This is a genomic window from Aquibacillus saliphilus, from assembly GCF_020404745.1.
Lineage (GTDB): Bacteria > Bacillota > Bacilli > Bacillales > Amphibacillaceae > Aquibacillus > Aquibacillus saliphilus.
Genome location: NZ_JAIZAP010000008.1, coordinates 57,672 through 173,014, shown reverse-complemented (window position 1 = coordinate 173,014; position 115,343 = coordinate 57,672). Strand labels below are relative to the sequence as shown.

At 35.0% G+C, this 115,343-nt stretch carries 108 protein-coding genes, 2 tRNA genes and 3 other annotated features (2 of these 113 cut by a window edge); of the genes, 13 read left to right on the top strand and 97 right to left on the bottom strand.

Annotated features, from left to right (window positions below; translation table 11 throughout):
* The 6 genes from LD272_RS10300 to LD272_RS10275 form a co-directional block, all read right to left on the bottom strand.
* A protein-coding gene (locus tag LD272_RS10300) for a GspE/PulE family protein (protein ID WP_226036525.1) crosses the window boundary here: on the bottom strand, window positions 1-1,497 show its 5' portion. The gene continues 138 nt to the left of window position 1, outside the view; only the first 1,497 of its 1,635 coding nucleotides appear in the window; its start codon is at window positions 1,495-1,497; its stop codon lies beyond the left edge, outside the window.
* A gap of 63 nt (window positions 1,498-1,560) precedes the next feature.
* Window positions 1,561-2,706 (bottom strand): PulJ/GspJ family protein, encoded by a 1,146-nt coding sequence (locus LD272_RS10295; protein ID WP_226036524.1) that lies wholly within the window; start codon window positions 2,704-2,706, stop codon window positions 1,561-1,563.
* Between the two features lie 56 nt (window positions 2,707-2,762).
* Entirely contained in the window at window positions 2,763-3,263 is a 501-nt protein-coding gene (locus tag LD272_RS10290; protein ID WP_226036523.1) for a hypothetical protein, read from the bottom strand.
* Window positions 3,264-3,267: 4 nt separating this feature from the next.
* Entirely contained in the window at window positions 3,268-3,678 is a 411-nt protein-coding gene (locus LD272_RS10285; RefSeq protein ID WP_226036522.1) for a type IV pilus modification PilV family protein, read from the bottom strand.
* A gap of 240 nt (window positions 3,679-3,918) precedes the next feature.
* A complete protein-coding gene (locus LD272_RS21625) occupies window positions 3,919-5,634 on the bottom strand; it encodes a sensor domain-containing diguanylate cyclase (protein WP_226036521.1) in 1,716 nt (571 codons plus the stop codon).
* 92 nt (window positions 5,635-5,726) lie between these two features.
* The gene (locus tag LD272_RS10275; RefSeq protein ID WP_226036520.1) at window positions 5,727-7,016 is read right to left on the bottom strand and encodes a bifunctional folylpolyglutamate synthase/dihydrofolate synthase; all 1,290 of its coding nucleotides are present in this window, start codon (window positions 7,014-7,016) and stop codon (window positions 5,727-5,729) included.
* Window positions 7,017-7,114: 98 nt separating this feature from the next.
* Between LD272_RS10275 and LD272_RS10270 the strand changes: the two genes are divergently transcribed.
* Complete coding sequence (locus LD272_RS10270) at window positions 7,115-8,005, top strand: ATP-grasp domain-containing protein (protein WP_226036519.1); 891 nt, start codon at window positions 7,115-7,117, stop codon at window positions 8,003-8,005.
* Here LD272_RS10270 and LD272_RS10265 read toward each other — a convergent pair.
* Window positions 8,002-8,448 (bottom strand): hypothetical protein, encoded by a 447-nt coding sequence (locus LD272_RS10265; protein ID WP_226036518.1) that lies wholly within the window; start codon window positions 8,446-8,448, stop codon window positions 8,002-8,004. The two genes, LD272_RS10270 and LD272_RS10265, sit on opposite strands and share 4 nt — an antisense overlap.
* Before the next feature lie 145 nt (window positions 8,449-8,593).
* Window positions 8,594-11,245, bottom strand: a complete 2,652-nt coding sequence (locus LD272_RS10260) for a valine--tRNA ligase (RefSeq protein WP_226036517.1) — start codon at window positions 11,243-11,245, stop codon at window positions 8,594-8,596.
* 84 nt (window positions 11,246-11,329) lie between these two features.
* Window positions 11,330-11,565: a binding site (T-box leader), on the bottom strand.
* A 130-nt stretch (window positions 11,566-11,695) separates the two neighbouring features.
* On the opposite strand from LD272_RS10260, the gene LD272_RS10255 reads away from it, so the two are divergent.
* Entirely contained in the window at window positions 11,696-11,884 is a 189-nt protein-coding gene (locus LD272_RS10255; RefSeq protein ID WP_226036516.1) for a YszA family small membrane protein, read from the top strand.
* Here the strand turns inward: LD272_RS10255 and LD272_RS10250 are convergent.
* From LD272_RS10250 to hemA, 8 genes are all read right to left on the bottom strand, one after another.
* A complete protein-coding gene (locus LD272_RS10250) occupies window positions 11,881-12,903 on the bottom strand; it encodes a phosphotransferase (RefSeq protein ID WP_226036515.1) in 1,023 nt (340 codons plus the stop codon). The two genes, LD272_RS10255 and LD272_RS10250, sit on opposite strands and share 4 nt — an antisense overlap.
* Before the next feature lie 105 nt (window positions 12,904-13,008).
* Window positions 13,009-14,100, bottom strand: coding sequence for a stage VI sporulation protein D (spoVID, locus tag LD272_RS10245; RefSeq protein WP_226036514.1), 1,092 nt, complete (start codon window positions 14,098-14,100; stop codon window positions 13,009-13,011).
* A 249-nt stretch (window positions 14,101-14,349) separates the two neighbouring features.
* A complete protein-coding gene (hemL, locus tag LD272_RS10240; RefSeq protein WP_226036513.1) occupies window positions 14,350-15,636 on the bottom strand; it encodes a glutamate-1-semialdehyde 2,1-aminomutase in 1,287 nt (428 codons plus the stop codon).
* A gap of 4 nt (window positions 15,637-15,640) precedes the next feature.
* The gene (gene hemB, locus LD272_RS10235) at window positions 15,641-16,624 is read right to left on the bottom strand and encodes a porphobilinogen synthase (protein WP_226036512.1); all 984 of its coding nucleotides are present in this window, start codon (window positions 16,622-16,624) and stop codon (window positions 15,641-15,643) included.
* Between the two features lie 9 nt (window positions 16,625-16,633).
* A complete protein-coding gene (locus LD272_RS10230; protein WP_226036511.1) occupies window positions 16,634-17,422 on the bottom strand; it encodes a uroporphyrinogen-III synthase in 789 nt (262 codons plus the stop codon).
* Window positions 17,422-18,351, bottom strand: a complete 930-nt coding sequence (hemC, locus tag LD272_RS10225) for a hydroxymethylbilane synthase (protein WP_226036510.1) — start codon at window positions 18,349-18,351, stop codon at window positions 17,422-17,424. Before hemC ends, LD272_RS10230 begins: the two co-directional genes overlap by 1 nt.
* A 26-nt stretch (window positions 18,352-18,377) precedes the next feature.
* A complete protein-coding gene (locus LD272_RS10220; protein ID WP_226036509.1) occupies window positions 18,378-19,193 on the bottom strand; it encodes a cytochrome C assembly family protein in 816 nt (271 codons plus the stop codon).
* A gap of 15 nt (window positions 19,194-19,208) precedes the next feature.
* On the bottom strand, window positions 19,209-20,576 hold the full coding sequence (gene hemA, locus LD272_RS10215) for a glutamyl-tRNA reductase (RefSeq protein WP_226036508.1): 1,368 nt from the start codon (window positions 20,574-20,576) through the stop codon (window positions 19,209-19,211).
* Between the two features lie 236 nt (window positions 20,577-20,812).
* Between hemA and LD272_RS10210 the strand changes: the two genes are divergently transcribed.
* The gene (locus LD272_RS10210) at window positions 20,813-21,295 is read left to right on the top strand and encodes a LiaI-LiaF-like domain-containing protein (RefSeq protein ID WP_226036507.1); all 483 of its coding nucleotides are present in this window, start codon (window positions 20,813-20,815) and stop codon (window positions 21,293-21,295) included.
* Window positions 21,296-21,353: 58 nt separating this feature from the next.
* Here LD272_RS10210 and yihA read toward each other — a convergent pair whose 3' ends face one another.
* The 20 genes from yihA to LD272_RS10110 form a co-directional block, all read right to left on the bottom strand.
* Window positions 21,354-21,944 carry a ribosome biogenesis GTP-binding protein YihA/YsxC gene (gene yihA, locus LD272_RS10205; RefSeq protein WP_226036506.1) on the bottom strand — a complete coding sequence of 197 codons (591 nt, stop codon included), beginning with the start codon at window positions 21,942-21,944 and terminating at the stop codon, window positions 21,354-21,356.
* Window positions 21,931-24,264 carry an endopeptidase La gene (gene lon / locus LD272_RS10200; protein WP_226036505.1) on the bottom strand — a complete coding sequence of 778 codons (2,334 nt, stop codon included), beginning with the start codon at window positions 24,262-24,264 and terminating at the stop codon, window positions 21,931-21,933. Before lon ends, yihA begins: the two co-directional genes overlap by 14 nt.
* A 238-nt stretch (window positions 24,265-24,502) precedes the next feature.
* On the bottom strand, window positions 24,503-26,167 hold the full coding sequence (gene lonB, locus LD272_RS10195) for an ATP-dependent protease LonB (protein WP_226036504.1): 1,665 nt from the start codon (window positions 26,165-26,167) through the stop codon (window positions 24,503-24,505).
* 251 nt (window positions 26,168-26,418) lie between these two features.
* Entirely contained in the window at window positions 26,419-27,696 is a 1,278-nt protein-coding gene (gene clpX, locus LD272_RS10190; protein WP_226036503.1) for an ATP-dependent protease ATP-binding subunit ClpX, read from the bottom strand.
* 442 nt (window positions 27,697-28,138) lie between these two features.
* Complete coding sequence (tig, locus tag LD272_RS10185; RefSeq protein ID WP_226036502.1) at window positions 28,139-29,428, bottom strand: trigger factor; 1,290 nt, start codon at window positions 29,426-29,428, stop codon at window positions 28,139-28,141.
* A gap of 184 nt (window positions 29,429-29,612) precedes the next feature.
* Window positions 29,613-30,596: a tetratricopeptide repeat protein gene (locus tag LD272_RS10180; protein ID WP_226036501.1), complete on the bottom strand. Its 984-nt coding sequence runs from the start codon at window positions 30,594-30,596 to the stop codon at window positions 29,613-29,615.
* A gap of 155 nt (window positions 30,597-30,751) precedes the next feature.
* A tRNA-Arg gene (locus tag LD272_RS10175) sits at window positions 30,752-30,825 on the bottom strand.
* A gap of 46 nt (window positions 30,826-30,871) precedes the next feature.
* A tRNA-Gly gene (locus tag LD272_RS10170) sits at window positions 30,872-30,945 on the bottom strand.
* Window positions 30,946-31,243: 298 nt separating this feature from the next.
* Window positions 31,244-31,759: a metallophosphoesterase gene (locus LD272_RS10165; protein WP_226036500.1), complete on the bottom strand. Its 516-nt coding sequence runs from the start codon at window positions 31,757-31,759 to the stop codon at window positions 31,244-31,246.
* Window position 31,760: 1 nt separating this feature from the next.
* Window positions 31,761-32,363, bottom strand: coding sequence for an XTP/dITP diphosphatase (locus LD272_RS10160; RefSeq protein WP_226036499.1), 603 nt, complete (start codon window positions 32,361-32,363; stop codon window positions 31,761-31,763).
* An 18-nt stretch (window positions 32,364-32,381) separates the two neighbouring features.
* A complete protein-coding gene (gene rph / locus LD272_RS10155) occupies window positions 32,382-33,128 on the bottom strand; it encodes a ribonuclease PH (RefSeq protein ID WP_226036498.1) in 747 nt (248 codons plus the stop codon).
* Between the two features lie 426 nt (window positions 33,129-33,554).
* Window positions 33,555-34,655, bottom strand: a complete 1,101-nt coding sequence (locus LD272_RS10150) for a GerMN domain-containing protein (protein ID WP_226036497.1) — start codon at window positions 34,653-34,655, stop codon at window positions 33,555-33,557.
* A 166-nt stretch (window positions 34,656-34,821) separates the two neighbouring features.
* Window positions 34,822-35,628: a glutamate racemase gene (gene racE, locus LD272_RS10145; protein ID WP_226036496.1), complete on the bottom strand. Its 807-nt coding sequence runs from the start codon at window positions 35,626-35,628 to the stop codon at window positions 34,822-34,824.
* A 23-nt stretch (window positions 35,629-35,651) separates the two neighbouring features.
* Window positions 35,652-36,104: a MarR family winged helix-turn-helix transcriptional regulator gene (locus tag LD272_RS10140; RefSeq protein ID WP_226036495.1), complete on the bottom strand. Its 453-nt coding sequence runs from the start codon at window positions 36,102-36,104 to the stop codon at window positions 35,652-35,654.
* Window positions 36,105-36,134: 30 nt separating this feature from the next.
* Complete coding sequence (locus tag LD272_RS10135; RefSeq protein ID WP_226036494.1) at window positions 36,135-37,637, bottom strand: potassium/proton antiporter; 1,503 nt, start codon at window positions 37,635-37,637, stop codon at window positions 36,135-36,137.
* Window positions 37,638-37,825: 188 nt separating this feature from the next.
* Window positions 37,826-38,050: a helix-turn-helix domain-containing protein gene (locus tag LD272_RS10130; RefSeq protein ID WP_226036493.1), complete on the bottom strand. Its 225-nt coding sequence runs from the start codon at window positions 38,048-38,050 to the stop codon at window positions 37,826-37,828.
* Window positions 38,051-38,315: 265 nt separating this feature from the next.
* Window positions 38,316-38,759 (bottom strand): acyl-CoA thioesterase, encoded by a 444-nt coding sequence (locus LD272_RS10125; RefSeq protein WP_226036492.1) that lies wholly within the window; start codon window positions 38,757-38,759, stop codon window positions 38,316-38,318.
* A gap of 128 nt (window positions 38,760-38,887) precedes the next feature.
* A complete protein-coding gene (sdhB, locus tag LD272_RS10120; protein WP_226036491.1) occupies window positions 38,888-39,649 on the bottom strand; it encodes a succinate dehydrogenase iron-sulfur subunit in 762 nt (253 codons plus the stop codon).
* 18 nt (window positions 39,650-39,667) lie between these two features.
* Window positions 39,668-41,419 carry a succinate dehydrogenase flavoprotein subunit gene (gene sdhA, locus LD272_RS10115; RefSeq protein WP_226036490.1) on the bottom strand — a complete coding sequence of 584 codons (1,752 nt, stop codon included), beginning with the start codon at window positions 41,417-41,419 and terminating at the stop codon, window positions 39,668-39,670.
* Between the two features lie 36 nt (window positions 41,420-41,455).
* The gene (locus tag LD272_RS10110) at window positions 41,456-42,076 is read right to left on the bottom strand and encodes a succinate dehydrogenase cytochrome b558 subunit (RefSeq protein ID WP_226036489.1); all 621 of its coding nucleotides are present in this window, start codon (window positions 42,074-42,076) and stop codon (window positions 41,456-41,458) included.
* Between the two features lie 275 nt (window positions 42,077-42,351).
* Between LD272_RS10110 and LD272_RS10105 the strand changes: the two genes are divergently transcribed.
* Window positions 42,352-42,786: a YslB family protein gene (locus LD272_RS10105; protein ID WP_226036488.1), complete on the top strand. Its 435-nt coding sequence runs from the start codon at window positions 42,352-42,354 to the stop codon at window positions 42,784-42,786.
* 116 nt (window positions 42,787-42,902) lie between these two features.
* Here LD272_RS10105 and uvrC read toward each other — a convergent pair whose 3' ends face one another.
* From uvrC to zapA, 11 genes are all read right to left on the bottom strand, one after another.
* Window positions 42,903-44,708 (bottom strand): excinuclease ABC subunit UvrC, encoded by a 1,806-nt coding sequence (gene uvrC, locus LD272_RS10100; protein ID WP_226036487.1) that lies wholly within the window; start codon window positions 44,706-44,708, stop codon window positions 42,903-42,905.
* Window positions 44,709-44,813: 105 nt separating this feature from the next.
* Complete coding sequence (gene trxA, locus LD272_RS10095; protein WP_226036486.1) at window positions 44,814-45,128, bottom strand: thioredoxin; 315 nt, start codon at window positions 45,126-45,128, stop codon at window positions 44,814-44,816.
* 191 nt (window positions 45,129-45,319) lie between these two features.
* Window positions 45,320-46,300 carry an electron transfer flavoprotein subunit alpha/FixB family protein gene (locus LD272_RS10090; protein ID WP_226036485.1) on the bottom strand — a complete coding sequence of 327 codons (981 nt, stop codon included), beginning with the start codon at window positions 46,298-46,300 and terminating at the stop codon, window positions 45,320-45,322.
* Window positions 46,301-46,315: 15 nt separating this feature from the next.
* Window positions 46,316-47,089: an electron transfer flavoprotein subunit beta/FixA family protein gene (locus tag LD272_RS10085; protein WP_226036484.1), complete on the bottom strand. Its 774-nt coding sequence runs from the start codon at window positions 47,087-47,089 to the stop codon at window positions 46,316-46,318.
* 87 nt (window positions 47,090-47,176) lie between these two features.
* Window positions 47,177-47,758, bottom strand: coding sequence for a fatty acid metabolism transcriptional regulator FadR (gene fadR / locus LD272_RS10080; RefSeq protein WP_226036483.1), 582 nt, complete (start codon window positions 47,756-47,758; stop codon window positions 47,177-47,179).
* Window positions 47,759-47,877: 119 nt separating this feature from the next.
* Entirely contained in the window at window positions 47,878-49,587 is a 1,710-nt protein-coding gene (locus LD272_RS10075) for an AMP-binding protein (protein ID WP_226036482.1), read from the bottom strand.
* A gap of 266 nt (window positions 49,588-49,853) precedes the next feature.
* Window positions 49,854-50,261 (bottom strand): DUF350 domain-containing protein, encoded by a 408-nt coding sequence (locus tag LD272_RS10070; RefSeq protein WP_226036481.1) that lies wholly within the window; start codon window positions 50,259-50,261, stop codon window positions 49,854-49,856.
* A 76-nt stretch (window positions 50,262-50,337) separates the two neighbouring features.
* Window positions 50,338-52,680 (bottom strand): endonuclease MutS2, encoded by a 2,343-nt coding sequence (locus tag LD272_RS10065; protein ID WP_226036480.1) that lies wholly within the window; start codon window positions 52,678-52,680, stop codon window positions 50,338-50,340.
* A 6-nt stretch (window positions 52,681-52,686) separates the two neighbouring features.
* Complete coding sequence (polX, locus tag LD272_RS10060) at window positions 52,687-54,417, bottom strand: DNA polymerase/3'-5' exonuclease PolX (RefSeq protein ID WP_226036479.1); 1,731 nt, start codon at window positions 54,415-54,417, stop codon at window positions 52,687-52,689.
* Between the two features lie 138 nt (window positions 54,418-54,555).
* Window positions 54,556-55,110, bottom strand: a complete 555-nt coding sequence (locus tag LD272_RS10055) for a CvpA family protein (RefSeq protein ID WP_226036478.1) — start codon at window positions 55,108-55,110, stop codon at window positions 54,556-54,558.
* Window positions 55,103-55,378, bottom strand: coding sequence for a cell division protein ZapA (zapA, locus tag LD272_RS10050; RefSeq protein ID WP_226036477.1), 276 nt, complete (start codon window positions 55,376-55,378; stop codon window positions 55,103-55,105). The genes LD272_RS10055 and zapA overlap by 8 nt, the downstream gene beginning before the upstream one ends.
* Before the next feature lie 127 nt (window positions 55,379-55,505).
* On the opposite strand from zapA, the gene rnhC reads away from it, so the two are divergent.
* The gene (gene rnhC, locus LD272_RS10045) at window positions 55,506-56,447 is read left to right on the top strand and encodes a ribonuclease HIII (protein WP_226036476.1); all 942 of its coding nucleotides are present in this window, start codon (window positions 55,506-55,508) and stop codon (window positions 56,445-56,447) included.
* 69 nt (window positions 56,448-56,516) lie between these two features.
* Here the strand turns inward: rnhC and LD272_RS10040 are convergent, their stop codons facing one another.
* From LD272_RS10040 to LD272_RS10025, 4 genes are all read right to left on the bottom strand, one after another.
* Window positions 56,517-57,530: a TraB/GumN family protein gene (locus LD272_RS10040; RefSeq protein ID WP_226036475.1), complete on the bottom strand. Its 1,014-nt coding sequence runs from the start codon at window positions 57,528-57,530 to the stop codon at window positions 56,517-56,519.
* A gap of 275 nt (window positions 57,531-57,805) precedes the next feature.
* Window positions 57,806-60,232, bottom strand: coding sequence for a phenylalanine--tRNA ligase subunit beta (pheT, locus tag LD272_RS10035; RefSeq protein ID WP_226036474.1), 2,427 nt, complete (start codon window positions 60,230-60,232; stop codon window positions 57,806-57,808).
* Between the two features lie 15 nt (window positions 60,233-60,247).
* Window positions 60,248-61,282 (bottom strand): phenylalanine--tRNA ligase subunit alpha, encoded by a 1,035-nt coding sequence (gene pheS / locus LD272_RS10030; protein ID WP_226036473.1) that lies wholly within the window; start codon window positions 61,280-61,282, stop codon window positions 60,248-60,250.
* A gap of 83 nt (window positions 61,283-61,365) precedes the next feature.
* Window positions 61,366-61,607 (bottom strand) — a binding site (T-box leader).
* Window positions 61,608-61,715: 108 nt separating this feature from the next.
* Complete coding sequence (locus tag LD272_RS10025; RefSeq protein ID WP_226036472.1) at window positions 61,716-62,456, bottom strand: TrmH family RNA methyltransferase; 741 nt, start codon at window positions 62,454-62,456, stop codon at window positions 61,716-61,718.
* A gap of 158 nt (window positions 62,457-62,614) precedes the next feature.
* Here LD272_RS10025 and sspI point away from each other — a divergent pair, with 158 nt between their 5' ends.
* Together sspI and LD272_RS10015 are read left to right on the top strand one after the other, a co-directional pair.
* Window positions 62,615-62,827, top strand: coding sequence for a small acid-soluble spore protein SspI (sspI, locus tag LD272_RS10020; protein ID WP_226036471.1), 213 nt, complete (start codon window positions 62,615-62,617; stop codon window positions 62,825-62,827).
* 181 nt (window positions 62,828-63,008) lie between these two features.
* Window positions 63,009-63,608 carry a lytic transglycosylase domain-containing protein gene (locus LD272_RS10015; RefSeq protein ID WP_226036470.1) on the top strand — a complete coding sequence of 200 codons (600 nt, stop codon included), beginning with the start codon at window positions 63,009-63,011 and terminating at the stop codon, window positions 63,606-63,608.
* 139 nt (window positions 63,609-63,747) lie between these two features.
* Here the strand turns inward: LD272_RS10015 and LD272_RS10010 are convergent, their stop codons facing one another.
* Together LD272_RS10010 and LD272_RS10005 are read right to left on the bottom strand one after the other, a co-directional pair.
* Window positions 63,748-64,830 (bottom strand): M42 family metallopeptidase, encoded by a 1,083-nt coding sequence (locus LD272_RS10010; RefSeq protein ID WP_226036469.1) that lies wholly within the window; start codon window positions 64,828-64,830, stop codon window positions 63,748-63,750.
* A 75-nt stretch (window positions 64,831-64,905) separates the two neighbouring features.
* Window positions 64,906-65,391 carry a dUTP diphosphatase gene (locus LD272_RS10005; protein WP_226036468.1) on the bottom strand — a complete coding sequence of 162 codons (486 nt, stop codon included), beginning with the start codon at window positions 65,389-65,391 and terminating at the stop codon, window positions 64,906-64,908.
* 118 nt (window positions 65,392-65,509) lie between these two features.
* Between LD272_RS10005 and LD272_RS10000 the strand changes: the two genes are divergently transcribed.
* Window positions 65,510-65,899: a sigma-w pathway protein ysdB gene (locus LD272_RS10000; RefSeq protein WP_226036467.1), complete on the top strand. Its 390-nt coding sequence runs from the start codon at window positions 65,510-65,512 to the stop codon at window positions 65,897-65,899.
* A 137-nt stretch (window positions 65,900-66,036) separates the two neighbouring features.
* On the opposite strand, the gene LD272_RS09995 is transcribed toward LD272_RS10000, so the two are convergent.
* From LD272_RS09995 to LD272_RS09875, 25 genes are all read right to left on the bottom strand, one after another.
* A complete protein-coding gene (locus LD272_RS09995) occupies window positions 66,037-66,630 on the bottom strand; it encodes a TVP38/TMEM64 family protein (protein WP_226036466.1) in 594 nt (197 codons plus the stop codon).
* Between the two features lie 134 nt (window positions 66,631-66,764).
* The gene (locus LD272_RS09990; protein ID WP_226036465.1) at window positions 66,765-67,040 is read right to left on the bottom strand and encodes a DUF1294 domain-containing protein; all 276 of its coding nucleotides are present in this window, start codon (window positions 67,038-67,040) and stop codon (window positions 66,765-66,767) included.
* A 149-nt stretch (window positions 67,041-67,189) separates the two neighbouring features.
* On the bottom strand, window positions 67,190-67,546 hold the full coding sequence (gene rplT / locus LD272_RS09985; RefSeq protein WP_226036464.1) for a 50S ribosomal protein L20: 357 nt from the start codon (window positions 67,544-67,546) through the stop codon (window positions 67,190-67,192).
* Between the two features lie 131 nt (window positions 67,547-67,677).
* A complete protein-coding gene (gene rpmI, locus LD272_RS09980; RefSeq protein WP_226036463.1) occupies window positions 67,678-67,875 on the bottom strand; it encodes a 50S ribosomal protein L35 in 198 nt (65 codons plus the stop codon).
* Between the two features lie 43 nt (window positions 67,876-67,918).
* Complete coding sequence (gene infC / locus LD272_RS09975) at window positions 67,919-68,425, bottom strand: translation initiation factor IF-3 (RefSeq protein WP_226036462.1); 507 nt, start codon at window positions 68,423-68,425, stop codon at window positions 67,919-67,921.
* 178 nt (window positions 68,426-68,603) lie between these two features.
* Window positions 68,604-68,730, bottom strand: a sequence feature (ribosomal protein L20 leader region).
* Between the two features lie 229 nt (window positions 68,731-68,959).
* On the bottom strand, window positions 68,960-70,909 hold the full coding sequence (thrS, locus tag LD272_RS09970; protein ID WP_226036461.1) for a threonine--tRNA ligase: 1,950 nt from the start codon (window positions 70,907-70,909) through the stop codon (window positions 68,960-68,962).
* A gap of 347 nt (window positions 70,910-71,256) precedes the next feature.
* A complete protein-coding gene (ytxC, locus tag LD272_RS09965) occupies window positions 71,257-72,084 on the bottom strand; it encodes a sporulation protein YtxC (protein WP_226036553.1) in 828 nt (275 codons plus the stop codon).
* A gap of 162 nt (window positions 72,085-72,246) precedes the next feature.
* On the bottom strand, window positions 72,247-73,179 hold the full coding sequence (gene dnaI, locus LD272_RS09960; protein WP_226036460.1) for a primosomal protein DnaI: 933 nt from the start codon (window positions 73,177-73,179) through the stop codon (window positions 72,247-72,249).
* 12 nt (window positions 73,180-73,191) lie between these two features.
* Complete coding sequence (locus LD272_RS09955; RefSeq protein WP_226036459.1) at window positions 73,192-74,583, bottom strand: replication initiation and membrane attachment family protein; 1,392 nt, start codon at window positions 74,581-74,583, stop codon at window positions 73,192-73,194.
* A 79-nt stretch (window positions 74,584-74,662) separates the two neighbouring features.
* A complete protein-coding gene (gene nrdR, locus LD272_RS09950) occupies window positions 74,663-75,124 on the bottom strand; it encodes a transcriptional regulator NrdR (RefSeq protein WP_226036458.1) in 462 nt (153 codons plus the stop codon).
* A gap of 24 nt (window positions 75,125-75,148) precedes the next feature.
* Complete coding sequence (locus LD272_RS09945; protein WP_226036457.1) at window positions 75,149-75,541, bottom strand: cytosolic protein; 393 nt, start codon at window positions 75,539-75,541, stop codon at window positions 75,149-75,151.
* 274 nt (window positions 75,542-75,815) lie between these two features.
* Window positions 75,816-76,193 carry an adenosylmethionine decarboxylase gene (gene speD / locus LD272_RS09940; RefSeq protein WP_226036456.1) on the bottom strand — a complete coding sequence of 126 codons (378 nt, stop codon included), beginning with the start codon at window positions 76,191-76,193 and terminating at the stop codon, window positions 75,816-75,818.
* 427 nt (window positions 76,194-76,620) lie between these two features.
* Complete coding sequence (gene coaE, locus LD272_RS09935) at window positions 76,621-77,226, bottom strand: dephospho-CoA kinase (protein ID WP_226036455.1); 606 nt, start codon at window positions 77,224-77,226, stop codon at window positions 76,621-76,623.
* 10 nt (window positions 77,227-77,236) lie between these two features.
* Window positions 77,237-77,869, bottom strand: coding sequence for a sporulation membrane protein YtaF (gene ytaF / locus LD272_RS09930; protein ID WP_226036454.1), 633 nt, complete (start codon window positions 77,867-77,869; stop codon window positions 77,237-77,239).
* Window positions 77,870-77,939: 70 nt separating this feature from the next.
* Window positions 77,940-78,767, bottom strand: a complete 828-nt coding sequence (gene mutM / locus LD272_RS09925; RefSeq protein WP_226036453.1) for a DNA-formamidopyrimidine glycosylase — start codon at window positions 78,765-78,767, stop codon at window positions 77,940-77,942.
* Between the two features lie 18 nt (window positions 78,768-78,785).
* On the bottom strand, window positions 78,786-81,422 hold the full coding sequence (gene polA, locus LD272_RS09920; protein ID WP_226036452.1) for a DNA polymerase I: 2,637 nt from the start codon (window positions 81,420-81,422) through the stop codon (window positions 78,786-78,788).
* Window positions 81,423-81,660: 238 nt separating this feature from the next.
* Complete coding sequence (gene hflC / locus LD272_RS09915) at window positions 81,661-82,590, bottom strand: protease modulator HflC (protein ID WP_226036552.1); 930 nt, start codon at window positions 82,588-82,590, stop codon at window positions 81,661-81,663.
* Window positions 82,580-83,572 carry an FtsH protease activity modulator HflK gene (gene hflK / locus LD272_RS09910; protein ID WP_226036451.1) on the bottom strand — a complete coding sequence of 331 codons (993 nt, stop codon included), beginning with the start codon at window positions 83,570-83,572 and terminating at the stop codon, window positions 82,580-82,582. The genes hflC and hflK overlap by 11 nt, the downstream gene beginning before the upstream one ends.
* A gap of 103 nt (window positions 83,573-83,675) precedes the next feature.
* Window positions 83,676-85,049, bottom strand: coding sequence for a two-component system histidine kinase PnpS (pnpS, locus tag LD272_RS09905; RefSeq protein WP_226036551.1), 1,374 nt, complete (start codon window positions 85,047-85,049; stop codon window positions 83,676-83,678).
* The gene (locus LD272_RS09900; RefSeq protein ID WP_226036450.1) at window positions 85,049-85,744 is read right to left on the bottom strand and encodes a response regulator transcription factor; all 696 of its coding nucleotides are present in this window, start codon (window positions 85,742-85,744) and stop codon (window positions 85,049-85,051) included. Before LD272_RS09900 ends, pnpS begins: the two co-directional genes overlap by 1 nt.
* Window positions 85,745-85,859: 115 nt before the next feature.
* Window positions 85,860-86,333 carry a MaoC/PaaZ C-terminal domain-containing protein gene (locus tag LD272_RS09895; protein WP_226036449.1) on the bottom strand — a complete coding sequence of 158 codons (474 nt, stop codon included), beginning with the start codon at window positions 86,331-86,333 and terminating at the stop codon, window positions 85,860-85,862.
* A gap of 111 nt (window positions 86,334-86,444) precedes the next feature.
* On the bottom strand, window positions 86,445-87,383 hold the full coding sequence (gene mdh, locus LD272_RS09890) for a malate dehydrogenase (protein ID WP_226036448.1): 939 nt from the start codon (window positions 87,381-87,383) through the stop codon (window positions 86,445-86,447).
* An 18-nt stretch (window positions 87,384-87,401) separates the two neighbouring features.
* The gene (gene icd, locus LD272_RS09885) at window positions 87,402-88,673 is read right to left on the bottom strand and encodes an NADP-dependent isocitrate dehydrogenase (RefSeq protein ID WP_226036447.1); all 1,272 of its coding nucleotides are present in this window, start codon (window positions 88,671-88,673) and stop codon (window positions 87,402-87,404) included.
* A 135-nt stretch (window positions 88,674-88,808) separates the two neighbouring features.
* A complete protein-coding gene (gene citZ / locus LD272_RS09880) occupies window positions 88,809-89,924 on the bottom strand; it encodes a citrate synthase (RefSeq protein WP_226036446.1) in 1,116 nt (371 codons plus the stop codon).
* A gap of 270 nt (window positions 89,925-90,194) precedes the next feature.
* The gene (locus LD272_RS09875; protein WP_226036445.1) at window positions 90,195-90,659 is read right to left on the bottom strand and encodes a DUF441 domain-containing protein; all 465 of its coding nucleotides are present in this window, start codon (window positions 90,657-90,659) and stop codon (window positions 90,195-90,197) included.
* 93 nt (window positions 90,660-90,752) lie between these two features.
* Between LD272_RS09875 and ytvI the strand changes: the two genes are divergently transcribed.
* The gene (gene ytvI, locus LD272_RS09870; protein ID WP_226036444.1) at window positions 90,753-91,871 is read left to right on the top strand and encodes a sporulation integral membrane protein YtvI; all 1,119 of its coding nucleotides are present in this window, start codon (window positions 90,753-90,755) and stop codon (window positions 91,869-91,871) included.
* 92 nt (window positions 91,872-91,963) lie between these two features.
* On the opposite strand, the gene LD272_RS09865 is transcribed toward ytvI, so the two are convergent.
* The 8 genes from LD272_RS09865 to dnaE all read right to left on the bottom strand — a co-directional run bounded on the left by LD272_RS09865 (window position 91,964) and on the right by dnaE (window position 102,858).
* The gene (locus tag LD272_RS09865) at window positions 91,964-92,356 is read right to left on the bottom strand and encodes an FxsA family protein (protein ID WP_226036443.1); all 393 of its coding nucleotides are present in this window, start codon (window positions 92,354-92,356) and stop codon (window positions 91,964-91,966) included.
* Between the two features lie 88 nt (window positions 92,357-92,444).
* The gene (gene pyk / locus LD272_RS09860) at window positions 92,445-94,205 is read right to left on the bottom strand and encodes a pyruvate kinase (protein WP_226036442.1); all 1,761 of its coding nucleotides are present in this window, start codon (window positions 94,203-94,205) and stop codon (window positions 92,445-92,447) included.
* A 42-nt stretch (window positions 94,206-94,247) separates the two neighbouring features.
* Entirely contained in the window at window positions 94,248-95,207 is a 960-nt protein-coding gene (gene pfkA / locus LD272_RS09855) for a 6-phosphofructokinase (RefSeq protein ID WP_226036441.1), read from the bottom strand.
* 204 nt (window positions 95,208-95,411) lie between these two features.
* Window positions 95,412-96,377 (bottom strand): acetyl-CoA carboxylase carboxyl transferase subunit alpha, encoded by a 966-nt coding sequence (gene accA, locus LD272_RS09850; protein ID WP_226036440.1) that lies wholly within the window; start codon window positions 96,375-96,377, stop codon window positions 95,412-95,414.
* Entirely contained in the window at window positions 96,374-97,234 is an 861-nt protein-coding gene (accD, locus tag LD272_RS09845; protein WP_226036439.1) for an acetyl-CoA carboxylase, carboxyltransferase subunit beta, read from the bottom strand. Before accD ends, accA begins: the two co-directional genes overlap by 4 nt.
* Before the next feature lie 202 nt (window positions 97,235-97,436).
* Window positions 97,437-98,045 carry a FadR/GntR family transcriptional regulator gene (locus LD272_RS09840; RefSeq protein ID WP_226036438.1) on the bottom strand — a complete coding sequence of 203 codons (609 nt, stop codon included), beginning with the start codon at window positions 98,043-98,045 and terminating at the stop codon, window positions 97,437-97,439.
* A 32-nt stretch (window positions 98,046-98,077) separates the two neighbouring features.
* Window positions 98,078-99,319, bottom strand: a complete 1,242-nt coding sequence (gene ystJ, locus LD272_RS09835) for an NADP-dependent malic enzyme (protein WP_226036437.1) — start codon at window positions 99,317-99,319, stop codon at window positions 98,078-98,080.
* A 188-nt stretch (window positions 99,320-99,507) separates the two neighbouring features.
* Window positions 99,508-102,858, bottom strand: coding sequence for a DNA polymerase III subunit alpha (dnaE, locus tag LD272_RS09830; protein WP_226036436.1), 3,351 nt, complete (start codon window positions 102,856-102,858; stop codon window positions 99,508-99,510).
* A 162-nt stretch (window positions 102,859-103,020) separates the two neighbouring features.
* Between dnaE and ytrH the strand changes: the two genes are divergently transcribed.
* The 3 genes from ytrH (at window position 103,021) to LD272_RS09815 (ending at window position 104,178) form a co-directional block, all read left to right on the top strand.
* Complete coding sequence (ytrH, locus tag LD272_RS09825; RefSeq protein WP_226036435.1) at window positions 103,021-103,353, top strand: sporulation membrane protein YtrH; 333 nt, start codon at window positions 103,021-103,023, stop codon at window positions 103,351-103,353.
* Entirely contained in the window at window positions 103,353-103,856 is a 504-nt protein-coding gene (gene ytrI, locus LD272_RS09820; protein ID WP_369413963.1) for a sporulation membrane protein YtrI, read from the top strand. Before ytrH ends, ytrI begins: the two co-directional genes overlap by 1 nt.
* 115 nt (window positions 103,857-103,971) lie before the next feature.
* Window positions 103,972-104,178: a YtzJ family protein gene (locus LD272_RS09815; protein WP_226036433.1), complete on the top strand. Its 207-nt coding sequence runs from the start codon at window positions 103,972-103,974 to the stop codon at window positions 104,176-104,178.
* A gap of 53 nt (window positions 104,179-104,231) precedes the next feature.
* On the opposite strand, the gene LD272_RS09810 is transcribed toward LD272_RS09815, so the two are convergent.
* Entirely contained in the window at window positions 104,232-105,188 is a 957-nt protein-coding gene (locus LD272_RS09810; protein WP_226036432.1) for a DHH family phosphoesterase, read from the bottom strand.
* A 205-nt stretch (window positions 105,189-105,393) separates the two neighbouring features.
* Between LD272_RS09810 and LD272_RS09805 the strand changes: the two genes are divergently transcribed.
* On the top strand, window positions 105,394-105,690 hold the full coding sequence (locus LD272_RS09805) for a YtpI family protein (protein WP_226036431.1): 297 nt from the start codon (window positions 105,394-105,396) through the stop codon (window positions 105,688-105,690).
* A 245-nt stretch (window positions 105,691-105,935) separates the two neighbouring features.
* Here the strand turns inward: LD272_RS09805 and LD272_RS09800 are convergent, their stop codons facing one another.
* From LD272_RS09800 to ald, 10 genes are all read right to left on the bottom strand, one after another.
* Window positions 105,936-107,249 carry a DRTGG domain-containing protein gene (locus LD272_RS09800; RefSeq protein WP_226036430.1) on the bottom strand — a complete coding sequence of 438 codons (1,314 nt, stop codon included), beginning with the start codon at window positions 107,247-107,249 and terminating at the stop codon, window positions 105,936-105,938.
* A gap of 75 nt (window positions 107,250-107,324) precedes the next feature.
* Window positions 107,325-107,552, bottom strand: coding sequence for a hypothetical protein (locus tag LD272_RS09795; RefSeq protein ID WP_226036429.1), 228 nt, complete (start codon window positions 107,550-107,552; stop codon window positions 107,325-107,327).
* Window positions 107,553-107,707: 155 nt separating this feature from the next.
* Window positions 107,708-108,388, bottom strand: coding sequence for a metal-dependent hydrolase (locus LD272_RS09790; protein WP_226036428.1), 681 nt, complete (start codon window positions 108,386-108,388; stop codon window positions 107,708-107,710).
* A gap of 88 nt (window positions 108,389-108,476) precedes the next feature.
* Window positions 108,477-110,012, bottom strand: coding sequence for a polyamine aminopropyltransferase (locus LD272_RS09785; protein ID WP_226036550.1), 1,536 nt, complete (start codon window positions 110,010-110,012; stop codon window positions 108,477-108,479).
* 88 nt (window positions 110,013-110,100) lie between these two features.
* A complete protein-coding gene (locus LD272_RS09780) occupies window positions 110,101-110,496 on the bottom strand; it encodes a DUF350 domain-containing protein (RefSeq protein ID WP_226036427.1) in 396 nt (131 codons plus the stop codon).
* Between the two features lie 16 nt (window positions 110,497-110,512).
* The gene (locus tag LD272_RS09775) at window positions 110,513-111,151 is read right to left on the bottom strand and encodes a DUF4247 domain-containing protein (protein ID WP_226036426.1); all 639 of its coding nucleotides are present in this window, start codon (window positions 111,149-111,151) and stop codon (window positions 110,513-110,515) included.
* A 123-nt stretch (window positions 111,152-111,274) separates the two neighbouring features.
* A complete protein-coding gene (locus LD272_RS09770) occupies window positions 111,275-111,943 on the bottom strand; it encodes a PspA/IM30 family protein (RefSeq protein ID WP_226036425.1) in 669 nt (222 codons plus the stop codon).
* A gap of 15 nt (window positions 111,944-111,958) precedes the next feature.
* Complete coding sequence (locus LD272_RS09765) at window positions 111,959-112,468, bottom strand: DUF4178 domain-containing protein (RefSeq protein ID WP_226036424.1); 510 nt, start codon at window positions 112,466-112,468, stop codon at window positions 111,959-111,961.
* Window positions 112,469-112,861: 393 nt separating this feature from the next.
* Complete coding sequence (locus tag LD272_RS09760) at window positions 112,862-113,824, bottom strand: hypothetical protein (RefSeq protein WP_226036423.1); 963 nt, start codon at window positions 113,822-113,824, stop codon at window positions 112,862-112,864.
* Window positions 113,825-114,349: 525 nt separating this feature from the next.
* Window positions 114,350-115,343: the 3' portion of an alanine dehydrogenase gene (ald, locus tag LD272_RS09755; RefSeq protein WP_226036422.1), read on the bottom strand. It continues 119 nt past the right edge of the window; 994 of the gene's 1,113 nt are visible here — the last part of the coding sequence; the start codon falls outside the window, past its right edge; its stop codon occupies window positions 114,350-114,352.

Below are 115,343 nucleotides of genomic sequence, written 5' to 3'. Positions count from 1 at the left end.
CATCATCATCTGGCGAATAGAGTCATCAATGATTAACAATTCATGAATTGCCATTCTACCTTTGTAGCCAGTATCTTTACAGCTATTACAACCTGGTCCTTCTGAAACCTTTTCAATTTCAATTCCGCGTTTTTTAAATAAATTCTTTTCCATGTCAGTAGCTTGCCTAGTTTGTTTACAATCTTTACAGACTTTTTTAACTAGTCGTTGAGCCATAATAGCAGATAACGATGACACAACTAGATATGGCTCGATTTCCATATCAAATAATCTTGGGATAGCAGAAACGGCACTATTAGTGTGTAGGGTACTAAATACCATATGACCAGTTAACGCTGAACGAATCGCGATTTCAGCAGTCTCTCTATCACGTATTTCTCCTACCATAATAATATTAGGGTCTTGTCTTAGAATCGATCGTAATCCGGTAGCAAAAGTAAGGCCAATCGCACTATTCACCTGCACTTGGTTAATTCCGTCTAATTGATATTCAACAGGATCTTCTACAGTTATAATATTAACCTCTTGTCGATTTAATTTATTTATTGATGCATAAAGTGTCGACGTCTTCCCAGATCCGGTCGGCCCTGTTAATAGGATAAGCCCAGATGGCTGTGTGATTTCTCGCTGATACTTTTCTAGCGTTTCTGTACTAAAGTCTAAATCCGTTAGACTTTTAAAAATATTGCTAAGATCCAGTATTCGAATGACAATCTTTTCGCCAAACACGGTTGGCAATGTAGATATTCGTAAATCAATCGGCTTATCATCGACAATTAGCCTTATCCTACCATCTTGAGGTAACCTTGTTTCCGTTATATTTAAATTAGACAAAATTTTAGTTCTAGCTATCAATGAATTTTGTAATCTTTTTGGTATTGTTCTATCAATTCTTAACACACCATCTACCCGATATCTAATAGAAATGCTTACTTCGGATGGATCAATATGAATATCACTCGCTTTCAAATGAACCCCTGTTTGTAAAATTTGATCCATAATTCGAATTGCAGGGGCATCATCCTCCATTTCATCTTGGTCGCCCTCTATGTCACTTTCATCTTGATCATAATACTTATTGATTGCTTGTAAGATATCATCCTTTGAAGCGATAACAGGTTTAATTTCAAATCCAGTTGATAGCTCTAAATCATCGATGGCATAATAGTCCATTGGATCATTCATTGCAATAGTAATTGTATTTTCGTACTGATTTAAGGGAATTAACAAATTTTTTCTTGATACTTCTTTTGGAATCAAGTTCATTAAGCTTTTATCTACTGGGTAGCGATACAATGAAACACTATTAATTCCTAGATGAATTTCAAGCACCTCTAATAGTTGTTGTTCTGTAATAAACCCTTGATCAAGCAAGGCATCACCTAGCTTCTGGCCGTCTTTTTTTTGTTGAAGCGCTTCGACAATCTGAATTTCCGTTAGTATTCCTGCTTCTTTTAATACATCTCCGAGCTTTCTTTTTCTATTTCGAATAGCCATTAGGATCCCCTCCTACTATTAAATAAAATCATGTGTTACTTCAAGAAGTTACATTTGAAAAGCTTAAAATGGTAATTCACTATCCTCAGACAATGGCTCAAAAATAATAGTCGCACTACCTGCTGCCAATTCAACCTCATTCGCTACTATAATGCCTTTAAATGTAGTGTTACCCCTTAGGCTCACTTTTCCATTAGGTGCGAAAATAATACCTGAAAAATCACCCTTTAAGTCTACATTGCCCTGACTAACAATAATCGCATTCTCATAGTCTCGATTTCCATTAGTGCTAAACGATGATCCATAAAACCTCATATTACTTCCTGGTGTAACTTCTGAAGAATATCCATTATCACTGTACCAACTTTCGTCCTTTAATTCTGGTATTTCAAATTCAGGAAATGTTATGGCGTCCACTAGTTCAACATCGTCAAGTGAACCTGAATTAAATGATTTATCTGTATGTGTTAATTTCCCATTTATTTGACTACCATTTAAATCAACATCACCGTCGATGTATATATTGCTATTGGAATGCCCTAGCGTAAAGTGCTTTTGTAATGAAACACTCCCTTTTATATAAATATCTTTTGCATTTATATTCCCGTGTGGACCACTTAACGGTCCAAGACCTTTTCTAATTACGACAGTGCTATTTTCCCCTTTAATTTCAGACTTGCTACCGTTAAAACCGACGACATTATTCACATACACAAACACATCATGTTCCCTGACATAATCACCAAAGTCTGGTTCTCTATCAGGCTTTTGTATCTCCATAGAGATAGGTGGCCCCTTTAATTGTTCTGCTTCTATGATTGTATCTATTTGAAAATCGTTATTTTGCTGATCTGCTAAAGTGAACTGAACTTCCATATTTTTAGAAGTATCTATTTGTTTACATTCATTATTACTAAATTTTTCGAGATGTAAGCTTACAGTGTCAAGTTTTAAAATATCATTATCAAGCAGTTCGCCGTAGCAAAGGTCATATTTCCCTCCATCATGAACATCATGCCGCTGTCGTAACTTAGTAACAACAAGGTTAGCCTCTTGTCTTAAATTGATATGTGATTGGGTTTTATCATTATATTTTATCGATGTGGTTAAAACATTAAAAGTAACAGCAATTAATATTGTAGCAATAGTTAATGTTGCTAAAAGTTCAATCAACGTTATTCCTGCTTCTTGCTTCAATAGTTTTTTCATTATTACCCCCCCACCTCTGTATCAAATGGTCATCCTAAACACGAGAACCTCAAATTTCAGTCAAGCTCTATACCGATGGTTTGTTCTTCTGTTAACGAATTACTATCATCATATTGACTATCTAAAGATGGAGTGATCGTATAGCTAACTGAAATAGTTCTATTTTCTACACTTATTGAATCTAGAATAATTTTAATTCTACTATCGTTTAGCTTTATCTCTAGTTCAGGTTCAAAGCTATTTAACTCACTTTCTAATTCAGTCTTATATTTATCAACAATTGCCTCATTATCGTCAATTATAGAATCTGGTTGATTATCCAGCCATTGCGTTAAACTATCCTTTGCACCAATAGTAGCCCCTTCAAGCGCACTTTCAAAATAGAACTGACCCATTTCTTCTAGTTTTGTTAATTGCAATTTTTCACCTGTTCTCTGAAATTGAAGTGCACTACTCATCACATTCGACATAATAGGAGGTATGAAAAGTGCAATAATTGTAATCGTAAGGAGAACGATTACTAAAGCATATCCACGTTGGTTTTTAAAGATTCTCATATAGTTAATCTCCTTCTCTAGTATAACTATAGAGTTCAGCGTCTGGAGTTCGATCAAAATCCTCACTAGTATATATTTTCACATGTATGCGGTTTAGACCCAATTTGTCTTCTCGTTGTTCTTGATCATCATCTACTGCACTAGGCATTGTCACATCAGGAAAATACAATTTGCCATTGACCTCTATATATTCAGGTTCATAAGGAATCTTAGTAGGGTCATTTTTCACTTCACTTAAAATCCTCTCTGCAACATTCAGAGCCGTTAATTTATCATCAGTTTTTGAAGAGAATAGTGTCGATTGAGAAAAGAAACCTAAAAAAGATATTATGACTATACTCAAAATGGTAATTGCTGCTAATAACTCAACTAATGTGAATCCATTATTGTTCAAATGAAATTTGAGTTTTTTCATTGTTCACCCCTCTATTATATAATGGTTGAAAACGTTTGTTTTTGTCTATTCTTAGTATAAGTTTGTTCTTAAGTTATGTAAAATTAATTCATAAACTTTCTATAACTTTGATTTTCCCTTACGAGTTGATTCAAACGAGAAATTTTACAAAAAAGCTCCGCCCATGTTAAGGACGAAGCTAAAGCATTTCACACCAAACGAACATTAAAGATTTGAACTTCTTCTTTTCACTTTATTAATCTACCGTTCATATGCAGCCACTTTATTTCTACCCTTCTGTTTTGCTCCTAGGTACATAGCTCGATCGGCATGTCGAATTAACTCCAGTGGCACATCACAATCCTCAGGACATGTAGCAATTCCAATACTCGCGGTGACTTGTACTTCGATTGATTGATTACTTTCTAGAATATGGTCAGATAGCAAGAATGGTAGATCAGCTATTTCTTTTCTTAAGTCCTCTGCAACGTAGTGACTTTGTTGTTTGGAGGTATTAGGAAGGAAGATAACAAATTCTTCTCCTCCGTATCTAGCAACGGTACCACTGTTACCTATGACAGTCGTTAGTCGTAATGCTAAGTCTTTTAGAATCTCGTTACCACTTTGATGACCATACGTATCATTAACTGCTTTGAAGTGATCTAAATCTAGCAGAATCAGTGATGTATGCTCTTCATTTTGATTTACATCATTCATATAGTCCTCCAGGTAATCTTGGAAGTAACGGAAATTAAATAGTTTTGTTAAAGGATCTATTTCGCTTTTACGTTTTGTTTCTTCATAGTTTTTAGCGTTCTCTAAGGCAACGGCCAGATAATTAATTAATATATTTAAAATCATAATCTGATACTTCTCAAATGCTCTCTTTTTCTTCGATGATAGTGTAATTACCGCTGTCACTACGTTATTTCTCTCAACAGGCAAAGAGACAACACTTTCTCCTAACTCAGGAAAGTCTATATCTTTTAAATGCGACCATTTCTGTCTATTTTGATAATGAACACCTTTATTATTGCCCCAAACATTACCACTAATAGCTTCAAATTTAGCCAACCTTGTTTTAGTTGGAAAATCTAATTTATCGCCTTTATCATAAAACCTTGTTAGTTCCATCGTTTCTTCATCAATCACTTCATAAACGAAGGCATAATCTACTGGTAGTAGCCCAGTAACACGATCAATAAAGAGATCAACTACTTCATTAATCTCCATTTGGCCAGTAAGTTCATGACCAATTTCACTTGTTTTTTGTAAATAGTTGTTTATATTACGGCTTGTATAATAAAGCATCAGAATAAAGGAAATACTAATAAATGGTAATCCAACAAAATAAATCGCTGAAATACCAAAATCTCTATACATTAGATAGAGGGTGAATCCTACTGGTAAAACCAGTAAAGTCGTAAAGATTTCCCAAGCGAATCCCATGTCCACCAATTTCTTTTCAACATTATATATAGTACGATACAAGAGATACAATAATAACTGGTTAGATAAAGTTACAGTTACTACATACCCAATAGCTGCAACTACATCAGTTACTGAATTGAAATATATCTCACCAGTAACACCACCAAGAAGGCTATAAACCGAAGCGGACAAAATAGAAATAAACAAGAACATTAACATATTTAAGGGTAATCGGAAAATTTCTTTTCGTTCAAGTCGTAATTTTGCCATCAAAGCGAGTACTGATAATTGAGTTAACAGAACTTCTATAACTAATCCGTAATACAAGAAAACTGCGAAGCTTATGCCGTTAACAAAGAAAATGGGAGTATTACTAACCATTAATGGAAAGAAAGCAACAATACAGACTAATAGAGCAAATGATATAATTTCAAGCCATTGCCATTCAACGTTCGATGTCGATACTTGATAAATGACAATTAATGAAATTGGCAAAACAATTAACCATGTTAGCCAAATAATGATTTGTTTGCTTTTTGTTACCACCGTTAACACCCCCATATTGGCTATTGTTCACCTGAAAAAATAAGACAAAAGACCCATTAAATAATAATCTACTAGTTCAAATATACCATACTTTATTTCAAATACTCAAAATACTTTCTTATTAAACGAATAAAATACAACGAACCAGTTATAAATAAAATATTTTCATTATCCTTTTCTTCGATATAAGAAGAAATAATTTGCTTCCAATTGTTGTTAATACTGGCTTTATCAATAGATAACTCCTGTAGTTGTTCTGCTTTTGCAGCCCGACTATGATCAAATGAAGTAAATGTTATTTTTTCGAAATTATCCCCGATTAGTGCTGCCATTTTTTTTAGCGGTTTATCTTCAAATGCCGCAAAAATCAAATGCTTTTTCTTTTCTGGATAAATTCGGTTAGCAGCCTTAATAAAAGCTTTAAAACCTTCGACATTATGAGCACCATCAACGATGACAGTTGGATTTGCATAAACTTTTTCAAATCTACCAGCAATAAACGCCTGTTGAAGTCCTTTTTTACTACTGTCGATATCTAGGTTATAACCAAGGACAGTTAGCTGATTGAGAGCCATACAAGCGATGGCAGCATTTGTAATTTGATGCTCACCTTTCATTGCTATTAAAATATTATCAATCTTACATTCGTCCGTTTTAAAAGAAAAGATTTCCTGATTCTCTCGATTCAGTTCTTGATTTAATATCTGATAATCTGTATTAAGTTGATAAATCTGTGCACGTTTATCTGAGGCAACTTGTGCAATTATAGATAATGCTTCTCTGTTGATATCACCTAAAATAATTGGCACGCCTTGTTTGATAATACCCGCTTTATGGTTGGCAATTTCTTCATATGTATCACCTAAAAAAGCAACGTGATCCATCCCAATATTTGTTATAATGGTCAGTATCGGTAAAACAGAATTGGTAGAGTCTTCCCTACCTCCCATTCCTGTTTCGATTAATGCAATATCTACAGTACTGACAAAATATAGAATTGCAATCACGACCGTAATTTCAAATTCAGTAGGTGCATCACCCGTTTGATCCAACTGATTTATAATTGGCATCAGTTTATTTACAATTTCAATCAATGATTGGTCAGATATTGGTTGATCGTTAATCTGTATTTGATGATTGAAACGATCGATACTAGGTGAAGTAAAAGAGCCTACTTTATATCCGTTTTGTACAAGTGCCTCTTTGATAAATGTAAGAGTTGAACCCTTTCCATTCGTACCAGCAATATGCACTACTTTTAATTGTTGTTCCGGGTGATCCAGGTGCTTTAACATATAATCCATTCGCTCAAGACCGGGTTTAATTCCAAAGCCTGTCCGCGTTTGTAAAAAATCGATTACTTCATCTATCTGAAAGTACATATTATAGCCTACCTTTTTAAAGTTAATAGATAATGAAGGTATTATATCAGGAAATCGTAGTAGCATGTAACAACAAGAGTTCTAGAAAGGAATTTATTATGAGAAAATACGGTTGGATTATTTATAATGGTCATTTACCAGGCGGAAAATTTTTAGATTTTGCCGAATGGATGCAAGATGCAGCAAAAAGATTAGGGATAACTACTGATGTTATTAAAAATAATCATTTATTGTCCATCCTCGGTTCTACAGGCGTTAGTCTAATTGAACGAGCAAAACATCAGCGCCCAGATTTTGTCTTGTTTGGTGATAAAGATATTAACCTTGCTAAACAACTAGAGTTACTGAACATTCCTGTTTTTAATTCATCGGATGCAATTGAAATTAGTGATAATAAAATCTCCACCTATCAACGGTTAGCTGCTAAAAAATTACCTATTCCAAGAACAATTGTAGGTCCGAAAATTTTTCCGGGAGTAAAAGAAATAGATACAAGTAGCTTTGATATGATTGAAAATTATTTCAACTTTCCTGTTGTTGTTAAAGAAGCCTATGGGTCTTTCGGAGAACAAGTGTATTTAGTTCATTCTAAACAAGGCCTGATTGACAGAATTTCTGAAATAAGAGATCGTCCTTTTGTTATCCAGGAGTTTATCTCGTCAAGCTATGGTATAGATATTCGCCTTAATGTGGTTGGCGACGAAGTAGTTGCTTCTATGCTGAGGAATTCTACCGATGACTTTAGAGCAAATGTTAGTGCTGGAGGCACAATGAAGTCCTATCAACCTTCTAAAGTCGAAATCGAAACTGCAATTGCTGCCACAAAAGCAATAGGTGCTGATTTTGCAGGTGTTGATTTGTTGTTTGGTCCAAATAAAGAACCAATTATTTGTGAAATTAATTCTAATGCCCATATTCGTAACATCTATGATTGTACTAACATCAATGTGGCTGAATATATAATGGACTATATATTTAAAAGATGCTAGGAGCCATTCAGAATTGATTGTATCTTGTCTAAATTATTGATATATGGTATTAAAGCAATTACGGCTGCTATAATACCACTTTTGTATAAGGAATATAAAACAGTATCTCCTTTTCGAACAATAGATAGGAATAAAAATAGCGAAAAGAATGCGGTCGCAAAGAATAATAATAGTTGCAGTTTTTGATCAGATACTAGATCAACTAAATAACCAACCTTCCACTGTTGGTTTTCGGGCGGAGAATAAATGATGGCGTTCTCTTTCATTCCGAAAATAGTGTAAGTTTGCAGAGTTATTGCCCCCTCTTTTTGAGAAATAACTTGATATCCATTTGGTTTTACATTGAAGGTATAAACCGCTGTATAAGCTATCAGTAGTGCTACAAATAGTAACAAGAAATAAACAAGCATGCTTCTTATTTTAATAACTGTAGATTCTTTCACTGATCCCACACTCCAGATTATCTGTTTTATTATTATAAAATTACGACAATTTTCATTTTAACATATATATTCCAAATTATGGTTAATAATAATAAAAACGTTGAATTTCATCTGAAATTCAACGTTTTTATCTTTGTCTAAGAAATTAAGATTGAAGCTCTTTGATTCTTGCTTCTACCTTACTTCGTTTTTCTTTATAATCGTTTTCTTTTGCTTTTTCCTCTTCGACAACTTTTTCTGGCGCCTTTTTAACAAAGCCCTCATTAGATAATTTTTTCTGAACGCGATCAACTTCCTTGTTCAATTTATCTAATTCATTATTTAAACGCGCAATTTCTTTATCTACATCAATTAACCCTTCTAAAGGTAAGAACAAATCAGCACCAGTAATAACAGCTGACATTGCTTTTTCTGGAGCATTGACTGATGTTGCAATTGTTAACTGACTAGTATTACAGAAGCGCTCTAAGTAGTGCCGATTCTGTTCTAGTTGTTCAGCTACTTTATTATCCTTCGCTTGAATCAATAACTGAACCTGCTTTGACATTGGCGTATCCACTTCTGATCTAATATTTCGTACCGAACGAATGATTGCAACTAGTTGCTTCATTTCTTCAGCCGCTTTTGTATCATGAAGGTCCGTTCTCACTTCAGGCCAAGATGCTTGTGTAATTGATTCACCTTGATGTGGTAGCTGTTGCCATATTTCCTCGGTGACAAAAGGCATAAATGGGTGTAGCATTCGCATCGTTTGATCTAATACATAAGCAAGTACAGATCTTGTCGTTTGTTTAGCAGCATCATCTTCGCCATATAGTGGCAATTTCGCCATTTCTATATACCAGTCACAAAAGTCATCCCAGATAAAGTTGTACAAGTGTCTACCAGCCTCACCAAAGTCATATCTGTCTACGTTTTTGGTAACATGTTCGATAGTTTCATTTAAACGAGTTAAGATCCACTTATCTGCAACAGATTTTTCACCTGTTATATCAATATCTTGATAGCTCAAACCATCCATATTCATTAAGGCAAAACGAGATGCGTTCCAAATTTTATTAACGAAATTCCAGGTAGATTCAACTTTTTCCCATGAGAAACGTAAATCTTGACCTGGAGTTGACCCTGTTGCTAGGAAATATCGTAGTGAATCTGCACCATATTTCTCAATAACTTCCATTGGGTCTACACCATTTCCAAGTGATTTACTCATTTTTCTTCCATCTGCATCACGAACTAACCCGTGAATCAATACATCATTAAATGGACGTTCATCATTGAATTCAATTGATTGAAAAATCATTCGAGCAACCCAGAAGAAAATAATGTCATAGCCTGTTACAAGTGCATTCGTAGGGAAGAAGTGCTTAAAATCTTCATCCTCTGTATCTGGCCAGTTCAACGTAGAAAATGGCCATAAAGCAGATGAGAACCAAGTATCAAGAACATCATTATCTTGCTCCCAATTTTCTGCGTCCTCAGGTGCTTCCTTACCTACATACATTTCTTTTGTCTCTTTATGATACCAAGCTGGAATCCGGTGCCCCCACCATAATTGGCGAGAAATACACCAATCTCGAATGTTCTCCATCCAGTGGAGATAAGTACGTTCAAAGCGATCAGGGACAAAGTTTACCTTCTTATCTTCAGACTGGCTTTGTAAATCGACCGCTTTATCTGCCAGTGGTTGCATATTTACAAACCATTGAGTAGAAAGATACGGTTCAACTACTGCACCACTCCGCTCTGAATGACCAACCGAATGCATGTGTTCTTCTATTTTGAATAACACACCTTCGTCTTGTAGGTCTTTTACTATTTGTGTACGACATTCAAAGCGATCCATTCCCTGATATTTACCTGCATTATTGTTCATTGACCCATCTTCATTCATCACTAAAACACGTTCTAAATTATGACGGTTACCAATTTCGAAATCATTGGGATCATGAGCTGGTGTGATTTTAACAGCTCCAGAACCGAATTCCATATCAACATAATCATCAGCTACAATTTCAATTTCACGACCGATAATTGGTAAAATAACCTTTTTACCAATTAAATGCTTGTAACGATCATCTTCAGGGTGAACAGCAACGGCTGTATCTCCCAGCATTGTTTCTGGACGAGTTGTCGCTACTTCGATATGATCAGAGCCATCGCTCAACGGATATTTCATGTGGTAAAAATGCCCTTGTACCTCATCATGAATAACTTCGATATCAGAGAGTGCTGTTTTCGTCGCAGGATCCCAGTTAATAATATACTCACCACGGTAAATGAGGCCTTTATTATAAAGGTTTACAAATACCTCACGCACTGCTTCAGAAAGACCTTCATCCAATGTGAAACGCTCACGTGAATAATCTAATCCTAATCCCAGTTTGGACCATTGCTCACGAATGAAATCAGCATATTCTTCTTTCCAATCCCATGATTTTTCAAGAAACTTCTCTCTTCCAAGATCATATCTACTCTGACCTTGTTCTTTCAATTTTGCTTCAACTTTAGCTTGTGTGGCAATACCAGCATGATCCATACCCGGTAAATACAGTACATCATATCCTTGCATTCTTTTTATCCGTGTAATAATGTCTTGCAGTGTGGTATCCCAAGCATGACCGATGTGTAGCTTTCCGGTTACATTTGGTGGTGGAATCACGATTGTAAACGGCTTTTTACTCTTGTCACCAGTTGCCTCAAAAAACTTCCCATCTAACCAATACTTGTAACGATCCTTTTCGACAGCGGTCGGATCATACTTCGGTGGTAAAGAAACTTGTTTGTTTTCATCCATTTATACTTCCTCCTTTAAAAGATACACAACACACTAATCAACCAACTCATTTTTTAGCAATATACAAAAAATCCCCTTCATCCAGTAAAGGACGAAAAGGATTTATTTCCGTGGTACCACCTTTGTTTACAAAAACATGACGACATTCATGTGTAATGCACACTTGATTAATTAACGGCTCATCACCGGTTTCTCCTACTCAAGTTCAAAGAAACTGCGTCAGAGGCGACTTCCAAAGTGAACAATCCTAGGAATCTTCCAGCTTTTGATTCCCTCTCTAAAGGCGTCCCCAATGTACTACTCCTCATCACTGCATTTATTCGTGTAAGTATATACTAGCTATTTTATCCAAAATAACACGAATAAGTCAATAAATATTATTATTTCCTATGCACCAATGGATGGGGCAAATACATATGATACACCAAAAGACTAAGGAGGGGTCAGAATATGGCACGATTTTATCGATATAGACTTCCCCCATGGATGAGATACTGGTTATTAATTATAGAACGAGCAACACTTCCGATTATGATTTTCCAATTAGTCCGAACACTATTTTTCCCAACTACCTTTGATATATTATTATTAGGGATTTTTATAGGGATTTTCTTCGCCTTTTACTTTCAATACATCTAATTTTCTGATTCTTGTTGTTGGTCGATAATAGTTTGCCTACTTTCATAGAGACTACCCTGTAACGATAATCCTTGTATCAATCGCCGGTAGCTATGCTCTAATAATCTAATTTGAAAAGGATGCGCCTTGTCTATTCTATTATTTTCATATCTTTCAAGTAGCTGTATATAACTATATGGATTTAATAGGTAAATAGCTAATAAGCTTTTTTCACTTTGTAGCAATGGATTATATTTTTCATAAACCGGAAGTGAATTTGTCAGATGCCTTAAATAACTATCATGATATTTTAATTCATGATAGAAGTAGATAGCTAAGTCTCGCATGGGTGATCCATGAAACGAGTGCTCCCAATTAATTAAATAGGTATTGCTATTATGATAAATTTGGTGGGAAGAACGCAGATTGCCATGACAAAGCGATGAATAGCTAATACCATCATTAGTGATGTCCTCTAAATAGTAGTCATACCAGTAGTCAATCTGTTTAAAAACCTGCTCGATATCTCGATATTGCATACAGACCCTTAATTCAAAGGGAGACATATAATGTCTGGCTTCAAATTTTTCGACAAAACTTAATAGTTTATGTTTATATGTTGCAATTCTTTCTTTTTCCTTGATAACCGTTTGTTCAATTTGTGCCGAGTCTAATTTTATTTGTTTTTTTGTTTGGTTGTGGATAGATCCAAGTGTATGATAGAGCGATTCTACTTCATGCTCTGGTTCATCCATTTCTCTTTTTTCCTTCCATGGAGTAAGATAATAAAATTCGTTTTCTTTTTGCTGAATAATTTCACCATGATGAGTCATATAAACTGGCAAAATGGAAGTTAGCTGATGTTCGTTAGCTATCCGATAGACGTTTTTCCAACTATTAATTGAATTCATCGTTAATTTTGAGCGTTTCAATGCAAACGAATAATTATGACTATGAATTTTATAGACTCGATTTGAAATTGGTATAACTTCTGATGGCTTAATTTGATAAGCCTTTAACAAACTTTCGATACTTTTCATCATAATCCACTCCAACATTTCCAAAATTGGATACTAGGAATATAAAACTAGCCTTACTAAACAAATCCCTTGGCACATTTTTCGTGGCAAGGGATTTGTAGTTAGCTATTCGACCTTTTTATCCTTGGTTGGTATATACAATATTTGTCCTTCTGATAACTCATCATCAGTTAGTCTATTTGTTTTGGTAATATTAAGTGCCGAGATATCATATTTTTCTGCAAGTGATTCTAAAGAATCTGAATCTTGAACGATACATAGTTTCATGCTAGAATATCGATCTTCTTCTTTATCCCCAAAAATATTTAGTAAGTAAGTCGTATTTTGTTGCGTTTCTTCCGCTCTTGATTCTGATTCATCAACAGATTCGTCTTTAGAGTAAGAAGCAAAAGATACAATGCTTGAAGATTCACTCGATTCCACACTGTTCTCTGTCATTTCAGCATCTTTCGGTTTGTCAATTTTGCCAAAAAATTCAGCTAAAGATTGAGATTTTTTACTTTTCCATCGTTCCTTCTCTGGAGTTTTGGCTTTTTCAACTGATTCAACTTCACCAGTAGATTCGTCTAATTCTAAATCTACTCGATCTTCCTCCTCTTCCTTTTTTTTCACATCAAATTCAAATGTTTCGTCATCCGATTTCTCTGAATCTTCATCTACAGGTTCGTCATTAACTAGCTCTTCTGTTTCTCTTTCTGGTTCGGGTGTTGCTTTTACCTCTACATCCTCCTGATTTTCTTGAGGCTCGTCACGATCTTCCACCACACCATGGATGGCCACAATTGCGTTAAGTTTTAATTGACTATTTTCTGGTAATTCATAATCAAATGATTCTATACCAACCATTACATCATCTAACGAATTAATTCGATACTTTGGAATAGACACTTCGACTGGAAAGTTATGAAAAAATTCATTAACCCCATCTTCATAGCTCTCAATCCTGTCAACAAAGCGTTGAGATGGATGATCGCGCATGGACAACACTTGTTGTTCGTCGTCTCCACTTTCTCTAACTTGAAAATATTCTCCTTTTAATTCAATAACTCCTCTGATTGATACGAAGTCATCAAATTCCTGTATAGAAATCTCAGGCTCTAGTGAAATTCCCATAATTTCGTCAACTTCCTGTCCCTTTTTAAACCATAGGGATTCATTTAAATCAAAATTAAAGACTGATTGATCTCCATATGCCAACACTAATTCCTCCCCTCGTAATCACACGCAATTCGTACATTACCCTCTTTTCAGATATATGAAAATAATATGGAATTATGCATTCAATACTCCATTGTCTTACTACATTTAAACAAAAAAGTAATAATTATTTAATAAGATTATTATACAAATTTACGACAGGTTAACGATTTTAGAGTTAATTCAATGGAAAGTAGCTTTACTCTAAAAAAACGAGCAACCCGTTAAGGGAAGCTCGTTCTTTCATTACTATTTTATTTTTGAAAAAGCAGAATGTGCTGCTTGAATTGTTCTTTCAATGTCTTCCTCAGTATGGGCCGTTGATAAAAAGATTCCTTCAAACTGAGAAGGAGGAAGGAAAATGCCTTCTTCAATCATCGAACGGTAATAACTAGCAAAATATTCTAAATTTGAATTGCTAGCCGTTTCGAAGTTATTAACCTTTTCATCCGTAAAGAAGAAACCAACCATTGAACCTGCACGGTTAACCTGCAAAGGTATATTAAATTCTTTAGCAGCTTGCTGGAATCCCTCAATTAAACGATCGACATTTTTGTTAATCTGTTGGTAAGCATCTTGGTCCATTGCTACTAATGTTTCATAACCAGCAGTCATTGCTAACGGATTACCGGATAATGTCCCAGCCTGATAAATATCTCCAGAGGGAGCTACTTTTTCCATTATTTCACGCTTGCCACCATAGGCGCCAACAGGCAGTCCACCACCAATAACTTTACCAAGACATGTAATATCAGGTGTTACCTCGAAATGGCCCTGAGCACAATGATAACCGACTCTAAAACCTGTCATGACTTCATCAAAGATTAATAGTGATCCATATTCTTCAGTAATTTCTCTTAAATTCTGCAAGAAATTATCTTCAGGTGGTACAACACCCATATTTCCGGACACTGGTTCGACAATAATGGCTGCTAAGTCATCCCCATATTGCTCGAATGCATAGCGTACACTTTCGATATCATTATAGGGAACTGTAATTGTATTCTGCGCGATAGACTCAGGAACGCCTGGGCTATCGGGCAAACCTAATGTAGCGACACCTGAACCAGCTTTTATTAGTAAGGAATCTCCGTGTCCATGGTAATTACCTTCAAATTTCAAAATTTTATCTCGCTTCGTATAACCACGTGCTAATCGCAGCGCGCTCATCGTTGCTTCTGTGCCTGAATTGACCATACGAACCATTTCAATCGAAGGAACGCGTTCAATAACTAGGTTAGCTAACTTATTTTCAATTAATGTCGGAGCACCGAAGCTTGTTCCATTTTCTGTGACTTCTTTTAATTTTGCCACCACACGCTCGTTTGCATGACCTAAAATTAGTGGTCCCCAACTTAACACGTAATCAATGTAGTCATTTCCATCAATATCATAAATTTTTGAACCTTTACCACGCTCCATAAAGATTGGATCCATGCCAACAGATTTAAACGCTCTTACCGGACTATTGACACCACCTGGCATTAAATTTACAGCTTCCTTATAGGCATCGATTGAATTGTTAAAGTTTCTCATCCACTCACTCCCTTTCATCTAAATATCTAGCAGCATCTTTAGCAAAGTACGTAATTATTAAATCCGCACCTGCACGCTTCATTGAAGTCAATTTTTCTAAAACAATATCTTTTTCGTTGATCCAACCGTTCATAGCTGCAGCTTTCACCATAGAATACTCACCACTTACGTTATAAGCAACAATTGGTGCGTTAAATCTGTCTTTTACTTCTCGAACTATATCTAGATATGAGAGAGCAGGTTTTACGATAAGAAAGTCAGCACCTTCTGCGATATCCGATTCTGCCTCTCTCAACGCCTCCATCCGATTTGCTGGATCCATTTGATACGTTTTACGGTCTCCGAACTGAGGGGTACTCTCTGCAGCATCTCGGAAAGGACCGTAAAAAGCAGAAGAGTATTTAACAGCATATGACATAATTGGGATATTTTTAAATCCAGCTTCGTCTAAACCTTTTCGGATGGCAGTAACGAACCCGTCCATCATATTAGACGGAGCAATAATATCAGCACCAGCTCTTGCCTGACTTACAGCCGTTTGGACCAACAAGTCAAGTGATGGGTCATTTTCCACATCACCTTCGTGAATAACACCACAGTGGCCATGAGAAGTAAATTCGCAAAGACACGTATCGGCAACTGTTATAATCTCAGGAAAATCTCGTTTTATTTTTCTAAGTGCTTCTTGAACAATTCCTGTTTCACAATAAGCCTGTGACCCTACTTCATCTTTTTCTTTCGGTATCCCGAATAAAAGAACCGATCGAATACCTAGGTTCACTAACTCTTGTATTTCTTCTTCTAAGTTATCTAAAGATACTTGAAATACCCCAGGCATAGAAGAGACTTCATTTTTAATGTTGTCTCCTTCTATAACAAACATCGGATAAATTAAGTCATCTTTAGATAGACTAGTTTCTCTTACAAGTGCTCTCATAGAAGTAGATGTTCGTAGTCTGCGATGACGAGCGAACGATAATTCTTGCATAGTTTCACCTTATCCTTTCCTCTTATAAAACTTATTTAGTTCGTTAATCATTCCTTCAATTGTAAATACATCCGGGACGAGGATATTTTTAAATCCTTCCTGGATCGCTTTCTTTTCTGTCGTAGTGCCAATGCAAACACATAGCCTAGACTGCTTAATGTTTTTAACTTTATCTGTAGACGGTTTTGAAAACTCAATAAATGCATCAATAGTCGATGGACTCATAAATGTATATATATCAGGGATTTCATTTTCTATGTAATTTAAAAGTATAGGTTTTGATTCCTCATTAAGTAGCGTATCATAAATTACTACTTTTCGAAAAAACACTCTATTTTTCGTTAATTCAGTCGATATATCATCGCGTGAACGATTCCCGCAAATCAGCATGATTCGTTGATTAATTGAATGGAATTGAAGAAATTCTCTGACCATCTGGCGTCCATGAAAACTGTCTGGTTGAAAGTCAGCACTAAAATTAAAATGGGCCAACATATCATTCGTCTTTTTTCCTACTACAGCTATTTTCACATTCTTTAAGACTGAGTGATCAATATCCCAATAATCTAGTTGGTTTAAAAAAAACTTCACGCCATTGGCACTTGTAAAAAACACCCATGTAAAATCGTGAAGTTCGGTAAACAATTCTTTGATTTCATTTGAAATTTTAGGGTGAAAGGTAAGAAGAGGTGCAACTAATGGTATTGCACCTAATTCTTCTAGCTTCTCCATAAAAACAGTTGATTGACTTTCACTGCGTGTTACAAGAACCCTTTTTCCAGCTAAGTAGTTAGTCATTACTGGTCTAACTCTTCTCTTGCATCATCAACAATTTTCTCTGCTCCTTGTTCTTTAAGTCGGTTGGCAGCTTCTTCTCCAACAGCTATTGGATCTGTACCACGGACTACTTCTTTTAGGACTGTAACACCATCTGAAGTTGCAACTAAAGCTGTCAACACCACTTCATCACCATCTAAATAAGCATAACCACCAATGGGTATTTGACAACCTCCATTAAGCAAGTGTAGGAATGTACGCTCAGCAGTTACCGTTCTGGTTGTGTAATCATCATTTAATTTTTCCAAAAGTTTGATTAACTCTGCATCATCTTCTCGGCACTCAATAGCCAAAGCACCTTGTCCTACGGCTGGCACACAGATTTCAGGCGCCAGGTACTCCGTTACTATTTCGTCTCCCCAGCCCATACGAATCAAACCAGCAGCAGCAAGAACAATTGCGTCATAATCTTCTTCATTTAATTTTTTTAAACGAGTCTCAATGTTTCCTCTGATCCATTTAATCTCTAAATCCGGACGCTCGGCTAATATTTGTGAACCTCGTCTAAGACTACTTGTACCAACGATAGCACCTTTAGGCAAGTCTTTAAGTAAAACATTGTTAGTAGATATTAATGCATCCCGATGATCTTCTCTTACAGGAATAGTACCGATAGTAAGCCCTTCCGCAACTTCTGCAGGCATGTCTTTCATACTGTGAACAGCCATATCAATTTCTTTATTATACATAGCTTGTTCAATTTCCTTTACAAACAGTCCCTTTCCTCCAACCTTTGATAGGGTAACATCTAGGATTTTATCTCCCTTAGTAACAATTTTTTTAATTTCAAATTCATAAGGTGCTCCTGTTTCTTTAAGTTGCTTAATGACCCATTCCGTTTGCGTAATCGCTAAATTACTTTTTCGTGATCCAATTATTATTTTCCTCATTCATATGTCCTCCTAAAGTTTGTCAGTTAAAAGTGAAAACTAGACAGCGTTCCAAACAGTAAAAAATTAACCAATAGAAACAAAAATGCAGCCGTATTATACAAAGAAATCGACCTGCCTTGATAATTCTTAACAATCCTTAAAAACAAGTAAATAAAGTAGACTACAAGAACGACAAAGGAACCAACTGTTTTTATATCATACCAGTAAAATTCTGCGCCTGAAGTATAAGCCCAAACAACTCCTAGAATGACAGACAGTAATAATGCTGGAGTAGCTATCGTTATTAGCATAAAAGATAGGCTGTCCAACCTATTTAGATCACCTAACCGCTTTAACCACTTATATCCTTTTTTCTTCTTCAAAAGTCGATGCTGTAACAAGTACATTAATGAAAAAACAAAAGAGACAGTAAATAAACCATAAGATATTAATGCCAGTGTTATATGGGTAATAAGTATTTCACTGACAAGTTGTACACCTTCTAATCCCTTATTATCTGCTTTTGCTGTTATGTGTAACACCATAATTAAGAAGCCAAATAAATTAGTGAAGAAAACAAGAAAATCAATTTTAAAGAAGCGATTAATTAGTAAGGAAAACGTAACTAAAATCCATGCATAAAAGTACAAACCATCATACACATTGACTACTGGAAAATTCATCTCAGCGAATATCTGATACAATAAAAAAAAGGTTTGTAACATCCAAACCAAACTAAGTAACCAGAAGGCAATGTTGTTCGCCCTCCGGTTATGCTGAACGAAGTCAATAAAATATCCCATTACACTAGCGGCATATATAATTAAGATAAGTTCATAAAGCCATTTAAGTTCTAGCATAAAAATAACCTTCCGTTAGTGAGTGGATACATTTTTAAGTGCTGAAAACGATACTTCTTCACTCTTTTCAAAATTAATCACTTTATTAGTTTCTTGTTTACTCAACTCTTCCTTCACCATATCTTCTATTCCAAAGATCCGTGTGAATAATTGTAGAGATTCCTCTGCATCTTGCTCCACAGCTAACTCTTTCGCCTGGAGAATTGGCTGTTTAAGCAACTGATTTATAATGCTTTTCGTGTGTTTACTTAATACCTTTTTTTCTCTATCCGTTAAGTCAGGCATTTTTCTTTCAATGCTCTTCATTGTCTCTGTTTGGATTGTTAACGCGTGATTTCTTAATGCAGAAATGACAGGTACAACTCCTAAAGTTCGTAACCACTCTTTAAAAAGAACTATTTCTTCTTCGATCATTAGTTCAATCTCTTCAGATACTTGTTGACGTTCTTCTAAATTAGCATCAACAATTCCTTGCAAATCATCTATATCATATAAAAATACACTTTCCAACTCGCTAATTGCCGGGTCAAGATCTCTAGGAACCGCTATATCTACAAGAAAAAGAGGACGTCCTTTTCTCTTTTTATGAACAGGTGCAAGAATTTCTTTTGTTAATACGTAATCATTAGCTCCTGTTGAGCTAATTAATATATCTGCTTCTTGCAATGCATCATCCAACTCTTCTGTGGATTTGGCTTCGCCGTCAAACTGCTTTGCTAGTGTCTTTGCTTTTTCCATTGTACGATTAACAACAGTCACTCGCTTCACACCAGACCCTTGTAAGTTTTTGGCAGCTAATTCACCCATTTTTCCGGCACCAAGAATAACTACATGCTTATTTATTAAGTCACCGAATATTTTTTTAGCTAGTTCAACGGCTGCATAACTTACAGAAACAGCGTTTGTACCAATCTCTGTTTCTTTATGTGCTCGCTTCGCTAAAGTAATTGCTTGTTTAAATAATTCATTATAAATAGTTCCAGTAGTGCCGCTCTTTTGAGCTAATAAAAACATTTGTTTCATTTGCCCCAAAATTTGCGTTTCACCAACAACCATCGAATCAAGTCCACTAGTGACCCTATATAGATGCTCAATTGCCCCATCAGCTTCATATATAGCAAGATGCGGAGAAAAAAGCTCTTTATCGACACCAAACCAATTTGCTAAAAACTGTTTAATATAATAGCGTCCAGTGTGGAGCTGGTCAACCACAGCATATATCTCTGTACGATTACATGTGGAAATAATCACATTTTCTAATATGCTCTTCTGGTTATTTAAGCCCTGCATCGCTTCTCCAACTTTGTCTTCTTGAAAAGTTAGCTGCTCCCTAATTTCAACAGGGGCGGTTCTATAGTTTATACCCACAACTAATATATGCACAAAATCTACCCCCAAAAAAACATCAACCTGAATATAACATGTACAATTATAACATGTTTGTTTGCATAAGTGTTTTCAAAAATATGAACAGAATATGAAAAATCTATGATAAGATAATCAGTATGACTATTATCTTTAGTTGAACTCATTTAACATTTATGTACTTTACCATAAGCAACTAATATAATCAAGAAATTAGTACTATTTAATAATTATTATAATCTATGGAGGAACAAATGAAAAGACAAAATGCTTTTATTGGGTATCTATTAATAGGAATTGGCGCCTTTTTCCTATTAAGGCAACTCCGTTTTCCGATTCTGACTGATTTCTATTCATGGCCAACTCTGTTAATTATTATTGGAATTGCTTTCTTACTCCATAGTTATATTTCCAAAGATTACAAAAAATTATTCCCTGGAACGATTATTCTTGGTATCGGGATACACTTCCATGGTTTAAACCACTATTCTTTTTGGATTGATCATTGGGGAATTTACACTTTAATTATAGCAATTGCATTTTTTATTCGATTTCAAAAAACTAAAACAGGTTTATTCCCTGGCTTAGTGTTGTTATTAATATCAATCTTTGCCATATTTGCCTCAGATAAACCCAGTTGGTTTTATTGGATTGATCATGTCATCTTAACAATCATTGATTTTTGGCCGGTAGCATTAATTATAGTTGGTGGTTATCTTCTATTCAAAAAAAAGTAGCAATCACAAAAAATGTGGTTGCTACTTTTTTAACTAACTTTACAGTACTCTTTAAGAACTACTGGTTAATAAAGTGTTCAATAGCTCTCCATGCTTCTTCTTTTCCTTCTGCGGTTTCAGAAGAGAACGGAATAACTACGTCACCTTCCTCTATATCCAATATTTTCTTAGTACGTCTCCAGTGACTCTCCCGCTTATTTTTAGCAACCTTATCTAACTTGGTAGCGATTATTATAACAGGCAAGTCATAGTGTTTAAAAAAGTTATACATGGTAATATCATCAGATGTTGGCTCATGACGAATATCTACAATTAGCGCTGCGGCTTTAAGATTTTTACGTTCAATAAAGTATTCCTCAAGCATCTTTCCCCATGCTTCTCGTTCTGTTTTTGATACTTTAGCATATCCATAGCCTGGTACATCAACAAAATAAAAAATATCATTAATTTTATAGAAATTTAATGTTTGTGTTTTTCCAGGCTTTGAAGAAGTTCTAGCAAGGCTTTTCCTATTTATCATCTTATTAATAAAAGACGATTTACCCACATTTGATCTGCCAGCAAGCGCAATTTCAGGCAATAAAGGATCATTAGGATACTGTTTTTGTGAAACCGCACTGATAATTATTTCTGCTTTAGTTACTTTCATGTTTCTCCCCCGTTAATGCATGCTCCAACACTTGGTCTAAATGTTGTACTGTTATAAAAGTTAAGTCATTTCTTACACTCTCTGGTATATCCTCCAAGTCCTTTTCATTATCTGCAGGTATAATTATCTTAGTAATTCCTGCACGATGTGCACTTAGCGATTTCTCTTTTAATCCACCAATAGGTAGAACTCTACCACGTAGTGTCATTTCACCTGTCATCCCAACTTCTTTTTTAACAGGACGTCCTGTTAAAGCAGAAACAAGAGCAGTTGCCATCGTTATGCCAGCTGATGGCCCATCTTTAGGTGTGGCTCCTTCAGGAACATGAATGTGAATATCATTCTTCTCGTGAAATTCCGGATCAATATTCAGCTCATTTGCACGAGAACGAATATAACTAAATGCTGCTTGAGCAGACTCTTTCATTACGTCACCTAGCTGACCAGTTAAGGTTAGTTTCCCTTTACCAGGAGATAAACTTACCTCTATTGAGAGGGTATCTCCACCAGCAGTTGTATAGGCGAGCCCTGTAGCAGCACCTACTTGATCTACTTCCTCCATCATTCCATAACGGAATATTGGTTTACCTAGCATACTTTCCAACTGTTTTTCGGTAATTATTACCCGTTTCTTATTTTCTGAAATAATTATTTTTGCTGCTTTACGACAAAGCGATGCTAGCTGTCGTTCTAATCCCCGGACACCTGCTTCTCTTGTGTACATTCTAATCAATTTAAGCAAGGCTTCATCTCGCAACTGTAATTGTCCTTTGCTTAATCCATTTTCTTTTGTTTGTTTTGTTAGCAAATGATCTTTCGCAATGTGTAATTTTTCTACTTCTGTATAACCAGGAATTGAGATAACTTCCATCCGGTCTAATAGTGGTGCAGGGATAGAACCAAGGTTGTTAGCAGTTGCAATGAACATTACTTTCGAGAGGTCATAAGTTTCTTCAATAAAATGGTCACTGAATGTACTATTTTGTTCTGGATCGAGTACTTCTAACATGGCTGATGAGGGATCACCCCGAAAATCGCTAGCCATTTTATCTATTTCATCCATTAAAAAAACAGGATTAATTGTCTCTGCTTTTTTCATTCCCTGAACAATTCTACCTGGCATCGCACCAACATAAGTTCTTCGGTGACCTCTTATTTCTGCTTCATCTCTAACTCCACCTAGAGAAATCCGCACGAAATTTCTATTTATTGCCCGGGCAATAGATTTTGCTAACGATGTTTTTCCGACACCCGGAGGACCTACAAGACAAAGAATAGGGCCTTTTAGAGATTGTGTTAATTGTTGTACGGCAAGATATTCAAGCACTCTTTCTTTTACCTTTTCCAAACCATAATGATCCTCATCAAGCGTTTTTTCTGCATGAATTATATTTAAGTTATCTTCGGTTTCTTTCGTCCACGGTAAGGATAATAACCAGTCAATGTAGTTCCTGATTACAGAGCTTTCTGCAGAACTTTGTGGTACTTTTTCATATCGATCTAGTTCCTTATTAACAACTTTTACAATTCGCTCTGGCAAGTCAGACTTTTCTAATCTTTCTTTTAGTTGAGCAACCTCGCCGTTCTTACCATCTTTGTCTCCTAATTCCTTTTGAATTGCCTTCATCTGCTCTCTCAAATAATATTCTTTTTGAGTTTTTTCCATCGATTTCTTTACGTGCATACCTATTTTTTTCTCTAAATTTAAAACTTCTCTTTCATTGCTAATAAAGTTAATTAATTGTTGGAGACGCTTTTTTATGTCTTCTGTTTCTAATAATTCTTGCTTGTCCTTCATCTTTAGTGACAAGTGAGATGTAATGATATCTCCAAGTCGACCCGGCTCATCAATGTCTGATACAGTAGCAAGCGTTTCTTTACTTATCTTCTTAGATACCTTTATGTATTGTTCGAATTGTTCTAAGAGAGATCTCATTAGTGCAGCTTCTTCATTTTTGTTTCCATGAACTTCTTTAAATTCCTGTACTTCTACAATGAATTGATCCTTCTCTTCAATGAACTGGATAACTTCAGCTCGGTATTTACCTTCTACAAGAACCCTAATTGTACCATTAGGTAACTTTAACATTTGTTTCACTTTTGCCATCGTACCAATTCTGTATATATCCTTTGCTTCTGGCTCATCAACAGAACTTTCTTTTTGTGCTGCTAAAAAGATGTTATTATCGTCCATCATTGCTCTCTCTAGAGCATTTACTGATTTATCACGACCAACATCTAAGTGTAACACCATTGATGGAAATACTAATATACCTCTTAGTGGAAGGAGGGGAATTTGTATTTTGTTTGTTTCAGCCATTTGTTGCACCTCCGTTTGTTAAACACATAAAATTTCGCTAGATAAATCAATTTCATAATACCTATTTGCCGCCATCAGGATACAACATATAATTGGATCAAACCTTTTCCAACTATATGTTGTTAGGATATGGCTTAGTATTGTAATTATGAAATTGACTCATATAAAAAGTTAAATATAAGAGTCTTATCTCCTTGAGTTTAATGAAAACTATATCCTTTGTAAATCTAAACGCGTCTTAAATTGATTTTGTAGAAGATTCAACTTGAAATTCATCAACATTTTTTATTGACTCAGAATTATCTAGAACTAATAACAGCGCTTCCCGAAATGTTTCAACAGGATAGATCTCGATGTCACTTATTTTATCACACATAGCCTGATAATTAGCCTTTGGGATAATTACCCGCTTCGCTCCGGCTTGTTTTGCAGCACGAATCTTAGTCAAAACTCCCCCGATAGGCTTAACTTCTCCATGTAAACTTATTTCGCCAGTCATTGCAGTATCATAGCGAATAGGTGTTTTATGAATACTTGAATAGATTCCAACCGCCATCGCTAATCCGGCTGAGGGTCCATCAACAGGAATACCTCCTGGAAAATTCACATGCACATCATATTCATGAGCTGGTACTCCGAGCGAACGTAAAAGTGTAATTACGTTTTCAATTGATCCCTTTGCCATACTCTTTCTTTTAATTGATTTTGACTGATTTCCAATCGTCTCTTCCTCAGCTATACCAGTTATAGTAATTTCTCCATTATTGATTGCTGGTAGAATCATGAATTCTATCTCGAGTAAAAAACCGGTGCTAGGTCCATTAACAGCAAGTCCATTAACTTTACCAATTCTGCTTTTTTTCGTAATAGATGGTTTTAATCTAGGTGTTAATCGACTAGAATCTACAACCCACTCAATGTCTGCTTGAGAAATCATTTCTCTATTATCCTGTTTCGTTATACTTGCAGCAATTTGAATCATATTAACTGCTTCTCTTCCATTACGAGCGTATGTTGATAAAATTTCTAATGCTTTACCTTCAATGTTACTATTTACTTTTTGACTAGCTCTAGTCGCAACTTCAATAATTTCTTCTGGTTCCAATTCCCTAAAAAATACTTCTAAACACCTAGAACGAATTGCTGGAGGAATTTCATCGGGTAGTCTTGTTGTTGCTCCGATCATTCGAAAATCCGCTGGTAATCCATTCTTGAATATTTGATGAATATGTAAAGGAATATTTTTATTTTCTTCACTATAATAAGCACTTTCATAAAGTACTTTTCGGTCTTCTAGAACTTTAAGTAGTTTGTTCATTTGAATTGGGTGAAGTTCACCAATTTCGTCGATAAATAACACACCACCGTGTGCATTTGAAACGGCTCCTCGTTTTGGCTGCGGAATTCCCGCCTGTCCCATTGCACCTGCCCCTTGATAGATTGGATCGTGAACCGAGCCAATTAACGGATCTGCTACACCTCTTTCATCAAACCTTGCTGTTGTGGCATCTAGTTCAATAAATGGAGAAGCTATTTTAAAAGGCGAATTAGCATTTTTTTTGGCTTCCTCTAATACTAATCTTGCTGCAGCTGTTTTACCTATCCCAGGCGGTCCATATATAATGACATGTTGTGGATTAGAACTACATAGCGCTGCACGCAATGTTTGTATTCCATCTTCTTGACCGATGACTTCTACTAAGTTTCTGGGTCTAATCCGTTCAGATAATGGTTCAGATAGAGAAACCGAACGCATTCCCTTGAGTTTTTCCATTTCTTTCTGAGATTCTTTTTCAACGGCAGTCTTATTTGACCGTTGATTTCTTAGCAGATTCCAAAAGTAAAGACCTATTACTATTCCAAAGAATAGCTGAATAATTACAACAATACTAACGAGTTCCATGACGTACCTCCATACAACTATGATACGTGTTAGTATTTCCGCAAACTTACAGACTAAACCACAAAACTGTTGAACTCCTTAAATTTGGAACGAAATCTTCACTACCGTTTTTTTCTAAAGACTAGTCCTATTATAACGTTAATGTCGGTCTAATTCAGTAGATCTAATTTTTATCCATATAGAAATCCCTTGTTACAAATAACAAGGGATTTCTTTTTAAATATATATTAAATTTGTGTATTTAAAAATATTTACGCACTCTCTTTTGGTGATTCTTTATTCTCATCCTTCACTGTGCCATCAATTAATACTAGCTTTGGACGACCATTTTCAAGTAGTACAGTATCTTTTGTGATAATACATTTTTCAATATCATCACGGGAAGGAAGTTCAAACATAACATCCAACATAATACTTTCTATGATTGAACGTAAACCACGAGCACCAGTTTTTCTTTCGATAGCTCTTTTAGCAATTTCAACTAATGCTTCTTCTTCAAATTCCAATTCTACATTGTCAATTTGGAAAAGCTTTTCATATTGCTTCACAAGTGCGTTTTTTGGCTTCGTTAAAATTTCAATTAGAGCCTCTTCATCCAATGGCTCAAGTGCACCAATTACTGGTAACCGTCCAATAAACTCTGGAATTAATCCAAAACGAAGCAAGTCTTCTGGCAATACCTTCGCAAGTAATTCACCTTTATCCATATCTTGATTTGATTCCTCTGAACCAAAACCAATTACTTTTTTACCTAAACGACGTTTAACAATCTGTTCAATACCATCAAAGGCACCACCACAAATAAATAATACATTCGTTGTATCTATTTGGATGAATTCTTGATGAGGATGTTTACGACCACCTTGTGGAGGTACACTTGCAACAGTTCCTTCAAGAATTTTCAGTAAGGCCTGCTGAACACCTTCACCGGATACATCGCGAGTGATTGATGGGTTCTCAGACTTTCTGGCTACTTTATCAATTTCGTCAATATAGATAATTCCTTTTTCGGCTTTTTCTACATCATAATCTGCTGATTGAATCAGTTTAAGAAGTATGTTCTCAACATCTTCACCAACATATCCTGCTTCTGTTAATGACGTAGCATCAGCAATTGCGAATGGAACATTTAGTATTCTTGCCAATGTCTGTGCTAGTAATGTTTTTCCACTACCAGTTGGTCCAAGCATTGCAATATTACTTTTCGATAATTCCACATCATCAGACGCTTTTGTAGAATTTATCCTTTTATAGTGATTGTAAACGGCAACTGACAAGTTTTTCTTCGCTTTTTCTTGGCCAATAACGTAATCATTTAGAATTTCACAAATCTCTTGTGGCTTTGGTATATCTTTGAATTCTACTTCCTCTTCATTACCCAGCTCTTCTTCTACAATTTCTGTACAAAGTTCAATACATTCATCACATATATATACACCCGGACCAGCAACTAATTTACGAACTTGATCTTGACTTTTTCCGCAGAACGAACATTTCAGCTGTCCTTTTTCTTCATTAAATTTATACATTTATTTCACCCCTCGAGTTATAAGTATTTATATGATATGAGAAAAATCATACGATTTTATCTTATTCTTTCTTTAGCTCATAATATCAGATTAGCAAAGGATTAAAAAGCAAAAAACCTTCACCACTCTAATTAAACGTCTATAGTGGAAGTGTTACCAACTGACCAAGACAATAAACTGATTTGCACATTTTTTTCTTATTAAAAAAGTAATTATATTCTAAGAACAATGTACACTTAATTATGTAATAAGTTAACGAAATGTCAAATGATATGTAATTTAAGTATATGTTTTATTTACGCATAGAAATGCTTACTATTATTTTTAGTTCGATTTTCAGTTAGCAGTGCATCGACAAACTTAATAAATCTTTTTTGTAGAGAAAACAAGGCACGAGTTATTCGCACCTTGTTTTATAGTATTCTATTTAGCTAGATATATGTTATTGCTTTACTATGCTATGTTCAACTAGTAAATCAATAGCTTTTTTAAACTTTAAATCTTCCTTAATTGCTCCAGTGTTTCCACCTAACATCTGAGTCAATTGAGCAACATCTGTTTGGTACATAGAAGCCATAGTTTCTAACTCTTTATTAACATCTTCATCTGTAACTTCTACATTCTCCTCTTGAACGATAGCTTCAAGAGTTAGATTAGTTTTCACTCGCTTACCAGCATCTTCTTTCATCTGTTCTTTTAATGCATCCTCATCTTGACCAGAGAATTGGAAATACATTTCCATTGTCATACCTTGTGATTGAAGTCTTTGTTCGAATTCTTTCAGCATACGATCTAATTCATTAGCTACCATTGCTTCTGGAATTTCAACTTCAGCATTGTCCGAAGCTTGAGTAATTAGAGACTCACGTTTTTGGTTATCCGCCTCATTAGCCTTTTGCTCTTCAAGACGCTCTCTAGTTTTCTTCTTCAGTTCATCAAGACTCTCGACTTCTTTATCGACATCTTTCGCGAACTCATCGTCAAGTTCTGGCAATTCTTTTGCTTTCACTTCATGGATTTTCACTTTAAAAGTAGCTTCTTTTCCAGCTAAACTCTCTTCATGATATTCTTCTGGGAAAGTAACTGATACTTCAGTATCTGCTCCAGTTTGTTTACCAACTAACTGCTCTTCAAAACCTGGGATAAATGATCCTGATCCGATTTCTAATTGATGATTTTCCGCTTTTCCGCCTTCGAAAGCTTCTCCATCAACAAATCCTTCAAAATCCATTACAACTGTATCCCCGTCTTCTACTGAACCTTCTTCTTTTACAACTAATTCAGCTTGATGCTCTTGTTGATGCTTCAACTCGTGGTCTACATCTTCATCAGTTACTACTGTTTCAACATCTTCAACTTCTAGTCCCTTGTAGTTACCAAGAGTTATCTCTGGTTTTACAGTTACTTTAGCAGTAAAGATTAATGCTTTACCTTTTTCGATTTGTTCGATGTCTACTTCAGGCTGATCAACAGGCTCAATTCCTGCTTCGTCAACAGCGCTTGTATATTCCTCTGGTAAAACGATGTCTACAGCGTCTTGATATAATGATTCTACACCAAAACGTTGTTCAAATAAGCCACGTGGCACTTTACCTTTACGGAATCCTGGTAGTTGCACATCTTTTACTACCTTTTTAAAAGCCTGGTCAAGCGCTTTATCAAATTTCTCTACATCTACTTCTACAGTTAGAATTCCCTGATTACCTTCTTGTTTTTCCCATTTTGCTGACATATTTTTCCCTCCAGAATCTATAATTTCAATTATGCCGTTTTAACGTTCATTCGATTTATCTATATATCTACTTTGGCGGAACGTAAATTGCAACCACTTTATTATAACATAATCCTTAGTGCTTTCAACAATTTGGGAAAGCTTACGTTCACACTTACAATAACTTACATTTTCACTATAAAAATTATTCACCTATAATTTCAAAATACTTTTTCTCAGAATTTATTATCTCTAATAAAACGACATTTAATTTCTCTTCGTTTTCTACTTGTACAGTCTCATCCAACTGAAGATATTGATAACCTAATAGCTTTAATGCCTTTGATATATACACTAAATCGTTATCTGATGGCATCATAGGATATCTCACATATAGATAGCGATATAATAATTTCTTAATTAATTCAAAAAGAGATGGGTTATCTTGCTCTATGTCATGTAAATTCTCTAGTATTTGAATTGTCGTCTTATGAGAATTTATAGTACTTAACTGCTCTGGTATAAAAATTTGCGTACATTCAAACTTACTTACTGAAACTTGTTGATTTATTTTTTGTTCTTGAAGCCATTCAATTACTGCTGTTTTCACTAACGGGTTAATTTCATCTGTTATGAGCAATTTCTTTAAATATTCAAGATGCGAATTTACCGTTACTGCTCGACTTTTATTTAGTATTCTCCACTGCTGAACAGGATCTTTTTTGTTTACTGCTGTTTTTAGTTGATTTATATAATATGTAGCTTTCTCTTCGTTGTTATCAATCTTTAGTTTCTTGCTAATTTCATAGAGCTGCCAAAGTTGGGATTGTAATGGACTTGGAATATCTCCTTTCAAGAAAACCTCATCTAATTGCTCAATTAACTGATCATATTCACTTTGTTGAAATAATAACGTGCAATATATATGTATGTAATCAAAAAAGTATTGGTCATTTTTCCCAATCAGCTGTTGACATAAGTCTTCAGCATCGTCATAGTCACCAAGTTCCATTAAACAAATTAGTTTTCCCATCATGATTTCATGCTTATTTACATCATAGGAGATCAATTCGTTTAACTTTACTAAAGCGTCATCGTAGCGTTTTTCTTTCAATGCAATCATGCTTTCCTGTTCCAAAGTTGATTTCCATTTAGGAAACATTATTACATTATCATTTTTTTCATCCAATAGTTATCATCCCTAACAATCATATGTATTTTTCTTTATTAAAGCTTACCAAAAAAAGTAACATAATCAAAAAAGATGCTTCACGATTATGTATATATTACAAAAAAGGAATTCAACTTCAAAGCAGAAGTTGAATCCCTTTTCTATTCTGTATATGTCCCAGGCAGGATTCGAACCTGCGACCCACAGCTTAGAAGGCTGTTGCTCTATCCAACTGAGCTACTGGGACATGATAATAATAGTAATTTATACTGGAGTCTAAATTTTAAATATAATGGAGCGGGTGAAGGGAATTGAACCCTCGACATCAGCTTGGAAGGCTGAGGTTTTACCACTAAACTACACCCGCATTTTGTTAGTTATTATTCTTTTTTAAAATCATGTTCCTGCATCTTCTAGCCAATCTAAGATGTTCTTGCTTCGGAACAACTCGTAGACAATTCGGGAGAAGTATTGCTCGTGGCTGAGGTTTTACCACTAAACTACACCCGTATTTTGTTAGTTATTATTCTTAAGAGAACGTTAGATTTTGCCTAACAGACAAATATCATTATATTAATTCAATTGTCGTTTGTCAATAACTGTATAGAAAAAAACGTTTCTTGGTATAAGTTTTAGGCCTGCATTTACAGGCCTATACTTATCAACTAAAGAGTTGTCTCATATGTTAAATCCTCTAATAACTCACCTTCGATATCAAAAAATTCAACTAAGACATTATTTTTGGACTCCCAAGATAAAATTGCATAGGAACCTTCTTTTCTCACTCGAGGCAACCGAATACTTCCTGGATTAATAAATAATTGTTTTCCAACCCGCTCCGCACCAGCGATATGAGTATGTCCAAAACAAATCACTTGTGCTTCTAATTCTTCTGCTCGATAAGATAAAGGAGCTAATGTAGATTTCACTTGAAATAAATGCCCATGAGTTACAAAAAATCTTAAGTCAGTGACCGCAAAATCAACTTCATCCAAAAACCGTGCATCCATGTCACAGTTTCCTGCAACCTTCATAAATTGATTTAGCTCGTCGGAATCCATTTCCAATTCAGAATCCCCACAATGGATCATCTGTTCTACGTCGTTAATGTGTCGTTGTTTAATTAGATTTACCTCTTCTGTTAAACCATGACTATCACTTACTATTAAAACTTTCGGCATATTATCTCCTCTCCGATTTTGTGTTTAGCCAATTTTCTAATTTTGTCATAGCGTTTTTTCTATGGCTAATCTCATTTTTTTGTTCATGAGTCATTTGTGCCATTGTACGTGAAAAACCGACTGGATAGAAAATAGGATCATATCCGAACCCATTTTCTCCTTGGGGGGATTCACTTATGATACCTTCACATGTACCTCTTTTAAAAATAGTTGATTTATTTGGTTGAGCTAGAGCTAAAACACATACAAATCTTGCTGTTCTATTTGAAAATGATTGGCCCTTCAGTTCATCTAGAACCTTATGTATATTTGCTTTATCATCTTTATTTTCACCAGCATATCTTGCTGAGTAGACACCTGGATTTCCATTTAAAAGATCAATTTCCAATCCTGAATCATCAGCAAGGACAGGTAAATTAAACTGTTTAACAATAGTTTCTGCTTTGATCGCTGCATTTTCTTCGAATGTAGAACCGGTTTCCTCTATGTCATTACTGTAGTCTAAATCAAGAAGTGAAACAACCTCTATTCCAAATTTCTTGAACAGTTGATTAAAATCATTTATTTTCCCCTTATTTTTGGTAGCAATAATTAATTTTTCCATGTTTTTCCCTCAATTATCTCATTTTTTAGATACTATTTTATCTGCCAATTCACCAACAGCCTCTTTTTGCAATTCAAAAATTTCCTTCAATCCATTGTTCGCAAGTCCAAGCATTGTTTGTAGTTGGTCAAAACTAAAAGTTGCTTCTTCCCCGGTTCCTTGAATTTCTACAAATTCACCTGAACCTGTCATTACTATATTCATATCAACAAGGGCCTTTGAGTCTTCTTCATATTGTAAGTCTAAAATTTCTGTTCCATCTGGTAGAACCCCTACTGATGTTGCCCCAAGAAAGTCTGTTATTGGCATTTCCTTGATTGCTTTTTTTTCTAATAGTGTTCCGAATGCTAGTACTACTGCTACAAATGCTCCAGTAATAGAGGCTGTTCTAGTACCTCCATCAGCTTGAATTACATCACAATCAACCCAAATAGTACGTTCTCCTATTTTTTCAAGATTGACTACAGCTCGCAGGGCACGTCCAATTAACCTTTGAATTTCCATTGTTCTTCCTGACACTTTACCTTTGGATGATTCACGAATGTTTCTCTGTTCTGTTGCTCTAGGAAGCATCGAATATTCAGCTGTAATCCATCCCTTACCTTGTCCACGCATAAAAGGAGGCACACGATCTTCAATAGTTGCATTACAAATAACTTTTGTTTCACCGACAGAAATCAACACAGAACCTTCTGGGTGCTTAGTATATCCTGTCTCAATTTTTATAGGTCTTAACTGATCTATTTTTCGTTCGTTTCTTCTCAATTCAATTTTCCTCCTCTATATACTCACTAATTCTGATATTCCTAAAATCAACCAATTCTCCTTCAGAATTAGGACTAGTAACTTGCCGTATTTCCTTTCGTCAAGAACCAAGGTTCCTACGCTATTATCCTAACATATTTTCACCTAATTATATAAGTTCATACTACTTCCTAGCTTTATATATCACTTCGAGATTAAACATCAAAATCATATTAAATCTATAGATTAAAATTCAAGTATCTCGTTCAACACAATCGGACGGATTGTCTCTTGTGATTATTTTCATTGAAGGATATATATAGTTCTTTGAATATTATCCTATTATAAAAAAATACCACAGAACAACGCTTCTGTGGAGATGAAATTTATGCTTTCTTACATTGTCGAAAAAAGAAGCTGGCAATAAACCAGCTCCCAAAAAGATAATTATAAGCTTCCGGTTGGAACGAATGTATCCCTTGTAACAGGTTCTGAGTACGGAACCCCACTTTCATTGAATACTTGAGTCATATTTTCAACACCAACACTGACACCGTCCACTCCTGGCTGTTCAGTCAGTGTTAAAACTAACGTTTCCATTACTTCGTCTGAAATCGATCCATCCTCTACATTGTTTAATATATTCTCATTAAATTTTAGCGTTAGTATTCCATCTTTATATTTTGGATCTTCTATTAAACTTGCACCAAGATTAAAAACATTGAGTAAATCAAGTTCATAAGATGGACCTTCAATCAAGGCTTGTACAATTGATTGATACATGTCATCGTTTTCGTTTTCAATGTGTTGAGTTACTGGAACATGATAATAGTTTTCATTGTGTTGAGCGGGATAGTAAAGCGTCACCGCTTCACTATCCATTAAGTCTATTGTATCTCCACTATAGATATTAATTCCGTTTGCACGTGAATACCCCTCAGAAATAGGTGTTCCGCTTACAGGCATCTCTTTTTGTTCATAACCATTAATCCAAAGATTAATTTTTTCTACATTATCAAATTGTGTAAGTGTATAAGTCATAGCTTGGATTATTTTCTGCTCATCTTCTGGTCGATATTCAGCAAATTCGTTTGATACATCCACAACTAGTGTACCGTCTTCTTTTAAGTTTAGACCTATTATCTGAGTCCCAGTCGGTAGCACTGCTTCAAATCCATTTGGTAAGAACTCAGTAACTGGACCACCTTTTACTAAGTATTCAAGGGCCTGTGTTGCAACTGACTCCGTCTTCGGTAGCTCGATAGTTTGTGGTACAACCATGCCATTTGAGTCTAGCAAGTATAATTGCCTTTGTACTGTTTCTACTCCTTCAGATTCCTGTGGTTCTTCAATCTCTGTTTCTTCTGCTTCCTCACCGTCTTCCCCATCTTCAGTAATTTCATCAAGATTATCTGTATAACTTGCTTCTTCAGGAGGAGAATCTATCTCCTCTAACGTTTGTTCTCCTTGAAATACACCACAACCAGTTAATAATATAAGTGTTAGACTGATTACGCCAATAAAAATCGATATTGATTGTTTCCTCATGCTTTTCCCTCCTACGATGGTTTGTACTACTATATATACGAGCCTAAAATAAAAATAGACCTCGCTGATTAAATTTTTTACTAATCATTGCAAATTCTATAAGCTTCAATAATAAAAAAATAAGCGAGTAGATAATTACCTACTCGCTTATTTTCAGTTTTATATTTTAGTTACTGCTTATTACTGCATTTTCAACTATTTTAATAGGTTGATTTAACCAATTATTAGCAATCCGTTGAAAAACATCTAAGCGTCCCGTTGTAAAAAATTGGTGCTCGGGGATGCGATTACCATTAAAAAGTTTTTTATTATATCCCATTATCGTACTAACTTCCCGAGCTGTCTCTTCTCCGGATGAAATAACATTAACATGATCACCAATCACTTCTTGGATAATGTCACGTATTAATGGATAATGAGTACACCCTAGAATTAAGGTGTCAATATGATTTTTTTCCTTTAGAGGTTTCAATGTCTCAGAAACAACCTTATAAGCATCTGGACCAAAAAGAATACCATCTTCAACCATTGGCACAAAGCGTGGACATGCTAAGTCATTTACACGAATAGTAGAATTAATAGCTTTTAATGCTTGTGGATATGCGTTACTGTTAATTGTACCTTCCGTACCAATTACTCCAATTCTCATATTTTGAGACATTTTGATTGCGGCTCTAGCTCCAGGCTGAATAACACCTATTACCGGTATTGTAAGTTCTGTTCTTAGTTGCTCTAGGGTAAACGCAGTGGCTGTATTGCATGCTATTACTAATATCTTGATGTTTTTCTTTAGTAAAAAGTTAACCATTTCCCAAGTGTATTTAATAACTTCTTCCTTTGGTCTAGGTCCATAAGGACATCTTAATGTATCGCCAAGATAGATAAGTTGTTCCTTTGGAAGCTGCCGCATGAGTTCACTTGCTACTGTTAAACCGCCTACTCCGGAGTCAATAACTCCTATTGGTTGATCCACTTTTATCCCCTCTATCTTGATGTTTATTTATTCTCGACTTTTTTCATATTATCATGCAATAAGCTTAAAATGGAGTTGAGTGAATCCACTTTTTCCACTGGTACATTTTCTAAAACTTCTCCAAGATAATCTTGTCTCTTTTCAATAACCTCATTAATGATAGATGTACCCTTTTCCAGCAGGTGTATTCTTACCACACGCCGATCATTCAGATCGCGTATTCTTTCAACTAGTTCTCTTTTCTCCATACGATCAATTAGGTCGGTAGTAGTACTAAAAGCTAGATTTATTTTATTGGAAAGTTCACCAATAGTTAAGTCTCCGTCTTCTAACAACCACTGTAAAGCAATAAACTGCGGAGGAGTGATTGGGTAATTATTTAAAATTTCTCTACCCTTTTTTTTAATTAGCCCAGAAATATATCTTAACTCTTTTTCCACTTCAGCAATTGTCGAAATAGGCGTTGTATTTTGCACAGAATTCCCCTCCTTGAACAATCTTAATAACTAGTTGTCATTTTCAGTATTTGGTTCATCTATATTTTTTTGCAACATTTTTTCAAGCTCATTTACTTTGTTCTTAATCACCATAATGTATAGAATATCACCCACATCAATAATTGTTTGACCATGAGGTGTGATAACATCACCTTTTCGTATTATAGCATTTATCAATGCCTTTTTAGGGAAATTTAACTCTTCAAGTTTTTCGCCTACAATTTTGTTGTTTTCTAATACTTCATATTCAATTATTTCCACGTTTGTTTTGCCGGCCGAATTCAGCTCCAATGTGTGCATGGGAGCTGTTTTCTTTGGACCCACTAGCCCAAACTTACGAGCAATCAATGATATAGTCGAACCCTGAATCAAAGTGGAAGTAATTACAACGAAAAATACCGCATTAAAAAACACCTGACTATTTTCCACTTCAGCCAATAAGGGGAATAAAGCTAATACGATTGGTACAGCTCCCCTTAAACCCGCCCAGGATAGAAATAATTTTTCTTTGTTATTGAAGGGAAATTTAAACAATGATATAAAGGTTGCTACAGGTCTAGCAAGAAATATTAACACAATAGAAAGCAATAATCCTTTAAGTAAAATATCGAAGGAAAACAAACTTGATGGAAATACAAACAAACCTAGAATGATAAACATTAATATTTGTACCATCCAAGCAAATCCTTCGTTAAACCTTAAGATAGACTGACGGTAGGTTAAATCTAAATTCCCTACAACTAGAGCTGTAATATAAACAGCTAGCAAACCACTTGCACTCGCAAATGAAGTGATACTATAGGCAAGAAAGGCAAAGGAAAGTGCAAATAAGGGATATAGCCCACTTGATTCAAGATTTATACGGTTAATAGACTTACTTGCAACATGTCCAATTATAAGTCCTAATAGTGCTCCAACTCCCATTTGCCAAAAAAAGGAACCAAAAAGATACCATATATTGGCTTCGTGATTTAACGTTAATAATTCGATGAAAGATACCGTTAAAAATACAGCCATTGGATCATTAGTCCCAGATTCCGCCTCTAAAGTAGCTTCAATTTTCATGTTAATGTTTTTTCCTTTTAGGACAGCAAAGACCGCAGCAGCATCAGTTGAACCAACTATCGATCCTATTAAGAAGGCTTCTAACCAAGTAAAACCAAAAATATATTTAGCGAAAACAGCTACGATGATAGCAGTTATTAACACCCCAATCGTAGCGAGGGATACAGCCGGTGCCATTACTGGACGAATGGTACTCCATTTGGTCTGTAAACCACCCTCAAATAAAATAACTACTAATGAGAAAATCCCTATCATTTGTGCTACCTTGGCGTTATCAAAGTAAATAATGTTTAAACCATCGCTTCCAACTACCATTCCCACTCCAATAAATAAAACTAAGGATGGTACACCAAGCCGTGATGAAAATTTTGTAACTAATACACTTACGATTAATAAGAGTGCTATTAATACGATAAATTGATTGGATGTGATTAATTCTTGTTCCATTCAATCCTCCTAGTGTTTTAATGATTCGTTCGTTGACATATCATAATTATTACCCTATCCCGATTATATTAAATCAATTTTTCCCCTTGATACTTTATACTTTTTCTATCTTATTTGAAAGATATTTTTATTTAATTTGTTTAAAAAATCATAAAAACCGACTTTCCAAAACAGAAAGTCGGTTCTTTTTAGAGCTTGAGTTCCCCCATACGAAGGAGCTCTACTACAGCCTGTGAACGCCCCTTAACTCCTAATTTTTGCATAGCATTAGAAATGTGGTTACGAACTGTCTTTTGTGATATAAACAATTCCTGGGCTATATCTTTTGTTGTTTTGTCCTGTACTAAAAGCTCAAACACTTCTTTTTCACGTTTTGTTAATAGTTGCTTCGGCTTGTAGTCATTATCCTTCAAGTGTTAACCCCTCCTTGCTATCTTTAGAGCCATTTTGAAGGGTATTTATTTAGTCAAGTTATTCTATGTCAAATTGAAGTAATTCGTGCCATGATTATGCGGAATTTTTAGAAGTAGTTAAAATAGGAAAATAAAGTGAAAACGATGGTAAATGCTCTATTGACCATACTATTCTATTTACAATTAGTTGATACTCGTAAACATAAATTGAAAGACAATTAGAAAGTTAAGAACAGTTCAATTTATAACTCTAAAAGCGTCCCTTTTATAAAGATTGAAGTTCTTTTTTGATAGCATCGGTAAAGGGTACTGGCTTTCCAGTAGTAGGGTTAATTTGCACCATCCTACCTCTTGCAGTTAAACACACTTCATCATTGTCATTAACAGCTAGATAATGAATGTCAAATGAAGTCCTACCAACCTGATTTACTTTTACATAAATACGAAGTTGATCCTCAAAGTATATTTGGTTTATATAATCACATTGTAAATCGGCAACAATCGGAATCGTATCAACAGTAGATTTAATTTGAAATAATCCAATTTTTTTTAATAGTTCAATTCTCGCCTGCTCAAAATACATGAAAACAAATACATTGTTTACATGTCCAAACATATCTGTTTCTGCAAATCTAACCTTAATTGGTATATGAAATGAAAATTCTTCCCTCCACTTATTAAAATCCTCAATATAACTTATCGTTTTCATTTATAATAACCACCTTTAAGTATAGAGATATAATATAAATTAACATTATTTACACTGAATTATGAAAGAGCCTTCACCACTAGTGGTGAAGGCTCCTGTAAGTCACTTATTGATAAAATAAAAATTTATTAGTATGCGTGATCACTACCAAAGAAATTCTTAAATGACTGTAAGTTGGTATCACGATTCATAGCAGCAATAGAAGTTGTTAATGGTATTCCTTTTGGACAAACTTGGACACAGTTTTGTGAATTACCACAACCTGAAATACCACCGTCCTCCATTAAAGCTTCTAGACGCTCACCTGCGTTCATTTCACCTGTTGGGTGCGCATTAAATAGACGAACTTGAGATAGTGCTGCAGGTCCAATAAAATCAGAATTGTCATTTACATTTGGACAAGCTTCTAAGCACACTCCACAAGTCATACATTTCGAAAGCTCATATGCCCATTGACGTTTCTTCTCTGGCATACGAGGTCCTGGCCCAAGATCGTGCGTGCCATCGATTGGTATCCATGCTTTTACTTTCTTTAAAGAATCAAACATTCTGCTTCTATCTACTGCTAAATCTCTCATTACCGGAAAAGTTGCCATAGGTTCTAATCGAATCGGCTGTTCCAATTTATCAACTAGAGTTGAACAGGCTTGTCTAGGTGTTCCATTTATTATCATGGAACAAGCTCCGCAGACCTCTTCAAGACAATTTGATTCCCAATTAACAGGCGTTGTTTTTTCCCCTTTAGCATTATAGGGATTCCTTTGTGTTTCCATTAAAGCAGAGATAATATTCATATTTTCTCTGTAACGGACTTCAAATGTCTCCTCATAAGGAGACGTATCTGGGCTATCTTGACGGGTAATTACTAAAGTAATCGTTTTCTCAGCCATCTGTTTCCATCCCCCTTATTACTTCTTCTTACTATAATCGCGTTTTCTCGGCTCAATAAGCGAAACATCTACATCTACATATGTAAATGTCGGTGCATTTTTTTCTTTATCGAACTGGGCTTTTGTTGTCTTTAGCCATTCTTCATCATTACGTTCAGGGAATTCTGGTTTGTAATGGGCTCCGCGACTTTCATTACGATTTAAAGCTCCAATCGTTATAACACGTGCTAAGTGAAGCATATTTTTCAATTGACGGGTAAACATTACACCTTGATTACTCCAACGGGATGTGTCATTGATATTGATTTTTTCCCATCTTTTAAGCAATTCCTGGATTTGTTCATCCGTTTTTTTGAGTTTTGTATTATCACGAACAACCGTAACATTATCTGTCATCAATTCACCTAACTCTTTGTGAATCTGATAAGCATTTTCTGTACCATCCATGTTCATCAATTGTTCAAAATAATCCTGTTCTTCTTTTAACTTATTATCATAGAGTTCTGAAGACATGTCATCTGCTGTCTTTTCCAGCTCATTAACATACTTTATTGCATTTGGACCTGCTACCATTCCACCATAAATGGAAGATAATAATGAATTTGCTCCTAAACGATTAGCTCCATGCTGACTAAAATCACACTCACCAGCTGCAAATATACCAGGGATATTCGTCATTTGATCATAGTCAACCCATAGGCCACCCATTGAATAATGAACAGCAGGGAATATTTTCATTGGAACTTTACGTGGATCCTCGCCTACGAACTTCTCATAGATCTCGATAATACCGCCAAGCTTTACATCCAATTCTTTTGAATCTTTATGAGATAAATCCAAATAAACCATGTTTTCGCCATTAATTCCTAGCTTCTGGTTTACACACACATCAAATATTTCTCTAGTTGCAATATCACGAGGAACTAGATTACCATAAGCTGGATATTTCTCTTCAAGAAAATACCAAGGTTCACCATCTTTATATGTCCACAAACGTCCACCTTCACCACGAGCTGATTCACTCATTAGCCTCAGTTTATCATCACCAGGGATTGCAGTTGGATGAATTTGAATAAATTCACCATTCGCGTAGATTCCGCCTTGTAAGTATAATGCTGCTGCTGCAGAGCCTGTATTTATAACTGAATTAGTGGATTTACCAAAGATAATTCCAGGTCCACCAGTAGCCAAAATGACTGCATCCGCTTGGAATACTTTCAAATCATGAGATTGGATATTTTGAGCGACAATTCCTCGACCAGTACCTTCATCGTCAATAACTGCAGATACAAATTCCCAACCTTCGTACTTCGTAACAAGCCCTTCTACTTCAAAGCGCCTCACCTGTTCATCTAAAGCATATAATAACTGCTGTCCGGTTGTTGCACCGGCATATGCTGTTCTATGGTGTTGAGTACCACCAAAACGACGAAAATCAAGCAATCCTTCTGATGTACGGTTAAACATAACTCCCATACGATCCAGCATATGAATGATTCCTGGTGCAGCATCACACATTGCTTTTACTGGAGGTTGATTAGCTAGAAAGTCCCCTCCATATACCGAATCATCAAAATGTTCCCATGTGGAATCTCCTTCTCCCTTTGTATTAACTGCACCGTTTATGCCACCTTGAGCACAAACTGAGTGGGAGCGTTTTACAGGTACAATTGATAATAGGTCAACGTGAACGCCTTTTTCTGCCGCTTTAATGGTTGCCATTAGGCCAGCAAGTCCGCCGCCCACTACAACAATATTGCGATTACTCATTCTTAGTTCACTCCCCTAGTTTTACTGTCTATTAATTTATATGCCATACGCGAATTTAATTAACGATCTTACACCGATATAAGTTACTGCGATAAAAACGAAAAGTGTAGCGTATGTTGCAATTTTCTGAGATTTTGGTGTAACAGTAATGCCCCAAGACACAAGAAAACTCCATAGTCCGTTGGCAAAATGAAATGTTGTTGACACGACACCTACTATGTAAAACCAGAACATAAATGTACTAGATAGGATGCCTTCCATTAAGCTGTAATCAAGTTCTGCATTACCCAGTCCAATAGCAACTCTAGTTTCCCATACGTGCCATACAATAAAGATTAATGTTATAATTCCTGTTATTCTTTGGATATAGAACATCCAATTCCTAAAGAAACCATAGCGTCTTGTATTATTTCTAGCTACAAAAACAATATAGACTCCTAGAATAGCGTGGAATAAAATGGGAAGAAAAATAATAAAAGTCTCTAGCAAAATTCGAAATGGTAAATCATGCATAAATCCTGCTGCCTTGTTAAAGCTTTCTTCTCCGTACACAGCAAAGTGATTAACCACTAAGTGCTGAATAAGGAAAATACCAATTGGAACAACCCCAAGTAGTGAATGTAACCTACGATAAAAAAACTCCCGATTCTCTGTCATGTGTACCCCCCTCAACATTAAACTTATTCTATTAGTACTGATAGAATATACATTTTTTCATACATAAAGCGCTTTATTTTCTGTTATTCGCTATTAACCGATTGCAAGGAAAAATGTATATTTTGTGACACAACTATTGTACTTCTATCGAGTGTAAGCGTCAAGAAAACTACTTGCCTTATTGTGCCAACTAAAAGACAAAATCCAATACAAAGGTGACTTGCAAACTATTAAATTTCGGGTGATAATAATCTATAGAAGGGAAAGTGAATTAGATGGAAATTAATCAAAAAAATACAAATGAACTTTTAAATCATATACATACATCTGGTTCCGGCTATGATCTACTTCGTTATGTTTGCTTACCTGATTTATTGGGAAGGGATGCAAATTCAATACTTTATGTAATGGGGAAAAATCTTGCTAGGAATGTCAAAGTACAAACTATTGATGATTTAAAAAATTTTTTCGTTAAAACTGGCTGGGGGAATTTAATCCTATTAAAAGAAAAAAGACGAGAGCTTATCTTCGAATTAACTGGAGACGCTATATCCAAACGGAGCCAATTGGATATCACTATAGATTACCGTCTTGAGGCTGGTTTTTTAGCTGAATCAATTCAATTAATAAAGGATTGTCCGTGCGAATGTGTTGAGGAAAGTAATAAAAAGAAGCAACTAACTCAGTTTAATGTGATGTACACGAAATAATCAATAAATTCTACTATGATAGTTACGAGCAAGTTGGACTTATACTTTGATGACCACAGCGCAAAACCTTTCACAATTTCCTAGTTCAAACAACTAATCCCTCATAGTGAATTAAACTATGAGGGATTAGTTTCTTCATGATTATCCTTTTTATCATTCAAATGTTCTAATATTGCGATAGCAGTAGGCTCTGGTACACCCAATTTTGTCAATTCTTCAAGTTTAGCAAGTTTAATCTCAGCTAACGACTTGAAGTGAGTTAATAATAATGTTCTTCTTTTTTGTCCGACACCAGGTATATTATCTAGTTCCGATTTAAATGCACTTTTTCCTCTCAACTGTCTATGAAATGAAATTGCGAACCGGTGCACTTCATCTTGAATACGTTGTATCAAATAAAATTCTTGCGATTGTCTATCTAAATTAATTACAACTGGTGGACTACCGTATAATAGCTCACTGGTTCTATGTTTGTCATCTTTCGCAAGTCCACACAGAGGTACATCTAATCCTAATTCGTTTTCTAAGACATCTAAAGCAGCATTCATTTGTCCCTTTCCGCCATCAATAACAATCAGATCAGGTAAGGGTGCTTTTTCTTTTAATACTCTTTTATATCTCCTTCTAACAACCTCTCTCATTGTTTCATAGTCATCAGGACCTTCTACATCATTAATTTTATATTTTCTGTATTCTTTTTTAAACGGTTTACCATCGATAAATACAACCATTGCTGAGACTGGATCTGTTCCCTGGATATTAGAATTATCAAATGCCTCTATCCGGTGAGGTATTTCAATATGAAGTTTTTCACCTAATTGCTCTACCGCTTTAATCGTACGTTCTTCATCTCGTTCGATTAAAGAAAATTTTTCCTGTAGTGCTATCTCCGCATTTTTTTCCGCTAACTTTACTAATTCTTTTTTTCTCCCGCGGTATGGAATATGCACGTCCACCTCTAAAAGTTCTTTCAACAATTCATTGTCTGTTGGAGCGGGGACTAGTATTTGTTTTGGTTTTGGATGATTTTGATGTAAATAAAATCGGCCGATATAACTTAGAAAAGTTTCTTCAGCATCATCAAAGAATGGGAAAATAGAGACATCTCTTTCCATTAACTTACCTTGTCTAATAAAGAAAACTTGTACACACATCCATCCTTTATCGTAAGAGTAGCCAAATATATCACGATTCACTTGATCATTTAATGTGATTTTTTGCTGATCCATAACTGATTCAATATGTTGAATTTGATCACGCATTTCTTTCGCTCGTTCAAAATCTAATTCCTCAGAAGCGGAAAGCATTTTTTGTTTCAAGTCCTTTTTAATTTCTTGGTGACCACCACTTAAGAATGAAGTGATGCTCTGTACGATCGCCTTATTTGTCTCTTGTGAAACGGGATAAACACAAGGACCAAGACATTGATTCATATGATAATATAAACAGACACGGTCAGGCATCTTATCACATTTTCTCAATGGATATAAACGATCTAGCAGTTTTTTTGTTTCTCTCGCTGCAATTACATTAGGATAAGGACCAAAGTATTTACCTTTATCTTTTTTAACTTTTCTAGTCACAATTAATCTTGGATGCTCTTCAGATGTGATTTTCAAATAAGGATAAGATTTGTCATCCTTTAGTAATACATTGTACTTAGGATCATATTTTTTTATTAAATTCATTTCTAAAATTAATGCTTCAATTTCAGATGATGTAACTATATATTCGAAATCTGTAATCTCCTGAACTAACCTTTGGGTTTTTTGATCATTTGCTCCAGTAAAATAGGAGCGTACTCTATTTTTCAGCAATTTTGATTTCCCTACATAAATGATTGTTTGATGTTTATCTTTCATCAAATAACAACCTGGTTGAGCGGGTAGAACAGCTAATTTTTCTTTTATAAGATCGTTCATTTTCATTCACCCTATCATTTAACGTAACACTATCATATCAAACAACAATCCCTTGTTACATAGTTGGCAACAAGGGATTGTTTTAAGCAGAGTATTAAAAGTCTTTTAAGAGTGTTTGTTAATTAGTTCAACCAAAGCTTCTTTTGGTTGAAAACCTACAACTTGCTCGACAACTTCTCCATCTTTAAATAAAAGAAGAGTTGGGATGCTCATTACACCAAATTTCCCTGCAGTCTCTTGGTTCTCATCAACATCAAGTTTCACAATTTTCACTTGATCGTTCATTTCTCCGTCAATTTCTTCAAGGACTGGAGCAATCATTTTACAAGGTCCACACCATGGTGCCCAAAAATCTGCTAATACAACACCTTCACTTGTCTCTGTGCTGAAGTTTTGATCTGTACCGGCTACAATCGCCATTTATAATTCCTCCTCATATTTACATTCATTTCATGAAAAGTATATCATTCTGTTTTGTTAAATTGCTACTAGTTTGCTTTACTATATCTATTCCCTAATGAACTTAATTCATTCAGTTGTTGACAACCATATGCTAAAAACTGCAACAGGATTATCCTGTTGCAGTAATATATGTTATTTTTATATTTCTGTTATGCGTTAACTTTCAATTGCTTTATTTCATCAATTAATTTCGGTAGAACTTCAAATAGGTCCCCGACTATACCATAATCTGCAACATTGAAAATATTTGCCTCTGGGTCTTTATTAATAGCAACAATGACTTTAGAGTTCGACATCCCAGCCAAATGCTGTATTGCCCCTGAAATACCACAGGCGATATACAAATCTGGGGTAACCACTTTCCCTGTTTGACCTATTTGTAAGGAATAATCACAATAGTCGGCATCACAAGCTCCACGAGAAGCTCCAACAGCCCCTCCTAACGCCTCTGCCAGTTCATACAAAGGTTTAAAGCCTTCATCACTCTTGACGCCACGCCCACCAGCTACAACTACTTTTGCTTCGGACAAATCGACTCCTTCAGTTGTCTTTCTAACAACATCTTTAATTACTGTTCTTAAATCCGAAATCTCAACTTGTGATGTAGAAACATTGCCTTGTTTAGATTCGTCTCGTTCTAAAGGAACTATGTTATTTGGCCGAATTGTTGCAAAAATAATACCTTCTGTTACCATCTTTTTCTCAAATGCTTTACCAGAATAAATAGGTCGAGTAAATACTATATTTCCGCCAACTACTTCTACTTCAGTGGCGTCAGATATTAACCCGATTTCTAGTCTACTAGCAAGCTTTGGTGTCAAATCTTTTCCAATAGCGGTATGTCCCATCATAATTGCATCTGGAGATTCCTCATTTATCACTTGAAGTACTGCCTGTGCATAGCCTTCTGAAGAATACGCTTTCAGTTTTTCGTTTTGAACAGTTATTACACGATTTGAACCATAGTGAACCATTTCATTGCCTAATTGTTCGAGTTCACCGTCTCCACATATAACCCCGACAAGTTCCCCTCCCTCACTTATCGTTTTAGCTGCCGCAATAGCCTCAAAGGTCACATTACGTAATACATTGTCACGTACTTCACCTATAACTAACACTTTTCTACTCATTGAAGTCTCTCCTTTCTATAATACTTTTGCTTCAGTTTTTAATAAAGTTACTAGTTCTTTAACTTGATTATCTATGTCCCCTTCTAAGACCTTCCCTGATTCACGTTCTGGTGGAAGAAAGATTTCAATCGTTTTTGTTTTCATCTCCACGTCTTCTTCATCTAAATCCAAATCATCGAGTTCTAATTCTTCTAATGGTTTTTTCTTTGCTTTCATTATGCCAGGTAAAGATGGATAGCGCGGTTCATTTAAACCTTGTTGACAAGTAACTAGTAAAGGTAGTGTCGACTCAACCATTTCGGTATCGCCCTCTACATCCCTCTCTATTGAAACTTTATCTCCATCAATAGTTAAAGCTGTAATGGTAGTTACATAAGGAATAGTTAATCTTTCCGCTAATCTAGGTCCAACTTGACCGCTTGCCTCATCAATTGCCACGTTTCCTGCTAAAATTAAGTCAATTTCTTTACTTTCAAAGTAAGCCTCTAGTATTTTCACAGTTGAAAATTGATCACCTTGCTCCAAATCTTCTTCTGTATTAATTAATACAGCCTTATCCGCCCCCATAGCAAGGGCTGTTCTCAGCTGCTTTTCAGAATCACCATTACCTACAGTTACAACAGTAACCTCGCCACCGTTTGTATCGCGTTGATTAATGGCCTCTTCAATTGCATATTCATCATATGGATTGATGATGAATTCAGCACCATCATCATCAATCCTTCCATCTTTCACTACTATTTTTTCTTCCGTATCAAATGTGCTTTTCATGAGTACGAAGATATTCATTTTCTATCCATCCCCTTTCTTTAAATTTAAAAGTATTAATTAGAGAAAATTGCCTGAGGAGATAACAAATTAATCAGGAGTTATCAATCATCTGGACAATCCATTGATTAATAATTCGTGAACGTCATTAACTTGATCCTCGAGTCGATACTTTTGCTCTTTCATTACCCAATTGGTAACCGTTTCGTCAAGCGTTCCAAAAATCATATGCCGGACTAAACGAATGTTCATTTTCGGTTGAAAGAGTCCTTCGTTCATCCCCTCTTCAACAATACGATCAATAATAACGAGATAACGCTTCAACACATCGTTAATCTTTAGCCTAAGTTCCTTATTCGATTGCCTCAGTTCTAGTTGAGTTACGATTGCTAAATCATGATCTTCTGAAAGTTGTTTGAAGTGCATCAGAATTAATGTCTTCAGCTTCTCTTCAGCATTTTGTTTTAAATTAATTTCGTGTTCTGTCTTTTCTATGAATTGGCCCATTTTTTCCTGAAAAACAGATACAAGAATATCTTCTTTATTTTTAAAATAAAGATAAATCGTCCCGTCTGCTACACCCGCAGTTTTTGCAATTTTTGATACTTGAGAAGCATGATAGCCATTTTCTGCAATAACAATAACTGCTGCGTCTATAATTTGTTTGAATTTCGGTTTGCTATTTTTCATTCCTGATGCTCCTAACTAACGATAAATATGAATGACTATTCATTCATATTTATCGTACAACCATTATTCTATTTTGTCAATAGGTTTAACCCGTCCTAATTATCCAATAGGAAATAGTTCTAAACAGAAACATCGTCTACATCATTCAATTTTTTTCTTTCATCTTCAACTAATTTTCTTCTCAAAATTTTACCGACAGCTGTTTTTGGCAATTCTTCTCTAAATTCATAAATCTTAGGAACTTTATAAACAGCCATTCTTTCCCTGCAAAATTCATCTAAAGATTTCTCGTCTACATGTTGACCCTCTTTTAAAACGATGTAAGCTTTGACTGTCTCACCTCTATAAGGATCAGGAATACCTGCCACTACAGTTTCTTGAATTCCTTCATGTTCATATAAGACATCTTCCACTTCTCGAGGATAAATATTGTATCCACCAGCAATAATCATATCCTTTTTTCTATCAATTACATAAAAACAGCCATTTTCATCCATATAACCAATATCACCCGTTAATAACCAACCATCTTTAAGTACTTGCTCAGTCTCTTCACTATTATTCCAATACCCTCTCATTATTTGAGGACCTTTAACAGCAATTTCCCCAATATCTCCTTGTTTTACTTCATCGTCCAATCCCGTACCAATTATTTTGGCATCAGTATCAGGCCATGGCACACCAATACCACCATGAACTAAACCAGTTGCTAAGAAATTTGCATGTGTAACAGGTGAAGACTCTGTTAATCCATAGCCTTCTATTAATCGACCACCAGTTTCACGCTCGAATTGCTCCTGAATCTCACTTGGTAGCGGTGCAGATCCACTTATACATGACTCAATCGAGGATAAGTCATATTGCTTAAGTTTAGGATGGTTTAATAAAGCTATATAAATAGTTGGTGCACCTGGAAAAATGGTTGGGCGTTGCTTTTCAATTGTCTTTAATACATCCTCAACATCAAACTTAGGAATGAGTACCATCTTTGAACCAGTATAAACCGAATAATTCATTACCGTAGTCATACCATAAACGTGAAAAAAGGGAAGAACACCTAATACAGTATCCTGTGTCTCTCTTTCTTCATCAAGCCAGTTGCTACACATTTGCACATTTGACACTAAATTATAATGCGTCAACATTACACCTTTTGGAAAACCTGTTGTTCCGCCAGTATACTGTAATAAAGCTAGATCTTCTTTGGGATCTACTTGACAATACTTAAGCTCCGCACTTTGCTTTGCCATTATCATTGTCCATGGATGAACTTCAGTAGTCTGATTCACTTTAGGAACTTTAGTTTTCTGCTTTTTTTGAACCAATGGATAAAGAAGATTTTTTGGAAATGGTAAATAATCTTTAATTCCTGTAACAATTACATGTTCTAATGACGTTGTTTCTTTAACTTTTAGAACCCTAGGAAATAATAAGTCTAAGCAAATAATCATTTTGCAATCAGAGTCTTTTATTTGGTATTCTAACTCTCTTTCTTGGTATAGCGGGTTAGTTTGAACTACTACACCACCAGCTATTAAAACACCATAATAACTAATCACTGCTTGCGGACTATTAGGTAACATAATCGATACCCTATCCCCTTTTTCCAATCCTAATTGCTGTAAATAAGCTGCTAATTTCTTTGCTTGTTTGTAAACTTCCTCATACGTAAGCTCTTTACCCATAAAGTGAAGCGCTTTCATATTTGGGTTACTTTTAGCTCTTTCTTCTAAGAATGCATGAAGCGGTTTTTCTTCATAAGTCAAACTAGTTGGTATCCCCTTTGGATAATGAGAAAGCCATGTCTTCTCCTTAAGTTTTTCACTCATTTAACTACCTCCTTTTTTTACTTAATTCCATTATAACCACTATTCATAATTTTTTAAATATTTTTATCCTTAAGTTTACAAATTTTACTATTTAAACTGTGAATTTCATCCATAAAACAATCCCCCAAAAGAGCGTATTACTAATAATACGATTTTGGGGTGAGTGTATTAAGGAGTTCGAAATATAAATATTAATCCAACAATAAAAAATAAAACTGCTACACCGATTAAAACTTTAGCAAGTGTTTTCAACATCCTTCTCTCCTCTATCCAATACTAGCCCCTATTACAAAGGATAAGCCAATTGAAATAATCATTGATATAAATCCTACAGCACGGTTATCCTTCGCAATTTCCTGATCAATTTTATAAGTAGGAGTTAAAAACTCAAAGATAAAATATCCAAACAATAATAGTATAAAACCATAGGTCCCCCAGGTAATACTTTCTATTAAGGTATCGTTATGCTCAATGGAATATCTAAATATGTTTGCAATACCGAAAATTTTCCCGCCAGTTGCCATAGCTACAGAGAAATTACCGTTTTTAATTTCTTCCCAATTTTTATAGGAAGTTACTAACTCAAAAACAGCCAGAAAAACTACTAGACATAAGACTGCTACGCTATATCTGGCTGCAGTTTCTATAAATACATTCTCCCAAAAACCACTCATTATATCACCTCCCGATTATTGGAAATCTGCTTTGTTGCCAAGGAATAGACTATTTCCACAATTAATCCTAATAACATTACCTAAATTCTAGAATAGTTACCCCGCTACCACCTTCGTTCATACCTCCAAAACGGTAGGATTCTATTTGGCGATGTTTTTTAGCAAATGATTGTACTCCGGTTCGAAGTGCACCAGTTCCTTTTCCATGTATAATAGAAACATTTGGATAGCCAGCTAAGAGAGCATCATCAACATATTTCTCTAAACGATGAAGTGCATCTTCAAAGCGCTCTCCCCTTAAATCTAGCTCAGTCTTTACTTGGTAAGCTGAGCCCTTAACTGTAGTCATAGGCTTTACAACTTGAGGTTCCTCCCTTTTTAAAAACTGAAGGTCTTTTCTTTTTACTTTCACTTTCATTGCACCAATCTGCACTTGAAATTCTTTATCGCTAACCTTGTCAATTATAGTTCCATTTTGGTTTAATGTAAGTAGTTTAACTTCATCACCAGCTTGAAGATCTCTCTTCGTATCTACTTCTTTTACCTTTTCTTCCCGTTTCTTTGTTAATTTAGGTTGTGCTTCATCAAACATTTTCCTTGCTTCAATCCACTCATGTTCCTTTAAATTAGCTTGATTTTTAACACTACGTAACTCGGATACAATAAGTTCTGCTTCTTCCCTTGCTTTTTGTAGCGCCTTTTCAGCTTTTACTTCCGCTTTCTTATAAAGCTCTTCACGTTTACTCTCTAGTTGTGACCATTGTTTTTCCAAATCTCGCTTTAATTCTTCCGCTTCAGTCAGTACCTGCTCGGCTCGTTGATAGTCACGTTCTGCTCCTCTTCTTGACTCTTCCAGTGAAGCTATCATATTTTCAACGCTTTTGGAGTCAGTACCAATATGTGATTTAGCAGTTTCTATAACCGTTTCACTTAATCCTAATCTTCTAGATATTTCAAATGCATTACTACGCCCCGGCACACCAATTAGCAGACGGTATGTTGGGCTTAGCGTTTCCACATTGAATTCTACTGAGGCATTAACTGCGTCTTTTCTATTGTATCCGTATGCTTTTAATTCAGGATAATGAGTTGTAGCTATAATTCTTGCGCCACGACTAACTACTTGATCCAATATTGACATGGCAAGCGCCGCACCTTCTTGAGGGTCAGTACCTGCTCCGAGTTCATCAAAAAGGACTAAAGTCTCATTATCAACATGGTTTAGTATGCTAACAATGTTAGTCATATGAGAAGAAAATGTACTCAAACTTTGCTCAATTGATTGTTCATCTCCAATATCTGCAAAAACATTAGAGAAAACAGCCATCTCACAACCGTCTAATGCTGGGATTTGTAATCCCGATTGAGCCATTAATGTGCACAAACCAACCATTTTCAAGGTCACGGTTTTACCACCGGTGTTTGGGCCCGTAATAACAATTGCCGTATAATCTTCCCCAATTTCAACATCGTTTGGAACAACTTCTTCTTTGGGAATTAATGGGTGCCTAGCCTGTTTCATCTTAATAATTCCCTGGTCATTCATTTTAGGCATGGATGCTCGCATGACATGCCCTAACTTCGCTCTTGCAAACATAAAGTCTATTTGAGCTAATGCTTCCACATTCTGATATAAATATGATTCATCCGTTGCAATCTTTTGAGAAAGTTCTCCTAAGATCCGTTCTATTTCATTCGTCTCTTGGACACGTGCTTCTTGAAGTTGATTATTTAAATCAACTACGGATTGCGGCTCAATAAACAAGGTAGCACCCGAAGCGGATTGGTCGTGAACGATCCCTCCAATTGCGCCACGATATTCCTGTTTAACTGGTAAAACATATCGATCATTACGTATCGTAACAATCGAATCTGACAGCATTTTACTTTTTGTTTTCGTATATGAATCCAGCTTATCACGTAATCTACTTTCACTTGTTCTAATCTTTGACCTTATTGTCCGAAGTTTGTCAGATGCACCATCCATCACATGTCCATGATCGTCAATACAGCTTTTTATTTGACGTTCTAAATCATTTAGTGGCATGATTTGACTGATTAATTCTCTCAATATAGGTAATTCTGGCTCTTCCATATCCTCTATAAAACTTTTTAGTTGTTTGCCGCCATAGACAGTGCTCGCTACATCTAAGCACTCATGTGGGTTCAATATTCCACCAATGACCGTTCGCTTAATGCTTGGTTTGATATCAAAGATTCCACCTAATGGTACATTACCCTTTAGGCGGAGCACATTAGCTGCTTCATCTGTCTCTTCTTGTAATTGTATAATTGCTTCCAATTCAGTTGATGGCTTCAGGATTGAAGTTCTTTGTTTTCCAAGGCTAGAAGCAGCCTGTGCGTTTAACATTTCTATTATTTTGTTATATTCTAAAACATTAAATATTCGACTATTCATGGCCTTTTACTCCTTTTTTAATCCTTTACTTCTAAATAGCTTTTGCAACTCTTCTTTCGGCCAGGTATTAATCACGGTTTCTTTTCGTAACCAACCCTTTCTTGCAATACCCATACCTATTTCCATATTTTCTAAAGACATATAACTATGTGCATCAGTGTTAACAGCTACGTTAACTTTCTGTTCTTGTGCAATTTTCAACCATTCAGATGACAAATCAAACCTGTTAGGATTTGCGTTTAATTCAAGCACAGTTCCTGTTTGTTTCGCACCTTCAATTAACTGTTCAACATCAACTTGGTAACCTTGTCTGCGACCGATTAGCCTACCGGTAGGATGCGCAATAATAGTTACATGTGGATTATTTAGAGCAGCATGTAATCTTTTCATAATCTTGTCTTGTGATTGGTTAAAGCTTGAATGAATAGCACCAATCACATAGTCCATCTCTTGTAAAAAATCATTAGAAAAATCTAAACTCCCATCAGGTAAAATATCCATTTCAACTCCTGCGAAAATATGAAAATTCGTGTACTTTTGATTTAACCGATTAATCTCATCGCGTTGTTTTCGCAATTTATTTTCATCAAGACCATTTGCAACTTTCAAAAACTTTGAATGATCTGTAATAGCTATATATTCATATCCTCGTTCCATTGCCTTATTCGCCATTTCTTCGATAGTTTGGGCACCATCACTCCACGTCGTGTGCATATGTAAATCACCACGTATGTCATTAAAGTTGACGAGAGGAACGTCCGAACGGAATGCATCAATTTCTCCTTTATTTTCTCTTAGCTCCGGTGGAATATAATTTAGACCAAAGTTACCAAAGAAGTCCTCTTCGCTATCAAAAGTAATAATATCATTTGTTTCAATCTTTTCTAGACCATACTCATTAATTTTCAAACCTTTAGATTTTGCTAATTGTCTCATGGCGACATTATGTTCTTTAGATCCCGTAAAATGATGTAATGTGGTAGCAAATTCTTTAGGTGAGACAATGCGAAAGTCGATATTGACATCATAACCTTCATCCAAAACAATAGAAACCTTCGTTTCACCAGACGCAATCGTGTTTTTTATATCTTTGATTTGTAACAATTCATCTCTAACAAGTAATGGTTGCTCTGAACCAATAATAAAGTCTAAGTCTTTAATTGTCTCGCTCATTCGACGAATACTACCTGCTCTTGAAAACTTTTCAACCGCATCTATCTCACTTAAAATTTTCTCTATTTTTTCTACGATGGGCATCATAAAAGCAATTGGTAATCGTTCAGGACGATTAGATACTTCGTTCAATCCTTTTAGTATCTTCTCGGCAGACTTCTTGCCAAACCCACTTAATTCTTCAACCTTACCATTTTCACACGCTAATTTTAATGATGCTACATCCGTAATACCTAATTCTTGATATAGCTTTGACAATTTCTTTCCACCAAGTCCGGGTAATTGTAATAACGGAATTAATCCCTTAGGTACTTCATCTTTTAACTGTTGTAAGGTATCAGAGAATTCATTAGTAATGAATTCTTCAATAACTGCTGATGTTCCTTTACCAATTCCTGTTATTTTAGTGAAATTGTCTATCTCAGTTAATGATCGATCATCTGATTCCAGTGCCTGTGCAGCTTTACGATATGCGGATACTTTGAAAGTATTTTCACCTTTTAATTCCAAATAGATAGATATGGTTTCTAGTAATTTAATAACGTCCTTTTTATCCACTGCCATTTTCTAAATCCTCCTTAACTCTTTTTAAATTTGATAGATGAATTTCAATTAAACTTTTAAAGTGATAAAACCCTTGCTGATTGTCTGCAAGGGTTTTACTATGCTTAACATCGTATTTCGACCCTCTAGTCGGGAGAGTTATTTATCAAAAAGAGTTACTACATGTTCAAACCACAACGTTTTTATTTGATCGGATATGTACGGAGTATGATCTATCATAAACGCTGTGACTGAGGAATTACCTAATCTGTTTTGAATAAATTCGACTGGTGCTAATGCTAATATGTAAAGAATAATAAACAGAATAAAGTATGTCTCCAGAAAACCTAAAATAGCACCTAATATCCCGTTAATAGAGTTAAGTATTGGTAAATCAGCAACGAAATCTAACATTGATGCGATAATTTGCAACACTATCTTCGTAACAAAGAATAATGCAGCAAAAGCGATGGCATTATAAAATGCCGACTCTAACGGCAAGGTATCCAGAAAAACAGCCCATGTAGCGTTCTCAGGTAAATCTGGATATGGAATCCACAAATCCAATTTTGACGACAATTTGTCATAATAAAGAACAGAGACAATAAATGCGACAATGAACCCAATAAGGTGAAATAATTGTAAAATAAATCCTCTTTTTATACCAATAAAGACCCCTAAAATTAGTATTCCCAATAAAATAAAATCAATCATTTTTTTCCATTTCCTCTTTCTTTTTTATTGAACCTATTAGTTCTGTGTATTCGTCTTTCAGCTTTAAATAATCATTCATTGTATTCACTGCAGTTAAAACAGCCAACCTGGTAGTATCTAAACTTTTGTTGGCATCGTGAATTTCGCGCATTTTTTGATCAACAAGACTAGAGACCATTCTGACATGGTATGCTTGTTCATTACCAACTATCGTATAAGATTTACCATATATATCAACAGTAGTACGTGTTTTATCTGATTGGGACACGTTTATACCCCCTCATCTGTATCAAATCCTAAATTTAATATTAACATGAAGACTATCATTAAGGAAACTATTCTGTAGCCTATAATATTTGCTATACTAGATGTAATTAATGAATTGGAGAGATACTATGCCACAAGTTGTCTTAAAACTATCACACGAAAAAATTCAAATGTTAAAAAACTACTATGCCAGGTCTTTAAAAGCTTGTCCTCCTGGAGCTATATTTGCTGCAAAGACAAGTAATAGTTCAATTACTGCTTATAAATCTGGCAAGGTACTATTTCAAGGTGCATCACCTGAAACCGAAGCATCTAAGTGGGGAAGCATCAATGAAAATACATCATCAAAGAAAAAAAGTAGCATTCAAAAATCAACCCATGCGTATGCACCAGCGTCAACTCTCTTTACTAGTTCTCATATTGGTTCAGATGAAGCAGGAACAGGCGATTATTTTGGACCAATTACAGTAGCAGCCGCATACGTATCCAAAGAGCAAATTCCCTTGCTTAAAAAGATTGGTGTCAAAGACTCCAAGAACCTAACCGATGATAATATACAATTAATTGCTAGAGAATTAGTCAAAATGAAGATACCCTATTCACTCGTTATTTTACATAACGAGAAGTATAATCAACTACAAAAAAAAGGTTGGACCCAGGGAAAAATGAAAACAATGCTTCACCATCATGCTATTACAAAACTTCTTAAAAAGATGGAACCAGATAAGCCGGATGGAATTTTAATTGATCAATTTTCTCAACCGCACAGTTATATAAACCACCTTAAATCAGAGAAAGAGGTATTACAGGAAAAAGTTTACTTCATGACAAAAGCTGAAAGCTACTCCATTGCAGTAGCTGCTGGTTCGATTATTGCTAGAGCAAGCTTTGTAAAGGAGATGGACAAGTTATCTAAATTAGCCGGCTTAACTCTTCCTAAAGGAGCCTCTCAAAAGGTTGATAAAGTTGCAGGAAGTATCTTAGCTAAGAGTGGCGAAGTCGAACTATACAAATATGCCAAAGTACATTTTGCTAACACAAAAAAAGCAGAGAATTATAATACTAAATAAGTTCCCAGTAAGATAAATAAGTCATTTAGCACACCAAAGTTATCGCGTGGTTTTGGTGTGCTAAAAACATCAATCCATTTCACTAAATGGTTGAACATCATAGCCCTTATCTTCTAACAAAATATCTAATCCGTATTCATCTAGGAAGTGCGCTGCACCTACGATAACAAAATACGTACTATATTCTCCGTCTTTTAAATAGTTTTCTATTTTGTCTATCATCTCAATATTTCTGTTTTCTAAAAGCTGTTCCTCATAAACCTCAGCTTTATTCGCTATTTCATTAGAATCCGTTGGAACATAAAGCACATTCTCTAATTGTTCTTCATCACCTGATTTCCAAGCATCAACCAAAGAACGAATCTCATCTCCATTCCCTTCTTCAAGAGCAGTAAGCATTTCTTCTAAAGCATAGATTTGTAATTCTTCTGGCTTAGTATCTGAAAAATCGAGTTGCTTATATAATCCTTCCAATTCAATTATTTCTTTCTGTTCACTTTTTGCTTTAGAAAGAAAGTAATGATCCACTCCATAATCGCTGGTTAATGATTCAAAGTGCGAGAAATACAAATCGGATAACAGCATTTCGATAAACCATGGCTCAAAGTGAGAAAGTGATTCAATATCGATTTCCATATCACTATACGTGTCAATAAAAGTAGTCAACTGCTGAAAAGTATCATCACTTAAGTGATCTGGTAATTTTGATCCATCAGAATAAATTGCTTTCGTTATTATATCTTCTGATAGGGTGTCAATTTCTAACACATTAGCTTCAACTACTAACGCATCTGACTTTTCATAAGCAGCTTCTACCTTGTCATTTAGTGGGTACATGTCTTCATTTCCAACATGAATGGAGCCTAACATGTAAACAGTCTTACCATCCTCTTCAACGCGCCAAAAGAAAGGTGCCTCTTTATCTGCAGCTTTTTCAATCTTGTCTTTCTCTTTTACCGTTTCTTGTACTTCTACACTCTCATCATCTGCTTGTTTATCATTGGTAGAATTATTTTGACAACCCAAAAGACCAATGAACATCGAAGCTATAACTAATAAAAATCCTACTCTATTTATTTTCAAACTACGCTTCCCCCCCTGATTCAATATATCCGCAGTAGATTGTCAGACTTGTTAAATCGTTCGATATTAAAACAAAAGCGCAGACACCTTGCTCCACCCTGGCAAGGTTTAGAAAGTCTCAGCGCAAAACCACTTCGAAGTAATTTCTCCTGATGCTATTTCGCCGGAGCTTGACGTGGCACAATCCTATATTAGTTATCCACTTGGTAACCATTTTAGTAAGCTAACAAAGAAAAAATACGTGAGAATCATAAAGACCTCACGCTTTTTTTTCATTATCCTCTTAATTCTGCTTGATGTGCTTCTTGTACAGCAGATAAAATCGCTTGATAGGATTTCTCTACTTCTTCATCTTTTAAAGTTCTTTCTGGATCTAAATAAAGAATGTTAAATGCAATAGATTTTTTCCCTTTAGTTAAATGCTCGCCTTGGTAAACATCAAAAACTTGTATTTCTTTAACAAGTGAACCACCCGCTTGTTCAATAGTAGTCTGAATATCAAGAGCGCTTATGCCTTCATCTACTACTAATGCAATGTCCCTTGATATCGAAGGATAGCGCGGAATTTTTTGAAAGCTTGGCTCATTCTGTTGTACTTCAAAAATGTAATCTACATCTATATCAAAGACATAGGTATCCTTTAAATTATAATCATTTTGCAATTCTGGGTGAATTTGACCAATAAAACCAATTGGTCTTTCTGCTAGGTAAATTTGAGCAGTTCTTCCAGGATGCATACCATCCATTTTTACTTGCTTATATTCGACCCTTATGTTTAATTTTCTGAAAAAACCTTCCACAATTCCCTTAACAAGGAAAAAGTCAGCTGTCTTTTTCTCTTGTTGCCATGCATGTGATACCCATTCTCCTGTTACTGCACCTGCAACACGCAAACGTTCTTCTGGTTGCTCGGTTACCGTTTCTTGTTTAGAAACAAATATTGTTCCCAGTTCATAATAACCAAGATTCGTTTGTTTTCTTGCAGTATTATAAGCTAATGAATCAAGCATCTCTGGTAGAATACTTAAACGTAGTGTGCTATGTTCTTCACTCATCGGCATTTTTAATTTGACTGGAATGACTGCATCATTTTTCACTTCAGGACTAACTAACAGGTTAGCGCGTGCATTACTAGTAAGAGAATAAGTGATAGTTTCCAATAAACCAGCACTCTCAAAATAGCTTTTCACATTACGTTTTAATAGTTGTTGAACAGTTAGACCTCCAGCTTGTGAAGCACCTTCTGGTAATGTGAATGGAAGATTGTCATAACCATAAATTCGTGCAACTTCTTCAACCATGTCTTCAAAAATTGTGATATCTTGCCGCCTAGTCGGGACATAAATTGTAAAAGTGTCCCCGTCCTGATTAAAGTTAAAGTTCAGTTTGCGTAAAATGTCTACAATTTCTTCATTACTAATTTCAGTCCCGAGACGGTCGTTAATCTTACTAGTTTCCATTTCAACGATTGCTTCGGACCTGTCAAGCGCATCAAACTCAACTACACCATTTAATACAGTACCATTTGCATATTTACTTAATAGTTGTGCCGCTCTTAATCCTGCTCGTTTCACACGATCTGGATCAACACCTTTTTCAAATCGTGTACTTGACTCACTTCTAAGTTCGTGATCCTTTGAAGCTTTTCTTACTGCTGACGGGGAAAAATACGCAGCTTCTAATAATACCGTCTTCGTTTCATTTGATACTTCAGAATTTGCGCCACCCATCACACCAGCTAAAGCAGTTGGCTTGTTACCATTAGTTATAACGAGATGTTCCGAGTTTAACGTTCTTTCTTGGTCGTCAAGAGTAATCATTTTTTCATTCTCTTTAGCTCGGCGGACCATAATTTCTTTTGAACCAAACTGATCGAAATCAAATGCATGTAATGGTTGACCATATTCAAGTAATACATAATTAGTAATATCAACAACATTATTGATCGGACGAATTCCCGCAGCCATTAGGTAGTTTCTCATCCAGAGTGGTGAATGGCTTATGTGAATATCCTTGATAACAAACGCACCGTAATAAGGATTTAATTCTGGATCTTCTACGTTAACAGTTACATAATCAGAAGCTTGTTCAGATGTCATCTCTACCTTTTCACTTGGAAGATGAATAGGTAAATCTAAAATTGCGGCAACCTCATAAGCAACACCTAACATACTAAGTGCATCGGACCGATTTGGTGTTAACCCAAGTTCTAAAATAGCATCGTCTAAATTAAGTAGTTGTGAAGCATCCATACCGACCTCTGCTTCATCAGGAAAAACAAAAATACCATCAGTTATATCCTTTGGAACAAATCTTTCTTCTATCCCTAACTCTTGTAGGGAGCATATCATTCCGTTTGATTCAACACCACGAAGTTTGGCCTTCTTAATTTTAAAATTACCAGGTAAAACAGCACCCGGTTTTGCTACTGCAACTTTTTGACCTTGTGCAATGTTTGGCGCACCACAAATGACCTGTAGTTCTTCTTCACCTACATCAACTAGGCATAAATTTAGTTTGTCAGCATTTGGATGTTTTTCACACTCTTTAACATAACCGACAACAACATTCGAACTTTTTTCTGCAACATACTCAATACCTTCTACTTCAATCCCAGTTTTGGTAATTTTTTCAGCTAACTCTTCTGCTGAAATATTTTCTATGTCAATATAGTTTTTTAACCAATTTAAAGATACAAACATGATTTAACCTCCCTATTACGCTTTATGGTACTGTTTTAAGAATCTAATATCATTCGTGTAAAAATGGCGTATGTCATCGACGCCGTATTTCAGCATAGCAATCCGTTCGGGTCCCATACCAAAAGCAAAGCCGTTATAGATTTTCGGATCGTACCCAGCAAGTTCCAATACTCGTGGATGTACCATTCCACCACCTAATATTTCAATCCATCCTGTTCCTTTACATACCGAACATCCTACTCCACTGCACACTTTACAGGAAATATCCATTTCTACTGAAGGTTCAGTGAACGGAAAGAAGCTAGGACGCAAACGAATTTCTCGATCCTCACCAAACATCTGCTTAGCAAAACGGTTTAACACACCCTTTAAATCACTCATACGAACATTCTTATCAACATATAATCCCTCAACTTGAGTAAATTGGTGAGAGTGTGTAGCATCATCTGTGTCACGACGATATACTTTTCCGGGGCAAATCATTTTAACGGGCTTACTTCCTTGATATTCCCCCATCGTCCGCGCTTGAACTGGTGATGTATGTGTGCGTAACAATAATTCCTCAGTAATATAAAATGAATCTTGCATATCACGAGCGGGGTGTCCTTTAGGTAAATTTAAAGCTTCAAAGTTGTAGTAGTCTGTTTCAACTTCTGGGCCTTCTCTTATCTCAAAGCCCATTCCGATGAACAAATCTTCAATTTCTTCGACAATACTTGTTAGTAAGTGTGGTCCTCCAACTTGAACTGGTCTCCCTGGAAGTGTTACATCAATTGTTTCATGCTCCAGTTTCTTTTCTAATGCTTTTTTTTCTAATATCGTTTTTTTTCTATCAAGTTCAGCTGTAATAGCCTCACGAACTTTATTTGCCAAATCGCCAATTACTGGCCGCTCTTCTTTGGATAATTTGCCCATCCCTCGTAATACCTCAGTGATTGGACCCTTTTTACCAAGATAAGCCACACGAATTTCTTGTAGGTCTGAAAGTGTAGACGAACGTTCTACTTTTTCTAATGCTTCTGATTGCAGTTCCTGTAACCGTTCCTTCATAGAAATAACCTCCTTTAATATATGTAAAAAAATTTCCGCTACAAGTCGCTTTTTATAAAAACATATAAAAAGCCCCGCCCCCAAAAAGGGACGAGACTTGTAATAATCGCGGTACCACCCTTGTTGACATAGTATAAACATATGCCCACTTGAGTTTGATAACGGAAATATATTCCGGAACACCTTTACTTGCTTATGCAAGGTCCTAGTATCGGCTCCAGAGTGAAAATTCAATAATTACCTCGTTAGAAATGCTCCCAGTCTATGGCATTTCTTCCCTGTCTACGATTTTATAATTATTTACTAACTCTTTCTTAGCCTGTCGATATTCATATTATCTACTTATTATAGAAAAAGCGAAGCAAAGATGCAACCTTAAGGTATAAAATTCCTTTAAAAAAGATGACTTTTCAATTGTATGAATATATTATTTTCATTTCAATCCAATGTAGTAAATCAAAATCCCTGCTGCAACACTTACATTTAACGATTCTGCTTGGCCATAGATTGGTATATGTACCTTTTCGTCTGCTTGTTCAATAATTGAGGGATCAATTCCGGAACCTTCATTCCCTACAATTAGAGCTACTTTTTCTGGTATCGGCATGGTTTGAAATTGCTTTGCACCGACTAATGTTGATGCCCAAACCTGGAAGCCTTTCTCCTTTAAATCTGTGATTTCCACGTGGAGATTTTCTTGAAAAATAGGCAAGTGAAAGATAGATCCTTGCGTTGCGCGTATCACCTTTTCATTATATAAGTCGACAGTACCATCACCTAATACAACACCATCAAACCCTGCAGCATCTGCGGTTCGGATAATTGTCCCTAGGTTTCCTGGATCCTGAACAGCATCGATTAGTATAAGCTTAGAAAAATCCTTTAGCTCAGGTTGTTTCATTGCCACTACTGCTGCAATTCCTTGCGGCGTTTTAGTATCTGTAATTGATTTGAACACATTATCAGAAACATATACAACATCAACATTGGTTATGAAGTCGGGTAATACAGTGCCCTCTTGGACTATAATTTCTTTTAAGTCCCATTGACTATTAACCGCCTCCAAAACCATATGATTACCCTCAATAAGAAATGAGTTACAATTGTCTCTATCTTTTTTCTTTTTTAATTTATTCCAATGTTTCACTTTATTATTTTGTACTGAAGTTATCATCTAATCATCATCCTCTAGCTTATTCTTATCTATCATACATATTTCAATCTTATTCGGTCAAACTAATTATACATTATCTTTGGAAAAGCTTTATTATCTATAGTTTTCCTAGATAGTCAGATGGGATACTCTACAAAGACTAAATTGAGGTGAACAAAATGGATCTAAATTTAAGAAATGCAATTATGTCCAATGTATCTGATAATAATAAAGAGCAGTTGGAGGCTACCATTGTTGATGCTATTCAAAATGGAGAAGAAAAAATGCTTCCAGGCTTAGGTGTATTTTTCGAGCTCCTTTGGCAACAATCTGACGAGAATGATAAGCAACAAATGCTTCAAACCCTTGAACAAGGAGTAAAACAATCTTAAATCCACTATTTACAAGAAAAGGCAGGCTTTAAAACTAAAGCAGCCTTTTCTTATTTTCACAGCCCCAAACCGTATAATAATAACTCTTTTCTAGAAAAAATAAATTGCCTAACATATCATCCTTGCTGTAAACTATACTTAGCAGTAATTGTTACTAATTGTCGATAAGCGAGGGATCACGATGGATATAAAATCAATGCAAACTGTAATGCAACTACAAGCAATGTCTTTAATGAATAACAAGAATTCGTTCTCTCCACAGTCTCCAGTTATGGATCAGGCATTCCAACAAATTCTTAATAACCTACTTACCAATACACATGATAGTACATCTAATTTACCTACATCTAAAAACTACCCATTGAATAATTACATACCTAACATAAATATCTCAGTACCTACAAATGTAAATAATGAAATTGATCAATTGATTAACCAAGCAGCTAGTAAGTATGGTGTTGAAGAAAAATTAATAAGGTCTGTTATCCAAACAGAATCTAATTTTAATATCAATGCAATTAGCGGATCAGGTGCACAAGGATTAATGCAACTGATGCCTAACACCGCAAGAGGCTTAGGGGTGGAAAATCCATTTGACCCGAAAGAAAATATTTTTGGAGGAACAAGTTATTTAAAGCAAATGCTTGATCGCTATAATGGTAATACAAATTTAGCATTGGCAGCTTATAATGCCGGCCCAGGTAATGTAGATAAATATCAAGGTATCCCACCATTTAAAGAGACACAAAATTATGTAACCAAAGTAATGAATCTCATCTAGTATAATGTCATTATTTTAAAACCCTTGTCTTTTACGACAAGGGTTTTTATTAACTTAATTTTAGTTTAGTCAATTTTATCATACTGATTTTTTAAAAGTTGTCATCCCGTGGATGACAATTACTGCTTATGAAATTGATTTAGTTAAAAGTAATTTCATTGACTTTATTGGCGTCTAACCCCTTTATTACCTCAACAATTAACTTTACTGCATTCTCAAAGTCATCTTGATGAAGAATTGCAGCATGAGTATGAATGTAGCGAGTTGCTATTGTAATTGATAGTGCTGGTACACCATTAGCAGTTAGGTGAATAGAGCCTGAATCCGTTCCGCCGCCAGCCATAGAAGCGTATTGATAAGGAATTTTCTTTTCGTCAGCGGTATCTAATACAAAGTCACGTAATCCTTTATGCGAGATCATTGACGCATCGTAAAGAATAATTTGTGGACCTTCTCCAATTTTACTGTCTGCGTCTTTATCTGAAATGCCAGGTGTGTCTCCTGCGATACCTACGTCAACACCAAAACCAATATCTGGTTCAACTTTATTTGTTGAAGTTTTAGCACCACGTAATCCAACTTCTTCTTGGACTGTGCCCACGCCGTAAACAATATTAGGGTGTTTTTCACCTTTCAATTGTTTCAAAACTTCAATCGCTATTGCACAACCAATTCGGTTATCCCATGCCTTTGCAAGCAATAACTTTTCATTTTTCATTTGAGTAAATTCAAAATATGGTACGATTGAATCTCCAGGACGTATTCCAAACTCCTCTGCTTCATCTTTACTTGTAGCTCCAATGTCTATAAACATATCTTTTATTTCTACCGGCTTTTTACGAGCTTCTGGTGAAAGAATATGAGGTGGTTTAGACCCAATAATCCCCGTTACATCGCCTTTTCTTGTTAACAGCGTGACGCGTTGAGCCAGCATAACTTGACTCCACCATCCACCAACAGTTTGGAAATAAACAAAACCTTTTTCATCAATTCGTGTTACCATGAATCCAACTTCATCGAGGTGACCTGCAACCATAATTTTCGGACCATTTTTATCGCCCACTTTTTTCGCAATTAAACTTCCCAAATTATCAGTATAGACTTCGTCGGCATATGGAGATATATATTTGTTCATAACATCTCTAGCTTCTTTTTCATTACCAGGAATTGCCCTTGCATCTGTTAATTCCTTTAACATTGTTAACGTTTCATTTTTTGCCATATGTATAAATCCTCCTTTTATAATATTCCAACTAAAAGTATAGCCTTTTTCAAATTAATAAACAAAATATACATATTAATATCCCTTATCTTGCCTTTCATGATTAACCTTATTCTTCTCAAAATAAGCGACTTGTACACTTTTTTCGTCAAAACCAAGTTGATAGCCCAAGATGAGATATGTATTAAATAGTAGATTATAATTTTCTTTACTTGGTTCCCTTTTAAATGCTATGATTTGTTCAAACACGTTGTTAAATAACTCAGTCGTACTGGATGATATTTGATTATTTTTATTCGAATTAAAATGAAGATTCTTTTCTAACCCTAGAGATAATATAAAATGAAGACCATCAACATATTCTTCTAAAATTACCTTTTCATCACTTGCTGCCTTTTTACTCCAAAATTTAAAACACCTTGTCTCATTAGCTAGTTCACCAACCTCTACTAATAGAGCAAGCACTTTCTTATCAAACAAATTACTAGAACCTAACTGATGATTTTTCTCTATGTATGAATCTAATTGTTTTTGCATGTTGAACAATTGACTCCAATCCATTGTTTCAACTCCTTTTCAAACTTTTTTTCGATTATAACATGTAATTGTCAATTAAAGTGAAACCATACTATCTTTAATACGTATTACGTATTGAAGACAAATACAGGAGTCGATGAAAATGATTATTTTACTATTTAGATTACTAATTTTTATAGCCATGATTCTTCTTTTATACACAGCTTATAAATACCTTATGAATCCCAAAAGAAAACTGGAAGTAGCAAAAGAGAAGAAAACTTTTTATTTTCATGACGATCCTGATAATATAAAGAAGAATTTTTTGCTAACATATAAAGGGTTCTTATTTGAGGGAGAGAAATACTTAGGTACTACTGAAAAATCCTTCGACGTTATTAACATTAGTGTTCATGCTCGGAATCCAGGCGAACTAAAAGGATTAGAAAGAAATGATTTATATTTCTTAGAAGAGGAAATCTTAATTAGGTATCCACTTGCTGAAGTAGAGTGGAAACATCCAATTGACAAATTAGTCGTAAAAAGATTATAGCTTAAATGTACCTTCCCGCCTTGTCCAATCCAGGCAAATAAAACGTAGTTTCTACGTGTTTATTTTAAAAAATAGCAACTTCTAGTTTTGACAAAAAAACCGTTCCAAAGTGGAACGGTTTTTCATATGAACTATTTTCACCTTAAACTTCCGGTTTTTGTAGCATTCACATCGAAGAATTCTTCCCACTTGATGCTAATTTCTTTCCTTCTTAATACATATAAAAACGGTAATAGAATAAGTAATAAACTTACAATTATTAAAGGCGAGAAAGTTGATATCCATTTGCCTACAGAAGAATAAACAACAGCAAGTGGTATATTTGAATATAAAGAAAACTTCATATAATCTCTAAAACTAGTTGTTATTTCAAGAATACAAAGAGATAACAAATGGAAATGAATAAAAGGTACCAATCGCAAAAGAGCAATTTGTGGTGTAGTAAAGTTAGAATTTTTTCCAACTAATTTATGTTTCAGATTTACTAGTTTACCAATAGATTTCGGCATCCATTGAACCATTCGATAAAAAATTAAACTAGAGAGTGTAATGCCTATTAAGGAATAAAGAGTACCGGCTAGAGTGCCAAACAATATTCCACCAGTAATACAAATAAATACTACTGGAAGAAAGAGTAAAGGCCTTAGTAAGTGAAGACTGATGAATATCAAAGGAGCGAATAACCCCCCTGTTTCGATGATGGCCATCAAGTGCGTACTCAAATACTCCATAGATAGCCTCCTTCAAATTATCCCTCTAATTAATATCTATGACATGAGACGAGCTATTATGACAAAAGATTAAGTAATTAGATAGCAATACAAACAAATTTATAATTACCTTATGGATCGTATTACGAAATAGACTATATTAAATAAACAAAATATAAATAAATAGCAAATTCTATCCAACTTAAAAAAGGCAATCCGAATCTAAATAAATTATGTTTTGTTTTATGTTTAAAAGCCTTCATGCCCGCATAGCTACCCGGAGCACCACCTACAATTGTAATAATCCAAATTGTCTTTTCAGATATTCTCCATGCTCCTTTTTTCGAGCGTTGTTTATCTATTCTCATTACGAAATATGCAATAGTATTAATAATTAATGCGTATCCAATCAAGAAATAAATACTGTTCATATGTCACCTACTTTACTTAGAAGAACTAAAGCGTCGGAGCTGGAAGCGGCAAAGCTTTGTAATTAATTATTCACAGCAGACCCTTTTATAATTTTTCTGGCGAATCATAAAAGGCCATTCCCTAAAAAAGAGAATGACCTTTTATCATTTTATTTAAGTGCTGCTTTTGCTTTATCAGCTAATTGTGCAAATGCTTGTTGGTCGTTTACTGCAAGATCAGAAAGCATCTTACGGTTTACTTCAACACCAGCTTGCTTTAAACCATGCATTAAACGGCTATAAGAAAGATCATTCATACGTGCTGCAGCATTAATACGTGCGATCCAAAGCTTGCGGAAGTCACGCTTTTTATTTCTGCGGTCACGGTATGCATACTGACCTGATTTTGTCACCTGTTGTTTTGCTGTTTTAAAAAGTGCGTGTTTAGCACCATAATAACCTTTAGCTAGCTTTAAGACGCGTTTGCGACGTTTGCGTGTAACTGTTCCACCTTTAACACGTGGCATAGTGATTCCCTCCTAGTATATATCAACGAATCTAATCGTATAAGTTTTTTCCGATAGCAAGTAGCTCTTCTAACAATAGTTAAAACTATTTGTGGGCTACCGTCATTGGTTCAACAAAGTTGAATTTGAATTTATTTCTTAGGTAACATTTGTTTGATACGTTTGAAATCTCCCGGTGAAAGAAGAGTGCTCTTACGAAGCTTACGTTTTTGCTTCGTAGATTTGTTAGCAAATAAGTGACTAGTATATGCATGGGAACGTTTTACTTTCCCAGAACCGGTTCTTTTAAAACGTTTTTGAGTACCTTTGTGGGTCTTCATCTTTGGCATGAGTAGTTCCTCCTTGTAACTAATACTTTAATATAATTACTCTTTATTGTTTTTCATTTACTGGTGCAAGCATCAAGAACATACTGCGACCTTCCATTTTTGGTCTTTGTTCAACCGTGGAAAGCTCTTTACATTCTTCAGCCATACGTACAAGAACTTTTTGACCTAGTTCTTTATGGGTAATTGCACGTCCTCTGAAGCGAATTGAAACTTTAACTTTGTCGCCTTTTTCTAGGAACTTTCTCGCATTTTTCAACTTCGTATTAAAGTCATGCTCTTCAATTCCTGGACTAAGACGGACTTCTTTGACGTTGATTATTTTTTGGTTTTTACGAGCTTCTTTTTCTTTCTTTTGTTGCTCAAAACGAAACTTACCAAAATCCATAATACGACATACTGGCGGTTTTGCATTCGGCGCAACCAAGACTAAATCTAAGTTTCTAGTTTGAGCAATTTCCAACGCTTCTTGGCGAGATTTAACACCAAGTTGATCCCCATTAGAATCAATGAGACGTACTTCACGTGCGCGAATTTTCTCATTGACATTCATATCTTTGCTAATAATCAGCCACCTCCATAGTTTTTGAACAAAAAATATGTGACCTAAATCGACAAGTTATTGATGACCGCATTTAAAAACTTCAGCCTGCTAGATAGCAGATACCTTAGTTTTTCCTATACTATTTTCCGACGAACCTTCAAGATTTAATAAGGTTCGATTTTTTAATAAAATAAAAAAAGTGTCGGTACATATTCTGCACCCACACATCTACTATTTTTCAAACGGAATAGTAACCTGTTAACTGCAATAAGATGCGTCAATCAGGTGAGAAGCGGGTGCTTCTACTTGCCTCAGATCATATTTAATTTCATCTATAAAATAATAGCATGAATTACGATTTGTGTCAATGACTCATTGTATATCTATTAGCGAACTTTTATATTATAACTTATTAGATCTGACTAATGCAATAGTAAATTTATCATTTTGGGATTAAATAGATTGTCTTCGTTCTATCGAACTAACTTAACAGAAAAAAAGTTCTTACCTTCCTTTATCTAAGAAAGTAAGAACTCTTTATAGTTACTTATTGTGTACTATCTTTGAATCAATTTCATTTTTTATATCAGAAATAAAATCCTTCAATGGTTTTGTCTCCGAATCTTTCTCTCCATAACGACGAACATTGACTGATTGATTTTCAATCTCTTTATCACCTACAACAAGTGCGAACGGGACTTTTTTCATTTGCGCTTCTCTTATTTTATAGCCGATTTTTTCTTCTCTATGATCGACTTCAACACGGACCCCGTTTAATCTTAATTCTTCTTCGACTTTTGTAGCGTAATCGAGATGAACATCTGCTGATACAGGAATAATTTTAGCTTGTACAGGTGCTAACCATGCCGGAAACGCTCCTTTATATTCTTCAATCAAGAAGGCTACAAAACGCTCCATGGTAGAAACAACCCCACGGTGAATAACAACAGGACGATGTTCTTTTCCATCCTCGCCAATGTAAGTTAAATCAAATCGATCAGGTAAATGGAAATCAAGTTGTACAGTTGATAGTGTTTCATCTTTCCCTAGAGCTGTTTTAACCATAACATCTAGCTTAGGACCGTAAAATGCAGCCTCACCATCAGATTCTACATAATCAAGTTCCATGTCTTCCATTGTTTCTTTTAACATGGCTTGTGCTTTGTTCCACATCTCGTCATTGTCAACATATTTCTCTTTATCTTCTGGATCACGATAAGATAAACGGAAATAGTAATCATCAATTCCAAAGTCTTTATAAACATTTTGCACCAATTGTACTACACGGATAAATTCATCTTTTAGTTGATCTGGTCTTGCAAATATATGTGCATCATTCAAAGTCATTGCTCGAACTCGTTGTAACCCTGCCAGAGCACCTGACATTTCATGGCGATGCATTGTTCCGAGTTCAGCTATTCTTACAGGTAAATTCCGGTAGCTGTGCAGTTCATTTTTATAGACCATCATGTGATGTGGACAGTTCATTGGTCTTAAGACCAAATCTTCATTGTCCATCTCCATTGTTGGGAACATATCATCCTTGTAGTGATCCCAGTGTCCACTCGTCTTATAAAGTTCAACACTTCCCAATACTGGAGTATACACATGGTCATAGCCTAAACGTTCCTCTAGATCAACTATATAGCGTTCAATAGAACGACGGATTGTTGCACCCTTAGGTAACCACAAAGGTAACCCCTGACCTACTTGCTGAGAAACTGTAAATAGCTCCAGTTCCTTTCCTAATTTGCGATGATCTCGTTCTTTTGCTTCTTCACGGAATTTAAGGTACTCTTCTAGCTGACCTTTCTTCTCAAAAGATGTACCGTAAATCCGTTGTAGCATTTTATTTTTACTATCTCCACGCCAATAAGCACCTGATATGCTTAATAATTTAAATACCTTTATTTTACTTGTAGAAGGTACATGAATCCCACGACAGAGATCAAAAAATTCTCCTTGTTGATAAATTGTTACTGCTTGATCTTCTGGGATGGCATCGATTAATTCTAATTTTAAGTCATCTCCAATTTCTTGGAACATTTGTTTTGCTTCATCTCGTGAAACCTCTTTACGAATAATTTCTAAATTCTCATCAACTATTCTTTGCATTTCTTTTTCAATCCGAGGTAGATCTTCTGGTGTAATTGATTCCTCCATGTCAATATCGTAATAAAATCCGTTTTCGATTGTTGGTCCTACACCTAACTTGACATTGCCATACAAACGTTTGACTGCTTGTGCCATCAAGTGAGCAGTGGAATGACGCATTATTTCAACGCCATCATCACTTTTATAGGTAACAATTTCAATTTCGCCATTATGAGGAAGTTCACTACGAAAGTCATAAAGAACACCATCTAATTTAACAGCAAGAGCTTGTTTTTTTAGACCAGGTGAGATTGACGCTGCAATATCCTCTCCTGTAGTCCCTTTCGGAAACTCTTTTATTGCTCCATCTGGGAATGTTATCTCGATATTTTTTGTCATTACTTTCACTCCTTGTCCTTATTTACAATAAAAAAACGCTCGCCTCTTTGCATAGTTGCAAAGGGACAAGCGCCTGCTCGTGGTTCCACCCTAGTTCCCGCATTTTAACGCGGCTCATTTAGCATCTGTAACGTAGATGAGTCGCTGCTGACTAATCATTCAATCATTTTCGCAAGCAGGGTTTAGAGGGGGTAATTATATGCGGATATACAGGAAGCTTTCAGCCTATGGCCTCCCTCTCTATATGTATTCCTATCATAAAATATTGTCCTCATCAATACCAGTTACACTTAAATTAATATATGGAAGTATTATATCGATAGAATCATAAAAAATCAAGCATCTATTTACTCGCTTTTCGAATAAATTGGATAAGGAAAACTTTTCAGTGGTTTAAATTTCACTTTTTCTTGAAAGATATTAATAATTGTTAATGTCTTTGCTTCTGACGGATGATTCCCATAAATGATTATTTCTTCAGGAATCATCGCTAATAACGGTGTCAAGTTTAACTCTTCTTCATCTAGACCAACTATGTATAACGGTGCTCCATTTATTATTGTTTTTAATTCCAATGTAGAAAAAGGGCTACCGTCGGATCTATAGAACGTAAAATCATGACCTTGAGTCACGTGCACAGTTGAATATTTCGGTTCTTTTATCATTATAAATTTTCTTAAAGATTCTACAAATGTTTGATATTCCTCTTCCCTCTTAAATTCATCAATAGCCAGTCCTACAACATCAATAAGGTCATTTCGATACGATTGAAAACGGAAATTAATAATCGAATCAAAATGAATAATTAACTCATTAGAATATGTTTCAAATAAATTTAATAACACAGTTCTTGGTTTATTGTTTTTTGCAATCTCACTAAAATTACTATTGCCACCGACTATGATAGACTGTGTTAGTTCAATAATTCTTAAAATCTCCTCCTTATTTTGGTAGTAAAAGCAATGTTTTATCGTGTACTTAATCCAATTCATTTCTCTATGAAAAATAAATACATCAGTCATTGCTTTACCAAGTTTTTTTTGATGGTTATCGACTAAATTTATCACTTCAATCTTAATCAGGTCGCTTTCTTTCCAATTGATCTTACAGTGCTTATCGTATTTGAACAAACGTTGACAAAAAGTTACCGCCTCTTTATGAGACTCAAAATACACCTCAAACAATCATATCACCCTCACCACGCTCAAACTGTTACATTATATGGGAGAGTACATTAAAAAATGTATTATCTATTTAAAATATATTGTAGTAGAATTGATAAATTATTTAGTAGAGCAAAAAAACCATGTCAGATAGACATGGTTTTGGATTGATAATTACCCTCTACGGTTATAACCGAATAATGAAACCTCTTTACTTACTTGTTTAATTCTCTCGATTATTCTACCTGCCTTAACCGATTCCGTATCTCCACGAGTCGAGGTGGCTAAATGATGTTCTAGTTGTTTTAAATTATAGTTAGAACTAAAGAAAACAGGCAACCTTTCCATCATTCGGTATTGCAAGATCGATCCTAGTATTTCATCTCTGAACCAAGCAGATAACGACTCTGCTCCAATATCATCCAGCATTAATACTTGCACCTTCTTGAAGTGTTCGATTTTCTCATTAATTGAATCATCTTTTAGCGACGCTTTAATTTCCCTTACAAATTCAGGCATATAAATAAGCATAGAAGAAATTCGTTTTTCCGCTAACTCATTTGCAATTGCTCCAAGAAAATATGTTTTTCCAACACCAAAAGGCCCATGAAAATACAGCCCTTTTTCAGCCTGCTTTGTTCCTATTGATTCAATATAAGATACAGCTTGACGTATCGCATCATGACGTTCAGCATCCTTGTGATCTAATCCTGCTATGGACGCTTCTAAAATATCCCTTGGCATATATAAGCTCTTTACTAGGGCTTGTTTTTGTTGTTGCTCATCACTTTTAATTTTCTGATGGCATTTATCATATGTTAAATGTATATCACTTTTTTCTACTTCTAGATACGGAGTATAACCGGGTAATATATTTATACATTGAGCAAGAGAAGGACAATCAGCACACTGTTTGGATTGTGACCTAAACTCATAAAGTTTCATTAAGTTTCTGTCAATATCACGTCCAGTAAACTCCGGGTGCTTTCTAATAATCTCATTAACATCTGGATCGTTTAAGATATCATTACGTATTTGGTTATAATTTTCTTGGAAGTTTTTATTTTCTTTCATCCACTTCTTAAGTGCGCTCTGAATTGGTTCCATTTTAAATCATCCTTATAAATGATTAGATTTCTTGTTTTTTGTATAGTTCTGCAAAAGCTTACTAATATCCTCATTATCCTGGCTATCATCGTTAGATTTCTTCTTTTTTTGATTACCATCATTTGATTTAGATTCTGTAAACCAATCAGGTACAACCTCTTTTTTGGTCGTTTTTTTATAAAACTGTTGCTTGTTAGATCCCCATTCCTGGTACTTCTTATGTTCTGATTTCGCTAGAGTCATCGCTTGTTTTACAGTTGTAACATTTTTTCTGGCCCAATGACTTGCAATTTTTTCTAGATAAGCTTTTGTTAGTTTCATGTCAGTCTTCAGGAGAACATAGTGAATTAACACATTGATAACTCCTGGTTTCAATCCTTGCTGTGACATGACATCTCCTATTATTTTTAAATCTTGGGAAGATGCTTCATTTCCACCAGCTAAATCTTCTAGTAACTGCTTAGGTGAAATAGTTTCAAGCATTTGAATAAATTGTTCTTCTTTACTTAACGATTTATTCAAATTTGATTGGCTAGTATTAACTCCATCTCTTTTATTTACTAGCTTTATATCCGATTTCTTCTTTGGTGATTTCATTAAATCGTGACAAGCAGTTTTAAACTCCTGAACTTCCAATAAATTTTCTTCATTAACTGCCCATAATATGGCTTTTTCTAAATCCTGATTTGTTAAATCATAGAGGACAACCATCTGCGACATTAATTTTTTGTTTCTTGGACTTAGCACTTTAGTAGCAGGCAACATTCGTTGGCTTAACATTTGTTCAATCCATTCAAAGTCTAGCATGTCCTCAGAAACTGTTGGTCCCTTATTCGATTGTTCATTTTTTTGATCATTTGATTTCTCATTAGAATTCATTTTGTTAAACATAGTTGAATGTGTTTGAAAGACATCATTAAAGCTTGCCGTTACATTATTTGCTGAATTAGAAACAGTCATTTCAGAGCTACTTAATGCCTTTAATAAGCTAGTATACTTATCCTCACCTAAATGATGATACAGAAGTTGCGATAACATACCGTCATCAAAGAAATCATTATAAGAAAATGGCGGATTTAAATAATACGTATATGTAATCTGATCTGACTGTTCCTTAAAGGTTGTTAAAAGTCCAATTGCTTCTAATTTCAAACGCGCTTGATAGATTTCATCTAACGGTAATGACATATAGTTCATTAAAGTATGGTGAGTATTTGGTGTAGTTGGGTTATGCCTTATAAAGCTTTCACTTAAAAGTGTTTGATAAAGAGCAATGGCGTGGATTCCAATTAGTGGTTGATACAAATGGGTCAAAGCCTGAAAATAAGTAGTTGATATTTCTCCACGAAATATTACATAAAAACCTTCAATTGGGAGTAATTTACCAATGTTTTGTTGCTGCATTTTTTCCTCTAACCCTTTCTATTCCTGCATAAAATCTATTTATTAAGAAAAGAAAAAAGAGCCAGGTCAGGCTCAGATTTTACTTTTTATCCGTTCGAATTAAATCCTTTAGTTCATCTAAAAACACACTTATATCCTTAAATTGCCTATAGACAGAAGCAAACCGAACATATGCTACTTCATCCACAGTTGATAATCTGTCCATAACCATTTCACCAATCTCTTTACTTTGTGTTTCCGATGTACCACGATTACGCAGTTCTTTTTCAACCTCAATTGCAATAGATTCAATTTGCTCTAAAGCAACAGGTCTTTTCTCACAAGCTTTAATAAGACCACGCATTAGCTTGTCCCTGCTGTATTCTTCCCTAGTACCTTCTTTTTTGACTACAATTAACGGAACCTCTTCTAAGCGTTCAAAGGTTGTGAATCGAAAAGAACAGTCTTCACATTCTCTCCTCCGCCTTATCGATCGTCCATCTTCAATTGGTCTTGAATCCAATACTTTTGTGCTTTTATATTGACAGTTTGGACACTTCATTTCATCAGCCCCATTAATTTGTTTCTAATTATTATTTGGAATATGTGTTAAATCTTTTTTCAAATCATTATAAAACTTTGGAATAAGATTATGACTATATCCTAAGTCAAATGGAATAATTGATTCTGTTGTCACGGAAAAATCAACGGCTGTCCGAAACGGCTTGACCATTATTACAGTAGCAATAACAAATGCCTTTTTACCACCGCTTTTGTAATTAGCACTGATTTCACCATGTGTATCCGATTTGGCGATTACTTCAAATTTTGATGACTGATTAAAAAAGTGTTCAACAGCATTAAATCCCTTATCTTTGGTAGTTTTAAAATAATGTGTTTTTAAGTTTGAATCCCAGTGTTTGTCACTTGTTTCTGAATGATTATTAAAAAACTTTGTAAATGTTTGTCGAAAACTCATCCCCTGCACCTCATTATGAATTAGTATATCACTTATTAATTATTAATCTCTTTTTATTTTAACACGTTTTAAAAAAGAAAACGACAAAGACCTTTAAAAGAACAAAAAGTGAAAGTCATGCCTTAATCAGCCTATTGCAATGACAAGCATCATCATAGTGTTCTTACCTGTTATAATTAATAACATCCACTGATATCCATTTTAGACAACAGCAAATACCCTTGCTACTAACTAGCAAGGGCAAAACTTTTCTAAGTGTTAGTTTCACATTTTTTTATAGTGCTTTAAATTTGTTTACGTCAACAGGTCCCATTCCTCGCGGCACTTCAACTTTTTCGCACTTTTTCGACTCAAGTGCTTCAGCAATAAAGTCAGTTGCTACGTTTGGGTCTATAAGGTCACCGCAAGTATAAACATCTATACTAGCATAACCATGCTCTGGAAAACTGTGGATTGTTAAATGTGACTCAGAAATAATAACTACACCACTAACTCCATATGGAGCGAATTTGTGAAAAGCTACCTCGCGAATTTCAGCACCTGCTTTTAATGCTGCATTCACAAAAACTTGTTCAATTAATCCCATATCATTTAACTTATCTATATTACAGTCCCACATCTCGGCAATTACATGTCTTCCCATTGTATCCATTGTATTATCTCCCCCTAACTTATTGACTTCTAAATAATTATGCATGACGTACCACGGGGGAAAGTTAGTCCTAAGAGTAAGAGGTCCTAACCCTTTAAGTACCCATTAACGCATAAATTTCAGAAGAATACTAAGCCTTTACTAACCTAAGGTTAGTAAAACTTTAATTACATTCAAAAAGCTTGTATAAGTTTTTGACAGCTTTTAACATGCAAAAAAAAGTATATATGGTTTACCCCGTTTTGGCAAGACAGTTTTCAATTTTTTTCAACTAACATTAAATTTATTCCGTTCAGCCTGATACAGGATTAGAATAGAGATACCAAACTTAAGGAATCTCTATTTCTTATTATAGGATAGACAAGGGGTATTTATCCAACAATACAATTTAAATAGCACCATTTAAGACTCTCTAGGTGCTATCAGATTATTCAATATCAATTTTCCACTCTTCTAAAATACTCATTAGTTGTCTTTTTGATTCTTCTTTAGTGCCACCATTATCAACTACAGCATCTGCCAATCTTTTCTTTTCATCAATTGATAATTGTGATTTTATTCGATTTGTTGCATCTGCTTTACTAGAATTATCTCTAGCCATTAATCTTTTTAACTGGATTTCCTCTTTTACATATACAACAAGGATTTTATCAACCAGATTTGTTAATTTACTTTCAAAAAGTAATGGGATATCCAAAACGATGACTTGCTCTTTTTTTTCTATATATTCATCTCTTTTTTTTAACATTTTCTCTCTAACCGCAGGGTGAACGATATTGTTTAACTGCTCTCTTTTCGTATTGTTAGAAAAAACAAGTTCTCCCAATTTTTTACGATTAATCGTGTTATCTTCATGTAATATCTCTGAACCAAAAGTAGCCAATATTTCTTCATATGCTTTTTCAGTTGGTTCGACCACTTGTCTAGAAATAACATCTGCATCAATTACAGGTAATTTCTCTTTTTTAAGCATATTCGCTATCGTACTTTTGCCACTAGCAATTCCACCAGTTAATCCGATTGTTAATGTCATCTTAATCTCCTTATGTCATTTTAAAAATTCCTACTAGTATCAAAATAATTCCTGGGATAAATGTTAAGCGTTGTAACCAATACCAGTACGAAAATAAATAACCACTTTTTAGACCTATAGTTAAGAAAAGCCCTGTAGTTGCTCCAATCCCTACTGCTGCAAGAAGAGGAGAGAAACCTAACATCGCAGCTCCAATACCTGCTCCAAAGGAATCTAGAGATAATGCCAAACCTAGTAAAAACGCCTCAATACCCGTTATTTTCCCGGAATTATCAATATCAGCTACCATCGGTTTCTTCAGGATTTGAATGACAATTCCGAGTGATTTTATTTCAAATTTAAAAATTGTCGGATCTTTATCAATAGTCGATTTATCTGTTCTAAAAAATTGAAATACAACCCATATGCCAATCAAAATAAGTACCCAACCCCCAATTGACTCAGCTACTGGTGCCGATAAAAAGGAGGCAATAATATTTCCGATTAACATGGATAAGTAAAAAACGATGCCAGTAATTATCGTAATAATTATTATCGAACGAACTGGCAACACCATTTTTCGTAATCCGTAAGTAAAAGCTACCATAAAACTATCTAAGCTTACAGCAAACGCTAAAAGCAAAAATGTTGTTACATCAGCCATGTTAAATAGCTCCTTTTCCAATACTTTTATCGCAATAGTAGTATATGGAGGGAGCTATTCCCTTGTGCTTTTATAGTTTTTGACAAGAAATACAGATGTGTGTGCCTCTTCCGTTAACTTTCAGTTTAGAAATTGGTTTACCACACTTCCTACACGGATTATTCTCTTGTCCATAAACAAAAAGCTGTTGTTGAAACATACCAATCTGTCCTTGACTATTTACATAGGAGCGAATTGTTGTCCCACCTTGTTTTACCGCTTCAGTCAAGGTTTCTATTGAATTAATTTGAAGCAACTTAACTTCTTCTTTCGTTAACTGATTGCCTTTTTTTAAGGGGTGAATACCAGCTTTGAATAATGTTTCATCAACATAAATATTACCCAAACCCGCGACAACAGACTGGTCTAATAAAATGTTCTTAATCGCTCTGTCACTTTTTTGTATTTTGTCATAAAAATAGTCAAATTTAAATTCGTCTTCAAACGGATCTGGTCCAAGTTGATTTAAAGGCTTAGAAATTAGTTCCTCCCCTTTTCTAAACAAGTGCATCGTTCCAAATTTACGGACATCATTATATCTTAATTCAGTACCATCTTTAAAATGAAAAATGACATGAGTATGTTTTAAAGCTGGCTCTAGATGGTTGAAAACACCATACTTACCTTCCATCCGTAAATGGGAAACAAGGACATAATCGTTAAGTTGAAATAGTAGAAATTTACCCTTTCTTTCGATATCAATAATTGTTTGTCCATATAGAAGATGTTTAAATTCTTCCACATCGTCGGGTTTTTTTATGATTTTTGGCCAAAAAATAGATATATTATTTATTGTTTTATTTATAACTAAATGTTTTAATGTTTTTCTAATTGTTTCTACTTCTGGTAATTCAGGCATTTTCTTCTACTCCTTAGCTCACTTTGCATCATACCAAGTTTTTCCATATGCATAATCTACTTTTAAAGGTACATTCAAATCAACTGCACTTTCCATTACCGAAGAAACCATTTCTTTTAATACATCAATCTCTTCTTCAGGAGCCTCCAGAATAAGCTCATCATGAACTTGCATTAACATGCGTGCCTGTAACTTATCTTCTTTTAGCGTATCGTTTAAATTTATCATTGCTAATTTGATAATATCAGCAGCACTACCTTGAATAGGTGTGTTCATTGCTGTTCGTTCTGCAAAGCTTCTTCGATTAAAGTTCCTACTTGTAATTTCTGGTAAGTACCTTCTTCTTTTCATTATCGTTGAAACGTATCCTTTTTGCTTAGCATCTTGGACAATTTCATCCATATATGTCCTTACTCCTGGATAACTATCTAAATAACGGTTAATAAACTTCTGGGCATCCTTCCTAGTGATACCAAGACTCTGTGATAAGCCATAATCACTTATCCCATATACAATTCCAAAGTTAACTGCTTTAGCTTGTCTTCTCATATTATCAGTGATTTCATCTGCTCCAACATGGAACACTTCCATCGCTGTTCTTGTATGAATGTCCATGTTATTATTAAAAGCTTCAATTAATTTCTCATCATCTGCTATATGTGCAAGTACTCTTAGTTCAATTTGGGAGTAATCTGCCGCAAATATAAACCAGCCTTCTTTAGAGGGGATAAAAGCTTGTCTAATCTTTTTACCTTCTTCTAGACGGATAGGTATATTCTGCAAATTGGGTTCTGTTGAACTTAATCGACCTGTTTGTGTTAATGCTTGATTAAAGCGGGTATGAATCTTATTGGTTTCATGAACCACCCTCAATAGCCCTTCAATATAGGTGGACTGAAGTTTCCCTAATTGTCTGTATAACAATAGTTTCGGTATTATTTCATGTTTCTCCTGAAGTTGTTCAAGAATATCTGCTGATGTAGAATACCCTGTCTTTGTCTTCTTTATTATCGGTAGACCTAATTTTTCAAAAAGAATTGGACCTAATTGCTTTGGAGAGTTTAAATTAAACGTTTCACCGGCCAATTCGTAAACTTCCTTCTCAATTGTCTTTAAACGGTCTTGTAAGTCTTCTCCCATTTTTTCAAGACGTGTTTGATCCACATGAACTCCTGTGAATTCCATTTCTCCTAAGATAAGCGCTAAAGGTAACTCTAATTCTTTTAACAACTCAGACTGTTCATTTTCCATCAACATTTCATCAGCGGTTTCTCTTAGCTTGAAGATCATATTTGTTTTTCTTCCAACGTGTTCAACAAGTTTATCTTGCTCAGGAGTCTTTATTTTAGCTCCCTTACCGTAAACCTCTTCATCAAAAAAAACGTCTTTCTGTCCTAACCGGTGACTAATTGCCGGGATATCATGATTGTTTTCTGATGGGTTAATTAAATGGGAAGCTAATAATAAGTCGAATTCAATACCCTTAATATGTATTCCTTTGTGTAGTAGAGAAACTAAAACTTTCTTAGCATCAAACACCAATTTCTTATTTTTAGTATTTTCAGCCCACTCTTTAAATATATTAGACTTAATTGCTACATCAACCGGAATAAAATAGTTTCCCTGCTCATTAACTAAACCAAATCCTTCTATTGGAGCTAAATGATAATTATCATCAAGCATCTCTACTTCGAATGCTTCTACACCAGTAAATAAATCTTTTGTTATATTATTTACGATTTTCACTTCAATCTCTGGTAATTCAGTTGGTTGAGACGATTCGTCGGTTAATTCTCCACCAATTCTGTTTAATAGAGATTGGAAACCTAGCTCCTTAAAAATTTCACTTACCTTTGGAATTTGATATCCTTGATAAACTAAATCTTTTATACCAATTTCAATTGGCGAATCACAATTAATTGTTACTAAGTCCTTACTCATGAAAGCATCTTCTTTGTGGTTTACTAGCTTCTCCTTTAATTTCTTACCGCTAATTTCTTCCACGTTTTCGTATAAGTTCTCTAGACTTTCATATTGTTTTAACAATTTTATTGCCGTTTTCTCACCAACACCTGGTACACCAGGAATATTATCAGAACTATCACCCATTAAGGCTTTCATATCGATAATTTGATCTGGTCTTATTTCTAACTTTTCATTTAAAAAAGTAGGAGTGTATTTATCAACCTCACTTAGTCCCTTTTTAGTCATACTAACGGTTACCTTATCAGATATTAATTGTAATAAGTCTTTATCACCTGATATTACATTTACTTCTAATTCTTCCTTCTCACCTTGTTTTGCAAGTGTACCGATGATATCATCTGCTTCAAATTGGTCAAGTTGATAGTGGCTTATTTGGAACGCGTCAAGCATCTCCCTTAAAAGTGGAAACTGTTCAGACAACTCCGATGGTGTTTTTTGTCTGCCACCTTTATATTCCTTATATGTTTTGTGGCGAAATGTTGTTTTACCTGCGTCAAATGCCACTAACAAGTGTGTAGGTTTTTCGTCTTCTATTATTTTTAATAGCATATTTGTGAAACCGTATATCGCATTTGTGTAAACACCTTTATCGTTACTTAATAGCGGTAATGCAAAGAAAGCTCGGTAAGCTATACTATTACCATCGATTAATATTAGTTTATTTTTCATTTTCGCTCTCCTTTATAAAAGTTTGAGTAGTAGTTTAGACTTCACAGAATCTATTTTACCATGATTATGAATTAGAAGAAAAAAACTGTGATTTTCACTTATTAAAAAGGCTCCATTTCAATTAGATTGAATGGAGCCTTACTATTTTTACTGTCTAGCGAATTATAAAATGGACAACTATAGATAATTAATTCCTAAGTTAGCCACATCTAGCTTTCGGCGCATGCGCTTTTGTTCTTTACTCAATATTACCCAAAAGTAATTCTGTATATGGAGAATCTTGAGGCAGTATGATCGTTGTTTCGCCATCAATTGTTACTTTATATGACTCTAGTGTGCGATACAATTGATAAAATTCCTCGTCCCTCTGGAATGATTGATTGTACATTTCCGCAGCTTCCTCTTGGCCCTCAGCACGTATTTCTGCAGCTTCGGCATCAGCTTTGGATAGCATTTCTGTCACTTCACGGTCTGTCTGTGCAATTATTCTGTTCTTCTCCGCTTCACCTTGAGATAGATATTCTTGCGCTTTTGATTCACGTTCCGAAATCATCCGTTGAAAAACAGACGCTTCGTTAGCATCAGGTAGGTCAGTTCGTTTAATTCGAACATCGTCCACTTGAATTCCGTATTCATCTCTTTCCAACAAAGTATTAACTCTATCAGCCACACGTTGATTTAAGCCACCACGTGTTGATCCTTCATCATTAATAATCTCATCATAATTCATTGTACCCAGCTCGGATCGAATAACAGAGAAAATAAATTCTCCCATACGTGACTCTGCATTTAACTCAGTTCTAGCATTCGCAATCATAAGTTCCGGGTCTGTTATTTCCCAAACAGCATAATTGTCAATTATCATACGTTTTTTATCTAATGTGTTAATCTCTTTTTCATTCACATCATATACCATCTTTTTATTAGGTAGTGTCGTTACCGTATGAAGAATTGGAACCCTAAATTTTAGACCTGGATCACTTTCATATCTGATAACTTCTCCGAACTGACGAACTACTTTATATTCTCCCTCTTTCACAATAAACATACTACTAATAAATAAGCCAACTACGACGATTAAAAGGAGAATTGAGATTCCCATTTTCACATATCTCTTTATGTCATTAGGAGTTTTATTTTTCATATCAACAACGTTATCATCTGTCATTCGTCTCACCCTCTCCCTCTTTTATTGTCTCATTACTGCTACCAGTAGTACTTGTAGGTTTAGGTGTTTCCTGATTTCCATTAGTCGTTAATGGTAAGTATTTTAAAGTGTTCCCATCATCATTCATTACAAATACATTTGCATCTGGTAATACTTGCTCTAAGGTTTCAATTATTAGTCGTTGTCTCGTAATTGAAGGATTATTAACATAAGCATTATAAAGGGCATCAAATTCAGAAATATCCCCTCTTGCTTGCTCTATTCGAGCAATTTTGGTACCTTCCGCTCTTGAGATTATTGCATCTTTCTCACCAAGTGCTTCTTCTACCGCTTGGTTTTCATATTTTCTAGCTTCGTTTATCTTTGTATTCATTGTTTCTCTAGCGTCAGTAACTTTAGTAAACGCCTGTCTAACATCCTCGTTTGGTAAATCTACTTCTTGTAACTTAACATCAGAAATAGATATTCCGATAGCATAGTCTTCCATTAAAGTAACTAATAGCTCTCTTACTTCATTTTCAATTTCTGCTTTACCTGATGTTAATGCGTCATCTATTACCGTTGACCCAATAATACCTCTAAGTGAAGCAGATGTTGCATTATATAATATTTGTTCAGGATCAACTGAATTATATAAATATTTTGCGGGCTCTGTTATCTTCCATTGCACAACTAAGTCTGCCTGAACAATATTTTCATCACCAGTGATCATCCTTATGGTTTCATCGCTTCCTGTCCCATCTTGACTGTGCCCAAAATCTAAACTAAATGTTTCTTTTGACAATGTTTCCACTTCTTGAATTGGCCAAGGTAATTTAAAATGTAAACCCGGTTCTGTTATGCCTTCTTCCGGATGTCCAAAAGTTATTATTACGGCTTGTTCTGATTCATCTACAGTAAACCAGCTTGTAAGACCAACAAGACCTATAATTGCTACTCCAACAACAATTGCTATCCAACTGTATATTTGTTTTAACGTCATATTCTCTCCCCTTTTCTACTCACTAATACTACATACGAATTAAATTGAATTTTGTTTCAAATATAATGACAAAATTCAAGGTTGTTCTATTTTGCACTTCGAATTATTGTGAAGGCAGCAAAACACAAAATCTGGTACCCTTATTTACTTCGCTTTCAACGTGGATAGTACCATGGTGTGCTTCAACAATATGTTTTACAATCGCAAGGCCTAAACCCGTTCCTCCTGTATTTCTACTTCTGGCTTTATCTACACGGTAAAATCGTTCAAAAATCCTATTTTTTGCTTCTTCCGGAATACCGATTCCTGTATCACTAACTGTAATTTTAACAAAACCATCAACTAGGTGAATATTTAATCTTACTTCTCCACTACTTGGCGTATAGTTAATAGCATTATTAAGTAAATTCATAAAAACCTGTTTTAAACGTTCAGGATCGACATACATTTCAATCGTATTATCAATGGTTGCGCTGAAACTTATATTTTTTTGTTCAGCTTGATGTTTAACAATAGGTAAAATTGTATTAAATAATGAAGAAACGCCTATTACTTTAAGGTTTAGCTTTAACTCATCCTGTTCAAGCTTTGAAAGCTCTAGTAAATCATGTACAAGTGCTTGTAGCCTTTCACTTTCAGTTAAAATAATTGTTATGAATTGCTTTCTTAGTTCCTTTTCTTCCATCGCGCCATCAAGTAATGTTTCGGCAAAACCACGTATGGAAGTTACTGGTGTTTTTAACTCATGCGATACGTTGGCTACAAAGTCTTTTCTTGTTTGTTCTAATCGCTTCAGTCCTGTGATATCATGAAAAACAAGCACTGCACCTTTCAATGCTTTTTTTTCATTGAAGATAGGAGCACCAACAACCTCAATATATCTTTTTTCAATCTCCATTGAGATAGTGAAAGAATTTTTAACCTTCTCTTCATATAAAAAAGCCTCTTGGACTGCTTTATGAATATTCTCCTGCTCTAAAACATCATAGTATAAAAAACCAATATAATCGCTTACTTTTCTTCCAAATATCGCCGAAAATTTTCTGTTAACTAGGTGAACAAATCCTCTTTCATCGATTAACATAAGCCCACTTTCCATGTTGTCTATCACTGTTTCTAACTGATTTCCTTGTATTTTTTCTTGGATTGTCATTTCTTGTAAGCTTCTAGCTAGCACGTTAACAGTATTACTAAGTTTACCAGCTTCTCCGTATTGACTTACGTATGTCCTAGCTTTGTAATTTCCTTTTACCAATTGTTCAGCAACTAGTGACGCTGAACGAACTGGTTTAATATATTTTTCAAAAATATTATAAATGATTACAAAGAAAATAATTAGACCACCAAGAAATGTTAAAATCGCAATTGTTCTTTCACTTCCAGATAATAGCGGGATGATAATTCTACCCATTGAAAATATTACAGCAACTACTATAATGCTATATGTAAGAAATAATCTAGAATTAGACGCTTTCATCAAGATGGATCCTCCATCTTATAACCTAAGCCTCTGATTGTTTTAATGTACACAGGATGTTTTGTATCCGGTTCGATTTTTTCTCTTAAGTGGCTAACGTGCACATCAACAATTCGTGTATCGCCAACGAAATCATAGTTCCATACTGCGCTTAGTAATTGATCTCTTGAAAGGACTTTGCCTTTATGTTTACCCAAATACATTAATAATTCGAATTCTTTCCTAGTAAACGATAATACCTCTTCTTTAATCGTCGCTTCATATTGTTCTGGATATATAAACAAATCTGCTATTTGAATAAATGGTTTATCCTCAGTATTCGGTCTATTATTTGTTCTTCTTAAAATCGCCTTAATTCTTGCAACAACTTCTTTCGGGCTAAAAGGTTTCGTTAGATAATCATCTGCCCCTATTTCTAATCCTAATACTTTGTCAAACTCATCATCTTTTGCTGTTAACATAAGAATGGGTGTTTCTATTTTCTTTTGACGCAACCTCTTACAAACTTCTGTTCCTTCAAGTTCAGGCAACATTAAATCTAGTATAATTAAGTCAAAGGATTCTTCAGTTGCTTTATGTAATGCTTCTAAGCCATTATAAGCCACATCTGTTTTAAAACCTGCTCGTTCAATATTAAACTTCAATAAAGTAACAATAGATTCTTCGTCATCAACAATTAATACTTTTTGATTCATTTAAACCCACCTCATTTTATGTACTCTGTTCATCATACAATGTCGTGGTGTTTATGTGAACACGACTGTACAATAAACTATTGTAAAATTTTCTTTACAAAGATAGGGTGATTATTTAAAAGTTATTTAATGTATTCGTTGTAATAGATTCAAGTTCAAATGGTGGTGAAACAATTAAAGAACCGATTATAACCTCTTTTTCATCCTGGTTCGTACCAATTACAGATAAATTAACTTGATGCTTTTCATAATCAATAGCGGTAATTTCTATCTGAAAATCTACAAGATCATAATGATATACAGATTCCGGAAAACTCATTTGATGTTGAACAATATGACTACCTGGTCCAGGTAAATGCATTGAGACAACCGACGACACCATCCCAAATAGCATTACTGAAGGTACTAAAGGTCGTTTATAAGGGGTTTGAGACGCATAATCATGTTGAATGTAGAGTGGATTTGCATCATTTGTCAATCCTAAATATAACAAAAGATCCTTATCTTCTATTTTTTGAGAAACTTGATAGGATTCCCCTATCTTCAATTGGTTTATTTTTTTTCCAATTTTACGTTTTTTCCCAAGCATATTTTATCGCCTCGCTAGTTTAATATGATTAGTCTTTAATTTTCATTAGTAAAAAACCCCTGTCACTCTAGACCATGACAAGGGTTTAATTACAAACATTCTACTACTTGATTATTTCAAAACTTGCAGAACATTTTTAACTGATTCAGCTGACTTATCTAGTGCAGCTTTTTCATCAGTTGTTAAGTCCAACTCAATAATCTCTTCTAGTCCGTTTCCTCCAATAATCGTCGGAACACCCAGGTAAATATCAGAATAACCGTATTCACCTTCTAGAAAAGTAATACTAGGAAGAACTCTTCGCTGGTCTTTAAGAATTGCCTCTGCCATTACAGTTAAAGAAGCAGCTGGGGCATAGTAGGCACTACCATTTCCTAAGAGGCCAACAATTTCTCCTCCACCTTTTCTTGTCCGCTCAACAATTGCTTCTAGACGATCCTTAGAAATTAGCTTTTCTAGTGGAATACCACCCGCATATGAATAGCGAATCAGCGGTACCATATCATCACCATGTCCACCGAGAACAAATCCAGTTATATCTTTAACTGAAAGGTTAAGTTCCTGAGCGACAAAAGTGCGGAACCTCGCCGAATCAAGTACACCTGATTGTCCGATAACACGATTTTTTGGAAAACCTGATTCCTTAAAAACTGTGTATGTCATTGCATCAACTGGGTTTGTTAATACAAGGATAATCGTCTCTGGCGAATACCTAACTATTTCTTTCGTAACACTTTTCATTATTTTAGCATTAGTGTTAACTAAATCGTCGCGACTCATACCAGGCTTACGTGCAATACCAGCTGTAATAATTACAAGGTCGGATCCTTTAGTATCTTCATAATTTGATGTACCAGTGATAGTAGCATCAAAACCTTGAACAGGACTTGCCTCAAGCATATCTAAAGCCTTACCCTTTGTGGGATCTTCCATGTCAGGAATATCAACTAATACAACATCAGCTAGTTCTTTTTGAGCAACCATTAGAGCTGTTGTAGCACCAGTAAATCCTCCTCCAATAACAGAAATTTTCTTCCTGTTTATAGCCATAGTATAACGATCATCTCCTTAGCCCATATTTTTGATTAGTTCATCTCCAAATTCTGATGTCTTTACTTCTGTTGCACCTTCCATCATCCGAGCAAAGTCGTAAGTTACAACTTTAGATCCGATTGTTTTATTCATTGAGTTTGTAATAAGATCAGCAGCTTCTCTCCACTCTAAATGCTCTAACATTAATACAGCAGATAGAATTATGGATGAAGGATTCACTTTATCGAGACCCGCATATTTTGGAGCAGTACCATGAGTTGCTTCAAAGATAGCATGACCTGTTTCATAGTTGATATTAGCTCCTGGAGCAATCCCAATTCCACCAACTTGAGCAGCTAATGCGTCAGAAATATAATCTCCATTTAAGTTCATTGTAGCTACAACATCAAATTCACGCGGACGTGTAAGAATCTGTTGCAAGAAAATATCCGCAATAGAGTCTTTCACTATAATTTTACCTGCTTTTTCAGCAGCTTCTTGTGCTTTATCTGCAGCTTCTCTACCTTTTTCTTCTACGATTTTATCATATTCGCCCCAAGTAAAGACTTTATCTCCATACTCTTGTTCAGCTAGCTCATAGCCCCATGCTTTAAATGCACCTTCAGTAAATTTCATGATATTTCCTTTGTGTACAAGTGTTACGCTCTTACGTCCCTCATTGATTGCATAATCAATAGCTGAACGAACAAGGCGTTTTGTACCTTCTTCAGAAATTGGTTTAACACCAATACCTGACGTTTCAGGAAACCGAATGTTATGTACTCCCATCTCATTTTGAAGAAAATCAATCACTTTTTTAGCCTCAGGAGATCCTTGTTGCCATTCAATACCTGCATAAATGTCTTCGGTATTTTCACGAAAGATTACCATGTCAGTATCTTCTGGGCGTTTCACAGGTGATGGAACTCCAGCAAAATAACGAACAGGACGTAAACAAGTAAATAAATCTAATTCTTGTCGCAATGCCACGTTTAATGATCTTATTCCTCCACCGATAGGCGTAGTTAATGGACCTTTAATTGCTACTTTATATTCGCGAATTGTATCTAACGTTTCATCGGGAAGCCACTCTCCTGAACGATCGTAGGATTTTTGACCTGCATAAACTTCTTTCCACTCGATTGACTTCTCACCATTGTAGGCTTTCTCTACAGCAGCCTCAATCACTCTTCTTGCCGATGCCCAAATGTCTGCCCCAGTACCGTCACCTTCAATGAACGGAATTATTGGTCGATTTGGAACATTAATAACCCCTTTTTCAACAGTAATTTTTTCAGCTTGTACCATAATTTATTCCTCCTAATATTGTTCACTTCTATTTAAATAGTATCATATAACCATTGAACCTTCACAGGTCAAGGTAAACTAATCACTAAAATATATATCATACTTAGATTTGATTACCAACGTAATTAGTAATTATTATCTGTTTTCAATCGGTGTATATGATTCAACTTTTGGACCTACATATTCAGCACGAGGACGAATCAAACGATTGTTATCATATTGTTCTAAAATATGTGCTAACCAACCAGAAAAACGACTTACTGCAAATATAGGTGTGAATAAGTCATGTTTAATACCCAGACTATGATATACGGACGCAGAATAAAAATCTACGTTAGCTGGCAATCCTTTTTCTTCTTTAATGTAATCTTCAATTTTAATTGACATTTCATACCATTTTGATTGACCTGATAACTCAGTCAACTCTTTAGACATTTTTTTCAAATGTTTCGCACGAGGATCACCTGTACGATAAACACGGTGGCCCATTCCCATTATCTTTTCTTTATTATCCATTTTTTGCTTAATATAAGGAATTGCATTATCAACTTCACCAATTTCGGTAAGCATTTCCATCACTCGCTCATTGGCACCGCCATGTAGTGGTCCTTTTAGAGCACCAATCGCTGCTGTTATGCCTGAATAAACATCAGATAGCGTGGCCACACATACTCTAGCAGTAAACGTTGAAGCATTTAATTCATGGTCTGCATGTAGGATAAGGGCTTTATTAATTGCTTCTACCTCTAGGTCGTTTGGTATTTCTCCATTAAGCATATACAAGAAATTAGCTGCATAACTGAGATCCTTATTAGGCGACACAGGATCTTTTCCATCACGGATACGTGAAAATGCTGTTACTAATGTAGAAATTTTCGCCTGTAAACGGATAGCCTTTCGGAAATTCGCACCAGACTCCATCACGTCAGCCTCTGAATCATATAGACCTAGTAATGATACAGCAGTTCTAAGCGCAGCCATTGGATGAACAGAACTAAGCTCATAGGATCTAAAATGATCTATCAATGCGCTTGGGATTTCCATATTCGAGATTAATTCATTTTTAAATTCATTCAATTCGTCTGACTTCGGAAGTCTCTTGTTCCATAAAAGGAAAACAACTTCCTCGAAGCTAGAATTTTCAGCAAGATCATCAATTCTATAACCAACATAAGTTAATTGGTCATCGATGATAGAACTAATAGATGATTCTGTTGCAATTACCCCTTCTAGTCCCTTAGTGGTCGACATTATATCCCTCTCCTTTTCTCTTTAACCAATTTGCTCCATTCTTCACATGAATTGTCCCATTAGATAAGAATAAAACATCAAAAAATGCACAGCAAACAATATATAAGTCAAAAACATAATTTACACTTAAAAATTCAATGCCTATGCTTTTGAACATCCCCACAGTAATTATAAACAATTATGAATTATTTGTGAAATGAAACCGATTAAATTTTAGTGAGAATTTAATATTATTTGAAACTCTTTCATATAAATAACTAGCAATCGTTTCTATAAGACAAAAAAATCTACAGCTTTCATAACCATATAGGCTATACCTGCACCAATTAATGGTCCAACAGCAACTCCTTGGAAAAACACTACAGCTAATATAGTTCCCATTACTAATGCAGTTGTTAAATGTGGATCATTAGCAAGTAAATCTAAACCATTTTTTGCAATTATGGCAACGAAAATCCCTGCACCTAAAGCAATCCATGCATAATAGGATTTAACACTGCTTAATAACTCTTTAAAGCCTATTTCACCAGTTGCTATCGGTACTAGCACCGCAATTGTGATAATCGTTACTCCCCAACTTATTCCTTTAGCTTCAAATATCGGAAATAAGCGCTGATCTAATTTAAATAGTTGTAATCCAACCAAAACATAGACAGCTATCATAATTGACTGGTTTTTTCCAATATAACCCAGTAAAAATAGAATAAGAAGAAATAATGTTGACTGATTAACCATAATAATCCTCCAAGAACCACAAATGAGTCTATAAACCATTTTAATAGTAACACAAATACGTACGGAAATAAAAATTTAAAAAGGAGTTGCTTCATGCCTTTAACCTATTTATACCGAATAATTCGGTTCTTTATTGTTTTATTAGTAATTAGTATTTCTCTATTATTTTTATATTATGGTGCCAAATACATGTATCCTTTTATCATTGCACTTATTTTTGCATTTTTCATGAATCCACTAGTTAATTTTTTAGAGACAAGGACCAACGTACCAAGACCTCTAGCAGTGCTAATAGCTATTTTATTTATTTTAGCTATAATCTCAGGTTGTATTACTTTTTTAGTATTTGAATTTGTAAACGGAACAACGTACTTAGCAGAACATATTCCTGAAAATTTCGAACTCTTGATTATCTTTTTTCACAGTTTTATAACACATCAAATAATTCCAATATATCAAAAGCTTGCATCATTAATGAATACTTTGGACCCCTCCCAACAAGCTGCAATTATAGATAATATTCAAAAGTTCGGTGAGGAGATAGCGGCATCCGGGGCAAGTATTATTCGGCTTTTTTTACAAAAAATACCAACTACATTAGGAAACTTGCCAAATTACCTATCGGTACTAGTCTTTTCGTTATTAGGTACCTTTTTTATTAGCAAAGATTGGTACAAGTTAGGTGATCTTGTTAAAAAAATAACTCCTAACTCACTTACTGAACCAGGTGGTGATGTCTTCAAAGGACTTAAAAAAGCTCTTTTTGGCTTTATAAAAGCTCAGCTTACTTTAATTTCTATTACTGCATTAATCGTTTTTGTTGGCTTAATTATTTTAAGAGTTGACTATGCAATAACAATTGCTCTTATCACCGGTTTAATTGATTTATTACCATATTTAGGTACAGGGTTAGTTTTTATCCCCTGGATACTTTATATGTTCTTCAGTGGGAATTACTTTCTTACAATTGGATTAACTCTTTTATACATTACTGTTGTTGTACAAAGACAATTAATGGAACCCAAAGTACTATCATCAAACATTGGACTACATCCACTTGCAACACTTGTTGCACTTTTTGTAGGTTTTCAAGTATGGGGATTTCTAGGTCTAATTTTCGGACCTGTTATTTTAGTTATAATCAACACACTTTATCAAACAGGGGTTATTGATGAAGTCTGGGATTACATTTTAGGGAAAGAAATCATTTGAATACAGTCAATTAAAAAAGAACTGATTGTTAACAACCAGTTCTTTTTTATCATCTATTATTGAAGAGTCTTTAGTATTAACAATTGATTTGTTTATCTGCGAAAAAAAGTAATTGATCCATTATTCATCATTTTTTTCAACATTCCTTGCATCCAGATTTTAATTGGCCTTCTTGATTGTGGCAATAATAATAGAAAACCAATTGCATCAGTAATAAAGCCTGGTGTTAACAGGACAGCAGCTCCAATTAAAATACAAATCCCATCGAAAATTTCTTCGTGAGGTGGGAGACCATAAGAGATTGATTCTCTTGCTTTATTAATTGTTTCTAATCCTTGAAGTTTAGCAAGCCAAGCACCTAAGATACCTGTTAAGATAATTAAAAATATTACCCACCAAGGTCCTATGTACCCACCTGCCCATACCAGTACACCGATTTCTAAAGCAGGTACAATTAACACAAACAAAAAAATCCACCTGAACATTTGCACCACTCCCTATTTGGCCCTAGGTTGAATATTTCATTATAATAAAATGAGAAGGGAGCCCCTTCTCATTTTATTTTCATTCTAATTATAGCACGCTCGCGTGCCCAGCATAAATGTCACCTTTGCTTGCATCAATAGTAATATCCTTACTATCTTCAATAAAGTCAACTGCTTTATCTACTCCAACAATAACCGGAATACCAAGGCTAAGTCCGACTACCGCTGCATGTGAAGTTAAGCCAGCTTCTTCGGTAATAATTCCACTTGCCTTTTCAATTGCAGGCATCATATCTTTATCAGTTCCATAAGTAACAAGAATATCGCCTTCTTGTATCTTACTTAAGGCTTCTTTAGCATTTTTTGCAATGATCGCTCGACCATAAGAACTCCCCTTACCGACACCTTGTCCTTTAGCTAACACGTCACCAATAATATGGACCTTCATCAAGTTAGTTGTTCCACTTTCTCCAACTGGTACACCTGCAGTAATAATAACTCGGTCTCCACGTTTGAAGTAATTTGTAGCTAATCCTCTTTCAATCGCAACATCTAATACATCATCTGTGCTATGCGCCATTTTACCAATAATTGTTTCAACACCCCAAACAAGAGATAACTTTCGGCTAACTCTTTCATCAAAAGTTACTGCAATGATTGGTGCTTTTGGTCGATACTTTGAAATCATTCTTGCCGTATGACCACTTACCGTTGGCGTCAAAATTGCATTTACTTCTAGATTCATTGCTGAGTGATTAACAGACTGGCTAATTGCATCAGTAATTGTTATATCACTTGATTTAGAGCGGAGATCTAATATTGCTTTATGATCAAGTGCTGTCTCAGCTTTAGTAGCAATATTACTCATTGTTTGAACGGCTTCTACAGGATAGTCACCTGCAGCGGTTTCTCCTGAAAGCATAATTGCATCCGAACCATCAAAAATAGCATTAGCAACATCTGATGCTTCGGCGCGTGTTGGTCTTGGATTACGTTGCATAGAATCTAGCATTTGGGTAGCGGTTATAACTGGCTTGCCTGCTGTGTTACATTTACGAATCATATCTTTTTGTACTAGTGGCACATCCTCAGGTGGAATCTCTACACCTAAGTCTCCTCTAGCAACCATTAATCCGTCACTTACCTGTAAAATACTATCTAAATTATCGACACCTTCACGGTTTTCAATCTTAGGAATAACGTGGATATGTGTTGCATTATTTTCTTCAAGTAATCCTCTAATATCTAATACATCCGATGAACGACGAACAAATGAAGCGGCAATAAAATCCACCCCTTGTTCAATACCAAACTTAATATCACTAGCATCTTTATCTGTGATACCCGGTAGTTTTACACTAACATTCGGTACATTTACTCCTTTTTTATTTTTAAGAAGGCCTGAGTTTAACGCTTTTGTTTTTAATTCATTTTTATCTTCAAGAATTTCTAATACTTCAAGTTCGATTAAACCATCATCTAACAATAACTTAGAACCTACATGTACATCCTCAATTAATTGAGGATAAGTAACTGAGATTCGCTCGGCAGAACCTTCAATTTCATTCATAGACACATGTACAATGTTTCCTTTTGTTAGTTGAGCCTGTCCACCTTTTAATGTTCCAGTTCTAATTTCAGGTCCTTTTGTATCTAATAAAATAGCAACAGTTTTTCCAGTTCGCTTTGATGCTTCGCGAATGTTTTTTATCCGCTGTCCATGCTCATCAAAATCTCCATGGGAGAAATTCAATCTAGCTACGTTCATTCCAGCTTCAATTAATTTCTCTAATTTCTCAACTGTCTCAGATGCGGGTCCTATTGTACATACAATTTTTGTCCTTCTCATTTTCAGTTTCCTCCTTCAAATCTATAACAAAAAATTACATTATTATATAGATAACTCATTAGATAATCTATACATATCCATATTAATTTCATGTGAATGAGTTAAGATTTCTACAATATCGTGGTCAACTAATTCATTTTTTTGAATACCAACTACTCGCCCTGCTTTTCCTTCTAACAAAAGATCTACAGCTTTAGCACCCAACCTACTAGCTAGTACCCGGTCAAATCCAGTTGGAGATCCACCGCGTTGAATATGACCTAAAATAGTTACTCTCGTCTCCATTTTGGTTGCTTCCTCGATACGATGTCCGTAATCAAATCCACTTCCTACGCCTTCTGCTAATATAATGATACTATGTTTTTTCCCTCGTTCTTGACCCCTTACTAATTTATCTACCACTGATTTAAAATCGTCTGGTTTTTCAGGAATTAATATACTTTCTGCACCATCAGCAAGCCCAGCCCATAAAGCAAGGTCACCTGCATTTCGTCCCATAACTTCTACAACATATGTACGCTCATGTGATGTAGCTGTATCTCTAATCTTATCAATGGCATCAATTATAGTATTCAGTGCAGTGTCAAAACCTATCGTAAAATCTGTCCCTGGTATATCGTTGTCAATTGTTCCTGGAACTCCGATACATGGATAACCTTTTTTAGTTAACTTTTCGGCGCCGCGAAAAGAACCATCACCACCAATTACAATAAGTCCTTCGATTCCAAACTTTTTTAATTGTTTAATGGCAGCTTGTTGACCTTCTTCTGTCTTGAATTCCTCTGAACGGGCAGAATATAGAATTGTACCACCACGTTGAATAATGTCACCGACAGAACCTAGTTCCATTTTCTTTATGTTCCCTTCCATCAGACCCTGATACCCATTATAAATACCGAAGACTTCCATATCATGAAAGATAGATTTTCTGACTACTGCTCTAACAGCTGCATTCATTCCGGGAGCATCTCCACCACTTGTTAAAACTCCAATTTTTTTCATTTTAAACATCACCTCTATTTAATAAATTTCCCCAATTCACGACAAAACTAAACAAGTATTGAACACTAATAGATTATACATGAAAGAAATAAGAAACTCATCCCTAAATATTACAATTTTATTTCAAATTGTTTTTTACAGAAGATACCCTTGCCAATAGATAATTGGCAAGGGCAAAAGTGAACAGAAATACGAGGAAGATTGTTAGATGTCTGTTAGTTCATTAATATCACCAATTTGTTTATACTTTTCCCATCTTCTCTCAAGTAATTCTTCTTTATTTAAAGCTACTAATTGGTCAAGTGATTTTTTAATTATCTTATCTATTGATTTCGCCTGCGCAGCGACATCCCTATGTGCCCCGCCTCGCGGCTCAGAGATTATTTCCTCAATTACACCTAATTCTTTTAAATCAAAGGAAGTAATTTTTAAAGATTCAGCTGCCTTTTGAGCTTCCCCCGAGTCTTTCCATAACAATGCTGCAGCCCCTTCAGGAGATATAACAGAATAGGTCGAGTTTTCTAGCATATGAATATGGTCACCCACACCTAGTGCAAGAGCCCCTCCACTTCCACCTTCTCCGATGACAACACAAATAATCGGAACTGACAATCCTGCCATTTCCATTAAATTTCTAGCAATTGCTTCACTTTGTCCCCGCTCCTCAGCAGCTTTCCCCGGATACGCACCCTTTGTATCAATAAAACAAATAATTGGTCTCTTAAATTTTTCAGCTTGTTTCATGTGACGTAGTGCTTTTCTGTATCCCTCTGGGTGTGGACTACCAAAGTTTCTTCTAATATTTTCTTTTGTATTCTTGCCTCGTTGATGACCAATAATTGTCACCGGTGAATCTTTATATTTACCAATTCCTGCTACAATTGCTTCATCATCGCCAAACAGGCGGTCTCCATGAAATTCTAAAAAATCAGTGAACAAATATTCGATGTAATCTAACGTTGTTGGTCGCTCAGAGTGTCTAGCGATTTGAACCCGGTCCCAAGGTTTAAGATTACCGTATATATCAGTTTCTAATTTCTCCAATCTACTCTCTAAAGTCGATATTTCACTAGTCAAATCGATATTACTATCTTTTGTTAAATCCTTTAATTCAGTTATCTTCTCTCTTAATTCAATCACGGGTTTTTCGAATTCTAGTACTTGTTTCATTTACTATCCCCCCCTGATTGATGGATATCCAGTAAGGTAACCAGTACATCCTTCATTTCATGTCTTGCGATCACTTTATCCAGTTGACCATGTTTCAGCTGAAACTCTGCTGTTTGGAAATCATCCGGTAATTTTTCTCTAATCGTTTGTTCAATAATCCTTCTACCCGCAAAGCCAATAAGTGCACCAGGTTCTGCAAAGTTATAATCACCTAATGATGCAAAACTAGCAGATACACCGCCGGTTGTTGGATTAGTCATAACGGAAATCATAAGACCACCAGAGTTATGAAATCGTTGAATAGCAACAGATGTTTTAGTCATTTGCATTAAACTAAGGACACCTTCTTGCATTCTTGCCCCACCAGAGGCAGTAAAGATGATAAAAGGTAGTGACTGCTCTCTAGCATTTTCTATTGCTCTCGCTATTTTTTCACCGACAACTGATCCCATACTCCCCATACGGAAGGAGGCATCCATCACAGCAATCACAGTTTCTTGTCCTTCAATTTTACCTTTTCCAGTTACAATAGCTTCGTTTAAACCTGTTTTTTTGCGATCTTTTTCTAACTTTGCCTCATAATCTGGGAATTGTAATGGATTATTAGAAATTAAATTTTTGTCCCATTCTAGGAACGTGCCTTCATCAACGAGACTATTGATTCGATCAAAAGCAGTCATTTGGTGATGATAGTCACAATTAGGACAAACATCTAAGTTTTTTTTCATTTCCTTACGATAAAATATTTTTCTGCAGCCGGTACATTTTTGCATTAACCCTTCAGGTACATCTTGTTTAGCTTCTTCTCTCGGGATAGATGCATATTTTTTCTTCTTAGTAAAAAAATCTTTAAGCAAGGGTTAGTTCCTCCTTTAACGAACACCTCTATAAACAATCATTTTACTAATAATTGATTGTTTGAAAGTTGTTAAAATGCTAATTTAATCAATTTTATAATACTGATTTTTTGAAAGTCGTCATCCGCATATAGTTGGGATAGACCATTCTGAAAACTACTTGTGGATGACAATTGCTGCATAAGGTAATTATGAAATTGATTTAATTGTATAAATAATCAAATAAACCCTCAATTGTTTCATATTTGCCGGCATTAATAGTTTCTATTAATTGGCTATAGAATTGGCTATTATAAGAATTTTTTTCAATCGTATAAGAAAAATCTTCCATTAGCTGCCAAATCTTTTGTAATAAGTGGTTTTCAGCATGTTGAAAAATAATGATAAAAAATTCAGAATGCCTTTGCTTCTCATTAATCTTACCATTGCTAAGGACTGAAGATAGCTCTTCTATTCCTCCATTCTTCACTCGGCTAAAGGCCATTTTTGTAGCTTCTTTTTCTAAAATTCTTTTAGCAAGTAAAATATCTTTTTTAATTTTCGGTTCTTGTAAAATAAATGCAGAAAGTAATTCAACAGTATGATGCGGACGGTAGGAACTAAGAAACGTGCCTTCACCTCTCCTAGTTTCAATTAAACCTAATAGTTCCATTGCCCTAAGGCCCTCTCGAACTGATGACCTACCCGCATTTAATTGTTCAGAGAGTTCACGTTCTGAAGGAAGCCTATCACCTGGTGATAATTCATTTTCATTTATAAAATTTCTAATTTGATTTAATACTTCCTCATATACCTTTGTTTTGCTAGACATGTAATGGCCTATGGACCTCCTTTATGAACAAATCAAACTTTATTATTAACGAGTGTTAGACGTCTTGTTTTTTCTGCAATTTGTTCCGGATCTACATCAAGCCTTGCAACACCCGATTCCATCGCAGCTCTTGCCACACTTTTTGCAACTGCTGGAGCAACTCTTTCGTCAAACGGCGCTGGAATTACATAGTCTGGATTTAATTCATCTTCTGTGATTAATGAAGCAATAGCCTCCACTGCAGCCACTTTCATTTTTTCATTGATTCTGGTTGCTCTAACATCTAAAGCACCTCTAAAAATACCTGGAAAAGCTAACACATTATTTACTTGGTTAGGAAAATCTGATCTTCCTGTTCCAATAACTCTAGCTCCTGCTTCTTTAGCAAGCTCCGGCATTATCTCTGGATCTGGATTTGCCATAGCAAATATAATTGGATCCTCGTTCATAGTCTTAACCATTTCTACCGATAGAAGACCACCAATCGAAACACCTATAAAAACATCGGAGCATTTTATAACTTCTTCTAAATTTCCTTCTTGATTATTTTTATTAGTTAACTTGGCAACCTCATCCTTAACTTCATTCATACCATAGTTTCTGCCTTCAAAAATAGCGCCTTTGGAGTCACACATAATTATATCTCGTACACCGAAGCTATATAATAATTTTATAATAGCAATACCAGCAGCTCCGGCTCCATTAGCTACTACTTTTATATCAGTAAACTTTTTATTAACGAGTTTAAGTGCATTTAATAGGCCAGCTACTGTAACAATTGCTGTACCATGTTGATCATCATGAAATATGGGAATATTCGTTTCCTTTTTTAAACGTTCTTCAATAATAAAACAATTTGGTGCTGCAATATCTTCAAGATTTACTCCACCAAAAGTTGGTTCCATTAGTTTAACTGTTCTAACAATTTCTTCAACGTCATGCGTATCTAAACAAATTGGAAAAGAATCAACACCAGCAAAAGTTTTAAATAGAACGGACTTACCTTCCATTACGGGAAGAGCAGCAGAAGGCCCTATATTTCCTAGTCCTAACACAGCCGATCCATCGCTGACGACCGCTACCATATTCCCTTTCATCGTGTATTCGTAAACGGAATCCTTGTTATCATAAATTTCCTTACAAGGTTCAGCGACGCCAGGAGAGTATGCCAAGCTCAGATCCCGCGCATTTCGAACTGGTACTTTAGACTGTATAGTTAATTTCCCTTGATTAATACGATGGATATGTAACGCTTCATCTCGTAAATTTGACACGTTTCTTCCGCTCCTTTACATGATAAAAAAAGACTTAGTAGTTTATCAAAAAATAAATTGGTCTGACCACTTAACTACTACATTATAACAAATGAGTTTTGAGTGTAAAGTGGAATTTATATTGGCCTAATAATTGACAGTAAACTACTTATTTCCATTTAATCCATTAAATTTCACTATTATTTTTTCTAAAGAATGTTTTTCAGGGCAACATTTTTTTCTCCAAACAACTTATAAAATTCTCGTAAGCACTGTTGGTTCGGTTTAATATAATAGGAACTTGATAGTTGATACGTCGCTTGCTTTTGTTTATGATAAATAATGACGGAAGTATCGCCAGGAAATTTATTTGCTATTTGCTTTATTTTGTCTAATACTTCTTGATCCTTATCGTTGATGATTTTGACAAACAACTGACTAGTGGCACTTGTTGCTAATTGTTCTTCTTCAAAAGGAGACAGTTCTGAAATCAACAATTGAATACGTTCATTTCTTTTTTCCACTTTTCCTTTCACAAAGACTAGAGCTTCTTCTTTAAGCCATCGATGAACACTTCTATATAACTCCGGAAATAAAACAGCTTCCATTTCATCGCTCTCGTCCCCAAGTGTAAGAAAAGCCATCGGATCGCCCCGTTTTGTCCGTATCGACTTTATCCCCTGGATGACAGCACTCGTCCGCATGTTGTTTTGACCTATATTCCTTTTCAATTCTGATAACCCGAGAATCCCCCTCGCCCTTATCTTATCTCTATACTCTGATAAAGGATGACTCGACATGTAAACACCTAACAATTCCTTTTCAAATGCTAATTGTTTCATTTTAGAAAAAGGCTCAGTATCTACATAGGAAGCATCTAGTTCAATATCATTTTGGAAGAAGGTTGGCTGGTCTTCAAACTCTCGAAATAATTCACCTTGTTCAATTGCTTGATCAATTGTTGCTAAGAGACTAGCACGATTCAAATTTGTTTCATCAAATGCTCCTGCTAATATTAATGATTCAATCACTTGCCGGTTTATCATTTTTAATGGCACACGTAAACAAAAATCAAAAAGGTGCTTAAAAGGACCATCCTTACGAATACGAATAATTTCTTTAAGCTGCTGATGGCCAACCCCTTTAATAGTAAGAAGTCCCATTCGTATATCCCCGTTTTCAACGGTGAACTTTCCAAAACTTTTATTTAATGAGGGTGATAAAACTTTAATATTGAACTCTTTAGCTTCCCTCATATATAAGCGAACTTTCTCCTGCTGACTAGAGACTGATGTCAATATCTCAGCCAAAAACTCTGCTGGGTAATGTGTTTTCAAATATGCTAATTGATAGGAAATCATACTATAAGCAACTGCGTGACTGCGATTGAACCCATAATTTGAAAAGCGGACAATCCAGGCAAAAATTTCCTCGGCTACTGATTGATTGTATCCATTTTTGATACATCCCTGAATAAATTCATTCTGTTGTTGGTGCATTACTTCCGATTGTTTTTTACTAACTGCTCTACGTAAAATATCTGCTTGTCCTAGCGTATAACCCGCCATTTTACTCGCAATCTGCATAATTTGTTCCTGATAGACGAGTACCCCATAAGTTTTTTCTAAAATTGGTTTTAAATCTTGATGTGGGTATGTAATAGGTTCACGATTGTGTTTACGGTTTACGTAAACAGGGATATAATCCATTGGACCCGGCCTATATAAAGCATTAACGGCTACAACATCTTCAAAGTCAGTTGGCTTCAAGTCAGTAAGTACACGTTGCATTCCTTGTGATTCAAGTTGAAAAACACCATTTGTCTTTCCTTTTTGTAACAATGATAAAGTTTTCTGGTCATTAAAAGGTATATCTCCAATAGTAATTATCCTATTTTTCGTTAGTTTAATTGAGTTAATTATTCTTTCCAATAACGTTAGATTACGCAAGCCTAAGAAATCCATTTTTAATAGACCGATAGCTTCTAATTCTTTCATAGCAAATTGTGTCAAATAAATATCATTACCGGAAGAAATTAACGGCACATGTTCAACTAATCGCTTTTGGCTAATAATAACTCCAGCGGCATGGGTAGAAATATGCCTAGGTAAACCTTCTAATTTAGCAGCAATTTTAAATAGTTCTTGTAGCTTTGATGATTGTCTAACATAATCCGTCAGCGCACTCGATGATTTGACGCTATCTACTATGTTTTTGGAAGTTTGTGTCGGTATTTCTTTTAAAATAAACGCTGCATCTTGTTGATCGATATCCATTGTTTTAATTAATTCTCTCAGTAATGATCGCGCGGCAAACGTTCCGAATGTAATTATTTGGGCAACATGCTCAGCACCGTATTTGTCTCTCACATACTGAATAACTTCATCTCTTCGATGGTCTGAAAAATCAATATCAATATCAGGCATAGTTACCCGCTCTGGATTCAAAAATCGTTCAAAAAGCAATCCATATTTAATCGGGTCGACATTAGTAATTCCTAATAAATAAGCTACAATTGAGCCCGCTGCAGAGCCTCGTCCTGGACCAACCATTATATTTTGTTTCTTGGAAAATTGGATGAAGTCCCAAACAATTAAGAAGTAGTCACTAAAATCCATTGACTTGATAATTTCTAATTCATAATTCAACCGTTTTTCAGCACTTTTTTTCTCTACTTTATATGTACTAGAAAGTTGATTGAAACATAAGTTTTCTAAATAATTGTATGCAGTTTTACCTGTAGGAACAGGATAGGATGGAATCATTCGCTCATCTAAATTTAGTTCAACATTACACCGTTCAGATATCTTCTCTGATTCCTTCACTAATTCGGGCCAAAGTTTAGCGAAGAAGCTTTCCATTTCTTGTTCGGAACAGAGATGTTGATTTTTCACTGGCATTTGTTTATTTGTATCCCACTTAGCTCCTTCTCTTATTACCTGCAAGCATTCATATGCTTCTTTATCTGTGCTATTTATATATCTAACATCACCCAATGCTGTAGCTTGTATATTTTGGAATTCACAAAAACTTTTTATAATTTCCATGAAACTCTTTTCCATCTGGGGGTTATTTTCAATCCCAACATAAAAATTATTACCTGGAACTAAATTTTTCCAGCCCAGTATATGGTCTAATGCTTTCTCACGATCATTCATTACAAGTTTCACAATAGCTGGTTGATAGATCGGCAAAATTAAAATTAGACCTGGTAGATATAAATTTATATCACCTTTATCTATATTAGATTTTTCTTGTAATTGGATGTGTGTACTCAATTTCAACAAATTTTGATATCCTTGATTATTTTCGGCAAGTAGGATACAAGTCTCTGCGCTTTTATTTTCATCCTCTAGCTGGACTGTCATTCCCAGAACCGGCTTGATATCATTATTTTGACACGCTTTGTAGAATGAAACAGCTCCATGCATAACTTGTTCATCGGTCAACGCTAGAGATTTAAAACCAAGTTGTTTCGAGCGATTAACAAGCTTATCTATCATTACTGAGCTTTTCAATAAACTATATCCACTTCTAATTTGCAAATGTGTAAATCCCATTAAATTCCCGCCTTTTTCTTTCACATCTATTATAGCTGAATAAGTACGTTCTAGAAAATGAATAACATATCTTGTCCTAATTTTTCATAAAATTTTTAACAAGCAATTACTGTAAGTATAAATAAACAATGCATACAAATAAAAAGGGAGATGGAACATAAAATGGAAGAAAGATTTTTCTCCTCAATGATACAATGTTACTTTATTGCATTAGGCGTAATAATGGGCGGATCACTAATTGGGAGTATTGGAGCATTCGCAACTGGTGATCCACCGTTAACTTTAATGAATAGAATAGCAAAGAGTTTAAGGATTTGGGCAGTTGTAGCAGCTATAGGCGGCACATTCGATGCCATTACTAATTTCGAAAAAGGTATTTTTGAAGGTTCAACAATTGATGTTGTTAAGCAAATATTGTTAATTATCACTGCAATGGGAGGAGTTCAAACTTCTCTTATATTAATTGAGTGGTTCACTCAGGAGAGTATTGATTGATGCATATTCCACCATACTATAAGAAAGAAAGTTGGCAACGATTTTTTGCAGGAACTTTTATCGGTGCAATCATCGCTTTTGTTGTATTCACGTATATGTATGGACAATTTTACGAAAGGTGGGTAGAAGAAAATTTAAATTTGCGTTCTCAACTGAATGAACTTGAAAACAAATATGAAATTTTAGAGGATAGTAAACGAGAATTAGATGAGAAATCAAAAGAAAAAATAACAGTAAACACAATTGAAGTCAAAATTGATAACGAAAAGCAATTGAAATTAGATAGTCTTATTGTTCATCAATTAGAAGAATTAATTAGAGAGCAAATTAAAGATGTTGTTGGGAAAGATATAAATAGTTTAGCCGAGAATTATAAGCTTCTAACATCTACGATTGAAAGTAAGACATACAAAGTGGAAGGTTTTACTTATAATGCTAAAGTTAAACAAATGTTTGTTACATCAACAATAAACATAAACATAGAAATTACGATTTCTAATTAATCAATTATGAACACTTTATGAAAGTTTCATAAAATTCCGAAAAAAATCGAGCAAATCGTCTGTGTTTTTAATATAATAAATGTAGATAGAAAACCATCTTATAAGGAGTGGTTTTATGTTTATTATGAGCCGTCGTTTAGTTGTCGAAGAAAAAATAAATAAGCTAACTCAAGGTTATAATGCCTATGCCGAAACTGAAGAAATAATCAGACTCATGAAAAGAGAAATATCAAAAAAACAAATCTCCGTAATATGCGATCAAACCGACAATGGTTGCTGGTTTATTCCTACCCAACATTCAAATTCAAATACACCAAACTAGTAGATATAAAGGACTTCCTAGATGAATTTTCATTTTGGATGTCCTTTTCTATTTTATGTTAACTCCCTGTACTGGGTACAAGCCTTTTCCAAATCCTCAATAACAAGCTCCATCTCATCCCAATCAGTAATTGTTGCTCCAGATGCCAGAGGATGCCCACCACCATTATACTTCGCTGCAATTTCATTAATAATTGGACCCTTCGAACGTAGTCTAACTCTGATTATATTCTCTTCCTCAACGAAAAATGCCCATGCATAAATACCTTCAATATCGCCTAATAAACCTACTAGCTGACTCGTCTCAATCGCCGTCATGTTGAATTTTTCTAAGATGTTTTTTGTTATTTTTATAGAGCTAACCCCTGACTCAGAAACCTCAAAATTCTCCAATAGATATCCCTTAAAGCGAGCAACGTGCTGCTTTGTATTGTACATATTCTCATGTAACATCGTGCGATCAAAACCATATGTAACTAGTTCAGAGGCTATATAAAATGTTTTTTCAGTTGTACTAGGAAATAAAAATCTCCCAGTATCTCCTACTATTCCGCTATATAATAAACTAGCGGCACGTGTATTACAATAAATTCCTGCTTCTTTACCTTCAATACATAACTCATAAATCAATTCACTTGTAGAGCTAGCTGTTGTGTCCACCCATAATAGGTCTCCAAAGGCATCTAAATTAGGGTGATGATCAATTTTAATTATTTCTTTTCCTAAAAGATATCTCTGATCAGAAATCCGCTCCTGATTTGCTGTATCACATACGATAACTAATGCATTCTCGTACTGACTATCCTCAATTTTGTCCATACTAGCCAAATAAGATAAGGAAGGATCTTCGTCACCAACAACAGAAACATGTTTAGATGGAAAGGAGTGTTTTATTATTTCTTTTAATCCAACTTGTGATCCGTATGCATCTGGATCAGGTCTTACGTGCCGATGGATGATAATAGTATCGTATTCCACTATTTTGCTAATAACTTGTAGTTGATTATTCATCTTTACACTCCTTTTGATTTTAAACTATAAATAATTATAGAATTATCTACTACTATTCCTTGATTGCATTCAACAACAATAAATTAAATCATTATCTACTTGATGTAAACTCTTTAACGTGAAAACTAGCTATTATTGATAGAAAAAATACCAAAAACAAGCTACAATAGAGTTAGTGTTAATAGTTTAGTTAGGAGTAGATTTCATGATTATATTTCCAGTAATTATTGTGCTTTCATTAATCTTATATGTATATTTCAAAGTTTCTATAATGCGTACGAGTGATCCGCTTACCCAATTATTTATTAATTCAAAAGCCCGTATCTCTCTAGGGGTTTTTATAGCTTTCTTTGGGATAAACCAATATTTGTTCTACCAAACAAGTATAGCACTTTACGTTACTATCGTATTCGTTATTTTAGGTGCTATTCAATTTTATAGTGGATTTAAACGACGTACCCATTATAAAAACGAGTTAAACAAACGAACGATGCAACAATAGTTTTGAAACCCTTGTCCTTGACAAGGGTTTCTTTATTGTCCTGGAAATTATAAAATGGATTGCTCTGTAATTGATTACTAAGTTAGCCACGTCCAACCCGGAATTAAGCTGTTTGCTTATTTCGAACGCATTCGTCTCGAGATCCCTGAACCAATCCTCTCTGCCTGCAAAGAACGAAAGAGCCCGAGGCTTGTCTTAAGCTTATCGGAGGTGAGCACAAAGGAAGGTGCGCTTTTGTTCCCTATTTAACGATCTATTAATTGTGCCATTAATACCACTTTGGCTACAATCACCTTCTCATGAAAAACCTCAACATCTACTTTAGCCGATTTTCTGCCACTCTCTAATAAACGTGGTCTAATCTCCAAGATACTTTCGAGTTGGACAGGCTTAATAAAATAGACTGACAAGTTTTCTACTACTAAGTCAACTTTTTTTATTGAACGTAGTAAACGGCTAGCTGCTTCAGTAACAAAAGACACAAGCACACCATAGGATAAAGTTCCTAATTGATTAGTCATTTGTGGGGTGATTTTGGAACGGTATACTGTGTTATTCGTATCACTAGAAACAACCTCTAAACGACTAGTAACAATATCATCAATTGTTTCTCCAACTTGTGGTTGGCGTTGTATATGTTGAAGAGCTTTCAGTACATCCTGCCTAGAAATTAATCCTTCCAATCTATGATTGGAATTAACTACTGGCATGATTTCAATACCTTCCCACACCATGATATGTGCAGCATAAGCTAATGAAGTTTCTTTTAAGACTGTCATTGGATTTTTAGTCATTACTTTATCAATTGTTAACAACTTATCTCTACCAATAACATCCTTAGATGTTATCATTCCTATTACTCGGTTGTTTTCATCTACAACAGGATATCTACTATGCGTTGTTAAATCGTTAAATTCATACCACTTCTCAATTTTCTCTTTCGTAGTCAAACAGTACGTGTCCTCGACTGGTGTATAGATATCCCTTACAAGGATAATTTCTTTTTTTATAAGCTGATCATAAATGGCTCTGTTAATCATTGCAGCTACAGTAAAAGTATCATAACTCGTTGAAATAATGGGCAATTTTTTTTCATCTGCAAGTTTCTTTACGTGTTCGTCCGTATCAAAGCCACCAGTAATTAATACAGCAGCCCCTTCTTGTAATGCAAGTTCATGTGCTTTAACACGATTTCCAACGATAAGTAAAGAGTCTCTCTCTGTATAGCGCATCATTGCATCAAGTTTCATTGCACCGATGACAAACTTATTTAGCGTTTTGTAGAGCCCCTCACGTCCACCAAGTACTTGTCCATCAACAATACTAACAATCTCTGCAAAGGTAAGATTCTCAAAATTTTCTTTTTTCTTTCGCTCAATACGTATAGTTCCTACCCGTTCAATCGTACTGACAAGACCTTGGTTCTCAGCTTCCTTTATAGCACGGTAGGCTGTACCTTCACTAACATTCAGTTCTTTAGCAATTTGTCTAACAGATATTTTGTTGCCCACTTTTAATGATTCGATAAATATAAGGATCTGTTCATGTTTGGTAGCCATTCGGATTCACCAATCTTTCCATCTGTACTATTAATATATTCCCTATTGTTATTATACAGATGAAAAGAGTTTCTATCAATTTTTCTCTAATTGATACTGCCTGCTTGTGTCTTGTTCCATCACAGGTGGTTTAGTCATCCTCAATAAAGTTGCCAAGTTAGATCCTACTACTAGTAGGAAAAAAAACAGCCAACCCGCCCAAAATAGAGAGGATAATTGAACTACTTCCCCGTGAATAGAGGGCCAAGCGATATAAAGTAAGAAACAGGCTAATAATATTCTTAATAAGGCATACTGTTTCATTGTTAAACACCTCCTGTTTTATATATATTATTTTATGCAATCCTGTTTTCTAACATGTTTTTAAAGTTAGATTATATTTGCAGACCTACTATTGATCCAATGAAATATACTAAAAAGGTCAATAAGATATTAATCTTATTGACCTTTTTACGTTTTTATAATTCTATGCCCTCACCAGGCTTTAACGCAATTCCTTTTCCAGGCTTAACTTTACTTGCAAAAGCATCGCCATCCTGCTCAATTAAAGGAAATGTATTATAATGTACTGGCACTACCTGTTTTGCTTCAAGCCATTCTGCTGCGATAAGTGCGTCTTCTGGTCCCATTGTAAAATTATCACCAATTGGAAGAAATGCCAAATCTATATCATTCATTCCCCCAATTAATTTGAAGTCCGAGAACAATCCAGTATCGCCAGCATGATAAATTGTTTTGTTATTTACAGTTAACAAAATTCCTGCAGGCATGCCAGTATAAATACTTTGTCCATCCTCATCAACAAAAGCAGAACCATGAAATGCTTGCGTTAATTTCACTCTACCAAAATCAAATTGATGTGCTCCGCCAATATGCATTGGATGTGTATTTAAACCTCTAGATTCTAGATAGTTGGCAAGTTCATTTGGTGCAACAACTAAGGAGTTACTCCTCTTCGCTATATCAATCGTATCACCTACGTGGTCATTGTGCCCATGTGTGAGTAAAATAACATCTGCCTCCACCTCACTAGCATCAAGGTCACAGGTTCCGTTTCCAGTGATAAACGGATCGATAAATATCGTATGTTCTTCTGTTTTAATTTGAACTACAGACTGACCATGAAAAGATACTTTCATTAATCTCTCTCCTTCTAATCATTTTTAATAAGTATAGGGATTACTCTACATACTCTATACCCTGTTTTTCATTTTTTTAAAAGAAAGATTAATAATTTTCCCATTCTTGTTCATAGATTTGTATAAGATGAGGATCAATCAAGGTATTGGGTTTTAATTCTTTTATTTCGTTATTTTCATTAATTATTTTTTCGTCTTCATCTTTACCAAAGACCGTTAATGATTGAAGGACTTCATCATCAAGAAACTGAGTAGGAACATTTATCCTTATATCATTAACATTGATAGGATTCCGACTTGCCATTACAAAGCCCCAATTTCCAAAACTAGGTATATCCGCATGGAGATTTTCAACATATAAATTCGTTGATTCTATTGTAGTAGAAATAGTCCAATATACTTCATTAGCGAAGACAGGACTTGTCGCTTGCACCATCATCGCGCCACCAGGCAATAAATGATTGCGTGCTAACGAATAGAATTCTCTTGTATATAATTTGTTAAGACTTTCATTGTTTGGATCTGGCAAGTCAATAATAATAACATCAAACCATTCATCGGTGGTTTCTAAAAATTCAAAGGCATCTTGATTTACAACCTCTACCTTAGAGTTTTTTAACGATTCTTCGTTTAATTCTAATAGATAATTATTTCTGTTCGCAAGCTCTACTACTGCTGGATCTAAGTCAACTAGTTTAATGTTTTTAGTGTCAGCATATTTCAGGACTTCCTTCACAGCAATCCCATCCCCACCACCTAGGACTAAGATATTCTCTTGTTTTTCTGCGTAAGCCATCGCAGGGTGCACTAATATTTCGTGATATCGATATTCATCGATAGAACTAAGTTGTAGCCCTCCATTCAAGTACAATCTTGTGTCATCAGCTTGCCTTGTGAGTACAATCTTTTGATATTCACTTTCTTCCATGTGTATGATCGGGTCCTGATACAGTTTCTGTTCAAAAGAAAACGCCATTGCTTGTCCAAACAATAATCCAAATAGTAATAAAATAGAAATTACTGATCCTACCACGAAATGCAAGGTTACATTGGCTATCTCTTTTCTAAATAAATAGAGAATAACTAAAGCGACACTAATATTTATTAAACCTACGAAAAAAGCCGTTTTAACCATTCCTAATTGCGGTCTAAGCAAAAATACGAATAGTAATCCACCAATTAGCCCACCAGCATAATCAGAGAATAGAACTCTTGCAGTACTCCGATTAAGTGATACACCAATTTCATTTGCCTTTCGGATAAGAATAGGTAATTCAACACCCGTTAATGCACCGATGACAAAAGTAACTAAATATAAAAATATTGCTTCTGTTCCTCCTGGTGCGAAAGCAGTAATTCCAAACATCGTAAAACTTGAAAAACCACCAATTAGTGCAACTGAAAATTCTATATAGACAAAGGCAAGAACTAATTTTTTTAATACCTTTTCACTTAAGCTTGCTCCTACTCCCATCCCTGTTAAGAAGAGCGAAATCGTTAATGTATATTGCTTTACGCCGTCGCCTAATATATAAGAACCTAAAGCACCAAATAACACTTCGAAAATAATTCCACAAATAGATACAATTCCAGAAGCCCAATAGATAAGCTGACTTTGTCTCATTGAATCTTTATTCAATTTAATCACTCCGTTAATCTATAAAAGAAGGTCTGACCTATAAACAAAAAGTCAGACCAGTTCTCGTCTTAAGTTATGTAATTGATGCACCAATTACAAATGCTAATCCTATTGATACAGCCATTGATACAATACCGACAGCTACATTATTTTCCTTAATTTTTTCTTCAACAGAAAACTTTCTAGTTAGTCCTTCAAATATTAAGTAAGCAATCATTTGAAGAATGACACCATATCCTCCCCAAACAAGCGTTTCCCAGATAGCAATACTGTGATAAATGGCAAAAGATAAAATGATACAAATACCTATAATTTTGCCAGCTATCGACAGGGCAACAGCTTGATTCCCACTACCAACCTCTTCCCAATCCTTATATTTCCTTGTTAAATTTTCAAAGATAATTAATCCAATCAGTACAATAACAATTGCGATTACAAAGTAAATAAAAGTAGTTATAAATGGTTCCATTTAAAAACCTCCTCGTTTATTTTCCAACACTCGGGCCACCACCACGAACAGTAGACATTCCCCTATTAGTTGATTTAGTAGTTGAATAACCACCGTAGCAGTTTCCATTTCTACACTGGTTTCTTCTATTTTCACTCCAATTATTCGAATCCAACATTCTGTTTAGCATCATAAAAGTAAAAAAGCCATTTAAATAATTTGGAGAATAATGATTACGGACAAATTGATCACTTGCAATCTCTATTAAAATTGTTTCCTGATCTTCTTCACTCACCTTAAAAGTAGCAAAATGTTCAGGATAAATTAAAATTTGTTGATTATCTTTAATATCACTTTTTTCATCCGGTTCAATATTTTTAGCTATTAAATCAGCTAGTTCTTCAATGGTAAACCGCTTAGTAGCATATACGTTTGCGTTACCTTCATCTGTTGAGATAACATCAAGCAAATGAAAATTATTAGATACAATAGCTTCTATATCCTCAGCATTTGAGGTGTTTATATTATTTATAAGTTCTTCCTTTGATGGTTCGTCTGGAACATCTTCTACTGAAACACTTGGTGTTTCTGATCCTGTAATTCCCTGCAAACCACCACAAGCAGACAATATAAAAAGTAGCATCACCAGAGTTAAACCATAAATAATTTTATTCATGAAAACTAGTTCCCCCTTTCCTAGGTGTGTATTCAGGTGAAACCGTAAAACCCCTGCACCTAATGGTTACAAGGGTTTTACGTTATTATAACCCATTTAATTGTTCTCTAGAACAATGGTAATTTATTCTTTGTTCATTTTCTTCTTTAATGCGGCGAGCTCATCATCTACTCCACTTTTCTCTAAATCTTCAAATTCATCATCTAGAGTACGACTTGCAGTTGAAAGGTCTTCACTAGTATCCGCTTCTGCCTCATATCTCATTACTTTTTCTTCCATTCTTTCAAATCCACGTTTGGAATCATCGCTACCAATTGAAGACATAGTGCGATTCATTTTTGTTCTTGTTTTTGCAGATTCAGCACGTGCTTTCATTGAATCTTTTTTCAATTTCATTTCTTGATATTCTTTCTTCATTTCATCCAATTTATCTCTTAAAACATCAGCATCACTTTTCGCTCTTTCCCATGATTGCTTTAAAGAATCGGCTTGTTTTTGTAAATCACTTTTGTCTTCTAGTGCTCGACGTGCTAAATCTTCATTACCTGCTTCAATTGCCTTTTCTGCCTGATTTTGTCTTTTTTCGACTAAGGACTGTGCATCACTCTGCTTGCGATTTAACATTTTTTCATTCGCAATTTGTTTAGCAACAGAACTCTCAACCTCACGAATATCAGATTCCATTTCTCTCATAAATTGATCAAGCATTTTCACTGGATCTTCTGCTTTATCCAACATAGAATTCATTTCTGAACTCACTACTGTCTTGACACGGTTAAAAAATTTAAACATTTTAGTTCCTCCTTATTATATCGACCCTGCAATTATTTTTAATTCATAAGCTTCAATCGGGGAACCTAAACTAACTTCAAGTTCACTACCCCAATCTTCTATACTAATGAAATTTTCTTCATCATCATCGCAATATTCCACATATTTCATCATTCTGTTGTTTATGTTTGTACTTCTACCTTCTCCTACTACTCTTGCCTCACCCTCTTCATCAAGATAATATGTTTTGCGTTGATAGGTCAATTCTTTTGGATGTGGATGTGTAACTGGCAGGTTTATTGTTTTGTATATTCCTAATTCTAGTTCATCATCCATTTCTGCAGATAACCAAATTGTATTGTTACCTTCTAACAACTGATATCCATACCATACATAAGAGTCCTGCCGGTAAGTAATCTTACCCACCACTTCATAATCAGTCAGATCGTAAACAACAATATCACCAACCTCAATCGATAATGCAGTTCGCTCCTTTACGTTTGTAGTGGTTTCTTTATTGGAAAATATCCTGGAGAATAGTCCCACACTTGCACCTCTTCCTCAAAAAAAATCTCTTATAATAACAATACGATTGAAGATATAAAATGTTTCATTTTTTCAATATTTTTTTCTTAAAGTAAAAATAATCATAAACTAGCAGCGTGTAAATGCATTTTCACTTCCTAAATTTATATTTACAATAGTTTATTTTCATTATTCATATTAAGTCAAGAAAATCAGTTGAATCAATTCCATTTATTAACACTTTCCACTCTCAATATATTATACAAGTATGTACTACATTAATCCAGATGCGTGCATGATTAGTAATTAAAAAGCAACCTAAAACTCTGGGACTACTAGAAAAAAATAAGTTGCCAATAAAAAAAGTTAACCGGTATCACCGATTAACTTTTTTTGATCGTTATTTAAAATTTATTATTGAACTTCAGTAGATCCAGTGACTGTACCACCTGATAAGTCAGCTGTTGATTGATACTCATCATTAGCGAAGTAAACATTACCATCTACTGTTCCATCTGGAAGTGTGAAGCCATTTGCTTCTACATATACATCACCTTTAAATGTACCACCTTGAATTCTACCATTCTCACTTTTAACTGTTAATGAAGGTGCTGTCAAAGTGTAAGAATCAGTAATATTGCGTTCTTCATCTTGTGTATATAAAGCAAGTTTGCGAGCTGGCTCATCTTTACTGATAAATTCACCTTCTAATACTAGTTCCTGATCAACAGTCAAATCTTCATTGAAAATAACAATCCAAGCTCCATCTTCACTTATTCCGTTTAATAGAGACTTTTCATCTTCAACTACAACCTGAGTTGCACCAGTTACTGCATCTGCTCCTGCTACTTCAACAGCCCCAGTTACTTCTCCTTCAATTGTTGCGGATGCTTCTACTTCCTCGTTTGCAAAGTATAGATTACCTTCTATTGTTGCACTTTCATGAAGTAAAAATCCATTCGCCTCAACATAAACATCACCCGCTAGTGTACCACCTTGGAAATTCAAGTTTTCACTTTGTACAGTTAGTTTAGGTACTGTTATTGTGAAAGATTCTGTAATATTATGATCATCATCTTGTGTATATGGAGCAATTTTTCGGTAGATGTCCTTTGTTGTATCATCTTTATCATAGAACTCACCAGCGACTACTACTTCTTCGTCAATAGTCAAATCATTAAGTGCTGCTATAATCCACGTTCCATCTTCACTTACCGCATCAACAAACGCACCAGCTTCATTAACGATTGACGCAGTTGTTACTACATCTGCTCCTTTTTCAGTTTCCGCTGGAGCTTCTGTTTCTTCAGCTTCAGAACCACAAGCAGCTAACAAACTTACTGACAAACCTACGACTAATAATGTTTTCCATTTCATAATTTAATTATCCCCCTAATATTTATGTGACTTTATTCACATAAATTCTTTTTGTGAGTAACTTCACATATTATAATATCATATTTTAGATACATTAAAAGATTAAATGTGTGTATATTTTGTGAAATAATGAACAATTATACTTATGGTATTATCTCTTCTTTGTATAATAGCGATAATAACTTATCAAGTGTAGAAAAAATCTAATTATTTGAATCAATTTCATCATTTCCTTATGCAGCAATTGTCATCGAAATATAGTTTGGAAACGGTTTATCCCAACTATATTTTGATGACAACCTTCAAAAAAACGGTATGTTGAAATTGCATTAATAAGAACAAAGGCACAGGCAGATAGGATTGACTTAAGACCTCAGGCGGGGGCATTCGAAATAAATAAACCGCTTATTTCCGGGTAGGCGCCGGACGTGGCTAACTTAGTAATTAATTATCCACAGCAGTCCATTTTATAATTTTCTAGACCTTAAAAAAGAAGATGCATCTCACACCTTCTTTTTAGCTTATTTATAACAAAGTATTAACATCTGCATACTCCAATTGATGGGCTTCGGCAACTGCTTGATAAGTTACATAGCCACAAAGCGTATTTATTCCCTTACGTAAAGCTTCATTTGATAAACAAGCTTGTCTATAACCTTTATTTGCGAGTTGCAAGGCATAAGGCACAGTAACATTAGTTAAGCCCATTGTTGAAGTTCTTGGCACCGCTCCTGGCATGTTAGCTACTGCATAATGAAGCACACCGAACTTTTCATATGTTGGATTATCATGGGTTGTGATTCGATCCGTTGTTTCAAAAATACCTCCTTGGTCTATCGCGACATCAACAATAACAGAACCTTCAGGCATTGATTTCACCATCTCTGTTGTTACCAGCTTCGGTGCTTTGGCTCCAGGTATAAGCACTGCTCCGATTACTAAATCTGATTCTCTTAGTGCATCAGAAATTGTTAACGGGTTTGACATCAGTGTGTTGATTGACGAACCAAATATATCATCCAACTGTCGTAACCTTTCCGGACTTAGATCAATAATCGTAACATCGGCACCCAGTCCAATAGCAATTTTCGCTGCATTTGTACCCACTACTCCACCACCAATAACCGTTACCTTTCCTCTTTTAACACCTGGGATTCCTGCCAGCAATATTCCCCTACCACCATTAGGTTTCTCTAAAAATTGTGCGCCAATCTGTGTAGCCATTCGCCCAGCAACTTCACTCATCGGCGTTAGAAGTGGTAATGAACCATTGCTCAATTGAACAGTTTCATAAGCAATCCCAATTACTTTTTTATCTATTAAAGCTTTTGTAAGTTCCGGTTCAGGAGCTAAATGTAAATATGTAAATAATATTAAGCCCTCATGAAAATAAGCGTATTCTTCTGGTAAAGGTTCTTTTACTTTCATAACCATATCCTGTTTCCATGCTTCTTGCGCGGAAGACACAATAAACGCCCCAGCTTCTATATACTGATCATCTGTAAAACCAGAGTCCTGA

Coding starts and splice junctions, on each gene's coding strand:
- LD272_RS09785 (WP_226036550.1), bottom strand. CDS start 110,012: ATGAGACAAAGTCAGCTTATCTATTGGGCTTCTGGAATTGTATCTATT.
- LD272_RS10270 (WP_226036519.1), top strand. CDS start 7,115: ATGAGAAAATACGGTTGGATTATTTATAATGGTCATTTACCAGGCGGA.
- LD272_RS10010 (WP_226036469.1), bottom strand. CDS start 64,830: ATGGCAAAAAATGAAACGTTAACAATGTTAAAGGAATTAACAGATGCA.
- rnhC (WP_226036476.1), top strand. CDS start 55,506: ATGCCACAAGTTGTCTTAAAACTATCACACGAAAAAATTCAAATGTTA.
- LD272_RS10255 (WP_226036516.1), top strand. CDS start 11,696: ATGGCACGATTTTATCGATATAGACTTCCCCCATGGATGAGATACTGG.
- citZ (WP_226036446.1), bottom strand. CDS start 89,924: ATGTCGACCACTAAGGGACTAGAAGGGGTAATTGCAACAGAATCATCT.
- LD272_RS09795 (WP_226036429.1), bottom strand. CDS start 107,552: ATGAAACAGTATGCCTTATTAAGAATATTATTAGCCTGTTTCTTACTT.
- lonB (WP_226036504.1), bottom strand. CDS start 26,167: ATGGAACTCGTTAGTATTGTTGTAATTATTCAGCTATTCTTTGGAATA.
- hflK (WP_226036451.1), bottom strand. CDS start 83,572: ATGACGTTAAAACAAATATACAGTTGGATAGCAATTGTTGTTGGAGTA.
- infC (WP_226036462.1), bottom strand. CDS start 68,425: ATGAATGTCAATGAGAAAATTCGCGCACGTGAAGTACGTCTCATTGAT.
- LD272_RS09995 (WP_226036466.1), bottom strand. CDS start 66,630: ATGGAGTATTTGAGTACGCACTTGATGGCCATCATCGAAACAGGGGGG.
- LD272_RS09770 (WP_226036425.1), bottom strand. CDS start 111,943: ATGTTTAAATTTTTTAACCGTGTCAAGACAGTAGTGAGTTCAGAAATG.
- ytaF (WP_226036454.1), bottom strand. CDS start 77,869: ATGGCTGATGTAACAACATTTTTGCTTTTAGCGTTTGCTGTAAGCTTA.
- pheS (WP_226036473.1), bottom strand. CDS start 61,282: ATGAAGGAACGGTTACAGGAACTGCAATCAGAAGCATTAGAAAAAGTA.
- rplT (WP_226036464.1), bottom strand. CDS start 67,546: ATGCCACGTGTTAAAGGTGGAACAGTTACACGCAAACGTCGCAAACGC.
- LD272_RS09865 (WP_226036443.1), bottom strand. CDS start 92,356: ATGTTCAGGTGGATTTTTTTGTTTGTGTTAATTGTACCTGCTTTAGAA.
- LD272_RS10230 (WP_226036511.1), bottom strand. CDS start 17,422: ATGACTAACTACTTAGCTGGAAAAAGGGTTCTTGTAACACGCAGTGAA.
- pfkA (WP_226036441.1), bottom strand. CDS start 95,207: ATGAAAAAAATTGGAGTTTTAACAAGTGGTGGAGATGCTCCCGGAATG.
- accA (WP_226036440.1), bottom strand. CDS start 96,377: ATGAAACAAGTACTAGAATTCGAAAAACCCGTGATTGAATTAAGAGAG.
- dnaI (WP_226036460.1), bottom strand. CDS start 73,179: ATGGAACCAATTCAGAGCGCACTTAAGAAGTGGATGAAAGAAAATAAA.
- LD272_RS10055 (WP_226036478.1), bottom strand. CDS start 55,110: ATGATTGATTTTATTTTATTGGGAATACTAATTTTAGGGGTCTTTATT.
- pheT (WP_226036474.1), bottom strand. CDS start 60,232: ATGTTTGTATCTTTAAATTGGTTAAAAAACTATATTGACATAGAAAAT.
- LD272_RS10015 (WP_226036470.1), top strand. CDS start 63,009: ATGGATATAAAATCAATGCAAACTGTAATGCAACTACAAGCAATGTCT.
- LD272_RS10110 (WP_226036489.1), bottom strand. CDS start 42,076: ATGACAGAGAATCGGGAGTTTTTTTATCGTAGGTTACATTCACTACTT.
- LD272_RS09900 (WP_226036450.1), bottom strand. CDS start 85,744: ATGAATCAAAAAGTATTAATTGTTGATGACGAAGAATCTATTGTTACT.
- LD272_RS10000 (WP_226036467.1), top strand. CDS start 65,510: ATGATTATTTTACTATTTAGATTACTAATTTTTATAGCCATGATTCTT.
- ytrH (WP_226036435.1), top strand. CDS start 103,021: ATGGAAGAAAGATTTTTCTCCTCAATGATACAATGTTACTTTATTGCA.
- LD272_RS09990 (WP_226036465.1), bottom strand. CDS start 67,040: ATGAACAGTATTTATTTCTTGATTGGATACGCATTAATTATTAATACT.
- ytrI (WP_369413963.1), top strand. CDS start 103,353: ATGCATATTCCACCATACTATAAGAAAGAAAGTTGGCAACGATTTTTT.
- fadR (WP_226036483.1), bottom strand. CDS start 47,758: ATGAAAAATAGCAAACCGAAATTCAAACAAATTATAGACGCAGCAGTT.
- LD272_RS09775 (WP_226036426.1), bottom strand. CDS start 111,151: ATGAATAAAATTATTTATGGTTTAACTCTGGTGATGCTACTTTTTATA.
- LD272_RS10295 (WP_226036524.1), bottom strand. CDS start 2,706: ATGAAAAAACTATTGAAGCAAGAAGCAGGAATAACGTTGATTGAACTT.
- dnaE (WP_226036436.1), bottom strand. CDS start 102,858: ATGGGATTTACACATTTGCAAATTAGAAGTGGATATAGTTTATTGAAA.
- LD272_RS10260 (WP_226036517.1), bottom strand. CDS start 11,245: ATGGATGAAAACAAACAAGTTTCTTTACCACCGAAGTATGATCCGACC.
- icd (WP_226036447.1), bottom strand. CDS start 88,673: ATGGTACAAGCTGAAAAAATTACTGTTGAAAAAGGGGTTATTAATGTT.
- LD272_RS09875 (WP_226036445.1), bottom strand. CDS start 90,659: ATGGTTAATCAGTCAACATTATTTCTTCTTATTCTATTTTTACTGGGT.
- LD272_RS10065 (WP_226036480.1), bottom strand. CDS start 52,680: ATGAATAGTCGAATATTTAATGTTTTAGAATATAACAAAATAATAGAA.
- LD272_RS09895 (WP_226036449.1), bottom strand. CDS start 86,333: ATGCTTGGGAAAAAACGTAAAATTGGAAAAAAAATAAACCAATTGAAG.
- hemL (WP_226036513.1), bottom strand. CDS start 15,636: ATGAGAAACTTTAACAATTCAATCGATGCCTATAAGGAAGCTGTAAAT.
- LD272_RS10025 (WP_226036472.1), bottom strand. CDS start 62,456: ATGATAACTTCAGTACAAAATAATAAAGTGAAACATTGGAATAAATTA.
- LD272_RS10290 (WP_226036523.1), bottom strand. CDS start 3,263: ATGAGAATCTTTAAAAACCAACGTGGATATGCTTTAGTAATCGTTCTC.
- LD272_RS09805 (WP_226036431.1), top strand. CDS start 105,394: ATGATTATATTTCCAGTAATTATTGTGCTTTCATTAATCTTATATGTA.
- LD272_RS10150 (WP_226036497.1), bottom strand. CDS start 34,655: ATGAGGAAACAATCAATATCGATTTTTATTGGCGTAATCAGTCTAACA.
- LD272_RS10125 (WP_226036492.1), bottom strand. CDS start 38,759: ATGAAAACGATAAGTTATATTGAGGATTTTAATAAGTGGAGGGAAGAA.
- LD272_RS10135 (WP_226036494.1), bottom strand. CDS start 37,637: ATGGAACAAGAATTAATCACATCCAATCAATTTATCGTATTAATAGCA.
- sspI (WP_226036471.1), top strand. CDS start 62,615: ATGGATCTAAATTTAAGAAATGCAATTATGTCCAATGTATCTGATAAT.
- rpmI (WP_226036463.1), bottom strand. CDS start 67,875: ATGCCAAAGATGAAGACCCACAAAGGTACTCAAAAACGTTTTAAAAGA.
- thrS (WP_226036461.1), bottom strand. CDS start 70,909: ATGACAAAAAATATCGAGATAACATTCCCAGATGGAGCAATAAAAGAG.
- ytvI (WP_226036444.1), top strand. CDS start 90,753: ATGCCTTTAACCTATTTATACCGAATAATTCGGTTCTTTATTGTTTTA.
- mdh (WP_226036448.1), bottom strand. CDS start 87,383: ATGGCTATAAACAGGAAGAAAATTTCTGTTATTGGAGGAGGATTTACT.
- coaE (WP_226036455.1), bottom strand. CDS start 77,226: ATGACATTAACAATCGGATTAACTGGTGGAATTGCTAGTGGCAAAAGT.
- hemC (WP_226036510.1), bottom strand. CDS start 18,351: ATGAGGAAAATAATAATTGGATCACGAAAAAGTAATTTAGCGATTACG.
- LD272_RS10075 (WP_226036482.1), bottom strand. CDS start 49,587: ATGAGTGAAAAACTTAAGGAGAAGACATGGCTTTCTCATTATCCAAAG.
- yihA (WP_226036506.1), bottom strand. CDS start 21,944: ATGAAAGTAACTAAAGCAGAAATAATTATCAGTGCGGTTTCACAAAAA.
- LD272_RS10160 (WP_226036499.1), bottom strand. CDS start 32,363: ATGGAAAAATTAATTATTGCTACCAAAAATAAGGGGAAAATAAATGAT.
- LD272_RS10275 (WP_226036520.1), bottom strand. CDS start 7,016: ATGTACTTTCAGATAGATGAAGTAATCGATTTTTTACAAACGCGGACA.
- LD272_RS10220 (WP_226036509.1), bottom strand. CDS start 19,193: ATGCTAGAACTTAAATGGCTTTATGAACTTATCTTAATTATATATGCC.
- hflC (WP_226036552.1), bottom strand. CDS start 82,590: ATGACAGATGATAACGTTGTTGATATGAAAAATAAAACTCCTAATGAC.
- LD272_RS10285 (WP_226036522.1), bottom strand. CDS start 3,678: ATGAAAAAACTCAAATTTCATTTGAACAATAATGGATTCACATTAGTT.
- clpX (WP_226036503.1), bottom strand. CDS start 27,696: ATGTATAAATTTAATGAAGAAAAAGGACAGCTGAAATGTTCGTTCTGC.
- LD272_RS09780 (WP_226036427.1), bottom strand. CDS start 110,496: ATGGAACCATTTATAACTACTTTTATTTACTTTGTAATCGCAATTGTT.
- hemB (WP_226036512.1), bottom strand. CDS start 16,624: ATGCAAGAATTATCGTTCGCTCGTCATCGCAGACTACGAACATCTACT.
- LD272_RS09790 (WP_226036428.1), bottom strand. CDS start 108,388: ATGAAAGTATCTTTTCATGGTCAGTCTGTAGTTCAAATTAAAACAGAA.
- LD272_RS10005 (WP_226036468.1), bottom strand. CDS start 65,391: ATGGATTGGAGTCAATTGTTCAACATGCAAAAACAATTAGATTCATAC.
- lon (WP_226036505.1), bottom strand. CDS start 24,264: ATGGCTGAAACAAACAAAATACAAATTCCCCTCCTTCCACTAAGAGGT.
- LD272_RS10165 (WP_226036500.1), bottom strand. CDS start 31,759: ATGCCGAAAGTTTTAATAGTAAGTGATAGTCATGGTTTAACAGAAGAG.
- tig (WP_226036502.1), bottom strand. CDS start 29,428: ATGTCAGCAAAATGGGAAAAACAAGAAGGTAATCAGGGAATTCTAACT.
- LD272_RS10105 (WP_226036488.1), top strand. CDS start 42,352: ATGGAAATTAATCAAAAAAATACAAATGAACTTTTAAATCATATACAT.
- trxA (WP_226036486.1), bottom strand. CDS start 45,128: ATGGCGATTGTAGCCGGTACAGATCAAAACTTCAGCACAGAGACAAGT.
- LD272_RS10250 (WP_226036515.1), bottom strand. CDS start 12,903: ATGAAAAGTATCGAAAGTTTGTTAAAGGCTTATCAAATTAAGCCATCA.
- LD272_RS09815 (WP_226036433.1), top strand. CDS start 103,972: ATGTTTATTATGAGCCGTCGTTTAGTTGTCGAAGAAAAAATAAATAAG.
- sdhA (WP_226036490.1), bottom strand. CDS start 41,419: ATGAGTAATCGCAATATTGTTGTAGTGGGCGGCGGACTTGCTGGCCTA.
- LD272_RS09840 (WP_226036438.1), bottom strand. CDS start 98,045: ATGTCTAGCAAAACAAAGGTATATGAGGAAGTATTAAATCAAATTAGA.
- polX (WP_226036479.1), bottom strand. CDS start 54,417: ATGGCAGTGGATAAAAAGGACGTTATTAAATTACTAGAAACCATATCT.
- LD272_RS09945 (WP_226036457.1), bottom strand. CDS start 75,541: ATGAGTTTTCGACAAACATTTACAAAGTTTTTTAATAATCATTCAGAA.
- sdhB (WP_226036491.1), bottom strand. CDS start 39,649: ATGGCTGAGAAAACGATTACTTTAGTAATTACCCGTCAAGATAGCCCA.
- LD272_RS09800 (WP_226036430.1), bottom strand. CDS start 107,249: ATGGCTACCAAACATGAACAGATCCTTATATTTATCGAATCATTAAAA.
- LD272_RS09955 (WP_226036459.1), bottom strand. CDS start 74,583: ATGCAGCAACAAAACATTGGTAAATTACTCCCAATTGAAGGTTTTTAT.
- LD272_RS10085 (WP_226036484.1), bottom strand. CDS start 47,089: ATGAATATCTTCGTACTCATGAAAAGCACATTTGATACGGAAGAAAAA.
- pnpS (WP_226036551.1), bottom strand. CDS start 85,049: ATGAAAGCGTCTAATTCTAGATTATTTCTTACATATAGCATTATAGTA.
- pyk (WP_226036442.1), bottom strand. CDS start 94,205: ATGAGAAGGACAAAAATTGTATGTACAATAGGACCCGCATCTGAGACA.
- nrdR (WP_226036458.1), bottom strand. CDS start 75,124: ATGAAGTGTCCAAACTGTCAATATAAAAGCACAAAAGTATTGGATTCA.
- LD272_RS10090 (WP_226036485.1), bottom strand. CDS start 46,300: ATGAGTAGAAAAGTGTTAGTTATAGGTGAAGTACGTGACAATGTATTA.
- polA (WP_226036452.1), bottom strand. CDS start 81,422: ATGAAAAATAAACTAATATTAATCGATGGTAATAGTATAGCTTACCGA.
- LD272_RS10070 (WP_226036481.1), bottom strand. CDS start 50,261: ATGAGTGGTTTTTGGGAGAATGTATTTATAGAAACTGCAGCCAGATAT.
- speD (WP_226036456.1), bottom strand. CDS start 76,193: ATGGATACAATGGGAAGACATGTAATTGCCGAGATGTGGGACTGTAAT.
- LD272_RS09810 (WP_226036432.1), bottom strand. CDS start 105,188: ATGAATAATCAACTACAAGTTATTAGCAAAATAGTGGAATACGATACT.
- LD272_RS10210 (WP_226036507.1), top strand. CDS start 20,813: ATGAAAAGACAAAATGCTTTTATTGGGTATCTATTAATAGGAATTGGC.
- uvrC (WP_226036487.1), bottom strand. CDS start 44,708: ATGAACGATCTTATAAAAGAAAAATTAGCTGTTCTACCCGCTCAACCA.
- LD272_RS09760 (WP_226036423.1), bottom strand. CDS start 113,824: ATGAAATGGAAAACATTATTAGTCGTAGGTTTGTCAGTAAGTTTGTTA.
- mutM (WP_226036453.1), bottom strand. CDS start 78,767: ATGCCTGAATTACCAGAAGTAGAAACAATTAGAAAAACATTAAAACAT.